Source organism: Streptomyces spinoverrucosus (genome assembly GCF_015712165.1).
Classification (GTDB): Bacteria; Actinomycetota; Actinomycetes; order Streptomycetales; family Streptomycetaceae; genus Streptomyces; species Streptomyces spinoverrucosus_A.
This window is the reverse complement of sequence record NZ_JADPZX010000001.1, coordinates 510,047-624,258: the sequence shown is the minus strand read 5'-3', so window position 1 is coordinate 624,258 and position 114,212 is coordinate 510,047. Positions and strand designations below refer to the sequence as shown.

Genomic DNA, 114,212 nt, shown 5'->3' with positions numbered 1-114,212 from the left:
CCGCTGTGGCAGCTGCTCGCCGACGCCGAGCCCGAGTGGCTGGTGAGCCAGATCGACTTCCGCTACCTCACGGACGCCCTCACCCCCGAGGATGCGCTGACCATCCTGCGGCGCGGGCGCGAGGGGGCCCAGGAACGCCGGGCCCGGCTGCTGGAGCGCGGCTACCCCGCCTACACCACCTCACCGGGCTGGCTCGGCTACGACGACGCCAAGCTCAGCCGGCTCGCCACCCAGGCGGTCGCCGACGGCTTCCGGCAGATCAAGCTCAAGGTGGGCGCCGACCTGGACGACGACATCCGGCGCTGCCGCGTCGCCCGTGCCGTGGTCGGCCCCGACGTCCGCGTGGCGATCGACGCGAACCAGCGCTGGGACGTCGACGAGGCGATCCGCTGGACGCGGGCCCTCGCCGAGTTCGACCCGTACTGGATCGAGGAGCCCACCAGCCCCGACGACATCCTCGGCCACGCGGCGATCCGCCGGGCCGTCGCCCCGGTCAGGGTCGCCACCGGCGAGCACGCCCACAACCGGATCGTCTTCAAGCAGTTCCTCCAGGCCGGCGCCATCGACGTCCTCCAGCTCGACGCGGCCCGCGTCGGCGGCGTCAACGAGAACCTCGCCATCCTGCTGCTCGCCGCCAGGTTCGGCGTCCCGGTGTGCCCGCACGCCGGCGGGGTCGGCCTGTGCGAACTCGTCCAGCACCTGGCCATGTTCGACTACCTCGCGGTCTCCGGCACCACCGACGACCGGGTCGTCGAGTACGTCGACCATCTCCACGACCACTTCCTCGACCCGGTCCGCATCCGGGACGGCCACTACCTCGCACCCACCGCGCCCGGCTTCTCGGCCACCATGCGCCCGGAGTCCATCGCGCGCCACAGCTTCCCCGACGGCACCGTCTGGGCCGTCGACCGCGACGACACGAACGAGAAGGGGCAATCGGCATGACCGACTTCGAGGGCATCAGGGCCCTGGTGACCGGCGGCGCCTCCGGCATCGGGCGCGCCACGGCCGAACTCCTGGCGGAGCGGGGAGCGCGCGTCGCCGTCCTCGACCTCGACCCGTCGACGGTCGACAAGCCCCTCCTCGCCCACCGGGCCGACGTCACCGACGACGCCTCCGTACGACAGGCGGTGACGGACGCGGTCGCCGACCTCGGTGGGCTCGACGTCCTGGTCAACAACGCCGGCATCGGCGCCCAGGGCACCGTCGAGGACAACGACGACGCCGCATGGCACCGGGTCCTGGACGTCAACGTCGTCGGCATGGTCCGCACGACCCGCGCCTGCCTGCCGCACCTGCGCGAGTCCGCCCACGCGGCGATCGTGAACACCTGCTCCATCGCCGCCACCGCGGGCCTGCCGCAACGCGCCCTGTACAGCGCGACCAAGGGCGCCGTGTACTCCCTCACCCTCGCCATGGCCGCCGACCACGTCCGCGAGGGCATCCGCGTCAACTGCGTCAACCCCGGCACCGTGGACACCCCGTGGATCGGCCGCCTGCTCGACGCCGCCGACGACCCGGCCGCCGAGCGCGCGGCGCTGGAGGCCCGCCAGCCCGCCGGCCGCCTCGTCACGGCGGCCGAAGTCGCGGGCGCCATCGCCTACCTGGCAGGCCCACTGTCCGGCGCGACGACCGGTACGGCACTGGCGGTCGACGGCGGCATGCAGGGGCTGCGCCTGCGTCCGGCGGCCCAGCGATGAGCGGCGCCGAGCTCGCCTTCGGCGCCGCCGGAATCGGCAACCTCCACACCGAGCTCACCGACGAGCAGGCGTACGACGCCGTGACCGCCGCCTGGCGTCAGGGCATCCGCCACTTCGACACCGCCCCGCACTACGGCCTCGGCCTGTCCGAACGCCGCCTCGGCGCCGCACTGCGCGAGCACCCCCGCTCGGCGTACACGATCTCCACCAAGGTCGGCCGCCGTCTGGAACCCGCCGACGGCACCGGCGACGACCTGGCTCACGGCTTCGCGGTCCCCGCCACCCACCGCCGCGTCTGGGACTTCACCGCCGACGGCATCCGCCGCACCCTGGACGCGTCCCTGGAACGCCTCGGCCTCGACCGCGTCGACACCGTCTACCTCCACGACCCCGACAACGACGCCGAACGGGCCTTCCGCGAGGGCTACCCGGCCCTGGAGAGGCTGCGCTCGCAGGGCGTGGTCGGCGCGATCGGCGCGGGCATGAACCAGAGCGCGATGCTCACCCGCTTCGTCCGCGACACCGACGTCGACGTGGTGCTGTGCGCCGGCCGTTACACGCTCCTCGACCAGAGCGCCCTCACCGACCTGCTGCCCAGCGCACAGGAACGCGGGACGGCGGTGGTGATCGGGGGCGCCTTCAACTCCGGTCTGCTGGCGGATCCGCGACCAGGAGCGACGTACGACTACACCGCGGCGCCACCGGAGTTGCTCGACCGTGCGCTGCGCCTGAAGTCGATCGCCGACCGCCACGGCACGACCCTGCGCGCCGCCGCCCTCGCCTTCTGCGCCGCCCACCCGGCGGTCGTCGACGTCCTCGTGGGCGCCCGCACGGCCGCCGAGGTCGACGACTGCGCCGAGCAGTTCCGTACGCCCGTGCCCGCCGCGTTCTGGCAGGAGCTGCGGGAGACGGGGCTCCTGCCGTCCGAGGCTCCCGTCCCGAAGGAGGAACTGCCGTGACCGTCGACGCGCACCACCACGTCTGGGACCTGTCGGTCCGCGACCAGGAGTGGATAGCCGGTCCCGAACTCCAGCCGCTCCGGCGGAACTTCACCCTCACCGACCTCGCACCCGAGGCCCGCGCGGCCGGCGTCGACCGCACGGTCCTCGTCCAGACGGTGACGGTGCCCGAGGAGACCCCGGAGTTCCTGGCCCTGGCCGCCGCGCACGAGCTGGTCGCGGGCGTCGTCGGCTGGACCGACCTCACCCGTCCGGACGTCGCGGACGAACTCGCCCGGCTGCGGGAACTCCCCGGCGGGCGGTACCTCAAGGGCATCCGCCACCAGGTCCAGGGCGAGCCGGACCCCGAGTGGCTGCTGCGTCCGGACGTACGCCGAGGTCTCGCCGCCGTGGCCGAGGCGGGCCTCGTCTACGACCTGATCGTGCTGCCGCATCAGCTGTCCGCGTGCGTGCGGGCGGCGGCCTCGCTGCCCGGCCTGACCTTCGTCCTCGATCATCTGGGCAAGCCGCCCGTCGCTTCCGGCGCGCCGGAAGCGTGGGCCTGTGACATCAGGGCGCTGGGCGAGCTGCCCAACACGGTGTGCAAGGTGTCGGGCCTGGTGACGGAGATGGACCCGGCCCTGTGGGGCGGGACCACCTGGCCCCTCGCACCCCTGCGCCCGTACTGGGACACCGCGCTGGAGGCCTTCGGACCCGGCCGCCTGATGTTCGGCTCGGACTGGCCGGTGTGCACGGTGGCGGCGACGTACGCGCAGGTGTCGTCCCTCGTGGGCGGTCTGGCGAGCGACCTGAGCCGGGACGAACGCGCCCAGCTCTTCGAGACCACCGCCACCCGCGTCTACGACCTCTGAGCTGCCTCCGCCAGCCGCGTCGGCGGCAGATACTCCCGCACATACGTCCGGTCCCAGCACGCGCCCGTCTCCCGCAGCTCCCGCCAGGTCGTGTACCGGTAGCGGAAGAGGCGGGCGCGGATGAAGCGCGGGGGCTCGTCGGGCGGGAAGGGGGAGCGGCGCAGCAGCCTCAGGGTGTCGCGGTCGTTCTCCAGCAGGCGTTCGACCAGGGCGCCGAACCACGAGCCCGCGTAGGCCGGGGAGAGCGCCGCGAACCACATCAGCCAGTCCAGCCGCAGATGGTACGGCGCGAACTGGCGCGGCCAGTGCCGTGGATCGCCGGGTTTGCCCTTGAACTCGTACTCCCGCCAGTCGGAGTCCTCGTGCGGTACGGCGTCGGCGGTGCCCTCGATGACCACCTCGTAGCGGACCCGGCTGACGCTGCCGAAGGCGCCGTAGGTGTTGACCAGGTGGAGCGGGTCGAAGGAGCGGTTCATGACCTGGCGGCGGGAGATCATGTTGGTGACGGGGCGGTAGCTGAGGAACGCGATCAGCGCGGCCACGGCCAGGACCACGACCGCGTACCAGAGCGGAGCGCCGGGCACGGACGGCGGGTCGGTGGGGAACTGGATCGCCGCCAGGGCGAGCACGATGGTGATCCAGTTCAGCCAGGAGAAGTTGCCGGACAGGACCAGCCACAGCTGGGTGACGACCATCAGCGCGGCGGCGGCCGTGGCGATCGGCTGCGGGGTGAACAGCAGGACCGGCACGACGAGTTGGGTGAAGTGGTTGGCGGCCACCTCGACGCGGTGCAGCGGCCGGGGGAGATGGTGGAAGAACCAGCTCAGCGGGCCCGGCATCGGCTGGGTCTCGTGGTGGTAGTCCAGGCAGGTCAGCTTGCGCCAGCAGGCGTCGCCGCGCAGCTTGATCAGGCCCGCGCCGAACTCCACCCGGAACAGGATCCAGCGCAGCAGGAACAGCACCACGATCGGCGGTGCCACCTCGTCGTTGCCGAGGAAGACCGCGAGGAAGCCGACCTCCAGGAGCAGGGACTCCCAGCCGAACGAGTACCAGGTCTGGCCGACGTTGACGATCGACAGGTACAGCAGCCAGGGCAGCACCCACAGCAGCATCCCGGCCCACAGCGGCACCATCGAGTCCACGCCCGCCAGCAGCGCCGCCGACACCGCGCAGCCCGCCCAGGCACACACCGCGAAGAAGCGGTCGGAGTAGTGGAGCTGGAAGAGGCTGGGCGCCCGCTTGAACGGTACGTACTCGGTATAGCGCGGGACCGGGAGCATGCCGCGAGCCCCGATCAGCGCCCGGAACTGCAGGGCCGCCGTCAGGAACGCGACCAGATAGACGGCCGCCAGGGCCCGCTGGAAGACCAGCCGGGTCAGCCAGTAGTCGGGTGCGGTGAACCACTCCACGGTCGTGCGCTCCTCTCCTTCATTCTGGCGCCCTCCCCCCGGGCTCCGGCCGTGATGTCACTTTCCGTGGTCGAGCTCTGCGTTTGCGTGACCCAGGAGAGTGAAGCAGACAATAGTGGCGAAATGCCCAGGACGAGGCGGGAGAACGTGGTGCGCACACCCACCGGAACCTTGGTCGCGGCCTGCGCGCTCTCGGCGGCCCTGCTCACCGCCGGCTGCGGCACCGAGGGCGGCGAGGTCGCGACAGCGGGCGGGGAGCTCTTGCTCCAGCCGGTCAGGGACCAGGGCCCGGACCCCTTCACGGACTCCACGGCCACCTCCTCGGCTACCCCGGCGCCCGTCACCCGAACGCCGCAGTCTGCCCCGGCGGCCGGGTCGGGCCCCGACCTCACCGCCCCGGCGACCCTCACCGGCGTGCGCTCCTACTCCGGCCTGACCCCCGGCCTCTACGGCGGCCGGGCCCGGGCCGGCAGCTGCGACGTCGAACGCCAGATCCGCCTGCTCACCGCCGACCGGGGCAGGGCCCAGGCCTTCGCCCGCGCCGCAGGTGTCTCCGAGGCGTCGATCCCGGGCTATCTGCGCGGGCTCACCTCCGCCGAACTGCGCGCCGACACCCGGGTCACCAATCACGGGTACCGCGACGGCCGCGCCACAGCCCGCCAGGCCGTCCTCCAGGCGGGCACCGCAGTCCTCGTGGACAACCGGGGCGTACCCCGCGTCCGCTGCGCCTGCGGCAACCCGCTCGGCGCGCCCGTCGCCATGCGGGGCACGCCGGGCAGCGGCGGCCGGGCGTGGGCCGGGTACCGGCCCACCGAGGTGATCAGGGTGACCCCGGCGTCCCAGGTCATCACCGACATCACCCTCGACAACGTCGTCGACGACACCTGGATCGAGCGGCGGATCGGGCAGGACGTCCGGCACGACAGGGTCGTACCGAGGCCGGAGTTGCGGCCGGACCGGCCGAGCCCGTCGCGTCCGCGACCGCAGGGGAGCGCGCCGAGCGACGGGGCCTCCTCGGCGGAGGGCGGCGAGGAGGCGGCCCCGGTGCCGGCGGAGCCCGCGACCGGCGCGGCCACGCCGACGCCCGAGGAGCCCGTGACCGGCGCGGCCACGCCCACGCCGGAGGGCGACGCCCCGCTCCTGCCTCCGGAGGGCGACGCCCCGCTCCTGCCTCCGGAGAGCGGCGCCCCGCTCCTGCCCCCGGAGGACAGCGGGACGGCCCCCTCGCTGCCCGCCGAGCCGACCCTTCAGGAGCCCGTCGAGCCCAGGGCCCCCGCGGACGAGATCGGCCCCGAGACCGTCCCGGAGACCCCCGACCTGCCCGACGGCGGCGGACTCGTCCCGGACGACCCGGACGTGAGCGACGACGTGGGTGACACGGACGCCCCGGAGACCACCGACAGCATCCTCGGCAGCATGACGGACCTCTTCGCGAGCTGAAGTGATCGAACGTGAACCGTTCGAGAACCGCTCAAGAGCCGCATCGAAAAGGTTCGGCCAAAGAACCTGACCTGATCCGGTCGAAGAATTGGTCGAACCCTGGCAAGGTGGGCCCATGGTTGATCGGGGAGCGAGCGCCCTGTCACTCCCGGACGACTGGCCCGCCCACCCGGACCCGATCCTGGCGCTCAACCAGATGGGCAGCTTCGACTGGGACCTGGACAACGGTCTGTTCCACATGGACGCCCAGGCCCACGAGGTCTTCGACCTGCGCCCCGACGAGTACGACGGCCGCCCCGAGTCCCTGACCGTGCGCGTGCCCCCGGCCGAGGGGCGGCGGCTGGACAGCCTGGTGGCCCAGGCCATCAAGGACGGCAGCGAGAACTACGGCGCGTACTTCCGTATCCGCCGCCGCGACGGCACCCTGCGCTGGACCCACACCCAGGGCTACATCCGCCGCGACGACACGGGCCGGCCGCGCCGGATCATCGGCATCCTCCGGGACGCCACCCGCGAGCTCAACGAGTACGCGGCGCGCCGCGACCAGACCGCCTGGAACCTGGCCGGCCGCCGGGACCAGAGCAACGTCGTGCAGCTCATCACGGCCGCCCTCGCCAACGCCCGCACCGTCCAGGACGTCATCGACGTCCTCAAGGACACCCAGGGTGTCACCCACCTGGGCGCGACCAGCCTGGTCATGGGCCTGCTGGAGGCCGGGCGGATCCGGCTGGTCGCCGAGGGCCCCGAGGGCAGCTTCGTACCCGGCACCCTGATCACCCGGATCGACGAGCCCTACCCGATGAGCGAGGTGGTGCGCACGCTCAGCCCGCGGTTCATCGAGTCCCCGCAGGAGTTCGCCGACGGCTACCCGATCCTGTGGCCGCACATCACCGACCTCGACATCACCTCGGCCGCCTACCTGCCGCTCATCGTCCAGGCGCGCCCCATCGGCGCGATGGGCCTGCTCTACAACGACCGCCACGGCTTCACGACCGACGAACGCAACATCCTCGTCGCCCTCGGCAGCAGCATCGCGCAGAGCCTGCAGCGCGCGATGTTCTACGAGCAGGAGAAGGACCTCGCCGGCGGTCTCCAGCAGGCCATGCTGCCGCGCACCATCCCCAGTGTGCGGGGCGCCGACGTCGCCGTCCGCTACCGCTCGGCCTCCCTCGGCCGGGACATCGGCGGCGACTGGTACGACCTGATCCCGCTGCCGGGTGGCCGGGTCGGCGCGGTCATCGGCGACGTCCAGGGCCACGACACGCACGCCGCCGCCGTGATGGGCCAGCTGCGCATCGTCCTGCGCGCGTACGCCGCCGAGGGCCACACACCGGCCACGGTGATGGCCCGGGCCTCCGTCTTCCTGCACGAACTGGACACCGACCGCTTCGCGACCTGCCTGTACGCCGAGGCCGACCTCGCCACCGGAGTCGTCCAGGTCGTCCGGGCCGGCCACATCGACCCCCTGATCCGGGCCCCGGACGGCAGCTGCCGCCGCGCCCCCGTCCAGGGCGGCCTGCCGCTCGGCCTGTCCGCCGAGTTCGGGCGCCTGGCGTATCCCGTCGGCACCATCGAGCTCGACCCCGGGCACACGCTGATCCTGTGCACCGACGGCCTGGTCGAACAGCCCGGCGCCGACCTCGACGACGGTATGCAGGTCCTCACCGCGCTCGTCGCCTCCGGCCCGCAGGACGTGTGGAAACTCGCCGACTCGCTCATCGACGTGGCCGAGGAGCGCGGCGGCGACGACGACGTGGCGCTGCTCCTGCTGCGCCGCCGCGGCGCGGACGCCCCGCAGAGCGGCGGCCGCCTCCAGCAGCACGTCGCGCCCGGCGACCCCGACGCCCTCCGGCAGGCCCGGCACATGATCCGCGCCGCCGTGCGCGCCTGGGGCGCCGCCGACCGCTGCGACGAGGTCGAACTCGTCGCCGACGAGCTGATCACCAACGCCCTGATGCACACCGAGGGCGCCGCGATCGTCACCCTGCGGGTCCTGACCGACACCGACCGGCGGCTGCGTGTCGAGGTCGAGGACTCCTCCAGCGCCCTGCCCCGCCGCCGCGAGGCCGGCGCCTCCGGCGTCTCCGGCCGCGGTCTGCTGCTCGTCGACACGCTCACGGACGTGTGGGGCGTGGAGGCGCGGGGCGGCGGCAAGTGCGTGTGGTGCGAGTTCGTGGTGCCGCAACGGGACTGAGCGGACCCGTTCGAAACACGCCCGGCACTGTCGGTCCCGGATGGCACTCTGGACGTATGCCGGAACTGCCCGAGGTCGAAGCGCTCAAGGACTTCCTGACCGACCACCTCGTCGGCCACGAGATCGTGCGCGTGCTGCCCGTCGCGATCAGTGTGCTGAAGACGTACGACCCACCCCTGTCGGCCGTCGAGGGCCACCAGGTCGTGGCCGTGCACCGGTACGGCAAGTTCCTGGACCTTCAGACGGACGGCGGCCCGCATCTGGTGACCCACCTGGCCCGCGCCGGCTGGCTCCAGTGGAAGGACCGCCTCCCCGACGGCCCGCCCCGTCCCGGCAAGGGTCCGCTGGCGCTGCGCGTGGCCCTGGAGACCGGCGCGGGCTTCGACCTCACCGAGGCCGGCACGCAGAAGCGGCTCGCGGTGTACCTCGTGGCGGATCCGCAGCAGGTGCCCGGCGTCGCCCGGCTCGGCCCCGACCCACTCGCCGACGACTTCGACGAGGCCCGCTTCACCGCCCTGCTCCAGGACGAGCGCCGCCAACTCAAGGGCGCCCTGCGCGACCAGAGCCTCATCGCCGGCGTCGGCAACGCCTACAGCGACGAGATCCTGCACGCGGCGAAGATGTCCCCGTTCAAACTGGCCGCGTCCCTCACCCCCGAGGAGACCCGAAGACTGTACGAGGCCCTGCGCACGACGCTCACGGAAGCCGTCGAGCGCTCGCGCGGCCTGGCGGCCGGACGGCTCAAGGCCGAGAAGAAGAGCGGCCTGCGCGTGCACGGCCGCACCGGCGAGCCCTGTCCGGTGTGCGGCGACACCATCCGCGAGGTCTCCTTCAGCGACTCCTCGCTGCAGTACTGTCCGACCTGCCAGACCGGTGGCAGGCCGCTCGCCGACCGCAGGCTGTCCCGGCTGCTCAAGTGACCGTTCAGCGGGTCGGCGGCCACCACTCGACCAGCAGGATCGTCGCGTCGTCGCGGAGCCGGCCCGGCTGTGCGTCGAGGATCGAGTGGATCAGCTTGCGCAGGGTCTCCGGCGCCAGCTCGCCCGCGGCGGTGGCCCGGATGACGTAGTCGGCGAACCGCTCCAGACCGAACATGTCGCCGTCCCGGATCCGCGCCTCGGTGACCCCGTCGGTGTACAGCAACACCCGGTCACCGGGCTGGAGCGCGACCTCGTGCACCTTCCGCGACCGGTCGGCCAGCACCGACGGCAGCCCCATCGGCGGATCAGCATCGCGCTCCAGCGCGTCGACGAGCAGCCGCTGGTCCCGGATCAGCAGGGGTGCCGGGTGCCCGCAGTTGGTCCAGCGCAGCACGCCGCTCGCCAGGTCCAGCTGCATGAGCACGCCGGTGCAGAACTGCTCCGGCAGCCACCGGGCCAGCGCGTCGTCCACGCTCTGCACCAGCTCCGGCAGGTCGGCGCCGGTGCGCCGGGCGTTGCGGCAGGCGGCCAGCGACACGGCAGTGGTGAGCCCCGACGCCAGGTTGTGGCCCATGGCGTCGAGGACCGCGGCGTGCAGCGTGGTCTCGGTGAGGGCGTGGTCGAAGGCGTCGCCGCCGAGCTCGTAGGCGGGCTCCAGTACGGCCGTGGAGATGACGTGCCCGGTGCCGATCGTGCGGGGCGGCAGAAAGGCGCGCAGCATCTCGGCGGGCAGCTGCATCGGTTCGGTGCGGGTCCGTCGAACGAAGGACTCCTTGTACGCCCGCGCGGACGTGATCATCATGGCCAGCAGTGCGGCCAGGGCCCGGCTGCGGCGCAGTGCGACGGGGCTGAGCACCGGGCAGTGCACCGCGAGCACGCCGAGCCGCTCCGCCCCGTCCAGCAGCGGGAGCCATGCCGTCATGCCGCCGGTCTCGGACTCCTCCACCCGCAGGGACTGGGTGCGGTACGTCCAGCCCGCGAGGGAGTCGTCGACGGGCAGTGCGGAGGCGACGTCGGTCAGCGGGACCAGCCGGCGCTGCTGGAGGTCGGCGAGGTAGACCACGGAGTGCTGCAGGCCGAGCGCCTTGGAGCAGCGGGCCACGGCGGTGGACAGGTCGAGCGCCACGTTGTCCGGATTGGCGAGGAACTCCTCCAGTCGGCCCTCGCCGGGGTCCGCCGTCGTCACCTCGTCTCCCCTCGTCGGGACCGCGCCGCGGTCGGATCACGTCGTTCAGCAGTCTCACACCGCGGCCCGGGGCCTGCCCGGCGACCGGGGCGAAAAGAGGTTTTTGGTAAAAAGGGGCGAAAGTGATGAATAGGGGCAAGGGGGTACTGGGCAAGGACGGTCCGTAGGAACAACCGCCACAGCCGACCGAAAGGCTTCGAGGACCACACGATGACGACCGTCGTCACCACAGCCCCGACCGAGACCGTCACCCGCCCGGCCCGCGACGCCCCCGACACCGCCGCCGCCTTCCGCCGTCTGGCCGCGCTGCCGGACGGACCGGAGAAGGACCGGGTGCAGGAGGAGCTGCTGCGGGCGTGGCTGCCGATGGCCCACCGGATCGCCTGGCGCTTCCGGGACAAGGGGGAGACCACCGACGACCTGCGGCAGGTCGCCGCGCTCGGACTGCTGAAGGCGATACGCCGGTTCGATCCGGGCCGGGGCGCCTTCGAACCGTTCGCGATACCGACGATCAGGGGTGAGCTGCGCCGCCACTTCCGTGACCGGATGTGGGACGTGCGCGTGCCCCGCCGCGTCCAGGACCTGCGCAACACGGTCCGGGCCGCCTGCGTCGAACTGGCCCACACCCCCGGCAGCCCGCACCCCACCGTCGCCCAGCTCGTCCACCGCACCGGCCTGTGCGAGGCGGAGGTCCGCGAAGGCATGGCGGCCCTGGAGAGCTACAGCGCGCTGTCCCTGGACGCGGCGAACGGCGACGGCGACGCCGACGGCCCGAGCCTCGCGGACCTCTTGGGCGAACCCGACGACGGATTCCAGCTCGTCGTCGACCGCGAGAGCGTCAAGGACGCCGTACGGCGGCTGCCCCAGCGCGAACGCGCCATCCTCTACCTGCGCTTCTTCGAGGACTGGACCCAGAGCCGGATCGCCGAGCGGATGGGCCTCTCCCAGATGCACGTCTCCCGGCTGCTCACCCAGACCTGCGCCCGGATCCGCGACGAGACACTCCGCCCGACCGAATCCCGTGGGCGCTAGTCGGACCCCGGCTCCCGTCGCTATTTGGGGTCCAGCGTCACCAGCCGCTCCCCGGTCGACGTCCGCACCTCGTAGCGGTCGATCTGGTCGGGGTGCAGGGCGGTGGCGCCCTGCATGGTGTTGGGGCGGGCGTCGTGCCGGGGGACGGTCCAGTTGGTCGCCGTCTCCTCCGAGCCGTCGCCGCCGATCACGATCAGTTGGCAGGCCCGGGGGCCGGCCGCGTCCTTGACCTCCAGCACCACCTTGCTGCCCCAGGGCGCGTCCTCGGTCGTGACCTGCGCCCACACACCGGAGCGCTCGTCGGTGGCCTCGAGGCGTACCGCCTGGTCCCCGCGCTCGGCCACGATCGCGATCGCGGGTCCGGCCACGGCGCACACCACCGCGGCGGCCACGGCGAACAGCCGCATCCGCCGCCCGGCCCGACGCCGTGCCGCGACCTCGCCCAGCAGCCGGTCCAGCAGTCGCGGCCCGGGCCCGGCCATGGGGTGCACCGAGCGTGGGGTGGCCCGCCGGTAGAGCATCAACTGCCGTGCGGCGGGGCCGAATTCAGTGACCTGCACGGAGCACTGAGGGCACTCCATGAGGTGGTCCTCGAAACGGAAGGCGTCCGCCTCGTCCAGCACGCCGAGCGCGTACGCGCCGACGTCGCGATGCCTCTCCAGGGACCTCATGCCGAATCCTCGTGCCTTTGGGTGCGGGTGGGGTTACTCCTTGCTCCCACCGGTACGCACCAAGCCGCGGAATCACTCAAGGCCTATACAGAATCGCAACCAAGGGATTCGGAGCGGCCCGCCCCGAGGATTGGTCGGTTTCCCGACGAATCCCAGACGGACCCAGAAGGACCCAGAAGGATGTGGGGGACGAGTCCGGGGAGCGGCTAGAACAGGTGGATGGCCAGGTGCCCCAGTGGCAGCCCCAGCTGCCACGCCGGCGTCCACACCTTCGGCCCGTCGTCCTCGCCCACCGGCGGACCGCCGCCGGGGACCGCGTTCAGGTCGGGCGCGAGCAGCTCGGTCTCCTCCAGCCAGCGCCAGGCCGCCTCCGCCAGTTCCACGTCCGGCGCGGGGCCACCGGCCTCCACCGCCTCGGTGGCCACCTGCGCCATCCGCTCCCGCACCCAGTCCTGCCACGGCTGGTCGTACGCCGTCAGGGACAGCCACGTTTCCAGCTGGGAGACGACCCGGATGCCGGAGAGCTCGCCTTCGGTGTCGGACAGGAAGATCGTCAGTGCCAGGGCGTCCCGCCCGGCCCGGAACTCGAAGGACGTCGGCGGCATCAGATCGCCGGTCCGCAGCAGTTCGTCGGCGATGTACTCGGCGTACAACCAGCTCATGGGGACGGTGAGTTCACCGCCACCGGTGCCGCCCGTACTCTGGTGACCTCTGTGCTGCATCCCTTCCTGCCTTCCTCCGGTGGTGCGCGTCGCCGACCCCGGCTTCCCAGTCCGGAACACGGATAAGGACAGCCGATTACTCAACCGGGGTCCTCAGCAAGGCGCTTTACGGAGGTTTGACTCGGCGATTGGTTTCACCGCAGGTCGGCCGCGTAACCCGGAAGCACCCGGCGCAGGGCGCGCAGCGCGTAGTACGCGCGGGACTTCACGGTACCGGGCGGAATCCCCAGGGCCTGGGCCGCTTCCGCCACACTCGCCCCCTGGAAGTACACCAGCACCAGAACTTCACGGTGTTCCGGCGTGAGTGTCTTCACAGCCTCGCGCACGTCGACGGTCGCGGCCGACCGTTCGGCGTGATCGGCGCACACCCGGGCGTTCTCCAGGACCGCGTCGCCGACCTCGGGCGGGCGGGCCTGCCGGGCCCGCCGGGCGTCGATCGCGAGCCGTCGGCCCACGGTCAGCAGCCAGGGCCGTACGGACTCGAAGGTCTCGGCGCGCAGCGCCTCGGGGTGTTGCCAGGCGCGGACGAGGGTCTCCTGGACCAGGTCCTCGGCGCGCTGCCGGTCGCCGTCGCAGAGCCTGAGCAGCAGTGCGAAGAGCGGTCGGCCGTGCTCCCGCTGGAGCGCGGCGAGCTCGTGCTCGGCGGTCGTCCCGTTGGTGATGGTGGTTCCGGCCGTCATGGCCGTATGGCATCGCAGGGTGCGGGTTCAGGACAGGGAGCACACACGGTGGTGCGACGGACGGTCGAACGCGTCGGCGAACGGTACGACGAACGGTCCGCGCTGTCCGCTGATGCGACGCGGACGGGTTAAAGGGGCCCCTGAGGCTGTTTGGGCCTGTGTTCAGCTTCGTACCTATTGGTAGGTAAGTACGACCTTGTGTGTTAAGTGCGACCGCACTGGGGTGAGCTGATGATCGTAGGTATCGCACGCAGTCGGCAGGTGGCGCTGGCGCTGACCGCTGTGCTCGCCGCGGCTGCCGCCTGTCAGGCCCGCGACGAGGAGCCCGTCGCCCGCCCGGGCCCGCCGGCCGCCACGGCCGCCACCGCCGCCGGCCCCCGTGCCTTCACCCTCGTCGCCACCGGCGACGTCCTGCCGCACACGTCCGTCATCGAGCAGGCCCGCTTCGACGCGGGCGGCCTCGGCCACGACTTCGTGCCCATGTTCGCCGGCGTGGCGCCCGTGGTCTCCCGCGCCGACCTGGCGCTGTGTCACATGGAGACCGTGTTCGGCGAGAACGGCCGCTACTCCGGGGACCGCGTTTTCAGGTCCCCGCCGGAAATCGCCCAGGGCCTCGCCGACACCGGCTACGACAGCTGCTCCACCGCCTCCGAACACACCCTCGACGACGGCACGAGGGGCATCCGCCGCACCCTGGACGCCCTCGACCGGGCCGGCCTCCGCCACGCCGGGTCGGCACGCACCGTGGAGGAGGCGCTCACGGTCACGATCCTGCCCGCGGGCACGGCGCGGGTCGCCCACCTCGCCTACACCCTGGGCCCCCGCGGCCACCGGCGGCCCCCCGCCGGGCAGCCCTGGCCCGTCAACCTGATCGACGAGAGCCGGATCCTCGCGGACGCCCAGACCGCCCGGCGGGCCGGCGCCGACGTCGTCGTCCTCTCCCTGCACTGGGGCACCGAGTGGCAGGACCAGCCGGACCAGCAGCAGCTGTCCCTGGCCCGGACCCTCACGGCCGCCACCACCGGCGGCCGCCCCGACATCGACCTCATCGTCGGCACCCACGCCCACGTCCCGCAGGCGTACGAGAAGGTCAACGGCACCTGGGTGATCTACGGCATGGGCAACCAGGTCGCCGGCCAGATGACCAACCGCCGACGCGCCCCGGACCCGCGCGCCAACCAGTCCACGATCGGCCGCTTCACCTTCGCCCCGCCCGCCCGTCCCGGCGGCCGCTGGGAGGTGACGAAGGCCGAGTACATCCCGCAGTTGTTCGACATCGACGCCGGGCGGGTGGTCAACCTCAACACCGCTCTCGCCCAGGGCGCCGACGTGACCGGCGTGCGCGAGCGCATCCAGCAGGTCGTCCTCGGCCGGGGCGCGGCAAAGGACGGGCTGGTGATGGGGGAGTAGCCGGCGTGCCGTTCCTTGCAGTCGGCCTGATCCGCCGGACAGGCCCTAACGGCCCGCCAGCTTCGACTTGCGGTACGAGTAGGCGAAGTAGATCACCAGGCCCAGCGCGAACCACATGGCGAACCGCACCCAGGTCTGCCACGCGAGGAACGTGATCAGCCAGATCGAGAAGACGACACCCAGCGCCGGCACGAACGGCATCCACGGCGTACGGAAGGTGCGCGGCAGGTCCGGCTGCCGGTAGCGCAGCACGATCACCGCGATGCACACCACCACGAACGCCAGCAGGATCCCGATGTTGGTCAGTTCGGCCGCCTCGCCGATCGGCAGGAACCCGGCGATGACGGCCGACGCCACGCCGGCGATCCACGTCACCCGCGTCGGCACATGGCGGGTCGGGTGGGTCTTCGCGAACCACGCCGGCAGCAGCCCGTCCCGGGACATCGCGAACCACACCCGGGTCACGCCCAGCATGAACGTGAACATCACCGTGAGGATCCCGATGATCGCGCCCACCGCGATCACGTTGGCCAGGGAGCTCAGCCCCACCGACTCGAAAGCCGAGGAGAAGCCGCTCTCCGGGTCGATCTCCGTGTAGTTCTGCATACCCGTCAGCACCAGACACGCCGCCACGTACAGCACCATCGAGATCGCCAGCGAGTAGACGATCGCCTTCGGCATGTGCCGCTGCGCGTCCTTCGACTCCTCGGCCGCCGTGGACAACGCGTCGTACCCGAAGACCGCGAAGAACACGATGGCCGCACCGGTGAACGCCCCGCCGACGCCGTACGGGAAGAACGGGGTGTAGTTCGCGGTGTCGATGTGGAACAGGCCGACGCCGATGACCAGCAGCACCACCAGCACCTTCAGCACGACCACGACCATCTCGAAACGGGCCGCGTTCCTGATGCCGAGCGTCAGCAGGTAGGCGATGAACAGGCACAGCACCGCCGCGAAGAGGTCGACCTGGTGGCCCTCGCCGGTGCCGGGCGCGCCCAGCATCCAGCTCGGCAGGTCGGCGCCCATCTGGCCGATCAGGAAGTTGAAGTAGCCCGAGATGCCGATCGCGACCACCGCCACGATCGCCGTGTACTCCAGCAGCAGGTCCCAGCCGATGAACCAGCCCACCAGCTCGCCGAGCACCGCGTAGCCGTACGTGTAGGCGGAACCGGCCTTCGGGATGAGCCCCGCGAACTCGGCGTACGACAGCGCGGCCGCCGCGCTCGCCACGCCCGCGATGAGGAAGGACACCAGCACCGCGGGCCCGGCCGTGCCGTTGGCCACGGCGCCGGCGAGGGCGAAGATGCCCGCCCCGATGATGCCGCCCACGCCGATCGCGGTCAGCTGCCCCAGGCCCAGGGACCGGTCGAGCCGGGTACCCTCGACGATTTCCGTCTCTTCGATGTGCTCGATGGGTTTGCGGCGGAAAATCCCCTCGTCCATTCGGAGCCGGGTCATGCGCCTCACCTCTTCGCGATCGCCAAACGGCTGACGACCGATCATGATGGCTCAGCCGCACCCCCGCGAAAAGACGCCACGCACCTCTACGGCACGACTGTCACCGGCCAGCGTCCCGCCTTCACCAGCCTGATCGCCACCGAGCCGATGATCCGGTGGCCGGCCTGCTCCGAGGCGCCCACCACCACGGCGTCCGCCTTCAGCTCGTCCGCCGCCTTCACCAGGCCGTTGTAGGGGTCGCCGCGGAAGGTGTGGAACTCCCAGCGGATGTCGAATATCCCCTTGACCTGCTCGGTCGCCTCCCGGATCTGTGCCACCAGGTCCTCGGCGATCTCGTCGGTGGTCGCCGCGACGGGCGCCCCGAGAGCCGCGCCCGCCGCCAGCACGGGCTGCACGTACACGAGTGCCAGCAGCGCGTGCTGCCGCCGGGCCAGACCACCGGCGTAGGCCGCGGCGCGCAGCGAGGAGTCGGAGCCGTCCACGCCGACCACGATGACCTTCGGCCCGTCCGTGCCACGCTCGAACTGGTGTGAGTGCTGTTCCGTCACGGCCCGAGGCTATCGGAAGGAGCACCTCCGCCCGCCCGCCGACAGCGCTCGACGGGCGGGCCACGGGCGCTGTTCCTATCAGTCGAACCATGGGCGCCACCGTGGACGCCGCGACAGCCCGGGCCACCCCGGGCGGCCCGATACGGCGGCCCGGCACCGGCCTCCTCGGCAGGGTGCCGGAGGCCTTCGCGGCCTTCCTCGGCGCCCTCGGCGTGCTCTGCGCGCTGCTGGCCCTCGTCCCGCCGCTGCGCACCGCGCTGCACCCCGTCGTCCGCTTCCTCGAACTGCTCCTCGTCCCCGTCAGCGCCAACCTCGCCTACGCCGTCTTCCTCTTCCTGCTCGCCGCCGCGACCGCCGCCCGCAAGAAGGTCGCCCGGTGGCTGGTCGTCGTCCACCTCGGCCTGCTGATCCTGACCGACGCCCTCGGGGTCGCCCTGGGCGGGTACGCCGACTCGCTCCCGTCCCTGATCGTGTGCGCCCTCGCGCTGGTGCTGCTGATCGTCGCCCGCCGCGAGTTCTACGCCGCCTCCCGCCGCGGCGCCGTACGGCGGGGGCTCGGCGTCCTGCCGGCCGGGCTGGTCGTGGGGATCCTGGTCGGCTGGGGGCTGGTCGAGCTGTTCCCGGGCACGCTGCCGCGCGGGCAGCGGCTGGCGTGGGCCGCCGACCGGGTGTGCGGCGGGCTGATCCCCGGCGGCGCCTTCGACGGGCGGCCGCCGCGCTCGCTGTTCTTCCTGCTCGGTCTCTTCGGCGCGCTCGCCCTGCTGAACGCCGCCGCGACCCTCTTCCGCTCGCAGCGCCTGGAGGCCGCCCTGCACGACGACGAGGAGGCCCGCATCCGCGCCCTTCTCACGGCGTACGGCGACCGGGACTCGCTCGGCTACTTCGCCACCCGGCGCGACAAGGCCGTCGTCTTCTCACCCAGCGGCAAGGCCGCCGTCACCTACCGCGTCGAGGCCGGCGTCTGCCTGGTCGGCGGGGACCCGGTCGGCGACCGCGAGGCCTGGCCGCACGCCGTCGCCGCCTGGCTGGACCCCGCCCGCCGACACGCCTGGGCGCCCGCCGTGATGGGCGCCTCCGAGGAGGGTGCCAAGGCCTTCGCCCGCGCCGGACTGGGCGCCCTCCAACTCGGCGACGAGGCGATCGTGCACGTGCCCGGCTTCGACCTCGGCGGCCGCGACATGCGCGTCACCCGGCAGGCCGTCCACCGCGTGCGCCGCACCGGCGCCACCACCCGCGTCCGCCGCCACGCCACCCTCACCGCCGAGGAGATGGAGGAGGTCGTCGACAAGGCCGACGCCTGGCGCGACACCGAGACCGAACGCGGCTTCTCCATTCCCCTGGTGCGGCGCCGCTGAGGCACGGGCCCCCGACATCGGCCGCCCGGGTGCTTTCCTGCCGCCGCGCCGGTGTCGCTGGGGTGGGTCTGGGGTGGGTGGGGCGACTGATGAGTCATGAAGAAGGATCAGTTGCTCACCCGCCGACGGGCGTTGATCGCCGGTCTGGGCGCCCTGGGCGCTGCCGGTGCCGCCGGTCTGCTGACATCGGGCACGGGCGGTGAGCCCGGCCCGACCGCCGCCCCGGCCCCCGGACCACCGGCGCGCCGCCCGCTCAGGCCCTCCGCCTACCGCCTCCAGCCCCTGGCCGGATACGGCCCGTCGAACGCCTCCGGCCGCACCCCGGTCCGCCGCGAACCCCTGCTGCGCATGTCCGGAATCGGCCGCACCATGGTGCTGACCTTCGACGACGGCCCCGACCCCCGCTACACCCCCGACATCCTGCGCACCCTGCGCGAGTACGACGTGCCCGCGATGTTCTTCGTGTGCGGCGAGATGGCCGCCGAGCACCGGGACCTGCTCGCCGAGATGGCCGAGGACGGCCACGTCGTCGGCAACCACACCTGGTCCCACCCCCTGCTCACCCAGCTCACCCGAGCCCGCATCCGCACCGAGATGGAACGCACCAGCGCGGTCATCGAGGAGGCGTACGGCGAACGCCCGCTGTGGTTCCGCGCCCCCTACGGCGCCTGGAACCGCGCCGCCTTCCAACTCGGCGCCGAACTCGGCATGGAACCCCTCGCCTGGACCGTCGACACCCTCGACTGGACCGAGCCCGGCACCCGCACCATCGTCGACCGGGTGGAGGAAGGCGCCGGCCCCGGCGTCGTGATCCTCGCGCACGACGCCGGGGGCGACCGGTCGCAGAGCGTGTGGGCGCTGCGCGACTATCTGCCCCACCTGCTGGACGCCGGATACCACCTCACCGTGCCGCGCCGGTACCAGGTGTGACCCGGCGGCCGACCGCCCGGTCGGGGCACGCTCAGCGGACCTCGACCAGGCGGGCGAAGACGACGACGTTCCCCTCGTATCCGTTCTGCTTGGAGAAACCACCGCCGCAGGTGATGACCCGCAGTTCCGGGACGCCCTTGGAACCGTAGACACGGTCGCCGGGGAAATTCTCCTTCGCGAAAACCTCGACGCCGTAAATCTCGAAAACGGCCGTCTTCTGGTCCTGCCGTACCACCTCGACCCGGTTTCCGCGCCTCAGCCCGCCAAGGCCGTAGAACACGGCGGGCCCCTGCAGGTTGTCGACATGGCCGACGACCACGGCGGTGCCCTTTTCGCCGGGGGACACGGCACCGGTGAACCAGCCCGCCAGATTGGGGTCCTCGGGGGGCGGCGCGTCCACCCAGCCCGCCGCGTCCAGGCCGACGGGCGTGACGGGCGCGTCGACCTGGATCGCCGGAATCCTTATCCAGCCGGGCAGGGAGTACGGCAGCGCCGACGGGGTGTTCGTGAAGGTGTCCGGAGTTGCGCGGCTGTCCACGGCCGCAGCCGACGCGGGCTGCGGCGGGCCCACGTCGAACTCACCCGAGCCATTTCGAATGAGCGCGAGTCCGGTCAGCAGAACAAGCGCTATCACGCCCCATGGGGCACGCCTCCGCCGCGGCTCCTCCTCTTCCTCCATTTCGGAGAAGTACATGGTGTCATCCCCTCTCGACGCGGCCGTCGCCACGTCATTCAGCGCACGGGAGAACGCTAAGTCCCCGGCGGGAAACCGGCGACGGGAGAGATACGAATGGGTGGTCCCGGCCAAGGGTGGTGCGCCATCCGAGTTGCCGCGCGCAGGATTTTTCTGACGGTCCGTGACCTGCGGCGATATGTGATCGTGTGGTTTTCCCCCGGCGTGTTGCCTCACCAGGACGGACTATCGCCGACATGCGAGTTTTCGCACCGCAACTGAGGGTTTTGCTGGGAGACGCTTTCTCGCCGATCGACCGGGGACGGGCCCCGGGGCGTCTTCCGCGGAGGATGACATGCGAAACTCTCGTGCCCTGGCGGTCTCCGCCGCGGTGGCCGCCGTAGTCGGGGTCGCGGCCCCGGCGGCCGTCGCGGGGGACACCCCGAGCAATATCGTCGCCCTGCCCAGCGTCATCGCCCGCGGTGGCCAGATGACGATCACCGTCGACGGCTGCCCGCGGGGCGGAACCGTGAACTCCGAGGCCTTCCGCACAGCCACGCTGTCGCCGATCAACGGTGCCAACCAGACCTCGAGAGCCCAGACGACCATCTACAGCGACGCCAGCCCCGGCACCTACAACATCACCGTCTTCTGCTCGGGCCGCAGGCTGACCCGTCCGAACGCCTTCACCGTCATCGGCGGTGTCCGGGGCGGTCTGGGCGGCAGCAGCTCCACCGGGGCGACGCCGACCGACATGGCCATCGGCGGGGGCCTCGTCGCCGCGGCCGTCATCGGTGGCGGCGTGTTCTGGATGCGCCGCCGCTCCGAGAAGCGCATCTGACGCGCCGCCCCGCGCCTGGAGACCCGATCGCACGTACGGGCGTCGGCCCCGGACCCCAGGAGGATCCGGGGCCGACGCATGGTGGCGTTGAAGAGGTTCTCCTCCTGCCAACAGGTGTCACAACTACGACGCATGACCGCCACGCTAGGAACGGCTGGGCGTGCGCGCGATCGCAGTCGTGCGAACGGGGCAACCGTGTGGGCCGCTCGGGGTACGGCGGCGGCGTGCCGTGCCTCCCCCGGCGGCCCGTGCTGAGCGGGCGTCAGCCGTTGCCTGCGGGACCCGGTCAGCCCTTGGCGTCCGGGAAGAGATCCAGGAACGGCTCGTACGAAGCCGTGACACCGCGGCTGTAGGGCGAGTCGAAGTCCCAGATCAGGAAGAGCAGGAAGGCGATCAGCGCGGAGAACAGCACGGCGAGGACCAGTTCGCGCGGGGTGCGCCGGATCTGCAGGGCGAGAATCATCCCGACGGTGACCACGGCCCCGGCGATGAGTCCGAACCACACCACACCCGGCATGGTCGGCTCGGTCGAGTCCGCGCGCGCATGGCGTGCCCGGTCCGCCTCCGCCACCTGGTCGATGAGCGGCTGGTAGGCCTGGGCCTCGAAGTCGCTCCTCGGCTCGTAGTCCGTGACGCTCGCGCGCACCTGGTCCAGCAGCTCGGTGCCGCGCTCGGTGACCTTGCCCTCGTCGGCCATCGCCTTCCACTCGGTGCTGACGACGTGTCCGACATAGGTGTTGACATCCTCCCGAATGCGCTCACGTACCTCGGGTGGATAGACCCGGACCCGTTCCGTGATCTCGTGCAGCGCCTGGGCCTCCGCCCGCACGTGGTCCTGGGCGACGCTGCGCGCCTCCCAGACCCCGGCGATGGCCAGGCCGAGCACGATGGCGTACACCACGCCGATCCACATCGTCATGTACTCGATGACGTCCGGGGTCTCGGAGGGATCCTCGTCCTCGGACGCCGCACGGTGCCGTAGCAGGGTGATGAGGACCACCAGGGCGCAGGCGGCCAGCATCGCGAGGGTGAGAACAAGCCATTCCGGCAACGGATGCCTCCAGGGGTCAGCGCGGGCGCAGCGCGGCGACGGCGAGCAGCGCGGGCACGGTGATGAGCAGGACGTAGGTGACCGGCGACTGACCGCCCTGCGACGGCCGGTTGCGCGGCGGGGTGCGGTAGCGCGGGTAGTTCACCGGCGTCACGGTCGGACGCGGGGTGGGCTTGGCCGACGGTGACGGCGCCGGTGACGGCGTGGGGGTCGGGGTCGGCGGCGGGGGTGGCGGGGGCGCCGGTGCCGGTGGCGGTGCCGGAGCCGGTGGCGGCGGTGCGGGCCGGGGTGGTGGCTCGGGCCGCTGAGTGGGCGTCGGCTTCGGCGGGGGCGCGGGCTTCGGCGGGGGTGGCGGCGGTGGTGGCGGGGTCGGTTTCGGGGGTGGCTTCGGTGTCGGCGTCGGCGTCGGACTGGGCGTGGGGGTGGGGCTGGGGCACGTCGGGGGAGTGGGCCACGTCCGGCTCCCCGCGACCGCCACCGCCTCCGCGCCGCCCGGTCCGGTCGACGCGTACGCACAGGAGTCGGCCACCGCCGCACCGACCGGGGCGCCGACGAGCGCCGCGGTGAGTGTCACCAGGACCAACAGCCGTACGCCGACGCGCGATTGGATCGGTTCGGAACCATGCACGCTTCGAGATCATGAGGCTTTTCGGACCGCCACACGCCCGGGCGGCGGGGGATTGCCCCGAACGGGGGAAATGGGCGCAGTCGGGTTTGATCGGCGGCCGGCCCTGCGCCGGGCCACGGGCCACGGGCTGCGGCCACAGGCCCGATCACAGGTTCCGGAAAGAAATCTCCGATCCGGTTGAACACAACCGGCGTCCGCGTTCGTACCCATTGTCGTGCGGCGGCACAGCAGGGCGCTGCAATATCCTTGTGATGATCGGGGAGTTGACGATGAAGACCTCCTGGCGGAGCGCCTCGCTCGTGGCGAGCGCCGCGGCCGTACTGGCGCTGACGACGGCGTGCGGTCAGGAAAGTGGACCGCAGTCGGCCAGTCAGAACGTGGGCGCGACGGCCCCGGCCGGCGGATACGACGGAGGCACGGGACTCGGCACCGGCGCCGGTACGGGCACGGGCACCGGAACCGGCGCGGGTGCGGCGACGGACGAGCAGAACGCCGCAGGACAGGCCGCCCCCGCGGGCAAGTTGTCGGTCGCGGCCAACACGGAACTCGGGCAGGTGCTGACCGACAGTGCCGGCCGTACCCTCTACCGGTTCGACCAGGACACGGCCGAACCGCCCAAGACCAACTGCGAGGGCGACTGCGCGACCGCCTGGCCGCCCGTCCCCGCGGGCGACGCCACCGCGGGCGAGGGCATCGACGAGTCGCAGCTCGGCGAGGTCACCCGCCCCGACGGCACCAAGCAGCTGACCATCGGCGGCTGGCCGGCGTACCGCTATGCCAAGGACGTCAACCCTGGTGACACCAAGGGCCAGGGTGTGGGCGGCACTTGGTACGCGCTGGCCCCGGACGGCAAGAAGGCCTCGGCCTCCGCGGAGGACCTGCCCGGACTGTCCACCCGTAACGACCCTGAGCTCGGCGAGATCGTCATCGACAAGAACGGCCACACGGTCTACCGCTTCATGAAGGACTCGCAGTGGCCGATGAAGACCGCGTGCACCGGCGAGTGCCTGGAGAAGTGGCCCGTCGTCGCGCCGGTCGACGAGAAGGACACCAAGGGCATCGACCTGCAGGGCTCCACGCCCAACCGGGGTTACGTCGTCTTCGACCGTCCCGACGGGATCAAGCAGCAGACCATCGACTGCATTCCGATCTACACCTTCGCCGGCGACAAGAAGCCCGGTGACACCAACGGTCAGGGCGTGGGCGGCACTTGGTTCGCCATTCGGCCCGACGGCAAGCCGGTCGGCGCGTCCGGAGAGTAACGGCACAGAGGACCTCCCCCGGTTCCAGGGCCCGGCGCACGACCCAGCGGTCCGCATCTCACGCCAGCGCGTGGGATGCGGACCGCTTCGCGTCCATTCACCGGGCGTCGTCGATTCGGCACGTGCCGCAGGCAGTGACCGGGAACGGACGGTCAATTTCCGGTTCCGCTCGCTCCATTGGCGGGCGATCAGTAGCCTCTGCTCGAACACCGGATCGCCTACGCCTTCGGAGAGATAGATGGAGCGTCCCGCCTGGGCCCCACGGAGCATCGACATCTCGGTGCCGAGTGTCGCGCGGATCTACGACTACTACCTGGGCGGTTCGCACAACTTCGAGGTCGACCGGGAGGCGGCCCGCAGGGCGATGGAGTTCATGCCGGGACTGCCGAAGATCATGCAGGCGAACCGGGCGTTCATGCGCCGCGCGGTGCGCTACGCGGCCGGCGAGGGCATCACGCAGTTCCTGGACATCGGTTCGGGTATCCCCACGTACGGAAACGTCCACGAGGTGGCCCAGACGGCCAGCCCCGGCGCGCGGGTGGTCTACGTCGACCACGACCCGGTCGCCGTCGCGCACAGCCAGGCAGTTCTCGAAGGCAACGAGGACGCGGGCGTGGTCGCGGCCGATCTGCGCAAGCCCCAGGACATCCTGTCCGACCCGCAGGTGGAGCAACTGATCGACCTGAAGCGGCCGGTGGCGCTGCTGCTGGTTGCCATACTGCACTTCGTGGAGGACGTGGACGACCCGTACGGGGCGGTGGCTCAACTGAGCGACGCACTGGCGCCCGGCAGCATGCTGGTTCTGACGCATGCCTCGTACGAGGGAATCCCGCTGCCACCCGAGCGGGCGGGTGGCGCGGTCGACGTATACAAGGACCTCCGCAACCCGCTGATCATGCGCTCGCGCGAGGAGATCGCGCGGTTCTTCGAGGGGTACGACATGGTGGAACCGGGACTGGTGCCGATGCCCGTCTGGCGGCCGGACACCGCGCCGGAGGACGAGGATCCGTATGCCTTCTCCGGTTTCGCGGGCGTGGGGATGACGGCGTGATCGCGGAGCCGGACGGGCCGGAGGACAGACTGCGGCGGTTCGCGACGATCTGGAGCCGGGCGGTCTATCCGGCCACTTCCACGTCGCTGACCAGACCGGAGTTCGAGGAACAACTGCTGCCGCTGGCCCGGAGGCTGAGCGCGGCGCTGCGCGCCCGGACCTTCGACTCGGCCGAGGGCCGCGCGGTCGGCGCCGCCCTGGTCGACACGCACTGCACTGATCCGGAGGCGCTCAGCCGGGCCCTGGACTGCGTCGACGCCTACCTGGTGCTCTACTGCGGCGACGACGGCCCCCAGGAGGACCTGCGGGCCCGGTCGGCACGGCTGCAGCACGCCATGGCCGCCGGGTTCGCCCAGGCGCTGCGCGAGCGCACCCTGGCCGAGCAGGAGTCCATCGCGCAGGCCGCGCTGCGCGCCCAGGGCGTGGTGGCGCAGGCGCTGCACGCCAGCGAAGCCCGCTTCCGCGCGGTGTTCGAAGGCGCGGCCATAGGCATCGGCATCGCCGACCTCGACGGCAACGTCCTGGAGGTCAACGGCGCGCTGACGCGTATGTTCGGCGGCTCCGAACAGAACGTGCGCGGCCGCAACGTCCAGGAGTGGACCCACGCCGACGACGCCCCCCAGGTCTGGCGGCTCTACGAGGAGCTGGTGCGCGGCGAACGCGAGCACTACCACGTGGAGAAGGCCTTCTACCGGCCCGACGGAACGGTCCTGTGGACCAACCTCACCGTCTCCCTGCTGCGCGACCCCGACGGCAACCCGCAGTACCAGCTGGCGCTGATGGAGGACACCACCGAGCGGCGGCTGCTCAACCTCCGGCTGCGCTACGAGGCCACCCACGACGCCCTCACCGGACTGCCCAACCGCACCCTCTTCTTCGAACGCCTGGAGAAGGTCCTGAGCGCGGGCGAGGGCCAGCGGTTCGGCCTGTGCTATCTCGACCTCGACGGCTTTAAGACCATCAACGACAGCCTCGGCCACGCGGCCGGCGACCGGCTGCTCGTCGAGGTCGCCGACCGGCTCCAGGCCTGCGCCACCGCGCCCGGCGAGATGGTCGCCCGCCTCGGCGGCGACGAGTTCGTCGCCCTGACGACCGGTCCCGACACCCCGCGCGAGGTCGACGAACTCGCCGCCCGGATCATGAACGCCCTCGTCGCCCCGATCAGCGTCGACGGCCGGGAGCTGACCGTGCGCGGCAGCATCGGCGTCGTCGAGGGCGCGGCGGGGGAGCGCAGCGCGGCCGAGGTACTGCGCAGCGCCGACATCACCATGTACCGGGCCAAGTCGGCCGGCGGTAACCGCTTCGAGGTGGCCGACGCCGAGGCCGACGCCCGCGCCATCACCCGGCACGGGCTCACCACGGCGCTGCCGACCGCTCTGGACCGGGGCGAGTTCTTCATCGAGTACCAGCCCCTGGTCCACCTCGGCGACGGCAGCGTGCGCGGCGCCGAGGCCCTGGTCCGCTGGCTCCACCCCCAGCACGGTGTCCTCGGCCCCGACCGCTTCATCCCGCTCGCCGAACACACCGGGCTGATCGTGCCGCTGGGCCGCTGGGTCCTGGAGCAGTCGGTGCGCCAGGCCCGCGACTGGCGAGAACGCTACGCCGCGACGACGACCGCCCCCTTGCGGATCAACGTCAACCTCTCCCCGTGCCAGCTCAGCCACCCCGGCCTGGTGCAGGACACCGTCGACATCCTGGAGGCGGAGGGTGTCGCGCCCGACGCCCTGTGCCTGGAGGTCACCGAGTCCGCGCTGATCGGCGCCGACGACGACCTGCTCAAGCCGCTGCGCCGACTGGCCGAGATGGGCGTCGACATCGCCCTGGACGACTTCGGCACCGGCTACTCCAACCTCGCCAACCTGCGCCGCCTCCCGGTGAGCATCCTCAAGCTGGACCGCTCCTTCACCCAGAGCATGCAGCAGTTCCCGGCCGACCCCGTCGACCTCAAGATCGTCGAAGGCATCGTCTCCCTGGCCCACAGCCTCGACCTCGCGGTCACGGTCGAGGGCGTGGAAACCGGCGCCCAGGCCGAACAACTCCGCATACTCGGCTGCGACACGGCCCAGGGCTGGTACTACGCCCGCCCCGGCCCCCCGGAGCGCCTCCACGAACTGGCCCTGGCCGACGCAACGCCTTAGGCTGCACGCCCCTAAGGGGCGCGGGGAACTGCGCGACAAGCCACAACGAAACCCGCACCCCCCGACGGCGCTTTTGGTGAAACGGCGCTACCGGAACACAACTCCCCTCACCGCTCAAGAAGCATCCGCTGCAACTCCCGAGCGGCCCGAGGCGGAGCAACATCACTCCGGTGCGCCAGCGCGATCGTGCGATCCAGTCCGGGCCGGGCCAGCGGCGTAACCCGCAACCCCCGCCCGGACCGCGCGGCAACCATGCGCGGCACCACGGCAACCCCCAACCCCGCCCGCACAAACCCCAACACCGCGTCCATCTCCCCACCCTCCACCGCGAAATCCGGCTCGAACCCAGCGGAGCGACACGCCGCGACCGTCAGCTCCCGCAGGTCGTACCCGTGCCGGAACATCACCAGCCGCTCCCCCTCCAGATCCGCGATCCGCACGGTCCGCCGCCCCTCACCCGGCCGCGCCGCCTCCGGCGACGACACCACCACCAGGTCCTCCCGCAGCAACTCCACCGTCGTCAGCGCCGGCGACGGCGTCGGCAGCGGCAGCACGACGAGCGCGAGATCGAGCGCACCGCGCGCGAGATGCCGTACGAGATCGTGCGAGCCGCCCTCCTCGATCAGCAGCTGGATCCCCGGATAGCGGTCGTGGAAGGCCCGCAGCACATCCGGCAGCAGACCCGTGCACAGACTCGGCGTGGCCCCCAGCCGCACCCGACCCCGCCGTAGCTGCACCAGCTCCTGCACCTCGTGCCGCGCGGTGTCCGCGTCGGCCAGGATCCGCCGGGCCAGCGGCAGCAGCGCCTCGCCCGCGTCCGTCAGCGTGATGTTGCCGCGCGCCCGCAGGAAGAGATCCGCCCCCAGCTCCCGCTCCAGCGCCTTGATCTGCTGCGACAGCGACGGCTGGGCGACATGGACCAGATCGGCGGCCCGGGTGAAGTGCCGGGTCTCGGCCACCGCCACGAAGTACTGGAGCTGCTGGAACTGCATACAGCCAGCATAGGCCTCTCCTATCGAATCAAGCCGGACCATGTCTTGGACTGATCAGGTGGTGCACGCCTAGCGTGCGTGGCATGGCTCTGGCAACGCGGACGGACCGACGGTCGTCCATGGCGCGCACGATGTGGGACAGCTCCGTCGGCAAGAAGACCGTGATGGCGGTCAGCGGTCTGATCATGCTGCTGTACCTGGTCGCCCACATGATCGGCAACCTGAAGATCTTCTTCGGCGCCGGCGAGTTCAACCACTACGCGCACTGGCTGCGCACCGTCGGCGAGCCGTTCATGCACTACGAGTGGACGCTGTGGCTGATCCGCGTCGTCCTCGTCGTCGCGGTCGTCGCCCACGCCGTCTCCGCGTACCAGCTGAGTCGCCGCGACATCAAGGCGCGCCCCAGCAAGTACGTGCACAAGAAGCCGCGCGCCTCCTATGCGACGCGCACGATGCGCTGGGGCGGGATCATCCTCGCCCTGTTCATCGTCTGGCACATCCTCGACCTGACCACCGGCACCGTGCACACGGGCGGCTTCGAGACCGGCAAGCCCTACCAGAACGTCGTGGACACCTTCTCCACCTGGTACGGCAACGTCATCTACATCGTCGCGATGCTCGCCGTCGGCCTGCACATCCGGCACGGCTTCTGGAGCGCCGCCCAGACCCTCGGCGTCGGCAGCCGCACCCGCGACCGCGCCCTGAAGACCACGGCCAATGTCCTCGCGTTGCTGCTCACGGCCGGCTTCATCGCCGTCCCCGTGGGCGTCATGACCGGAGTGGTGAGCTGAGATGACCTACACCGAGTACGCGACCGGCGAGCCGGTCGTCGACACCAAGGCCCCCACCGGGCCGATCAACGAGCGCTGGGACAAGCGCCGCTTCGAGGCCAAGCTGGTCAACCCCGCCAACCGGCGCAAGCACACCGTCATCGTGGTCGGCACCGGCCTCGCGGGCGGCTCCGCGGGCGCCACGCTCGCCGAACAGGGCTACCACGTCGTCCAGTTCTGCTACCAGGACTCCCCGCGCCGCGCCCACTCCATCGCCGCGCAAGGAGGCATCAACGCGGCGAAGAACTACCGCAACGACGGCGACTCCATCCACCGCCTGTTCTACGACACCGTCAAGGGCGGCGACTTCCGCGCCCGTGAGTCCAACGTGCACCGGCTCGCGCAGATCTCCGTCGAGATCATCGACCAGTGCGTGGCGCAGGGCGTCCCCTTCGCGCGCGAGTACGGTGGTCTGCTCGACACCCGCTCCTTCGGCGGCGTCCAGGTGTCGCGAACGTTCTACGCCCGTGGCCAGACGGGTCAGCAGCTCCTGCTCGGCGCCTACCAGGCCCTCAGCCGGCAGATCGCCGCGGGCAACGTCGAGATGCACCCCCGTACCGAGATGCTCGACCTGATCGTCGTCGACGGGCGGGCGCGCGGGATCGTGGCCCGGGATCTGATCACAGGCAAGATCGACACCTACTTCGCGGACGCGGTCGTACTCGCCAGCGGCGGTTACGGAAACGTCTTCTACCTGTCGACCAACGCGATGAACTCCAACGCCACCGCCGTCTGGCGGGCGCACCGGCGTGGCGCGTACTTCGCCAACCCCTGTTTCACCCAGATCCACCCCACCTGCATCCCGCGTACCGGCGACCACCAGTCGAAGCTCACGCTGATGAGTGAGTCGCTGCGCAACGACGGCCGGATCTGGGTGCCCAAGGCCAAGGGCGACCAGCGGCCCGCGCACCAGATCCCCGAGGACGAGCGCGACTACTACCTGGAACGGATCTACCCGTCCTTCGGCAACCTCGTCCCCCGCGACATCGCCTCCCGCGCCGCGAAGAACGTCTGCGACGAGGGCAGGGGAGTGGGCCCCGGCGGACAGGGCGTCTACCTCGACTTCGCGGACGCCATCAAGCGGATGGGCCGCGAGGCGGTCGAGGCGAAGTACGGCAACCTCTTCGACATGTACCAGCGGATCACCGACGAGGATCCGTACGAGGTGCCGATGCGGATCTACCCCGCCGTGCACTACACGATGGGCGGTCTGTGGGTCGACTACGACCTCCAGACGACCATCCCCGGCCTGTTCGCGATCGGTGAGGCCAACTTCTCCGACCACGGCGCCAACCGCCTCGGCGCCTCCGCGCTGATGCAGGGCCTGGCCGACGGCTACTTCGTGCTCCCGGCGACCATCAACGACTACCTGGCGCGCAACCCGCACCAGGACACGGTCACCGACGAACACCCGGTGGTGCAGGAGGTGCTGGCCGAGACCCAGGACCGGATCAACCTGCTGCTCGCCGTCGACGGCGACCGCACGCCCGACTCCTTCCACCGCGAGGTCGGCGAACTGATGTGGGAGTTCTGCGGCATGGCCCGCACCGACTCCGGGCTGCGCAAGGCCCTGGAGCGGATCCCGCAGATCCGTGAGGAGTTCTGGCGGCGGATCAAGGTGCCGGGCACCGGCGAGGAGTTCAACCAGTCGCTGGAGAAGGCCAACCGGATCGTCGACTACCTGGAGCTCGCCGAGCTGATGTGCCTCGACGCGCTGCACCGCTCCGAGTCCTGCGGCGGCCACTTCCGCGAGGAGTCGCAGACCCCGGACGGCGAGGCAGCCCGCAGGGACGACGAGTTCTCGTACGCGGCCGCCTGGGAGTTCACCGACACCGGCGAGGCCCCCGTCCTGCACAAGGAAGACCTGGTCTTCGAGTACGTCCACCCCACCCAGCGGAGCTACGCATGAAGCTCACCCTGCGCGTCTGGCGGCAGCAGAACGCCGACGCCGACGGCACCATGTCCACGTACGAGGTGGACGGCATCTCACCCGACATGTCCTTCCTGGAGATGCTCGACACCCTCAACGAGGAGCTCATCCTCAAGGGTGAGGACCCGGTCGCCTTCGACCACGACTGCCGCGAGGGCATCTGCGGCGCCTGCTCGCTCGTCATCAACGGCGACGCGCACGGCCCGGAGCGCACCACCACCTGCCAGCTGCACATGCGGTCCTTCAACGACGGCGACACGATCGACGTCGAGCCGTGGCGGGCCGCCGCCTTCCCGGTGATCAAGGACCTGGTCGTGGACCGGTCGGCGTTCGACCGGATCATCCAGGCCGGCGGCTACATCACCGCCCCGACCGGCGCCGCGCCCGAGGCGCACGCCACGCCGGTGCCGAAACCGGACGCCGACTTCGCCTTCGAGCACGCCGAATGCATCGGCTGCGGCGCGTGCGTGGCCGCCTGCCCGAACGGCTCGGCGATGCTCTTCACCTCCGCCAAGGTCAACCACCTGAACGTGCTCCCGCAGGGCGCACCGGAGCGTGAGAGCCGCGTCCTCGACATGGTGGCGCAGATGGACGAGGAGGGCTTCGGCGGCTGCACCCTCACCGGGGAGTGCGCCACCGCCTGCCCCAAGGGCATCCCGCTGATGTCCATCACCGGCATGAACAAGGAGTGGCTGCGCGCCACCCGCAAGGCGGCCAAGAAGTAATGCCGCCCAGGTAGGGAAGACGTTCGCCGGCAGGGGGCGGACGGGCGGGACCGGGAGTGGTGCTCATCCCCGGTCCCGTCTCGCTTTCCGGCCCACCCCTGGCATTCAACATCCGCACATCCCCGCTCCGGTCACAGGTCACGCGCACGCCAACCGGCATAGGAAGAACTGTGGCGGCAGGCCGAACGACCCGGCCCGCCCGCTGCCGTCGTCGAACCGGCCCGTGACCAGGAGTGTGCCATGACCGGCGTTTCCACCCTCGACCGTCCCCCGCAGCCAGCGGCACCCACCCGCTACACCGTCACCCTCGCCCGCGACGAGGACGACGTGCGAGCGGCGCAGAAGCTGCGGCACGACGTCTTCGCTGGCGAGATGGGCGCGATGCTGTCCTCCCCCCAGCCGGGGCTGGACATCGACTCCTTCGACGCGTACTGCGACCACCTGCTGGTCCGTGACACGCTCACCGGCGAGGTCGTCGGAACCTACCGCCTGCTGCCGCCCGAGCGCGCCGCCGTGGCCGGCCGGCTGTACTCCGAGGGCGAGTTCGACCTGAGCAGCCTCGACCCGATCCGCCCCGGCCTCGTCGAGGTCGGCCGCTCCTGCGTGCACCCGGACCACCGCGACGGCACCGTCATCGGCCTGATCTGGGCGGGGATAGCGCGATACATGGTCGACCGGGGCCACGAGTGGCTGGCCGGCTGCTGCTCCATCCCGCTGGCCGACGGCGGCGCCGTCGCCGCCGCCACCTGGGACCGGGTCCAGGCCAAGAACCTCGCCCCCGAGGAGTACCGCGTACGGCCGCTGCTGGAGTGGTCCGCGGACGGCGTCGCCCGCCCCGCCGGACGTACCGAACTCCCGCCGCTGCTGCGCGGTTACGTCCGCCTCGGCGCCTGGGTGTGCGGCGAGCCCGCCCACGACGCCGACTTCGGCGTCGCCGACCTGTACGTGCTGCTGTCGATGCGCCGGGTCAACCCGCGCTATCTGAAGCACTTCCTCTCTCTTGTCCCGGCCTGATGAGCGTCTGGCTGCCCAGCGCGCCCTGCACCCCCAGGGCGTGCGTGGAGCCCGCGGGGCGCGGTGTGGCGGCAATGTTGGGCGCGCTGCGGCTCGCCGCGGTGCTGGTGCTGCTGCTCGGCGGGATCGTGCTGCTGCCGCTCGGCCGGCGCATTCCCGCCCCTTGGGTGCGCCGGTGGGCGCGGACGATCGCGTGGGCCGCGGGGGTCCGGGTCCGTATCAGCGGCTCCGCGGCACCCACCGGTGGCCTGCTGCTGGTCGCCAACCACATCTCCTGGCTGGACATCCCGCTGCTCGCGTCGGTCCGCCCGGCCCGGATGATCGCCAAGACCGAGATACGGCAGTGGCCGGTCGCCGGTCCGCTGGCCGCGAGCGCCGGCGTCGTGTTCATCGAACGCGACCGCCTGCGCGCCCTTCCGGCCACCGTCGCGCACATCGCCGAACTGCTGCGGTCCGGGGCCGCGGTCGGCGTCTTCCCCGAGGGCAGCACCTGGTGCGGCCGCGCCCAGGGCACCTTCCGCCGGGCCGTGTTCCAGGCCGCGCTGGACGCCGGAGTCCCCGTCCAGCCGGTCCGCATCCACTACCGCCTGGCCGACGGCCACTCCAGCACGGCCCCGGCCTTCGTCGGCGAGGACTCGCTGCTCGCCTCCCTGTGGCGGGTGACGACGGCTCGCGGCCTGATCGCCGAGGTGGACGTCCGGGACCCGATCCTGCCGGGCGCCCTCCCCGACCGCCGGTCCCTGGCCCGCGCCGCCCAGCCCTCCGCGACGGCGGAGCCGGGCTGGACACACGCGGTGCCGGCGTCCTAGCGGAGCCCTCCAACTGTCCGCCGATCCCCAGGCACGGGGGTCGGCGGCTGGAAGGCATCTCCCCGTCCGGCGCCGGCTCAGTGCCGGTCGGGGAAGGTGATCCGCACGCTGCGCACCGGCCCGTTCCCCAGCGCCGATCCGGCGTCCACCTCCAGCGTGCGCACACCGTCGGCGCTCTCGCCGCGCAGCTCGACCAGCCTCTCCAGCCCCGCTGTCCTCGCTCATGGCGTCGAGCAGCCCTGGATCGACGCAGATGCGGCAGGCGGTCACCGCTGCCAGGCCGAGGGTCCGCAGGACCTCGTCGTCCTCGTCCGTATCGTCTCCGGCGTCGGCGTGCGGTGCACGGTGGCAGGCGTCGATGAGTTCGGCCAGGCCGCCGAACCGCGACGAATCCCCCTGCACCTCTTGTGAAAGGGCCCGTCCGATACGTAACACGGCATCAGGCGTGTATGCGCCGTGATCGGGGTGAATCACCTGGCTCACACCCCAACTGTACTGCCGCCAGGGCTATTTGAGGCCGAAACGTGAGCCGAGCGCGGTGGCCAGATAGGGCGCCGTCCGGCTCTCCGGCGCCCGGGACACGTCCGAAGGCGGCCCCGCCGCCACGATCCGCCCGCCCGCCTCGCCGCCGCCCGGGCCCAGGTCGATCACCCAGTCCGCGCCCGCCACCACGGACATGTCGTGCTCCACGACGACCACGGTGTGTCCGGCGTCGACAAGGCCGTGCAGTTGGCGCATCAGGACCTCGACGTCGGCCGGGTGGAGGCCGGTGGTGGGTTCGTCGAGGAGGTAGAGGGTGTGGCCGCGGCGGCCCCGCTGCAGCTCACTCGCCAGCTTGATGCGCTGCGCCTCGCCGCCGGACAGCTCCGTCGCGGGCTGGCCGAGGCGCAGGTAGCCGAGGCCCACGTCGAGCAGAGTGGTGAGGCTGCGGGACACCGCCGGGGTGTCCGCGAAGAACTCGGCTGCGGCCTCGACCGTGAGGTCCAGCACCTGCGCGATGTTCCGGCCCCGGTAGGTCACCCGAAGCGTCTCGGGGTTGTAGCGGGCCCCGCCGCAGTCGGGGCACGGCGCGTACGTGCTCGGCAGGAACAGCAGCTCGACGCTGACGAACCCCTCGCCCTGGCAGGTCTCGCAGCGCCCGCCCGCCACGTTGAAGGAGAACCGGCCCACGCCGTACCCGCGCTCGCGCGCCCCGTCCGTGGCCGCGAACACCTTGCGGACGACGTCGAACAGGCCCGTGTACGTCGCCAGGTTCGAACGCGGGGTGCGGCCGATCGGCCGCTGGTCGACCGAGACCAGACGGCCCACGCCTGCCGGCTCCTGAGTGATCTCACCGATGAGCGTGGACTTCCCCGACCCCGACACGCCCGTCACCGCCGTGAACACCCCGAGCGGGAACTGCGCCGTCACCGCTCGCAGGTTGTGCCGCGTGACCGGCCCCACCTTCAGCCGGCCCCGGGCGTACGCGGTGCACGCACCGGCGCGGGCGAGTCGTCGAAGAGGAAACGGGCCGTCGCCGAGTCCGCCACCGACGCCAGTTCGGTGACCGGCCCGCTGAACAGCACCCGTCCGCCGTGCTCCCCGGCGCGCGGACCGACGTCCACGACCCAGTCGGCGCCCCGCACGACGTCGAGGTGGTGTTCCACCACGAACACCGAGTTCCCGGCCGACTTCAGCCGCTCCAGCACGGTGAGCAGGGCCTCCGTGTCCGCCGGGTGCAGTCCCGCCGACGGCTCGTCGAGGACGTACACCACGCCGAACAGCCCGGAACGCAGCTGGGTCGCCAGGCGCAGCCGTTGCAGCTCGCCCGCCGAGAGGGTCGGCGTGGCGCGGTCGAGGCTGAGGTAGCCGAGGCCGAGTTCGACGACCGGGGCGATACGGGACTTCAGGTCGTCGGTGAGGACCCGGGCCGTCTCACCGGTGGCGACGAGGGTGTCGGCGAGGCGGGCCAGCGGCAGCGCCGCCAGCTCCGCGATCGTACGGCCGCCGAACGTCACCGCCAGCGCCTCGGGCCGCAGCCGGCTGCCGCCGCAGGCCGGGCAGGACGCGCTGGTCAGGAACCGCTCCGCCCTGGCCCGCAGAGTCTGGCTCCTGGAGTCGGAGAAGGTCTTCATGACGTAGCGCCGGGCGCTCATGTACGTGCCCTGGTACGGGCGTTGGATGCGGTCCGCGTCGCGCACCGGGTGGACCGTGACCACCGGCTGCTCGTCCGTGAACAGGATCCACTCCCGCTGCTCGGCGGGCAGTTCGCGCCACGGCCGGTCCACGTCGTACCCGAGCGCGTCGAGGATGTCGCGCAGGTTCTTGCCCTGCCAGGCGCCCGGCCACGCGGCGATCGCGCCCTCGCGGATCGACAGCGACGGGTCGGGGACCAGCAACTCCTCGGTCGTACGGTGCACTCGGCCGAGTCCGTGACACTGCGGGCACGCCCCGGCGGCCGTGTTGGGGGAGAAGGCGTCCGAGTCGAGCCGCTCGGCGCCGGGCGGGTAGTCGCCGGCCCGGGAGAAGAGCATCCGCAGGGAGTTCGAGAGGTTCGTGACCGTCCCCACCGACGAGCGGGACGTCGGTGCCGAGCGGCGCTGTTCCAGGGAGACGGCCGGTGGCAGGCCGCTGATCTCGCCGACCTTCGGCGCCCCGACCTGGTGGATGAGGCGGCGGGCGTACGGTGCCACCGACTCGAAGTAGCGCCGCTGGGCCTCCGCGTAGATCGTGCCGAACGCAAGTGACGACTTCCCGGAGCCGGACACGCCGGTGAACACGGTGAGCACGTCCCGCGGGATGTCGACGTCGACGCCCTTGAGGTTGTGCTCACGGGCGCCGCGCACCCGGACGTACGGGTCGTGGGGGTCGGGCATGGAAACGCACTCCGGCCTTCGGCTCTGGCAAGGGGGCTGACTGCAAGGGGGCTGACTGGGGGACAAACCCCGCGATTCTATGCGAGCGGGCCCGGTGACGCCCGGTGACCGGCGCGGGTGCGGGAGTTACGGCTCTGTGCGAGCTTGGAAGCCACGGATGCCGGTCGACGCACGCACGGAGGGCCGCGACCATGACTTCTGCCGGTTTCGGTTTCGGACGCAGCCCCTTCGACGAGTTCGACGAGCTGATGTCCCGGTTCTTTGGCGGCGCGGCACCGGCCGCGCCCACCCGGCGTGTGCAGCGCGTCGACATCGGCAGCCTGCTGTCGGATCGGGCCCGTGAGCTGGTCGCCCACGCCAGGGACATCGCGGCCGTGGAAGGCAGCGAGGACCTCGACGCCCGGCATCTGCTCGCCGCGGCCACCGAGCACGACTCCACCCGGCGCCTGCTCACCGAGGCCGGCACCGACCCCGACCGGCTCCGCGAACGGCTCGTGGGCGGGACGGAGGCGGGTGAGAAGACCGAGCCGAGCACCCTCACCCCGGCCGCCAAACGCGCGCTGCTCGACGCCTACCGGATATCCCGCGCCGAGGGCTCCTCGTACATCGGCCCCGAACACCTGCTGCGCGCTCTCGCCGCCAACCCGGAGTCGACGGCCGGTGAGGCACTGGCCGGCAGCGGCTGGGAAGGCGTCCGGATGCCCAGCGAGGGCACGGGCGAGCGCCGGGTGCCGACCAACACGCCGACCATCGACGAGTACGGCCGCGACCTCACCGCCGACGCCCGCGCGGGCCGGCTCGACCCCGTCATCGGACGGGACGACGAAGTCGAACAGACCATCGAGGTGCTCTCCCGGCGCAGCAAGAACAACCCCGTGCTCATCGGCGACCCCGGTGTCGGCAAGACCGCCGTCGTCGAGGGCATCGCCCAGCGCATCGCCGCCGACGACGTGCCGAAGACGCTGGCCGGGAAGCGGCTGGTGTCGCTGGACCTGGCCGGGATGGTGGCCGGCACCAAGTACCGCGGCGAGTTCGAGGAGCGGCTGAAGAAGCTGCTCGACGAGGTCCGCGAGCACGGCGACGAACTGGTGCTCTTCCTCGACGAGATGCACACCGTGGTCGGCGCCGGAGGCGGTGGCGAGGGCGCCCTGGACGCGGGCAACATGCTCAAGCCCGCCCTCGCCCGCGGCGAACTGCACCTCATCGGCGCCACCACCGTCGACGAGTACCGCAAGCACATCGAGAAGGACGCCGCTCTGGAGCGCCGCTTCGCCCCGATCCTGGTCGGTGAGCCGACGGTGGACGACACGGTGGAGATCCTGCGCGGCCTGCGCGACCGCTACGAGGCCCACCACCAGGTCCGTATCACCGACGAGGCGGTCGTCGCGGCGGCGGAGCTGTCCGACCGGTACATCACCTCCCGCTTCCTGCCCGACAAGGCGATCGACCTGATGGACCAGGCCGCCGCCCGGGTCCGGCTGCGTGCCAAGACCCCTCTCGCCGACACCCGCGAGATCGAGGACCGGATCGCCGCGCTGAACCGGGAGAAGGACCAGGCCGTCGCCGACGAGGAGTACGAGCGCGCCAAGGACCTGCGCGACCGGATCAAGGAGGCCGAGGAGCGCCTCGCCGAGGCGGGCAGGGGCGAGGCACAGACGCCCAAGGTCACCGCCGACGACGTCGCCGAGGTCGTCTCCCGCACCACCGGCATCCCCGTCGCCCAGCTCACCGAGGAGGAGCGCGAGCGGCTGATGAAGCTGGAGGAGCACCTGCACGAGCGGGTCGTCGGCCAGGACGAGGCGATCACCGCCGTGGCGCGTGCGGTACGCCGCGCCCGGGCCGGGATGAGCGACCCCAATCGCCCCGTCGGCAGCTTCCTCTTCCTCGGCCCGACCGGCGTCGGCAAGACCGAACTGGCCCGCGCCCTCGCCGCCGCGCTGTTCGGCGACGAGAACCGGATGATCCGCCTCGACATGAGCGAGTTCCAGGAGCGGCACACCGTCTCCCGTCTGATCGGCGCCCCGCCCGGATACGTCGGCCACGAGGAGGCCGGCCAGCTCACCGAGGCGGTGCGCAGGCAGCCGTACGCCGTGCTGCTGCTGGACGAGGTGGAGAAGGCGCACCCGGACGTGTTCAACACGCTGCTGCAACTGCTGGACGACGGCCGGCTGACCGACGCCCAGGGCCGCACGGTCGACTTCAAGAACACCGTCGTCATCATGACGTCGAACATCGGCGCCGACCGGATCCTCGCCGCCGGTGTCGACGACTACGCCAAGGTGCGCGAGTCGGTCATGCCGGTCCTCAACGAGCACTTCCGGCCCGAGTTCCTCAACCGCATCGACGAGATCATCGTCTTCCGCGGCCTGGACCGCAGCCAGCTGCGCCAGATCGTCGAACTGCTGCTGGAGCACACCCGGCGCCGACTGCACGCCCAGGACGTCTCCCTTGAGGTCACCGACGCCGCCGCGGACCTGCTGGCCCATCTCGGCCACCAGCCCGACTTCGGCGCCCGCCCGCTGCGCCGCACCATCCAGCGCGAGCTCGACGACCGCCTCGCCGACCTGCTGCTGTCCGGCGAACTGAAGCCGGGCGACCGGGCCCGGGTCGACGCGGCCGACGGGGCGCTTCAGGTGCGGCCGGAACAGCAGGCCGAGCTATGAGCGGATGATCCCAGCCAGCCGCCGGTACGAGTCCAGCAGCGCCTCGCGGTCGTACGTACTGGTCGTGACGAGCACCTCGTCGGCGCCCGTCTCCTTCAGCACCGTTTCCAGCTCGTGCGCGACCTGGTCCTCGGTGCCGGCGATGTGGCCGGTCAGGCCGGACTCGTAGAACCCGCGCTCCTTCTGCGTCATCCGCAGCCCCTCGACGCGCTCGGCGGGCGGCAGCGGCGGGAAGGTGCCGTGCGTGCGGGAGTACGCCATCGACCAGGCCTCGGGGATCAGCAGCCGCCGGGCGTCCTGGGGGCTCGCGGCCACGGCGACGGTGCCCGAGACGACGACGTACGGCTGCGTCGCCCACTGCGACGGGCGGAACCACGCGCGGTAGTGGTCGATGCCTTGCCGCATCTTCTCCCGGTTGCGCAGGTCGCCAATCACCATCGGCAGGCCCGCGCGGGCCGCGATCGTGGCGCCCTCGCCCATCGCGAGCACGAAGGGCGGCACGGTCAGGCCCTCCGGCGGACGGGCGTGGACCCGCGTCGGGGAGGTGCCGCGGAACCAGTCCAGCAGCTCCCGAAGCTGCGCGGCGAAGTCCTCGGCGTCGCCCTTGTCCCGGCCCAGCGCCTTGCGCACCCCGTCGGTGAAGCCCACCGACCGGCCGAGCCCCATGTCGATCCGGCCCGGGAACAGCGACTCCAGCACCCCGAACTGCTCGGCGACGACCAGCGGTTGGTGGTTGGGCAGCATCACCCCGCCGGTGCCCACCCGGATCGTCCGGGTCGCGCCCGCCACGGCGGCTGCCAGCACGGTCGGCGCGGAACCGGCTACGCCGGGCACGCCGTGGTGCTCCGACACCCAGAAGCGGTGGTAGCCGAGCTCCTCCAGTTCCCGCGCCAGCCCCACGGTGTCACGCAGCGCCTCCGGGGCCGTGTGCCCCTCGCGGGTGCGGGAGCGGTCGAGCACGGAGAATCGGGTCGAGGCGATCACGGAGGTCACACAGGGTTCAACGCCTGACGGGGCCACGCATTCCCGCCGTGTCCGTCGGCAGTCGTACAGGCTCGCGATTAATTCGTTGGCATGCGCGCGCCGCTCCGATCTAACGTAAGCCACGTCCTCGCACCTCCCGGTGCGCCGGCTACGGGTACTTCCTTCTGAAAAGCACCCCCGTCGCCGAACAGACCTCGGGAGGCGCGAGCGCCGGTGAGCCCGCACACTTCCTCGATCCCGGGCACCCCCATCTTCCTCACCTCTGTCGTGCAACAAGGGGCAGTCATCTCCCGCTTCAACACCCGTGAGCGCACCACCACCTACGAGGGCGGCGCCGCCTTCGTGCGGGACGCGCGCAGCGAGCTGTTCCTGCTGGCGGTCGTCAACATGGTCGGCCAGGAGACCTTCTACGAGTCGGCCGACTTCCGCGACGCCCGATTCCGCGATCTGGTCCGGCAGTTGGCCGTCGAGGACCCGGAGTGGACCGCGGGCCTGCTCGGCTGGCTGCGCGGCTCCGCCCAGATGCGGACGGCGTCCGTGGTCGGCGCCGCCGAGTTCACCCACGCCCGGCTGGCGGCGGGTCTGTCCGGCCACTCCCGGCCGGTCGTCGACGCGGTGCTCCAGCGGCCGGACGAACCCGGCGAGCTGCTCGCGTACTGGATCTCGCGGTACGGCCGCAATCTCCCGAAGCCGGTCAAGCGCGGTGTCGCCGACGCCGTACGACGGCTCTACAACGGCAGGGCGCTGCTGAAGTACGACACCGCGTCCAAGGGCTTGCGCTTCGGCGACGTGCTCAACCTGGTGCACGCGGCGCCGGACCCGGCCAAGCCGTGGCAGGGCGGGCTGTTCGAGTACGCGCTGGACCGGCGCCACCACCCGGACACCGCCGTACCGCCGACCTCGGAGCGCACCCTGACCGCGCACCGCGCGCTGATGGCGCTGCCGGTCGAGGACCGGCGGGCCGTGCTGACCGCACCCGACGGGGTGGAGCGGCTGGCCGCGGCGGGTGTCACGTGGGAGGCGCTGGCGGGCTGGTTGCAGGGGCCGATGGACCGGGCCGCCTGGGAGGCCGTCATCCCGTCGATGGGCCTGATGGCCGTGACCCGCAACCTGCGCAACTTCGACGAGGCCGGTGTCGGCGACGAGGTGGCCGAGCGGATCGCCGCCCGGCTCGCGGACGCCGAGGAGGTGCGCCGCTCCCGGCAGTTCCCCTACCGGTTCCTCGCCGCCCACCGGGCCGCGCCCACGCCGCGCTGGGGTCACGCCCTGGAGCGGGCGCTGGCCGCGTCCACCGCCAACATCCCGCACCTGCCCGGCCGCACCCTCGTGCTCGTCGACACCTCCGCGTCCATGGACGCCCCGGTGTCGGACCGCTCCACGCTGCGGCACGTCGACGTCGGCGCCCTGTTCGGCGTCGCCCTCGCGGCGCGCGGCTGCGAGGTCGACCTGTACGGCTTCGCCGACGGCGTCTTCCATCACCCGCTGACCCGCGCCGGGTCGGTGCTGAAGCAGACGGAGGAGTTCTGCCGGCGCATCGGCGAGGTCGGGCACGGCACCGAGACCGTCGCCGCGCTGAAGCGGACGTACGACGGGCACGACCGGGTGGTGCTGGTCTCGGACATGCAGGCCACCGGCCCTGTCGTCAAGGTCGACTACGACTACGCCTGGGGCCCGCGCGGCTGGGAGCGGCGGGCGCGGTCCGTGTCCGTCTCCGTGTCGGACGGGGTCCCCGCCGACGTACCGCTGTTCGGCATCACCACCACCGGCTACCTCCCGGCCGCCATCGACACCTCCGTGCCGCACCGCTACGAGGTCGGTGGCTTCTCCGACCAGCTGTTCACCATGGTCGACCTGCTGTCACGCGGGCACGACGCGCGGTGGCCGTGGGAGGCCGGGCCGGAGTCTGTCTAGGGTGGCCGTGTGACAGCTCGTGACGAACGCCCGGTCGCCGTGTTCGACCTGGACAACACCCTCGCCGACACGGCCCACCGGCAGCGCTTCCTGGAACGCAAGCCACGTGACTGGGACGGCTTCTTCGCCGCCGCCCCCGCGGATCCGCCGCTCGCCGAGGGCATCGCGCTGGTGCGGGAGAGCGCCGAGCAGTGCGAGGTCGTGTACCTCACCGGGCGGCCCGAGCGGTGCCGGCAGGACACGCTCGACTGGCTCGCCGCCCAGGGACTGCCCGAGGGGCGGGTCTACATGCGACGCGACGCCGACCGCAGGCCCGCCCGGCACACCAAGCTGGAGATCCTGCGCCGGCTCGCCCGGACCCGGGAGATCCGGGTGCTCGTGGACGACGACGAACTCGTGTGCGAGGACGCGGAGCGGGCCGGGTTCACCGTCGTCAGGGCGCGCTGGGCGACCCCGTCCGCCGAGCTCAAGGTGGCGCAGGAGCGCGAGGGGCGCACCTGACGTTCAGGCCCTCATTCTGCGTCCTCCAGACGGAAGCCGACCTTCATGCTCACCTGCCAGTGTGCGATCTGCCCGTTGTCGAGCTGGCCCCGCACTTCCGTCACCTCGAACCAGTCGAGGTTGCGCAACGTCTGTGAGGCGCGGTTGATGCCGTTGCGGATGGCCTTGTCCACGCCCTCGGGTGAGGTGCCGACGATGTCCGTGACCCGGTAGGTGTGGTTCGTCATGCGGGTACTCCTCTCCGCGCGGTGACGACGGCGTCACACATGTCACGCGTCACTCCACCGTGCCCCAAGTCGCAGCGCCGCGCGAGGCGTCGCCCGGCTTCCCGGGAATCCCTTGACCTCCGCATTGGTCCATACCAAAATCAGCACACCCGTACGAGCCTGTGCTCGTTCCCCCCACGTCGGGCCCTTTCCCCCTGTCCGCCAGACAGAACAGGACCGCCGTGAAGCTTCGCCTCCTTGCCCTCGCCTGCGTGTCCGCCTCCCTCCTCGGCGGTTGCGCACTTGTGCCGTCGAGCGGGACCGAGCGGCGCACGGTCACCGTGTGGCTGATGAAGGGCAGCGCCTCGACGGAGTTCCTGGAGCGCTTCACCGAGGAGTTCGAGCGCACGCACGGCGACCTGGAGCTCGACATCCGCATCCAGGAGTGGACCGGCATCGGCGAGAAGGTGCAGGGCGCGCTGGAGGCCGACACCCCGGACGGACCCGATGTCATCGAGGTCGGCAACACCCAGGTCCCGCAGTACGTCGACGGCGGCGGCCTGCTCGACCTGACGCTGGAGTCGCTGCGGGACTGGGGCATGCGCGACTGGCTGCCCGGCCTTGCCGAACCGGGCCGGCAACGGTCGACGCAGTACGGCATCCCCTGGTACGCGGCGAACCGTGTCGTCATCTACCGCACGGACCTGTTCGAGCAGGCCGGAATCACCGGCCCGCCGAAGACACGCGAGGAGTGGCTCGCCGCCACCGAGAAGCTCGACTCCGGCGGCAACCAGGGAATCTACCTGGCCGGACAGGACTGGTACACGCTCTCCGGCTTCATCTGGGACGAGGGCGGCGACCTCGCGCGGGAGGACGGCGGTGTCTGGACCGGCACCCTGGACACCCCGGCCGCCCTGCGCGGCATGGACTTCTACCGCCGGCTCCAGGCGCTCGGCGACGGCCCCGCCGACGCCGACGAGGAACACCCGCCGCAGGCCGGGGTGTTCGCCGAGGGGAAGGTCGCCCAGATCGTGGCCGTACCGGGACAGGCCCGGGCGATCGTGCAGCAGAACCCCGAACTCGACGGCAAACTGGGCTTCTTCCCCGTACCCGGCAAGTCCGCCGGCACACCCGGCGCGGTCTTCACCGGCGGCTCCGACCTCGTCGTACCGAACAACACCGACCAACGCGACGGCGCCATCGCCGTCGTCGAGGAGCTCACCGGCGCCAAGTGGAACACCGAACTGGCCCGGAGCATGAACTACGTCCCCAACAAGACGACCCTCGCCGGGGCCGTCGCCGGCGAGGAGGGGGTCGCCGCCATGGCGGCGGGTGCCGCGCAGGGGCGGGCGACCCCCAGTACGCCCGAGTGGGCGGCCGTCGAGGCGGACAACCCGATCAAGGAGTACATGACCAGGGTGCTCGGCGGAGCCCACCCGGAGACGGAGGCCCGCCGCGCCTCACGCCGGATCACCGAGGCGCTGGCGGTCCCCGTCGGCTGATCAGCGGGCGGTGCTCAGCGACAACGCGAAACGGCCCTCGCCGTCCGTCCACCAGTGGGACAACGCCAGCCCGGCGGCGGCCAGTTCGGCACGCACGCCCTCCTTGCGGAACTTCGCCGACACCTCGGTGCGCAGCTCCTCGCCCGCCGCGAAGTCGACGGCGAGGTCGAGCGAGGGGATCTTCACGGTCTGCGCGGTACGCGAGCGCAGCCGCATCTCGATCCACTCGTTCCCGGCGTCCCACAGGGCCACGTGGTCGAAGGCGCCGGGATCGAAGTCGGCGCCCAGCTCACGGTTGACGACCGACAGCACGTTCTTGTTGAACGCGGCTGTCACGCCCGCCGCGTCGTCGTACGCCCGGACCAGCACCTGCTCGTCCTTGACCAGGTCGGTACCGAGCAGCAGCGCGTCGCCGGGGGAGAGCAGGGCGCGGATCGCGGCCAGGAACGCGGCGCGCTCCTCGGGGAGCAGATTGCCGATCGTGCCACCGAGGAACGCCACCAGCCGCGGACCCGGCGTTTCAGGCAGTTCGAGGGCCACGGTGAAGTCGGCGATCAGCGCGTGCACGTTCAGGCCGGGCCGCTCCGCGACGAGCGCGGTCCCGGCCTGGGTGAGGGCGCTGTCGCTGACGTCGACCGGGACGTATGTGTGCAGCCCGGTCAGCGCGTCGAGCAGGTACCGCGTCTTCTCCGAGGAGCCGGAGCCCAGCTCGACGAGGGTACGGGCGCCGGTCGCGGCGGCGATCCCGGCGGCGCGGTCGACGAGGATCTCCCGCTCGGCGCGGGTCGGATAGTACTCGGGCAGCTCCGTGATCTGTTCGAAGAGATCGCTGCCGTGGGCGTCGTAGAACCACTTCGGCGGCAGCGTCTTGGGCGAGGTCGTCAGGCCCCGAAGGACGTCGGCGCGCAGCGCGGCCTCCGTGGCGTCCTCGGGCAGGGTGCGGGTCAGAAGGAACGGACTCACGTACGGGGCTCCTTGCGGGGTGCGGCCGCCGAGGCGTCGCTCGGCTCCTTGAGCGGGGTGAGCTGCACATCGGTGCCGCTCGCCGCCAGCAGGGTGCGGTCGGGCACCTCGTGCCAGCGCGGATCGTCGTCGTAGGGTTCGGAGGCCACGACCGTGCCGCCGCCCGGCCGGGCGAGATACCACAGGGTGTCGCCCCAGGCGGTCGCGGCGATGGACTCGCCGTCGGTCAGCAGCAGGTTGAGCCGGGAGCCCGGGGCCGCCGCGGCGATCTCGGGGACCGTGTCGGCCAGCGCCCGGCCCAGGTCGTCGCCGGCGCGCAGCCGGGCGAGGACGAGCGCCCACACGAGTGCGGAGTCGTTGCGGGCCTCCAGGGACAGCAGGTCCACCGGGGGCAGGCCGCCCGCCAAGGAGGCGAGGGAGTGCGGCCAGCCCGTGACGGCGCCGTTGTGGCTGAACAGCCAGGATCCCGCGGCGAACGGCGCCGCCGCGGCCTCCGCGTCGGCGCCCGCCAGCGTCGCGTCCCGGACGGCGGCGAGCAGCGTGCGGGTGCGCACGACCCGGGCCAGATCGGCGAAGGACAGGTCCGCCCAGATGGGCCCGGCCCGCCGGTAGCGCGCCGGCAGGGGATCGCCCTGCGCGTACCAACCCACGCCGAAACCGTCGGCGTTGACGGTGCCGTACTGCTGGCGCCGTGGCGCCCACGACTGCCGGTACAGGCCGAACGGTGGTTCCACCAGCAGCCTGCCGAGGGTTTCCTCGGGCCCGGTGTACGCCAGGTGACGGCACATCAGACGTCCCCCGAGCGGGCGGTGCGGAAGCCGGAGAAGATCTGCCGCCGGATCGGATAGTCCCAGTTGCGGAAGGTGCCCCGGCAGGCCACCGCGTCCACGGCGAACGAACCGCCGCGCAGCACCTTGTACTCGGGCCCGAAGAACACCTCCGAGTACTCCTTGTACGGGAACGCCCTGAAGCCCGGGTACGGCAGGAAGTCGCTGGCCGTCCACTCCCACACGTCACCGATCAACTGCCGCACGCCCAGCGGCGACTCACCGGCCGGATAGCTGCCCGCCGGCGCGGGCCGCAGGTGCCGCTGGCCGAGGTTGGCGTGCTCGGGCGCCGGGTCGGCGTCGCCCCACGGGTAGCGCGTCGAACCGCCGGTCGCCGGGTCGAAGCGGGCCGCCTTCTCCCACTCGGCCTCGGTGGGCAGCCGGCGCCCGGCCCAGCGGGCGTAGGCGTCGGCCTCGTACCAGCTCACGTGGAGCACCGGCTCGTCGTGCGGCACGGCCTCGGTGACACCGAAGCGCCGCCTGAGCCACTGGCCGCCGTCGCGCCGCCAGTACAGGGGCGCGTGGACGTTGTGGCGGCGGATGTGCGCCCAGCCGTCGGCCGTCCACCAGCGCGGGTCGTCGTAGCCGCCGTCCTCGATGAACGCGAGGTACGCGCCGTTCGTGACCGGCGTGGTGTCGATGTAGAACGAGGCCACCTCCCGCCGGTGCGCGGGCCGTTCGTTGTCCAGCGCCCACGGCTCGGTGGCGGTGCCCATGGTGAACGGGCCGCCGGGGACGAGGACTTCGGCCGGTCCGGTGAACAGTGGCACGGGCTCCGGGTCGGGGGCGTGCAGGGCCTGCGGGCCCTTGCGGAGCTGATGGGTGATCAGCATGGTCTCGTCGTGCTGCTGTTCGTGCTGCGCGATCATGCCGAAGGCGAAACCCGCCTCCGTCAGCCGCGTGCCGTGGAAGGCGGTGTCCGCCAGCACGTCCAGGGCCCGGCCGCGCACCTCGGCCGCGTACTTGCGGGCCTCGGCGGGCGGCAGCAGCGGCAGCGAGGGCCGTTCCGCGCGCGGATGCTCGAAGGCGTCGTACAGGCTGTCGATCTCGGGCCGTATCGCCTCCTGACCGGCGACCGCGCGCAGCAGCCAGAGCTCCTCCTGGTTGCCGATGTGCGCGAGGTCCCACACCAGCGGGGACATCAGCGGCGAGTGCTGGGCGGTCAGGTCGGGTTCCTCGACGCAGCTCGTCAGCAGCGTGGTGCGGTCCCGCGCGATGGTGAGCGAGGCCAGGGCGCGCTCGCGGAAGGCCTCGGTGTCGATCTCGATCTCCGTGTCGGTCGCGGGGTCGGTCATGTGCGCAGGTCCTTCCCGTGCGTGCGGCGGTCCTGGCCGCGCAGCCTGTCGAGCAGGTCGTCGGCGGGGCAGCGGCCCCGCATGACATAGCGGTCCCGGTACGCGGCGACGGCGTCCATGACCTCGGTGGACGCGCCGAGCCGGGGCAGTGCGTGCAGCGCCGCCGCGAAGCAGTCGACGGCCACCTCGTGCAACTCCGGGTCGCCGAGCCCGTACCGGGCCGCGTCGAGCCACAGTGGGTTGTGCGGCGCGGGCAGCGCCCCGGTCCGCTCGGCCAGGGGTTTCACCGCGCGGTACGCGGTCTCCGCGGCCTGGGGGTCGTCGAAGAGGGCCGTCGTCACGGCGAGCGGCACGATCCATCCGTTCTCGCCGGGCTGCGCGTCGATCATGCGCAGTTCGAGATGGCCGCGCGGCCGGATCGGCGGGAACAGCGTGGTGATGTGGTAGTCCAGGTCGTCCCGGGTCGGTGGTCTGGGCGCCCCCGATCTGGTCCAGTCCCGGAAGGTGAGCCCGTCCGGCACGTGCCAGGGGCCGCCGTCCTGCCGTACGCACATCACCGGGGCGTCCAGCACATGCCGGGCCCAGGCGCCCCGCGGATCGGCGTCCAGGGCGGGCGCGCCCGCCCGGCCCGCGCCGATCTCCACCCAGCGCAGCTGCCGGGTGGACAGCCAGCCGGTGGGTTCGTGGCCGGCCAGCGGGGAGTTGGCGAACGCGGCCAGCAGGACCGCGCCCAGCTGGTGCGCCAGCCACCAGCGCCGCACATGGCCGAGCGGGCCGGGCTCCTCGTACCCGGCGTCCAGGCACACCTGGACCGACGCCGAGGTGCACATCATGGCGCGGCCGGCCGGGCCGGTGCGGTCGAGGCTGGTCTCCATCGCCTCGTAGCGCGGCTCCCGCAGGAACCGGCGGGGGGCGTGCCACGGGTCGTGGCCGATGCCGAGGAGGCCGAGATCGTGCTCGCGCAGTTCCGCGCGGACGGCGTCCAGGTCGGCGGAGACGATGTCCACGCACTCCATCAGGGAGGCGGCGGGCGGGGAGCTCAGCTCCAGCTGGCCGCCGGGTTCGACGGTCAGCGCCGACCTCAGGGGGACGGTGCGCAGTGCGGCGTAGGCCGCTTCGAGTCGTTCGGGTGTCACGGGGAGCTGCGGGCCGCGCAGCTCGTGGACGAGCCATTCCACTTCGACGCCGACGGTGCGCGGCGGTCCGGTCTTGAAGCAGATGCCCCGGACCAGGGCCTCCACTTCCGGTTCGGTGACGGCTGTACGGGGCTCCGTACAGCCGCTGACTGAGTCGGACATGTCGGGATCCTCCTGAGATTCCACCATGCCGCCGATCCGGCAAACGGCAAGCCGGACCGGCACACTCGTCCCACCCAAGACCCTCGCGTCCCTTCGCACAAGGGTGCACCTCGGGACGTAAGACTTCCGTCTCCTGGGGTTCCGGGGGCGGGAAAACTTTGTTGCACCGCAGGACCAGCATCACTCACGATGCGTTCATGAGCACGACGGGGGAGATCGCGGAACGCGCGGCCATGGCGCCCACGGGGGTGGCGCCATGAGCGCGCGCCTGCGCGCCGTCGCGCGGGAGACCGAGCGGATCGTGACCACGGGGGCCTATCAGGCTTCGAACGGGCGTACGGTATCCATCGCCGAGGCGGTGGCGGCCGCGCGCGCCGGGACCCGGATGCACGGCCCGGAACCGGTGCCGGTGGCGCCCGCGTCCCCGGTGGACACCCTCGTCGAGGTCACGGGCGAGAGCAGCCTGGAGGCGGCCCGCCGGATCGGCGACGCGGCGGTCCTGAACTTCGCCTCGGCCCGCAACCCCGGTGGTGGCTTCCTCAACGGCGCCCAGGCCCAGGAAGAGGCCCTGTGCCGCGCCTCCGCGCTGTACGCGTGCCTGCTGCGGGTCCCGGAGTTCTACGACCATCACCGCGCCCATCGCGACCCGTTCTACACGGACCGTGTCATTCATTCACCCGCCGTGCCCGTCTTCCGCGACGACCGCGGCCGCCTGCTGGACGAGCCGTACTCCGCCGGCTTCCTGACGGCCGCCGCTCCCAACGCCGGAGTCGTGCGCCGTACGGCGCCGGAGCGGGCGGCCCGGATCCCGCATGCCCTCGCCGCACGCGCCGAGCGCGTTCTTCAGACCGCGGCCTGCCACGGCTACCGGCGACTGGTGCTGGGCGCCTGGGGCTGTGGGGTGTTCCAGAACGATCCGGCGCAGGTCGCGGGCGTCTTCCGGGACCTGCTGGGGCCGGGCGGGCGGTTCGACGGGAGGTTCGAGCAGGTGGTGTTCGCGGTGCTGGACCGTACGCCGGGGGCGGTGACCCGGGAGGCGTTCGTGCGCGTGTTCGCGGAGCGTCAGCTCCAGCCGTAGCGCTCCCGCAGCCGGTGCCGGACCAGGTTGAAGCGCATCCGGTCCAGGGCGCACGCCTCCCGCCGCATGCCCTCCTCGTGCAGCCGCAGCACCCGGTCCACGTCCACCCAGGAGTCCCGCCCCGACCGGTCCCACGGCCCGCTCCCGATCGGCACCCAATCCCGGTCCCCGTCGTGCCCCTTGCTGGACAGCTGCACGGCGAGGAACGTGCCCGCCGCCTCCCGGGCCACCACCAGCACCGGACGGTCCTTGCCCCGCCCGTCGTTCTCCTCGTACGGCACCCACGTCCACACGATCTCCCCGGGGTCCGGGTCGCCGTCGTGCGCGGGCGAGTACTCGGTGCGCACCCGGCCGCCCTCGCGCGGGTCGGCCTCGGTGGTCGCGGTGGGGCCGAAGCGGCCGGGGACGTATCCATCCGTGAAGGCAGTCACGGGGGTCACGGTAACGGGCGGCCGGAGGAGGCAGACGGGCGGGCAGGCGAACAGCCCTACGCCGCAGGCGACTCCGAGGCGACCGGCTCCGGCGGACGCAGCTCGTGCCAGCGCAGGTCCGCCTCCAACTGCGCGGCGAGCGAGACGAGCAGCGGTTCGCTGTGCGCGGGGCCGAGGAGCTGCGCGCCGACCGGGAGGCCACCGGCGACGAAGCCGGCGGGGACGTTGACGCCGGGCCAGCCCAGCACGTTCCACGGCCAGGCGTAGGGGCAGGCGGCGATCATCGCGCGGTCGGTGGCCAGCCCGCCGAGCCGCAGCATGGCCCCGATCCGGGGCGGGGGAGCGGCCGTGGTGGGCGCGAGGATCACGTCGTACGACGTGAAGAACGCGCCGATACGGCGGTGCAGGGCCGCCTCCGCACGCCGTGCCGCCCGCAGTGGTGCCCCGCCGAGCAGCCGGCCCAGCCGAGCGGCGTCCCGGGTGCGCGGGTCGAGCAGGGCGGGGTCGGGGGCGTCGCGGACCCGCTCGGCGACACCGACCGTGGCGCGCGGGACGAACGTCAGCCCGATCTGGCCGTAGGGCGGGTCGGCCTCCTCGACGGTGTGGCCCAACGCGGCCAGTTTCTCGGCGAGTTCGACGACCCGGGCCCGGATCTCCGGGTGCAGCCGGGCGGGCAGCGCGGTGAACGGCGGCTTCAGCGCGAGGGCGATGCGCAGCCGGCCGGGGTCACGGCCCACCGCCTCGGAGATGTCGAGCCTGGGCGGGCAGTGCGGGTCCAGGTCGTGGTTGCCGCTGGCGGAGTCCAGCAGCAGCGCCGCGTCCGCGACCGTGCGGGCCAGGGTGCCGTTGACCGTGATGCCCTGGAACGACTCGCCGCGCGGCCAGGTCGAGATGCGCCCGCGCTGCGGCTTGATGCCGATCAGATGGGTCCAGGACGCCGGGATGCGCACCGAACCGGCGCCGTCCGAGCCGAGCGCGGCCGGCACCAGACCCGCGGCGACCGCCGCCGCCGAGCCACCGGACGAACCGCCCGGCGTGTGCTCGGTGTTCCACGGATTGCGGGTCGCGCCGAACGCCGGCCCCTCGGTGAACGGCCACTGCCCGAGTTCGCAGGTGTTGGTCTTGCCGACGATCACCGCGCCGGCCGCGCGCAGCCGCCGTACCGCCTCACCGTCCTCGGCGACCGGCGCGAACGTACCCGGGCAGCCGAACGCGGTCGGCTCGCCGGCCACGTCCATGTCGTCCTTGACGGCGACGGGCACACCCAGCAGTGGGCGGCGTGACCCTGCGGCCAGGTCCCGGTCGGCGGCCTCGGCCTCGGCGAGTGCCGCCTCGGCCCGGACGATCCTGAAGGCGTTCAGCGTGCCCTGCGTCGCCTCGATCCGGGCCAGGGCCGCCTCGACGAGGGCACGCGAGGTCACCTCGCCGTCGGCGAGCGCACGGGCGGTCTCCGCCAGGCCGGCGGAAGGGTCGAGCGTCATGCGGGACACCTCCGGAGCGTGTGGTCTACCGAACGGTAACGTCAGGAGGGCTTCGGCGGAACGGGCTTGGAGAGAAAGCCGGTTACGTGCGGCGGTACGCCTCATGAGCCACAGCTTTCCCACAGGCCTCACTCCATGGTGCGCGAAGCATTGACGCCCTGCGACCCCACACCTACTTTCTGACTACCTTCCGGCCGACTTACCGAACTCTGTTCGGTATCTCGAACCTCAAGGTCCGAGGAGAGCCGCACAGTCGGCCCTGCCGGGCCACCCGGCCGCCGGGCGGAGTGTGGAGGAGTGTGGAAATGCACCCCACGGGCACCCACCTGAGCCCCGTGCCTCCGCCCGACCGGAAGGACACCCCATGTCCGTCGACACGCGACCGGCTCCCGCCGAGCTCACCGACGACGAACTCCACGCCCTGGACGCCCACTGGCGCGCCGCGAACTATCTCTCCGTCGGCCAGATCTACCTCCTGGCCAACCCGCTGCTCACCGAGCCCCTGCGACCGGAGCACATCAAACCCCGCCTCCTGGGCCACTGGGGCACCTCCCCGGGCCTGAACCTCGTGCACACCCACCTCAACCGGGTGATCAAGGCCCGCGGTCTCGACGCGCTGTGCGTCTGGGGGCCCGGGCACGGCGGGCCCGCCGTCCTCGCCAACAGCTGGCTGGAGGGGTCGTACACCGAGACCTACCCGGACATCACGCGGGACGCGGCGGGGATGGCCCGGCTGTTCCGGCAGTTCTCGTTCCCCGGTGGCGTGCCCAGCCACGTCGCCCCCGAGACTCCGGGCTCCATCCACGAGGGCGGCGAGCTGGGCTACTCCCTGGCGCACGCCTACGGTGCCGCCCTGGATAACCCCGACCTCCTGGTGGCCTGTGTCGTCGGTGACGGCGAGGCGGAGACCGGGCCGCTGGCGACGTCCTGGCACTCCAACAAGTTCCTCGATCCCGTCCACGACGGTGCCGTCCTGCCGATCCTCCACCTCAACGGTTACAAGATCGCCAACCCCACGGTGCTCGCCCGCCTGCCCGAGGCCGAACTCGACGAGCTGCTCCGGGGCTACGGCCACGACCCGATCCACGTCACCGGCGACGACCCGGCCGCCGTACACCGGGCCATGGCGGGCGCCATGGACGCCGCGCTGGACCGCATCGCCGCCATCCAGCGCGCCGCCCGCGACGACGGCGCCACCGAGCGCCCCCGCTGGCCCGTGATCGTGCTCCGCACGCCGAAGGGCTGGACCGGCCCGGCGGAGGTCGACGGCCTGCCGGTCGAGGGCACCTGGCGGTCGCACCAGGTGCCGCTGGCCGGCGTACGCGACAACCCCGAGCACCTGCGTGAGCTTCAGGCGTGGCTGCGCTCGTACCGGCCCGAGGAACTCTTCGACGAACAGGGCAGGCCCCGGCCTCAGGTCCTCGCCCGCGTCCCGTCGGGCGCGCGCAGGCTCGGCGCCACCCCACACGCCAACGGCGGCCTGCTGCTGCGCGAGCTGCCACTGCCGCCGCTGGAGCGGTACGCCGTCCCCGTCGACAAGCCCGGTGCCACCCTGCACGAACCGACCCGCGTGCTGGGCGAGTTGCTCGAACACGTCATGCGGGACACCGCCGACCGGCGCGACTTCCGTCTCGTCGGACCCGACGAGACCGCCTCGAACCGACTGGACGCCGTCTACGCCGCCAGCGGCAAGGCCTGGCAGGCCGGAACCCTGGACGTGGACGAACATCTCGACCGGCACGGCCGGGTGATGGAGATCCTGTCGGAACACGCCTGCCAGGGCTGGCTGGAGGGCTATCTTCTGACCGGCCGGCACGGGCTGTTCTCCTGCTACGAGGCCTTCGTGCACATCGTCGACTCGATGGTCAACCAGCACATCAAGTGGCTGCGCGTGACCCGCCGACTGCCCTGGCGCGCCCCCATCGCCTCCCTCAACTACCTCCTCACCTCCCATGTGTGGCGCCAGGACCACAACGGTTTCTCCCACCAGGACCCCGGCTTCGTCGACCACATCCTCAACAAGAGCCCCGAGGTCGTACGGGTCTACCTGCCGCCGGACGCCAACACGCTGCTCTCCGTGGCCGACCACGCGCTGCGCAGCCGGGACTACGTGAACGTGATCGTCGCGGGCAAGCAGCCCTGCTTCGACTGGCTGTCGATGGACCAGGCCCGGGTGCACTGCGCCCGCGGGGCCGGCATCTGGGACTGGGCCGGCACCGAGGACGACACCCGGGAGCCGGACGTCGTGCTGGCCTGCGCGGGCGACGTCCCCACCCAGGAGGTGCTGGCCGCCGCCCGGCTGCTGCGCGCCCAGCTGCCCCGGCTCGCCGTCCGCGTCGTGAACGTCGTCGACATCGCGCGCCTGCTGCCGAGCGAGGAACACCCGCACGGGATGACCGACTTCGAGTACGACGGCCTCTTCACCCAGGACAAGCCCGTGATCTTCGCCTACCACGGCTACCCCTGGCTGATCCACCGCCTGGCCTACCGGCGTACCGGTCACAAGAACATGCACGTGCGGGGCTACAAGGAGATCGGCACCACGACCACACCGTTCGACATGGTGGTCCGCAACGACCTCGACCGCTATCGCCTGGTCATGGACGTCATCGACCGCGTCCCCGGCCTCGCGGTGCGCGCCGCGGCCGTACGCCAGCGCATGGAGGACGCCCGCCTGCGGCACCACGACTTCATCCGCGCCCACGGCACCGACCTGCCCGAGGTCGCCGACTGGTCCTGGGACGGCTGAGGACTCCGGTTGACCGGGCATGAGGGACGGGAAGGACATCCACTTCTCGCGGATCCTGATTGCGCGGTGCGCGGTGAGGGCCGCTTCCCCGCGTCTTTCTCAAGTCCTTCCCGCCACATACAGCACACCACGCGGACGGCGCGGGCGCCAGGGTCGTTCGGCACCGATCGGGCCCTCAGTAGGGCAGCGGGCGCCCCGAAGGCGTCCGTAGGTCGAGGGCCGCCGGGCGGCGCGGAGGCCGGGGGCGCTTTTCCTGCTGGATCCGCTTCATGATCGCCTCCTCGGTCGTACGCCGCGGTCCGCCGGTCCGCGCTCCGCGTACGCAAGCCTTGTCCGCGACCGGCGGCTCGGTCATGCACCGAGCGACCCCGATCACCGGGTACGTCGGACCCTTCCCACGGGCCCACGGGCCCACACCTCAACCCGATCCCCGGCATGGGCCGTTCCGGAGACCGGGCCGGGCCGGTCGGCCCAAGTGGCTGCCATTCCGGCGGTGTTGCCGAGTTCGACGAGCCGGGCATGGCGGGCCCAGGGGGCGAATGCCCCAACTCGGGATGAAGCGCACTACCTGCCGAGATCGAGGGATGCGACAGTAACAGTGGGGCCGGACGACTGCCCGATGAAAGGCGGTGGGGACGATGGAGCTGCCCCTGGTCGTGGGCGTCGACGGATCGAACGGGAGTCTCGATGCGGTCGACTGGGCCGTGGACGAGGCCGCCCGGCACGGTCTGCCGCTGCGGCTGGTCTACGCCTGCCTGTGGGAGCGCTACGAGGGCGTCGTCCCGGAGACAAGCCTCGAACGCCCCGCGGAGCAGGTGCTGGCGGAGCACATCGTCGGCTCTGCCGCCGAGCGCGCCCGCACGCGCAACCCCGACGTGAAGATGACCTCCGACGTGATCCCCGCGGACGCGGTGTCCGCCCTCCTGGAGGCCGGCCGTCACGCGTCCGCCCTGGTCACCGGCTCACGCGGGCGCGGTGAGCTGAGAGGGCTGCTGCTCGGCTCCGTCGGCCTCACCGTCGCGGCCCGCGCCGGCTGCCCGGTCATCGTGGTCCGGGGCGACCGGGTCGGCCTGGCCGGCACCCACGGGCGGATCCTTCTCGGCGCGGGCGAGCCCGAGACGTGCGGCGAGGCCGTGCGGTTCGCCTTCCGCGAGGCCGAGGCCCGCAGATGCATCCTGGACGTCGTACGCACCTGGCGCCGCCCCGCGTACGAGGCCATCGACCATTCGACGTCGGCCCAGGAGCCGGAGCGGCAGCACGAAGAGCAGGCCTCGGCCGTGCTCGACGCGCTGCTGGCCGACGTGACGGCCGACCACCCGGCCGTGCGGGTGAGCCGTACGACCGTCGAGGGCCCGGCCCGCAAGGTGCTCGTGCACCGCTCGGCCGCCTCCGACCTCGTCATCGTCGGCGCGCGGCGCAGGTCCGGCCACTTCGGACTGCAGCTGGGCCGGGTGAACCACACCCTGCTGCACCACGCCGCCTGCCCGGTGGCGGTCGTACCGCAACGCGTGTGACCGGCCCGCACACCGGGCCGGTCACCCACGCCGTCACCTCAGGACCGGCCCGGCCAGCTCGATGATGTCGTCGGCGGCCACGTCGTGCAGCCGGACGGCGAGGTCCTCCAGGGCGCGGCTGGCGGCGAGTTCGTCGCCGATCTCGGGAACGGGCCGGTCGATCGGGTTGCGCCGGGCCACGCCCTTGCCGATGACGGTCGATGTCTCGCCGGTGCTGAGCACGGCACGCGCGCGCGTGTCGTCACCGTCCTCGGTGATGTAGATCCGCACGGTCCACTGCTTGGCTTCCATCGTGATCACTTCCGTACGACGGTGTTTCCCCGCCACTCCCCACCGTGCGCCCGAAACCGCCGCCGCGCCAGGTCCCGGCCGAAGCGCAGGGTGGACTCGCGCACGCCGATCACTGAGGTCCGGTCGCAACAGCGGCCGGGGCTGGGGTGGTTGGGCGCGGTACGAGGGCGCACTCGCCTCCGGCGCCGCGTGCGTGGTCGTGCCGGCTCGCTCCACGAGGCAGCGGCAGCGGGCGGACTGGTTTGCCACCACAGGCCGCACGGCAGAGACTGGACTCATGACGCGGAGCCACTGACCTGCGAACTCCGTGCCGCCCCGACGAGCACGAACAAAGGGGCTCCCGGTGGAAACTCAGTTGCAGATCCTCCTCTCCGAGGAGGGGGCACAAGCCGAGCACATCGCGAAACTCACCGGATATCTGCGCGAGGAACTGCTCCAGCTCCAGCTCGATGTGGACGATGTGACGGCCGTCGCCGGCCCGACGGTGCCGCCCGGCGCGCGGGCCGGAGAGATCGCCCTGATCGGTGCCCTGCTGGTGAACCTGGGCGGTGCCGCCACCGGGCTGAGTCAGGTGTTGAACGTCGTCCGCGACTGGCGGCGCCGGTGCCACGGCAGGCGTCCGTCGCTGCGCCTGACGCTGGAGGACGACGTGCTGGAGATCTCCGAGGCGACGGACCAGCAGGTGACGGAGGCGTTCGACCGGTTCCTCCGCCGCCACTCCACGGTGGGGACGTGACCATCGCGGTGGGCTTCATCGGCGTCAAGCAGGGGAGCCCGGCGCCCGGACGCAGTCGGCCGGCTCCGACCCCCGCTCATGTCGGGTCGGAGCCGGCCGGGTCCAGGGGCCCGCGATCAGGCGGCCTGCGCGGAAGCCTGCCCGTGCACGCGCGCCACGACCTCCGTGAGCTGCGCGGCGACCTCGGCGTCGTCGGCCGGGTGGGTCGCGGCGAAACGGGTCATCGAGCCCGGGATGGAGAGCTTGACCTCCTCCAGCACCTTGGCGCCGGCGATGCCGAGCGCCTTGCGGGTCTCGTCCTGCGCCCAGACGCCGCCGTACTGGCCGAAGGCGGTACCGACCACGGCGACCGGCTTGCCGGTGAGCGCGCCGGCGCCGTACGGGCGGGACAGCCAGTCGATGGCGTTCTTCAGCACGGCCGGGATGGTGCCGTTGTACTCGGGCGTGAACAGCAGCAGGGCGTCGGCGGAGGCGGCGGCCTCGCGCAGGCGGGTGGCGGCGGCCGGGACGCTGCCCTCGACGTCGATGTCCTCGTTGTAGAAGGCGACCTCGGCCAGGCCCTCGAACAGCTGGACGTCGACGCCCTCGGGCGCGAGCTTGACGGCGGCCTCGGCGAGCTGACGGTTGTGCGAACCGGCGCGGAGGCTGCCGACGAGCGCGAGGATGCGTACGGACATGGGAACTCCTGGGGATGAAGCACGAGTGAGGTATCCGGACCGGGGTCCGTTTAATGTTCTAGCACTCTAACCGGACCGCGGTCCAGTTTCTTCCCCGTGCTTTACGCTGTCTTCATGTCCGCCTCCCTGCCGCCCATCCCGGATCCCCACGAGCCCCTTGAGGCACCCGAGTTGCTCCAACTCGGCCCGTCGATCGAGGAGCAGTGCCTGCGTGCCGACGCGGCGCGCAACCGCGCCCGGCTGCTGGAGGCCGCCGGGCGACTGGTCGCGGAGCACGGCGCGGCGGCGCTGACGATGGAGGCGGTGGCCGCGGCCGCGTCGGTGGGCAAGGGCACCGTCTTCCGACGCTTCGGGGACCGGGTCGGGCTGCTGATGGCACTGCTCGACCACTCCGAGAAGAAGTTCCAGGCCGCGTTCCTCGGCGGGCCGCCGCCGCTGGGGCCCGGCGCGCCGCCGGTGGAGCGGCTGCGCGCGTTCGGCCGTGCGTCGCTGCGGCGGTCGGTGGAGCAGCTGGACCTCCAGCTCGCGGCCGAACGGGGCCCCGACCGTCGCTACACCCCGCCGCCGTGGCTGCTGCGCAACGGCCACGTGGTCATGCTGCTGCGACAGGTGGTCCCCGACGCGGACTGCGAACTGCTCGCCCAGACGCTGATGGCGTACCTCGACCCGGCCGTCATCCACCATCTGACCAAGCAGTGCGGAATGCCGCTGGAGCGGCTGGAGGCCGGGTGGATCGACCTGGTGGCGCGCCTGACGCGCACCGAATGCCCGACCGCCGGAGTATGGGTCGAAGAGCCCCACGTCGTGGAGCAGCCCTGCGTCGAGCCGCCCTGCTGAGGGGGCGAACTCGCTGAGGTGCGGGCGGGCCGATCCTCAGGCGTGTGTCGCGAACAGGTCGAGCAGGCCCTGCGGGGCGTCCCGCCTCGAACGCCCAGGTTCGTTGAAGAGGAGACCACGTTCCCCCGCCCGAGCCACGGGTCACCGCCTCTGCCAAGATGCGGTACGTCATGGTGCAGATACCGAACACGCCCGCGTCCGTGCCCGCGCCGCCCGACCGGCGCTCCGTGCCCACGAGCGCCGATGTGGCCCGGCTGGCCGGCGTCTCGCGCGCGACCGTCTCGTATGTCCTGAACAACACCAGCGCCGTACGGATCAGCGAGCCCACGCGCCGCCGGGTCCACGAGGCCGCGAAGGAACTCGGTTACGTCCCGCACGCGGCCGCCCGCAGTCTGCGCGCCGGGCACAGCCGGATGGTCCTGATGCCCTCCCCGGCCATCCCGGTCGGTCCGCTCTACAGCCAGTTCATCAACGAACTCCAGTGGGCCCTCAGCCGCCTCGACTACACGGTCGTGCAGTACGGCACCCTGGGTCTCAACGGCGACGAGGCCGCCCGCGCCTGGGCCGAGCTGCGGCCGGTCGCGGTGCTGGTGCCCGGCCAGGGCCTCGGCCCGCAGGGCGTGGCGGTGCTCAAGCGGTCCGGCGCCCGGGCCGTGGTCACCCTCGGCCCGGCGAGCGTCGAAGGCGCGCACGCCCTGCTCATGGACCACGCGGCCGTCGGCCAGGTGGCAGGCCGCCATCTCTACGAACGCGGCCGCCGCCGGATCGGCGTCGTCGTCCCCGAGGAAGGCGGCCTGGAGGTCTACTCCAAGCCCCGCCTGGACGGCGTACGCCAGGCCCTGCACGGTACGGACGCGGTCGTCACCGAACTGCCCCTCGCCTGCGAGGAGGGGCCCGCCGCCCGCCTCGCCGCGCGCTGGCGGACACTCGGCCTCGACGCGGTCTTCGCGTACAACGACGAGTACGCGATGCTGCTGATGCGCGCCCTGCAGGACGAGGGCCTGCGGATCCCCGAGGACACGGCCGTGATCGGCGCCGACGACCTGATGCTGGGCCGGCTGCTGCGGCCCCGCCTGAGCACCGTCCACATCGAGCTGCCGTCCGGCCGGGAACTCGCGGAACTGGTCGACCGCGCGGTGCGCGACCCGGGCGCCGCGCCCGAGAGGCACGAGGTACTGGGCGCCGCGGTGGTGCACCGCGACTCCAGCTGACACCGCGCACGGCGGACGGGCCTCGCACGCTTGATCGACGCATACTTGAAGGTGCGTGTACGGACTCTCGGGTGACCGAACGGAGAGCACCATGCCGTTGCTCGATCCCACCACCTGGCAGCCCCGCGCCCCGGCGGGAGACGAGTACGCCGTCATCGAACCCGCCACGGGGGACACGCTGGGCCACGCCCGCCTCGCGACCGCCGAGGACATCGCCTCCGCCGCCGAGGCCGCGCTCGTCGCCCAACGCGAGTGGGCCCGTGTTCCGCACTTCGTGCGGGCGGGGGTGCTGCGGCGGGCCGGGGACCTGTTCAGCGCGCACGCCGGCGAACTGCGCGAATGGCTCGTCCGCGAGTCCGGCTCGATCCCCGGCAAGGCGGACTTCGAACTGCACGTCGCCGCCCAGGAGTGCTACGAGGCCGCCGGGCTGGCCTCCCGCCCGACCGGGCACGTCCTGCCCAGCGAGGTGCCCCGGCTGTCGTACACCCGGCGGGTCCCGTCCGGCGTCGTGGGCGTGATCGCGCCCTTCAACGCCCCGCTGATCCTGGCCGTCCGGTCCGTCGCCCCGGCCCTGGCGCTCGGCAACGCCGTCCTGCTGAAACCGGACCCGCGCACCGCCGTCTGCGGCGGGTTCTGCCTCGCCGCCGTCCTCGCGGAGGCGGGGCTGCCCGAGGACCTGCTGCACGTGCTGCCGGGCGGCCCGGAAACGGGGCAGGCGCTGGTCGCCGACCCGCGTGTGCCGGTCATCTCCTTCACCGGCTCCACCGCGGCCGGCCGCGCGGTCGGCGAGACCGCCGGGCGCCACCTCAAGCGCGCCCACCTGGAACTCGGCGGGAACTCCGCCCTGATCGTGCTCGACGACGCCGACCTGGACGCGGTGATCACCACGGCCGCGTGGGGCTCGTTCTTCCACCAGGGTCAGATCTGCATGACGACCGGCCGCCACCTGGTGCACGAGTCGCTGTACGAGGAGTACGTCGAGCGCCTCGCCGCCCGGGCCGACTCGCTGACCGTGGGCGACCCGCACCGCGCCCGGGTCCACCTCGGGCCGGTCATCGACCGCGACCAACTGGCCAGGGTGCACGGCCTGGTGGAGTCGAGCAGGGCCGACGGCGCCCGGCTGGCCGCCGGCGGCAGCTACGAGCACCTGTTCTATCGGCCGACCGTCCTCGCCGACGTCGACGACCACACCCCCGCCTACGTGGAGGAGGTGTTCGGCCCGGTCGCGCCCGTACGGCCCTTCAAGGGCGTCGAGGAGGCGGCCGACCTCGCCGCGCGCAGCCCGTACGGGCTCTCCCTGGGCATCGTCACCCGTGACGCGGCGCGCGGACTCGAACTGGCCGAGCGGATCCCGACCGGCATCGTCCACATCAACGACCAGACCGTGAACGACGAGGCGGTGGCGCCCTTCGGCGGGGTCGCCGCGTCCGGCACCGGCGCCCGCTTCGGCGGCGAGGCCAACCTGGAGGCGTTCACCGACCTGCGCTGGACGACGGTACGCGCGGACGTGGCGACGTACCCCTTCTAGCTGGACGTGTGGAAAGCCCGCGCTACTGCGCGTCGCCCTGCTGCTCCTCGACCGCCTTGCGGACCTCGTCCATGTCCAGCTTGCGGGCCTGGCCGATGACGTCGGCCAGCGCGGCCTCGGGCAGGGCGCCCGGCTGCGCGAACACGGCGACCCGGTCGCGCACGATCATCAGCGTGGGGATCGACTGGATCCCGAAGGCGGCGGCCAGCTCCGGCTGCGCCTCGGTGTCCACCTTCCCGAACACCAGGTCCGGGTTCTCCTCCGCCGCCTTCTCGTACACCGGGGCGAACTGACGGCACGGCCCACACCAGGACGCCCAGAAGTCGATCAGGACGAAGTCGTTGTCCGTGACCGTCTGGTCGAAGTTCTCCTTGGTGAGCTCCACAGTCTGGCTCATGGCGTGATCCCTACTTCCTGGTGTGGGGGCGAAGCCGTCGGCGGAAACACGGGCGGACCGTCGGGTATTCCGCGCGTGGCCGATCATGTAACGGCGCGCGTACCCATATGGCCACCCGCCACACCGCCCACCAGACTGAGCCCATGACGGAAAAGGAACCCATCGCCTACGACGTCGTGGTGCTCGGTGCCGGGCCCGTGGGGGAGAACGTCGCCGACCGCACCCGCGCGGCCGGCCTGTCCACCGCGGTCGTGGAGAGCGAGCTGGTCGGCGGCGAATGCTCGTACTGGGCCTGCATGCCCAGTAAGGCCCTGCTGCGCCCGGTCATCGCCCGCGCGGATGCCCGCCGCGTGCCGGGCCTGCGCCAGTCGGTGCGGGGCGACCTCGACGCGCCCGCGGTCCTCGCCCACCGGGACTACTACACCTCCCACTGGAAGGACGACGGCCAGGTCCGGTGGCTCGACGGCATCGGAGCCGATCTCTACCGGGGCCACGGCCGCCTCGCCGGAACCCGCACGGTCGTCGTGACCGGCCCCGACGGCGAGCGGCACACCCTCACCGCCCGGCACGCCGTCGCCGTGTGCACCGGCAGCCGCGCGCAGCTGCCCGACCTGCCCGGACTCGCCGACGTGCGGCCCTGGACCAGCCGGGAGGCGACCAGCGCCAAGGAGGTGCCCGGTCGGCTGATCGTCGTGGGCGGTGGTGTGGTCGCCACCGAGATGGCCACCGTGTTTCAGGCCCTCGGCTCCCAGGTCACCGTCCTGGTCCGCGGCAAGGGCCTGCTGAACCGCATGGAGCCCTTCGCCGGCGAACTCGTCGCCGAGGGGCTCACCGAGGCCGGCGCGGACGTCCGTACGGGTACCTCGGTCGAGTCGGTGAGCCGCCGGAACGGCACCGTCGTGGCCGTCACCGACCACGGCGACCGCATCGAGGCCGACGAGATCCTCTTCGCCACCGGCCGTGCCCCGCGCACCGACGACATCGGCCTCGACACCGTCGGCCTGGAACCGGGCTCCTGGCTGTCCGTCGACGACAGCCTCCGCGTCACCGACACCGGCTGGCTGTACGCGGTCGGCGACGTCAACCACCGCGCCCTGCTCACCCACCAGGGCAAGTACCAGGCCCGCATCGCGGGCGCCGCCATCGCCGCCCGCGCCTCCGGCGAAGCCGCCCTGGAGTCCCATGCCTGGGGCGCCCACGCCGCCACCGCCGACCACGCGGCCGTCCCGCAGGTCGTCTTCACCGACCCGGAGGCGGCGGCCGTCGGGCTCTCGCTGGCCGAGGCCGAGCAGGCCGGCCACCGGGTCCGCGCGGTCGACGTCGACCTCTCCTCGGTCGCCGGAGCCGGCCTGTACGCCGACGGCTACCGGGGGCGCGCCCGGATGGTCGTCGACGTGGAGCGGGAGATCCTGCGCGGGGTGACCTTCGTGGGTCCGGGCGTCGGCGAGATGATCCACTCGGCGAGCATCGCCGTCGCCGGGGAATTGCCGATCAGCAGGCTCTGGCATGCGGTGCCGTCGTATCCGACGATCAGCGAAGTGTGGCTGCGGCTGCTGGAGAGCTACCGGGACAACTGAGCCCGAGGGGTCATTCCGGCAGGTCGAAGCCGAGTTCACGCGCGGCCGCCCGCGGCGTCGGCTGCGCCCAGCGTTCGGCCACCGTCTGGTTCGCGGACAGGGAGCGCAGCTCGGCGCGGTCGACGTAGAGCACGCCGTCCAGGTGGTCCGTCTCGTGCTGCACGATCCGGGCGGGCCACCCGGTGAACACCTCGTCCACGGCGCGGCCGTCCTCGTCCGAGCCGGTCAGCCGTACTCGCGTGGGCCGGGCCACCACCGCCTGCCAGCCCGGCACGCTCAGACAGCCCTCGTAGAACCCGGCGCGTACGGCGCCGACCGGCTCGTACGACGGATTCACCAGCACCCGGAACGGCAGCGGCACCCGCCCGCGCGCCAACCGGACCTCCTCCGGCACCGGTGCCGGGTCCTCGATCACCGCGATCCGCAGCGGTACGCCGACCTGTGGCGCCGCCAGACCGACACCCGGGGCCGCGTGCATGGTGACGCGGAGCGCCTCGACGAACCGGGCCAGCAGCGCGGGCGCCAGCTGGCCGTCGAACGGCTCGGCAGGACGCCGCAGCACCGGATCGCCGGCCGCGACGATGGGCAACGGGCCGCCGGTGCCGAGGAGTTGCTCGACGCGCTCGGCGAGCGGCATGCGGTCAAGGGGAGTTGACATTACGCCAGCATGACACGGCCGACAGTTCTGTGACGCAGGTCACTTGAATCTCCGGGAACTCCCCGCCGTCCCGCCCCGACTACTGCACCACTACGGCCGAAAACCGTCCCCACCCCGGAGAACCACCGATGACCACCGCTCCCTCGACCAGCACGGACGAGGCCCCGCAGCCGACCGCCGCGACGCCGAGATCCAGCAGATGGGCACCCCTGCGCCCGCTCATCCTGCGCCTGCACTTCTACGCCGGGCTGCTCGTCGCCCCCTTCCTGCTCGTCGCGGCCACCACCGGCTTCCTGTACGCCGGGTCGTTCCAGGCCGAGAAGATCGTGTACGCCGACGAGATGACCGTCCCCGAGGTCGGCGACACCAAGCTGCCCATATCCGAGCAGGTGGCCGCCGCCCGCGAGGCCCACCCCCAGGGCACGGTCTCGGCCGTACGGCCCTCCCCGGAGGACGACGCCACCACGCGCGTACTGCTGTCCGGGGTGCCGGGTGTCGACGAGGACCACACGCTCGCCGTGTTCGTCGACCCCTACACCGGGAAGGTGCGCGGCGCCCTGGAGCAGTACGGCTCCACCGGGGCGCTGCCGCTGCGCACCTGGATCGACGAGTTCCACCGCGATCTGCATCTCGGCGACACCGGTCGCCTCTACAGCGAACTCGCCGCGAGCTGGCTGTGGGTGATCGCGGCCGGTGGTCTGGTGCTGTGGTTCTCCCGCCGCCGCGCCCTGCGCAGGGTGCGCGGCACCAGCGGGCGGTCCCGCTCCCTCGGCCTGCACGGCACGATCGGCGTCTGGGCCGCGATCGGGTTCTTCTTCCTGTCGGCGACCGGACTGACCTGGTCGACGTACGCCGGTGCGAACATCGACGAACTGCGCACCTCGCTCGGCCACTCCACGCCGTCGGTCTCGGCGTCGGCGGGGGGCGACCACGGGGGCCACGGCGCCGCCGCGGGTTCCGGGGGGAGCGGCGAGCACGGCGTCGGTCTCGACAAGGTGCTGGCCGCCGCCCGGGCGGAGGGGCTGAGCGACCCCGTGGAGATCGTGCCGCCGGCCGACGCGAGCTCGGCGTACGTGGTGAAGCAGGTGCAGCGCAGCTGGCCCGAGAAGCAGGACTCGGTCGCCATCGACCCGGCGACCGGCGAGGTCACCGACGTGCTGCGGTTCGCCGACTATCCGCTGCTCGCGAAGCTGACCCGCTGGGGCATCGACCTGCACACCGGCGTCCTGTTCGGGCTGGTGAACCAGATCGCCCTGATGCTGCTCGCGCTGTCCCTGATCGTGCTGATCGTGCTCGGCTACCGCATGTGGTGGCAGCGCGGCCGCGGCTCCGCCTTCGGCCGGCCGATCCCGCGCGGCGCCTGGGCGAAGGTGCCGCCGCAGATCCTGGTCCCGCTGCTGGCGGTGGTCGCCGTCGTCGGCTACTTCGTGCCGCTGCTCGGCATACCGCTGGCCGCGTTCATCGTGGTGGACGTGATCCTGGGCGAGATCGCCCACCGACGAGGACGCCGAACGCACGGCAGCGGGGGAGGGGCGGCCGACGGGGTGGCGGCCGAGTAGGGCTCGGCCGCCGGGACGGCTTGGCTGCCGGGACGGCTTGGCTCCCGGGTACGGCTTGGCTGTCGGGTACGGCTTGGCTGCCGGGATGGCTCGGTTGCCGGGTGGGGATCGGTGGGCGAGTAGGGCCCGGCGCCGGGAAAGGGATCGGTAGGCGAGTAGGGCTCGGTCGCCGGGCAAGGGCGGCCTCCCGGGATGGCTCGGTTGCCGGGTGGGGATCGGTGGGCGAGTAGGGCCCGGCGCCGGGAAAGGGATCGGTAGGCGAGTAGGGCTCGGTCGCCGGGCAAGGGCGGCCTCCCGGGATGGCTCGGTTGCCGGGTGGGGATCGGTGGGCGAGTAGGGCCCGGCGCCGGGAAAGGGATCGGTAGGCGAGTAGGGCTCGGTCGCCGGGCAAGGGCGGCCTCCCGGGATGGCTCGGTTGCCGGGTGGGGATCGGTGGGCGAGTAGGGCCCGGCGCCGGGAAAGGGATCGGTAGGCGAGTAGGGCTCGGTCGCCGGGCAAGGGCGGCCTCCCGGGATGGCTCGGTTGCCGGGTGGGGATCGGTGGGCCAGTACGGCTCTGCTGCCGGGCGAGGGCTGGCTGTCGGGAGTGTTCGGTTGCCGGGACGGGTCGGTTGCCGGGCAGGGATCGGTCGGCGAGTACGGATCGGCGGCCGTGCATGGGCGGGCTGCTGAGGCGGCTCCGCCGGCGGGGCTGCCCAGAGGGCTCCGCTGCCGGTCAAGAATCGGCTGTCAGTAAGGACCGGGTGCCAAGTCGGCGGCGTCGGCTGACGGGCATGGACCGGCCCGGCCTCCGGGGGGAGGCCGGGCCAAGGGCTTCGGTGGGGCGAGTCGCCCTCGTCAGGTCCGCTCGTCGAAGTCGCCCGCGAGCGCCGAGGCGATCCGCAGATGCGTCTCCGCCTCCTCCTGCCGACTCTGGCGCTGGAGCGTCCGGCCGAGCATCAGCCGGGCGTAGTGCTCCACCGGGTCGCGCTCCACGATGACGCGCAACTCGGCCTCGGCGCGGCGCAGTTGGGCCGAGTGGTAGTAGGCGCGCGCCAGCAGCAGCCGCGGCCCCGTCTGCTCCGGCACCTCCTCGACCAGACCGCCCAGGATCCGCGCCGCGGAGGCGTACTCCTTGGCGTCGAAGAACATCCGCGCGCGGTCCCAGCGCTCGGCCGGCGTTCCGTGGTCGTAGTACGTCGTGTCCACTCGTGACCTCCTTCGACGCACTCCAACCACGTGGCGTGGTTGAACATTCCACTAGCGGACGCGCCCGCGCGACTTGAGGGGCGTCGCCGGCAGCTCGGGGGCGGCGAGCGGGGCGCCGTCGTACCCCTTCACCTCGCCGAACCGGCTCCCCGCCATCCAGTCGGCGCGGGCCTGCTCGATCTCCGCCTGGGTGCGGCCGACGAAGTTCCACCACATGATCAGCTCCTCGGCGAACGGTTCGCCGCCGAGCAGCATCACGCCGGCGTCCGACTCGGCGCGCAGCGGCAGTTCGCCGCGGCCGCAGCCCAGATAGAGCATCGAACCCGGCAGCACCGGCACGCCGTCGACGTGCACCTCACCGGACATCGACAGCACCCCGTACTCGAAGTCGGGTACGAGCGGCAGCCGGACGTCCGCGCCGCGAGCCAGCGCGAGGTCGGCGCCCACGATGGGGGTGTACGTCGTCCCGGGCGACGTCGCGCCGTCGAGATCACCGAGCAGCACGGTCGCGGTGAGACCGGGCGCCGTCACCGTGGGCAGCTCGGCGTGGTGCTCGAACCTCGGCTCGGTGTGGCGGTGGGCGTCCGGCAGCGCGACCCAGAGTTGGGCGCCGTGCAGGAAACGGGCGTGCGACTTGGGGCTCTCTTCCGAGTGACTGATCGCCCGGCCCGACGTCATCAACCCGAGTTCCTTCGGCCTGATGGTCTGCAGGCTGCCGGTCGAGTCGCGGTGCAGCACCTCGCCCTCGTGCAGCCAGCTGACCGTCTGCAGTCCCATGTGCGGATGCGGCGGCACCTGCATACCGGGCTCGTCGGCGATGTCGTCGGGACCGTAGTGATCGACGAAGGCCCATGCGGCGATCATCCGCCGGCCGAGGTTCGGCAGCAGCCTGCGCACCTCGGTCGACTCCCCGAGCTGTACGTGTCGAGGACTCAGCAGCTCACGGACAGGTTCGGCGACGACGAAGCCGCGGCCGCCGCACACGCTCGGTACCGGAGCGCGGTCAAGGTTGCTCATGCGGCACAACCTAGCCGGGCGGGGACGGCGGCGCACCGGTCTCATGAGCCGTCAAGGCCACGGCGGTGGCCGAACGACAGGCCCTAGGGTGGGGGCATGGGCGGCGGTGTCGTGACGCTGTTCCTGTGCGGGGACGTGATGCTCGGGCGCGGCGTCGACCAGATCCTCGCGCACCCCGGCGATCCGGAGCTGCGCGAGGGGTACGTCGGGGACGCCCGCGACTATGTGGCGCTGGCGGAGGCGGTCAGCGGTCCCATCCCGGCTCCGGTCGCACCGGCGTGGCCGTGGGGCGAGGCCCTGCGGGTACTGGACGAGGCCGCGCCGGAGGTGCGGATCGTGAATCTGGAGACGGCGGTCACGAGCTGCGGCGCCTTCGCGCCCGGCAAGGAAGTGCACTACCGCATGCACCCGGCCAACCTGCCCGCCCTGGCCGTCGCCCGTCCCGACGTCTGCGTCCTGGCCAACAACCACGTCCTGGACTTCGGCCGGCCCGGCCTGACGGAGACCCTGGACGCGCTCGGGGGCGCGGGCCTCAGGACCGCCGGCGCGGGACACGATGCCGCCGAGGCGTACGCGCCCGCCGTGGTCCCGCTCCGCGCAGGTGGCCGCGTACTGGTGTTCGCCCTGGGCACGCGCTCCAGCGGCATCCCCTCCGACTGGGCGGCCACCGAGGACGGGCAGCCCGGTGTCGCGTACGCCCCCGGCCCCTCGCCCGGCACGGCCGAGGCCGTCGTGCAGCGCGTGCGGCGGGTCAAGCGGCCCGGCGACCTCGCGGTCGTCTCCGTGCACTGGGGCTCGAACTGGGGCTACCTCGTCCCCCGCGACCAGGTCCGGTTCGCCCACGCCCTGCTGGACGGCGGCGTCGACCTCGTCCACGGACACTCCTCGCACCACCCGCGCCCGCTGGAGGTCTACCGGGACCGGCTGATCCTCTACGGCTGCGGTGACTTCGTCGACGACTACGAGGGCATCCCCGGCTACGAGGAGTACCGCGACGACCTCCGCATCGCCTACCTCGCCACGCTGGAGGCGGACAGCGGGCGACTGACCGGCCTGCGCATGGTGCCGCTGCAGGCGCGGCGGATGCGGCTGGAGCCCGCGACCGAGCGGGACCGCTGGTGGCTGTGCAGCGTCTTCGACCGGATCAGCGCGGGCCTGCACGTGGACCTGGCCCCCGACGGGACACTCGCGCTGCGCCACGCCACGGAGACCGGCCGATGAACCACCGACTGCGGCTGACCCTGCTCGGCGTCGGCGCGATGAACTCGCCCCGGTTCGCGCCCGCCGGCCTGCTGCTGCGCTGCGCCGGGCACCGCGTCGCCTTCGACGGCGGCCCCGGCGCCGAACCACCGCCCGGCCGCCTCGACGGCTGGCTGGTCACCGACGAGCACGCGGAACTGCGGTCCGCGCTGCGGCGGAGCGCGGCGGCCCGGGGCGTCCGGCCGCACGCCGGTGACCTGGAGCTGGGCGACGCGGAGACAGCCGTACGTGTGTGGTGCCGTCCCGTGGCGCACACCTCGCACCCCGCGTACGGCTACCGCATCGAGGCGGGGGGCGTGGTGGCGGTCTGGGCGCCGGAGTTCTGGGAGTTCCCGGGCTGGGCGGCGGGGGCGGACCTGATGTTCGCCGAGGCCGCCGCCTGGGACCGGCCGATACGGTTCCGCGGGGGCGTCGGCGGCCATCTGCCGGTGCTCGCCGTCGCCGCGCAGGCCGAACGGCGGGGAGTGCGGCGGCTGGTGTACGCCCATATCGGCCGGCCGACCCTGCGGGCGATCGACGCCGGGGTGCGGCCGCCGGCCGGTGAGTGGGGCGTGCAGGGCCGCACCTACACGCTCGCGTTCACGTGAGTTCTGGGCCCACCGCGGTTACTCGGGCCGCATGGCAGACATCGACATCAGAAGTAGTGCATTCAACGACCACTCCTTCATCGCGCGCCGTTACGCGTACGAGGGGGAGAACGTGTCGCCTCCGCTGGCGTGGAGCGGCGTACCGGACGACGCGACGGAGCTGGTGCTGCTGTGCGAGGACCCCGACGCCCCGTCGGGCACGTTCGCGCACTGGATCGTGGTCGGCATCGACCCCCACAGCGAGGGTGTCGACGCGGGTCAGGTCCCGTCCGGCGGCACCGAACTCGTCAACGGCTACGGCGAGCGGGGCTGGGGCGGCCCCCATCCTCCACCGGGAGACGACGCCCATCACTATTTCTTCCGGCTCTACGCCCTGTCGGAGCCCTGCGCGCTCCCCGACGCGCCGAACGCCGCGCAGGTGCACGAGGCGGTCGAGCGACGGGAAGTCGCCGACGGAACGCTGGTGGCTCTGTACCAGCGCTGAAGCAGTGACCCGCCCGGGCTGCCGTCCGGCGCCCGGGCGGGGTGTACGGGGTGTCTTCTAGCGGCTCGTCTCCGGGCTGCCGGCGGTGGTGGTCCGCGCGGCATCCTCGTTCCGGTTGCCCAACAGGCGCTTCGGAACGGCCGGTTCGGGCAGGGTGCGGAACAGCAGCCAGCTCACGGCGGGCATCAGGATCAGCGGCATCAGGGCTGTGCGCAGCGACGTGGCGTCGGCGACCGTGCCGATCAGGGGACTGGTGAGGCCGCCGACGCTGACCGTCAGGCCGAGGGTGATCCCGCCGGCCGTGCCGACGCGTGTGGGCAGGTAGTCCTGCGCGAGCGTGACCTGGAGCGAGAACGGCACGTACAGGCCGATCGAGGTGAGCGCCACGAACAGATGGATCGCCGGGCCGGGCACGAACACCACACCGGCGACGGCGCCGACCGTGATCAGGTACGACATGCGCACCACCGTGACCCGGTCCCAGCGGTGCGCCAGCCGGCTGCCGACGAGCGTGCCGACCGCGCCGCCGAGATAGAGCACGAACAGCGCGGCCGTCCCCGCCGCCGTACCCCCACCCGTCTGCTGCCGGGCGTGCAGGGCGACGAAGGTGCTCAGGCCGACGAAGACGATCGACCGGCACACCACCGCCAGCGACAGCCGCACGAACGAGGCCCAGTCGTCCCGCCCGTCCGCGGCCTCCTCGCCGCCCTCGCCGCGCGGCGCCTGCTCCAGCGCCCGCAGTATCGGCAGGGTGAGCACACTGCCGACCAGCGCGGGCAGGATCAGCAGCGGGGAGAACCGCAGACCGCCCGTGGCGATCACGACGGTGACCAGGAGGGGAGCCGCCGCGAAGCCGACGTTCCCGCCCAGCGAGAACCAGCCCATCGAGCTGTGGCTGCCCGCGGCGGCGACCCGCGCGACGCGCGCCGACTCCGGGTGGTAGGCGGCGACGCCGATGCCCGACAGCGCCACGAACAGCAGCGTGAGCGCATACGAGCCGCTGATGCCGCTCAGAGCCACCCCGAGCCCGCCCAGCACCGTGCTCACCGGGAGCAGCCAGGGGACGGGGCGCCGGTCGGTGAGCGCGCCGAAGAACGGCTGTGCCACCGAGGACAGCAGGCCGGCGGCGAGCACGATGCCCGAAGCGGCGGCGTAGGTGTAGGCACGCTCGGCGACGAAGAACGGCACCAAGGCCGCCACGGCGCCCTGGTAGACGTCCACACAGGCATGCCCGACCGACAGCAGCACGATCGACTTGTTCCTTGGCATGGCGTCATGGTCGTCCGTGGCCACCCTGTCGGGCTTCCGATAATCTGCCAACTGATGAGGGATATCCGCCATGAGTCGGTGGCGCCGACCAGCATCCGCCGGCTGGCCCCCGGTGCCGGCATCGACGCCCACCGGCACGACGACCACCAGATCGTCTACGCGGGCCGGGGCGTGCTCGTCGTCACCACCGACGCCGGCTCGTGGGTCGCCCCGGCCACCCGCGCCATCTGGGTACCGGCCGGCACCGTGCACTCCCACCAGGCGCACGGCGAGCTCGAACTGCATCTGGTCGGCCTGCCCGTCGACACCAACCCCCTCGGCATCGACGAGCCCACCGTGCTGAGCGTCAGCCCGCTGCTGCGGGAGCTGATCCTCGCCCGCACCCGCGACCCGGCGGACGACAGCCCCGAACACCGGCGCCTGCGTGCCGTGCTGTGCGACCAGCTGCGGGCCTCACCGCAGCAGCCACTGCACGTGCCCATGCCGACCGCACCGCACCTCAGGGCGCTGTGCGAGATCCTGCTCGCCGACCCGGCAGACAACCGCACGCTGGCGGCCCTCGGCAGACAGGTCGGCGCCAGCGACCGCACACTGTCCCGCCTGTTCAGGTCCGACCTCGGCATGACGTTCCCGCAGTGGCGCACCCAACTGCGGCTCTCCCACGCCCTGGTGCTGCTCGCCGAGGAGACGCCGGTGACCGTGGTGGCGCACCGGTGCGGTTGGTCCTCGGCGAGCGCGTTCATCGACGTCTTCCGCCGCGCCTTCGGCCACACGCCGGGCGCGACGCGGGCGTCGGGTCAGAACGGGTAGTGGGCGTGCTGGGTGGCCAGGGTCACCCAGCGGGTGTTGGAGAACGCCTCGACGCCCCAGCGCCCACCGAACCGGCCGTACCCCGACGCCTTCGCGCCACCGAACGGGGCCTGCGGCTCGTCGGCCACGGACTGGTCGTTGATGTGCACGATGCCGGTCTGGACACGACGGGCCACGCGCAGCCCGTGGGTGCCGTTCTCGGTGATGATGCCGCAGGTCAGGCCGTTTTCGGTGGCGTTGGCCAGGGCCACGGCCTCGTCGTCGGTGGCGAACGCGGTCACGGCGCAGACCGGCCCGAACGCCTCGGTGCGATAGAGGTCCATCTCCTCCGTGACCCCGGTGAGCACGGTGGCCGGATGCACCGCACCCTCCGGCTCGCCGCCCCCGGTGAGCACGGTGGCGCCCTTCGCCGCCGCGTCCCGCACCAGCGCCGCCACCCGCCGTGCCGCGGCGGCGCTGACCAGCGGGCCGACGACGGTGTGCGGGTCGGCGGGGTCACCGGCCGGCAGCGAGGCGACCTTCGCGGTGAACTTCCGCGTGAACTCCTCGACCAGCGAGGCGTGTACGAGGATCCGGTCGCCGGACATGCAGATCTGGCCGGCGTTCATGAAGACGCCGAAGGTGGCGGCTTCCACGGCGTAGTCGACGTCGGCGTCGTCGAGCACGATGACGGAGTTCTTGCCGCCCAACTCCAGGACGGCGGGCTTGAGATGGCGGGCCGCGTGCTCCCCGATGATGCGACCGACGCCGGTGGAGCCGGTGAAGTTGACGGCGCGGACGCGCGGGTCGGCGATCAGGCTCTCGGCGATCCGGGCGGCGTCGGCCGGGTCGTTGGTGACGACGTTCAGTACGCCGTCCGGCAGTCCGGCCTCCTTCAGCACGTCGGCGACGAGGAGCCCGCAGGCGATGGGCGCGTCCTCGCTCGGCTTGAGCACCACGGTGTTGCCGGCCGCGAGCGGTGCGGCCACGGCCCGTACGCCGAGGATGACCGGCGCGTTCCACGGCGAGAACGCGGCGACCACGCCCAGCGGTTCACGCACCGCCAGCCCCAGCGCGCCCTCCTCCTGTGCGCTGAGCACCTCGCCGCGCGGGGCGGTGACGGCGGCGGCCGCCTCACGCAGGATGTTCGCGGCCAGCGCGACATTGAACAACGCCCACGGGCGGGAGCCGCCCACCTCCTGCGCCATGAGCTGTGCGACCTGTTCACCGCGCGCGTCGAGCAGGTCGGCGGCCTTCAGGAAGATCGCCCGCCGGGCGAACGGAGTGACCGCCGCCCAGTCGTCGAAGGCGGCCTGCGCGGCCGCCACCGCCCGGTCGACGTCCTCGGCGCCCGCCGCGGCGACGGTGGCGTAGGGCTCCGCGGTGTAGGGGTTGAGGTCCTCGGTGGTGCGTCCGGACGCGGCGGGCACGTCCTTGCCGCCGATGAGCAGGTCACGGGTGATGGCCATGAGGGGTCGCAATCCGTTTGTTTCCGCTGGTTGTTCGCTGGGTGAAGAACTTTTCGTCACGTTCCTGAGGTGAGTCTCCAAGGGGTGGGCGGGGGTGTCAACGTGTGTGCCGTTGTCTTAGACTCAGAGTCCAGCAATTGGATTTTCAGTCCAGGAGGTGTCGCGGTGGCCGAGCAGGATCTGCAGGCACAGCGGGACGCGATCATCGCCGCGCTCGCGCCGGTCGTCGACGGCATCGCCGCGACCTTCGGGCCGGTGTGCGAGGTGGTGCTGCACGACTACCGGCAGCCGGAGAAGTCGGTGGTCGCCGTCGCGGGTTCGGTGACCGGGCGGGCGGTGGGCGGGGCGATGAGCGAGATCGGCATGCGGGTGCTCGCCCGCGGCGACGAGGCCGACGACGAGCTGAACTACCTCACCCGAACCCGGGACGGACAGCTGGTCAAGTCGTCCACCATGGTGCTGCGCGACTCCACGGGCGCGGTGTTCGGCGCTCTGTGCGTCAACGTGGACGCGGGCGCGGTCCAGCAGGCCCACGCCCTGCTCGGCGCGCTCGCCGGCGCCGGCGACGCGGTCCAGACGCCGGTCACCACCTTCGGCAACGACATCGACTCGGTCGTCGACGCCATCCTCGACGCCCACCGCTTGCGGCAGCACCAGACCTGGGCCGGCCTCGACCGCGCCGAGCGCCTCGAACTCTTCCGCAGCCTCGACGAGCACGGCGTGTTCGCGGTGCGGCGCGCCGTCGAGCAGGTCGCCACCCGCCTCGGCATCTCCCGCGCGTCGGCCTACAGCTACCTCTCCCAGGCCCGCGCCTCGACCGACCCCGCTTCCGAAGGAGCCCGCCCGTGACGACCACTACCCCACCCGTCACCCTCGACGACGTCCGGGACGCCGCCGCACGGCTGAAGGGGGTCGCCCATCGCACCCCCGTCCTGCGCTCACGCACACTCGACGCACTGGTCGGCGCCGAGGTCCTCCTGAAGTGCGAGAACTTCCAGCGCGTCGGTGCCTTCAAGTTCCGCGGCGCCTACAACACCGCCTCCCGGCTCACGCCCGAGCAGTTGGCCCGCGGTATCGCCGCCTACTCCTCCGGCAACCACGCCCAGGCCGTCGCCCTCGCCGCCCGCGAACTGGGCACCACCGCCGTGATCGTCATGCCCGAGGACGCCCCGGCATCGAAGCGCGACGCCACCGCCGGATACGGCGCCGAGATCGTCACCTACGACCGCTACACCGGCGACCGGGTCGCCATCGCCGAGGCCCTGGCAGCGGAGCGCGGCCTCACCGTCATCCCGCCGTACGAGCACCCCCACGTGATCGCCGGGCAGGGCACCGCGGCCCTCGAACTCCTCGAAGAGGCGGGGGAGCTGGACGCGCTGGTCACCCCGGTCGGCGGTGGCGGGCTGATCGCCGGCAGCGCCACCGTGGCCAAGGGGCTGCATCCCGGCATCCGGGTCGTCGGCGTCGAGCCGGAGGCCGGCGACGACACCAAGCGGTCGCTTCAGGCGGGCCGTCGCCTCAGCATCCCGGTGCCGCACACCATCGCCGACGGGCAGGCGCTGCACACGCCCGGCGAGTTGACGTTCTCCGTGAACCGGCGGCTCGTCGACGGCATCGCGCTGGTCAGTGACGACGAGATCCGGGCCGCGATGCGGTTCGCCTTCGAGCGGCTGAAGATCGTCGTCGAGCCCAGCGGCGCCACCCCGCTGGCCGCCCTGCTCTCCGGCCGTGTCGAGCGCCTTCCGCGCCGCGTCGGCGTGATCGTCTCCGGCGGCAACATCGACGCCGACCGCTTCGCCCGGCTGTGCGCGGGCGGCGAATGAGCGAGCGGTGGCGGGCCGGGACCGTACGGGCCGACGATGAGAGGGAGGACTCGGCCCCCGCCGGTGCCGCTCACGAGCCCAAGGAACGGGCGGCGGAGGCCGACACCCCGGCCGGAAAGGAGGAGCGGTCATGCTGGAGGTGAAAACGCTCGACAAGCCGGACGAGCGGCGCGACTTCCCGCGCGGCCACCTGGAAGCCGTCCACCTCTCGGGACTCGACTTCGCGGTGGCCACCTTCGAACCGGGCTGGCGCTGGTCGGAGTCCGTCGGCCCGATCGCGGGCACCGACTCCTGCCAGATCCACCACAACGGATATGTCGTCCAGGGCCGCATGCGCATCCGCATGGACGACGGCGCCGAGCAGGAGGTCGGCCCCGGCGACGTCTTCGTCTGCCCGCCCGGGCACGACGCCTGGGTGGTCGGCGACGAGCAGGTCGTCGCGTACGACTTCGCGGGCGCCATGGCCAGGGAGTACGCGAAGGAGGAGTAGGGCGAGGGGCGTACGGGCGACCGGCTCCCGTGCGCCCGTCGCGCGGGCCCGCCTCTCACACGACCACGACTATCTTCGCGCGCGCGTGCTCCACCTCCAGGTGCCGTATCGCCGCCGCCGCCTCGCTCAGTGGATACGTCCGTTCCACGACCGGGGTGAGCTTCCCGGACTCGACGAGTTCACGCAGGGCGGTGAGGTTCGCCTTGCTCTGGTGTGCCGAGAGTTCCAGCAGCCGTTGGCGGACGAAGGGTGCCACCGCCCGCCGCTTGAACAAGAGCGTCATCGGTCCGAACAGGCTGCCGCCCTCGTAGACGCCTCCGCCGGACAGGACGAGCGTCCCGTCCGGGGTGAGGGTGCGACGGAACTCGCCCAGGGACCGGTTGCCCACCAGGTCCAGCACGACCTCGTACCGCCGCCCGGCGCGGGTGAAGTCCTCCCGCGTGTAGTCGATGACGTGGTCCGCGCCGAGCGAGCGGACCAACTCCACGTTCCGCGTGCCGCACACGCCGCCCACCTCGGCGCCGTACGCCTTGGCGAGCTGCACGGCGAATGTGCCCACCCCGCCCGACGCGCCGTTCACCAGCACCTTCTGGCCCGGCCGCACCCGGGCGACGTCGCGCAGGCCGACGAGGGCGGTGTTCGCGGCCAGCGGCATCGCGGCCGCCTGCTCGAAGCTGAGGCCGGCCGGTTTCCGGTCCACCGCGCCGTCCGCCACACACACGAACTCCGCGAACGCCCCGTCCGCCTCGCCGTACACCTCGTCCCCGGGCGCCAGCCCCTTGACCCCACCGCCGACCGCTTCCACCACCCCGGCGAAGTCCCGGCCCCGTATGGCCGCTTTCGGCCTGCGCAGCCCCATCATCAACCGCGCGATCTTCGGGTCGCCGTGCAGGTAATGCCAGTCGTAGGCGTTGACCGAGGCCGCGCGCACCCGCACCAGCACCTCGCCGGCCGCGGGCACCGGCTGGTCGACCTCCCGGAACTCCAGCGTGTCCCATCCGCCGTACCGGTCCTGAACCACTGCCTTCATGAGAGCCCCCTCTGTTGCAGCGAGCGTAGGGAACGACCGGCGGTTCGGACATCAGGGACGAACCCCGAATCACCCCGGGGAAGAGTCAGCCCTTGCCCCGAGGAAACCGATCGGTTTACACTTCTCGCAGTCAGAGCGAAACCGATCGGTTTCCTGATCGCCGCCTCCGTGGCTCCGAGACAGTGAGGACACACCATGACCACCCTCGAAGGCTCCGTCGCCCTCGTCACCGGCGGCAGCCGCGGCATCGGCAAGGCGTTGGTGACCGCCCTGTACGAGCGCGGCGCGAAGAAGGTGTACGCCACCGCCCGCGACCCCCGCACCATCACGCACCCGGACGCCGTGCCGCTCGCCCTGGAGGTGAGCGATCCGGCGTCGGTCGAGGCCGCCGCAGCACAGGCGCAGGACGTCACCGTCCTGATCAACAACGCGGGCGCCTCGGTCAACGCGAACTTCCTCGACTCGCCCGTCGAGGACGTGCGCCGCGAGTTCGAGACCAACTTCTACGGCCCGCTCCTCGTGACCCGCGCCTTCGTCCCGGTGCTCGAACGCAACGGCGGCGGCCACATCCTCAACGTCCACTCGGTGCTGTCGTGGATCGGCCTCGCCGGCTCGTACAGCGCCTCGAAGGCCGCCTTGTGGTCCCAGACCAACTCCCTGCGCCTGGACCTCAGGCCGCGCCGCATCGAGGTCACCGGTCTGCACGTCGGCTACGTCGACACGGACATGGCCGCGGAGATCGACGCGCCCAAGTCGACGCCCGAGAGCGTCGCCGCCCAGGCCCTCGACGGCATCGAGTCCGGCGCCTTCGAGGTGCTGGCCGACGACGTCTCGCGGCAGGTGAAGGCGGGCCTGTCGGCCGACCTCGCGGCGCTGTACCCGCAGCTCGCCACCTGAGCCGTGGTCGCCGGCTCGCCGCCCGGTCAGACCGGCAACAGGCGGGCGATCAGCACGCCGAGCTGGCGGGCGTTACGGCACTCGCGCATCTCGACCAGCTCGGCGTAGGCGGGCGCGGCGGAGTCGCCGGTGCCCCACTGGGGGCGCGGCTCGGGGTTCAGCCAGTAGACGCGGCGGGCCCGTGCGGCGATCTGCCGCACGGCCGCGAGGTTCGGGTCGCTCATGTTCGTCCGGGCGTCACCGAGGACGAACACCGTCGTCCGCGGGCCGACCGCGTCGCCGTACCGCTCGGCGAACTCGCCCAGCGCGACGCCGTAGTCGCTGCTGCCGTGCCAGCCCGTGAGCGTCGCCTCGGCCCGGATGCGCGCGCCGAGACCCCCGGAATCGGCGGCGCCGTGCTCCAGCAGCCCGGTCACCTCGTCGATCCGGTTGACGAAGGCGAAGACGCGCAGCTTGCTGAACTGGTCGTGCAGCGCCTGCACCAGCAGCATCGTGAAGTCCGAGAAACCCGACACCGAGCCCGACACATCGCACAGCAGCACCAGTTCGGGCCGGACGGGACGCCGCCGGCGCAGCACCGGCCGCATCGGCACGCCGCCCATCGACAGCGACCCGCGCAGGGTGCGCCGCAGGTCGATGCTGCCGCGGGCGGCCCGGCGCCGCCGGGCGGCCAGTCGGGTGGCCAGCTTCCGGGCGAGTGGCTGAACCGTCCTGCGCAGCTCGGCCAGCCGGTCCTTCCCGGCGTACAGGAAGTCGACCCGGTCGGCGGTGGGCGCCACCGCGCGCCGGGCGATCTCCTCCCGGCCGCGCCGCTCGGCCACCCGGCGCCGCGCCTCCGCCGCCACCAGAGCGCGGAACACCTCGATACGCCGCCGGATCTCGTCGTCCAGCAGCCGGTCCGCGAACCCCGAGTCCCCCCACTGGGCCCGCACGTCGGCGCGGACCCGGGCGAGCAGCGTCTGCGGGCGGATCCGGTCCAGCGTCTGGTACGACGACCAGCCGTCCGACGCCGGTGAACTCCCGTACCCGCCGAAGCCGTCCACGGCCTCGATGGCCAACTGCCCCAGCAGTGCGCTGTCGTCGGCGGTGAGCGCCGCCGCGAGCCGGTCGCGCAGGTCGTCCCGGTCCGCCGCCTCGCCCTGCGGGCCGCCCACGCCGCGCGGGAAGTACAGGTCGAAGACCGGGTCGAACACCTGTCGTTGGCCCGTGGTGTGCAGCAGCGTCGCGGCGAGACCCGCGCGCAGCAGCTCGCGGTCGGCGAGTCCCAGCGCCCGCACCGCCCGTGCCGCGTCCACGGTCTCGCCGGTGCCGACGCGGACGCCGTGCGCGCGCAGCGCGGCCACGAAGCCCGTCAGCCGGGAGGCGACATCGGCGGTCACACCGACATCGGCAGTCACACCGGCACTGGCGGTCACACCGGCATCGGCGGTCATACGGCGTCCAGGTCCAGCTTGGCCGCCGCCTTCAGGACGTCGTCCTGATGCTTGAGGAGCACGCCCAGGGTGTCGCGCACGACGTTCTCGTCCAGGGTGTCGGCGCCGAGCGCGAGCAGGGTGCGCGCCCAGTCGATGGTCTCGGCGACCGACGGCACCTTGCGCAGATCCATCGCGCGCAGCGCGCCCACCACCCGGACCACCGACTCGGCCAGTGCCGCGTCGATGCCGGGCACCTTCAGCCGGACGATCCGCCGCTCCAGCTCCTCCTCCGGAAAGCCGATGTGCAGGAACAGGCAGCGGCGGCGCAGTGCCTCCGACAGTTCGCGGGTCGCGTTCGAGGTGAGGAGCACGAAGGGGCGGCGTGTCGCCGTGACCGTGCCCAGCTCAGGAACGGTGACCTGGAAGTCGCTGAGCACCTCCAGCAGCAGGCCCTCCACCTCGACGTCGGCCTTGTCGGTCTCGTCGATCAGCAGCACCTTGGGGTCGTCACCGCGGATGGCGGTCAGCAGGGGGCGTGGGAGCAGGAACTCCTCGCTGAAGATGTCGGTGCGCGTCTCGTCCCAGGTCTCGTCGCGCCCCGCGCTGATGCGCAGGAGCTGCTTGGCGTGGTTCCACTCGTACAGCGCCCGGGACTCGTCGACGCCCTCGTAGCACTGGAGCCGTACCAGGCGGGCCTGTGCGACCTGGGCGACGGCCTTGGCGAGTTCGGTCTTGCCGACGCCCGCGGGGCCCTCCACGAGGAGCGGCTTGCCGAGACGGTCGGCGAGGAAGACGGTCGTTGCGACCGCGGGCGACGCCAGGTAGCCGGTCTTGGCGAGGCGTGCGGAGACATCGTCGACGGAAGTGAACAACCGGGCCTCCGGCGGTGGCGGCGAATCGTGATCCGGCTCCTATCTAAGCGCTTGTTCAGCGTTTCTGTCACCCCGTGTACACCCCGTGTGCGGGCGGATCAGGATTGGTACACCGATCGGTTTCCCCGGGAGTCGCGGCGGGTACCCTCGCCCCATGGCCACGACTGAGAAGGCGTCCGACAAGGCATCCGACAAGACGTCCGACAAGGCGTCTCCCCGCGACCGGCTGCTCGACGCCGCGGCCCAGCTCTCCTACCGCGACGGCGTCTCCATCGGCGTGGAGGCGCTGTGCCGGGCCGCCGGGGTGTCGAAACGGTCCATGTACCAGCTCTTCGAAAGCAAGGGCGAGATGCTCGCCGCGAGCCTGGAGCGGCAGCTCCCGCGCTACGAGGCGCGACTCGCGCCCGGACCTCAGGACGCCGCGACGCCCCGTGAGCGGATCCTGTACGTCTTCGAACGGCTGGAGCAGGCCTCCGTGGACGCCGACTACCACGGCTGCCCCTACCTCGCGGCGCTGGTCGAGCTCAAGGACACCGAGCACCCGGCGAGCGTGGTCGCCCGGGCCGTCAAGGAGCGGCTGAAGGTCAGCTTCCGCACCCAGGCCGAGCTGGGCGGCGCGCGGGACCCGGAGCTGCTCGCCCGCCAGTTGCTGCTGGTCTTCGACGGGGCGAGCGCTCGGGCCGGTGCGCGGGTGGAGGCGCTGGACGACGGGCTGGCGACGGCGACCGCGAGCGCCCTGCTCGATGCGGCCGGCGTGAAGTAGTCACCCCCAGCGCCACCACCCTGGCCACCCCGGACGGGTCACCAGAACAAGCCGACCAGGTGGGCCGCCCGATGCAATGGACGCGTGACCGCGCCCCCGGACGACTGCCTCGCACGCAACGAATGGATCTGCGGCGACTATCTGAGCACCCGCCGCGAGATCCTCCTCGACGCCGTGCTCCAGCATCTCCAGCTGACGTCCGTCTCGGTGCTGATCGGCCTCGCCCTCGCCCTGCCGCTCGCGGTGCCGGCCCGCCGCTGGGGCTGGGCGGCCGGTCCCGTCCTCGCCGTGACGACGATCCTCTACACGATCCCGTCCCTGGCGATGTTCTCGCTGCTCCTGCCCCTGTACGGGCTGTCGGCGACGCTTGTGATCGCCGGGCTCGTGCTGTACTCACTGACCCTGCTGGTACGGAACATCCTCGCCGGTCTGCGCGCTGTCCCCGAGGAGACCCGGCAGGCCGCCCGCGGCATGGGCTACGGCCCGGTCCGCCTCCTGCTCACCGTCGAACTGCCGCTCGCCCTGCCGGCCGCGATGGCCGGGCTGCGCATCGCCACGGTCTCCGCGGTGTCGCTGGTGACGATCGGCGCGATCGTCGGCTTCGGCGGGCTCGGCAACCTGATCTACTCGGGCATGAACACGTACTTCAAGGCGCAGGTGCTGACGGCGTCGGTGCTGTGCGTGGTCATCGCGGTCGCGGCCGATCTGCTCCTGCTGGGCGTCCAGCGGCTGATCACGCCCTGGACGAGGGCCCGCACATGAACACGCTCACCGCGACCTGGGACTGGCTCACCGACCCCGCGCACTGGTCGGGCGCCGACGGCATCTGGCAGCGGCTGCTGCAACACCTCGTGCTCACGGTGGTCTGCCTGGTCGTCAGCTGCCTGATCGCCCTGCCCGTCGCGGTGGTCCTCGGCCATCTCGGCAAGGGTGGGGCGCTCGCGGTCAACATCTCCAACGTCGGCCGGGCGGTCCCCACCTTCGCGGTCCTGGTCCTCCTGCTGCTGACCCCCATCGGCCGCTGGGGCGAGGGCCCCACGGTCGTCGCCCTGGTGCTGTTCGCGGTGCCGCCGCTGCTCACGAACGCGTACGTCGGTATGCGCGAGGTCGACCGCGGCACGGTGCAGGCGGCGCGGGGGATGGGGATGACGGGACGCCAGGTGATGTTCCACGTGGAACTGCCCCTTTCCTCCCCGATGATCCTGAACGGGATGCGGATCGCCGCCGTCCAGCTCGTCGCGACCGCCACCATCGCCGCCCTGGCGGGTGGGGGAGGTCTGGGCCGGATCATCACGGCCGGCTTCAACCTCGCCAGCACGCCACAGGTGGTGGCCGGTGCGGTACTCGTCGCCGTGTTCGCACTGATCGTCGAGGGCCTGTTCGAGGTGGCCGAACGCCTGGCACCGGCATGGGCCCGGGGCGCACCATGAACCGCCGTACGCCGCTGGCGGCCGCCGTCCTGCTCCTGGCGACCGGCTGCGCCACCGGCCCCTCCCTGGAGAACCAGGGCCAGGTCACCGCGCCGCCCGGCGACAGCCGTCAACTGACCGTCGGCTCCGCGGGGTTCACCGAGAGCGACCTGCTCGCCCAGATGTACGCCCAGCTGCTGAACCAGGCGGGTTACCGGACCTCGATCATCACCGTCGCCAACCGCGAACTGTACGAACCGGCCCTGGAGTCCGGCCAGATCGACGTCGTCCCGGAGTACGCGGCCACCTTCGCCGACTGGCTCAACGCCAAGGCCAACGGCCCCGACGCCCCACCGGTCGGCTCACCGAACCTCGACGCCACCATGAAGGCCCTGCGCCGCCTGGCCACGCCCCGCGGCCTGACCGTCCTGAACCCCGGTCGGGCGGTCGACCAGAACGCCTTCGCGGTGAGCGCGTCGTACGCACGCCGGCACCACCTCAAGACCCTCAGCGACCTCGGCAGGTCCGGCCTGAAGGTCCGGCTCGCGGCGGGCGACGAATGCGTGCAACGCCCGTACTGCGCCCCGGGCCTGCGCAAGGTGTACGGCATCGACATCACCGCCGTCGACCCCAAGGGCGTCGGCACCACCCAGGCCAAACGGGCGGTGCAGAGCGGCCAGGACCAGATGGTCCTCACCACCACGACCGACGCCACCCTCGGTGAGTTCGGCCTGGTCCTCCTCGCCGACGACAAGCACCTCCAGAACGCCGACTACGTCGTCCCGGTCGTCAACCGCGCCCGCGCGGGCGCCCCCGGCGTCACCAAGGCCCTCGACAAGCTCAACGCCGTCCTCACCACGGCCGACCTCGCCGCCATGAACCAGCAGGTGGACAGCTGGCGCCGGCTGCCGGCGGACGTGGCCCGGACGTATCTGGAGGACAAGGGCCTGCTGCTGAAGTGAGAGTCAGGCCCCCGCGCTCAGGCGTCCGCCACCGAGTCGAACTCCACCTGCCCCCGCGACACGCCCAGCGCCTCCGCGTCCACCGAGCGGCGCAGGGCCTCGTGGAGTTTCGCGGGGGTCAGGACGCCCAGGAAGCGGGCGCCTTCCAGGACCGCGACCCACCCGGCGTCGTGCTGCAGCATGACGCCGAAGGCCTGTTTCAATGGGGCGCCCACCGGGACCCAGGCGTTCATGCGGTGGGCGACGTCGCCGACGCGGGCGCTCGTGCCGAGCTCGTCGATGCCGATCCAGCCGTGCAGGTCGCCGTGTGCGTCCAGGACGACCGCCCACCGGGCGCCCTCCGACCGCAGCCGCTCCGCCGCCCGGCCCGACGGCTCGTCCAGGTGGGCGATCGGCGGCTGTTCCAGGTCGCCGGGCTCGATCGTGGTCACCGACAGCCGCTTCAGGCCCCGGTCGGCGCCGACGAACTCGGCGACGTACGGCGACGCGGGAGTGCCCAGCACCGCCCCCGGCGTGTCGAACTGCTCGATCCGCCCCTGCCCGTACACGGCGATCCGGTCACCGAGGCGCACCGCCTCCTCGATGTCGTGCGTGACCATCAGCACCGTCTTGCGCACCGCCGCCTGCATCCGCAGGAACTCGTCCTGCAACTGCTCCCGCACCACCGGGTCGACCGCGCCGAACGGCTCGTCCATCAGCAGCACCGGCGGATCGGCGGCCAGCGCCCGCGCCACCCCGACCCGCTGGCGCTGACCGCCCGACAGCTGGTGCGGATAGCGCGGCCCGTACGTCTTCGGATCCAGCCCCACCAGATCGAGCAGCTCCGCCGCCCGCGCCCGCGCCTTCGCCCGCTTCCAGCCGACCAGGGACGGCACGGTCGCCGTGTTGTCGAGGATCGTGCGGTGCGGGAAGAGGCCGACCTGCTGGATGACGTATCCGATGCGCCGCCGCAGCCGTACCGGGTCGACCGTGGCGATGTCCTCGCCGGCCACCAGGATCCGGCCCGAGGTCGGCTCGATCAGCCGGTTGACCATCATCATGGTCGTCGTCTTGCCGCAGCCCGACGGTCCCACCAGCGTGACGAGCTCGCCCTCGGACACCTCGAAGGACAGCCCGTCCACCGCGGTCGTCCCATCCGGATACCGCTTGGTGACCTGCTCGAACCGGATCATGCCCTCACGCTAACGGCGCCGGCCGACCCCCGCTCACCGACGACGGCCCGCCGCCGGGTGAATGGATCACTCCGGTTTTGAACGGTTTCAATCCAAGGGCACCTGGGTCGGGGTGGTGAAGCGTTCTGTTGGATTCTGGTGACAACTCCTGCTGCTGAGGGCATGGACAGAGACTTCAGTCGCCACTAGCTTCAACCGCCGATCGACCTGAATCGATACAACTCCGAACGGCCGAAAGGGACACGGCATGAACGACGGAGTCAACGAAGGCCCCCGCAACACAGTGCGCCGCAGGACGGTCCTCACCACGGCGCTGGGCGCCGTCCCCGTGGCGCTCGCCGGCGGTGTGGCAGGTGGCGGCACGGCGTCGGCCGCCCCCGGCGACGCACCCGCCTCCGACCGCTCTTCGGTGACGGGTCTGACCGTCGAGCACCGGACGGACCCGCTCGGCGTCGACGCGGAAACCCCGAGGTTCGGCTGGCGCATGGCCTCCGCGGCCCGCGGCCGGCAACAGTCGGCGTACCGCATCCTCGTCGCGACCTCCGCCGAACGCCTGCGCCGCGGCCGCGCGGACGTCTGGGACAGCGGCCGCGTCACCTCGCCCGACTCGGTGGCCGTCCGCTACGCGGGCGATCCGCTGCGCCGCTCGACGCGCTACTTCTGGACGGTGCGGGTCTGGGACGAGCGGGACCGCCGGGTCGCCGACGCGCCCACCGCCCGCTTCGAGACCGGCCTGAAGTCCACCGACGGCATCTCAGGGTGGGACGGCGCCCGGTGGATCACGATGGCCGGGAAACGCCCGAACACCCCGGGCGCCCCGCTGCTGCGCCGCCAGGCCGCACTGCGCGGCCGGGTGCGCGAGGCACGGCTGTACGTCTCGGCGCTCGGCGTGTACGACGCGTACGTCAACGGCCGCCGGGTCGCCGTACCGCACGGCCGGGGCAGCACGCTCGAACTGCTCACGCCGGGCTGGACCAACTACGACAGCACCGTCAGCTACTTCACCTACGACGTCACCGACCTGATCGGCCACGAGCGGCAGGTCACGCTCGCCGCCGTCCTCGGCAACGGCTGGTACAACGGCCGGATCTCCGACAACAGCGCCTACTACGCCAAGAACGGCAACCGCCTCGCCCTCAAGGCCAAGCTGCTGATCCACTACGCCGACGGCTCCACCCAGACCGTCGTCACGGCACCCGGCGCCGACTGGCGGGCGACGGACACCGGCCCCTACCGCGCCGACGACATCTACGACGGGCAGACCTACGACGCCCGCAAGGAACTCCGGGGCTGGACGGAGAACGGTTTCGACACCTCCGCCTGGGCATCCGTCGAGGAGCACGACTTCGCCACCCGCTTCCCGGACTCCCGCCTGGTCGCCTACCCCGGCGAGAGCGCACGCCTGACACCCGAGTGGGACCGGCGCCCCCGCTCGGTCGCCGTCCACACCGGCGTGACAGGCGCTGCGGACAGCCCGAACGGCAAGGGTCGCATCGTCGTCGACCCCGACCGCACCACCGTCACCGACGTCACCCTCCACCCCGGTGAGACCGCGGTGTTCGACCTCGGCCAGAACATGGTCGGCGTACCCCGCTACACCCTGCGCGGACCCGAGGGCGCCGAAGTCACCCTCAGATTCGGCGAGATGCTCAACGACGACAGCAAGGGGGCCGACGGCCCCGAGGGCTCCCTCTACCGCGCCAACCTGCGCACCGCCAAGGCCACCAGCACTTACGTCCTCAAGGGCGACCCCGACGGCGAGACCCACCAGGACTCACTGACCTTCTACGGCTTCCGCTACGCCTCCGTCACCACGACCGCCACCGTCACCCTCACCGAACTCACCGGCCGGGTCGCCACCTCCGCGCTCACGGACATCGGCACCGTCACCACCGACGACCACGACGTCAACCAGCTGATCAGCAACGTCCGTTGGGGCCAGCGCGGCAACTACCTCTGGATACCGACCGACTGCCCCCAGCGCGACGAACGCTGCGGCTGGACCGGCGACACCCAGCTCTTCTCCAACACCGGCCTCTACAACGCCGACGCGGTCAACTTCCTCAGCCACTTCCAGGACATCCTGATCGACTCCCAGCGCGTCTACGGCGCCGACAAGGCCCAGTTCACCTGGATCGCACCCGGCGCCCGCTACAACGCACCGGTCCCGGCCAGTGGTTGGGCGGACTGCGGGGTGGTCGTGCCGTGGACGGTGTGGCAGATGTCGGGCGACTCCACGGTCGTGGAGCGCAGTTGGGACGCGATGACGGCCTACCTGGACTGGATCCGGGCCCGCACCGGCGACACCTATGCGGGCCAGGGCGCCATCTTCGGTGACTGGCTGGCCTTCCAGGACACCAGCACCCAGCTCATGAGCGACGTCTACTACGGCTACAGCGCCCGCCTCATGGCGGACATGGCCCGCGCCACCGGCCGCACCGCCGAGGGACGCGCGTACGACGACCTCTTCTCGCGCATCAAGCGGGCATTCATCGCCAAGTACGTCGTCACCGACGCGGACACCGGGCGCATCACGGTCCGCTCCAGCCTCGGCGAGCCGCCGCCCACACCCGGCGACAGCCCGCGCAGGACGGAGGACGACAGCCAGACCGCCCTGCTGTGGATGCTGAAGCTCGGCTTCTACGACACCGAGGCCCAGCGCCGCCAACTGGTCACGATGCTCGCCGAGAACATCGGCAACGACGCCGCCTACAAGGCCGCCCACCCCGACAGCACCCGCGTCCACTACGCCGAGAACACCCTCGCCGTCGGCTTCCTCGGCGTCAACGTCCTCGCCCCCGTCCTCACCGACGAGGGCCGCGTGGACCTGGCGTACCGGCTGCTCCACCAGGACGCCATGCCGTCCTGGCTGTACTCGGTGCGCAACGGCGCCACGACCGTCTGGGAGCGCTGGAACTCGTACTCCGAGGAGGACGGCTTCGGCCCGGTCGACATGAACTCGTTCAACCACTACTCCTACGGCGCGATCATGGAGTGGATGTACGAGAGCATGGCCGGCATCGCCAAGGACCCGGCCCACCCCGGCTTCAGGCACTTCCACCTCAGGCCCCACCTCGACCCGACCGGCAGGATCAGGCGGGTAACCGGCTCGCACCTCTCGCCGTACGGCGAGATCGTCAGCGAGTGGAAGGCGGACGGCCGGAAGCTGACCTACCGGGCCGCGGTCCCCGCGAACACGACCGCGACCCTCCGCATCCCCACCACCGACCCTTCGACGGTCCGCGAAGGCCGCACACCCCTGGCCAAGGTCGAGGGCGTCGAGTACCTCGGCTTCGAGGGCGGCACCGCCTCCTACCGACTCCCCTCCGGGCGCTACGAGTTGACGTCCGCGCTCGCCTGACCGCCCACCAGCACCACCTCCAGGGTGCGCGGACCGTGCACCCCCTCGACCCGGTCCAGCTCGATGTCGCTGGTCGCGGACGGCCCGGAGATCCAGGTCAACGGGCGGGCCGGGTCGAGCCGTTCCAAGGCCTGGGGCACGGACGACACGACCTGGTCGGGGACTCGTACGACACAGATGTGATGGTCCGGTACGAGCGTGATACGGCGGCGGCCCTGATCGGGGCCGCCGTCCAGCACGATGGTGCCGGTCTCGGCGATGGCGAGCGCGCACGCCGTCACGACACTGTCGACCCGGTCGAGCTCATGTGCCGAGCTGTCGGCCAGGTCCGGGACCCGCGTCACCTCCGTGGCCGCGAGCCACCGCTCGTCCAGACCGGCCGGGACCAGCAGCGACCGTGCGTCACGGGCCGTCAGCAGCCCGGCGATCAACGACGGCAGGACGTCCGGCGCGCAACGGTGCACCAGGGCACGGTAGTCGGCAAGGTTCTCGGCGAGCAGATCCACCGTCTCCTCGACGCTCCGCTCCCCGTGCTCGCGCAGATAGTCCCTGGGAACCGCCTGCTCGTACGGCATGTCGTCCTGAGGTACGTCCGCGAGCGCGCGCCGCACCCGGCCCAGGATCCGCTCCCTGCTGCTCACTTCGCGCCGTCCTTTCCACCGTGCGTGCGCTGCCACCAGTCCCGGAACGGCTCGGAAGGCACCGGCGGCAGATCCCGGCTGCCGCTCCACGCCCGGCCGGGACCCGGCAGGGTGCGCGGATGGAAGCGCCGGGTGCGTGAGGCGAGCCGCTGACCGCCGCGCAGGGCACCGGGATGGGCGAATGCCCAGCGGGCCGCCCGCATCGCCGCCCGCTCGGCGGCATGCCCCTTCGCGGGCTTCAGCAGCACCTTGTTGCCGTTCCGCGTCACCTGCCCGCCCGCCACGACCCGCTCCCGCAGATGTACCAGCACCTCGGGGATGTCGATGGCCACCGGGCACACCTCGTAGCAGGCCCCGCACAGCGAGGACGCGTACGGCAGCGAGGCGTCGATCTCGCTCGCCGTGCCCCGGAGTTGAGGGCTCAGGATGGCGCCGATCGGGCCCGGATACACCGAGCCGTACGCGTGCCCGCCCGCCCGCTCGTACACCGGGCACACATTGAGACACGCCGAGCAGCGGATGCAGCGCAGCGCCTGCCGCCCGACCTCGTCGGCGAGCGTGTCGGTGCGGCCGTTGTCGATCAGGACCAGGTGGAAGTTCTGCGGCCCGTCCTCGTCCGCGGTACCGGTCCACATGGACGTGTACGGGTTCATGCGCTCGGCCGTCGAGGAGCGGGGGAGGGTCTGCAGGAACACCTCCAGGTCCCGCCAGGCCGGCACGATCTTCTCGATGCCGACGACCGAGATCAGCGTCTCGGGGAGGGTCAGGCACATCCGTCCGTTGCCCTCGGACTCCACGACCACCAGGGTGCCGGTCTCGGCGACCATGAAGTTGGCGCCGGAGATGCCGACCTTGGCGCGCAGGAACTTCTCCCGCAGATGCAGCCGGGCGGCCTCGGCCAGCTCGGCGGGCGTGTCGGTCAGGCCCTCGGGGGCCGGGCGGCCCCACTCGCCCATCTCGCGGACGAAGATGTCCCGGATCTCACCGCGATTGCGGTGGATCGCCGGGACCAGGATGTGCGAGGGCCGGTCCTCGCACAACTGCACGATCAGCTCGGCGAGATCGGTCTCGTACGCCCGGATGCCCTCCGCTTCGAGCGCCTCGTTGAGCCCGATCTCCTGCGTGGCCATCGACTTGACCTTGACGACCTCGGACTCGCCGGTCGCCTTGACCAGGTCCGCGACGATCCGGTTGGCCTCGTCGGCGTCGACGGCCCAGTGGACGGTGCCGCCCGCCGCCGTCACCGACTCCTCCAACTGCACCAGATACCGGTCGAGATGACGGAGCGTGTGGTCCTTGATCCGCCGCCCCGCCTCCCGCAGCTGCGCCCAGTCCGAGACCTCGGCGACCGCCTTCTCCCGCTTGGCGCGGATGGTGTGCGTGGCGTGCCGCAGATTGCCGCGCAGGGTGGGATTGCGCACGGCCTCGTGCGCGGCCGCCGGGAAGGCCGGCATTCCTACGAACGTTCCGCTCACAGCGCCGGTTCCTCCTCCGTGCTCGCCAGGATCTCCGCGATGTGCACGGGCCGCATGCCCGTGCGGAGCCGGGTCATCGTGCCGCCGATGTGCATCAGACAGGAGTTGTCCGCCGCGCACAGCACCTCGGCCCCGGTCGACTCGGCGTTGCGCACCTTGTCGGCACCCATCGCCGCCGAGACATCGGAGTTCTTCAGGGCGAAGGTGCCCCCGAACCCACAGCACTCGTCCGCGCCCGGCAACTCGACCAGCTCCAGCCCCTTCACCGCCTCCAGCAACCTGCGGGGCCGGTCGCCCAGCCCCAGTCCGCGCAGCCCGTGGCAGGTCGGGTGGTACGTCACCCGGTGCGGGTAGTACGCGCCCACGTCCGTCACCCCCAGCACATCCACCAGGAACTCGGTCAGTTCGTACGTCTTCGGCACCACCGCCGCGAGCGCGGTCGCCAGCGTGCTGCCGCGTCCCTCGGCCCGCGCCCGCGCACCCATGCGCGGATACAGCTCCCGCACCATCGCCCCGCACGACCCGGACGGCGTCACGATCGCCTCGTACTCACCGAAGACATCGGAGAAATGCCGGGCCAGCGGCTCCGCCTCACGCCGGTAGCCCGTGTTGTAGTGGGCCTGCCCGCAGCAGGTCTGGGCCATCGGGAAGTCGACCTCGACGCCCAGCCTGGTCAGCAGTTTCACCACGGCGCGTCCGGTGTCCGGATAGAGCGTGTCGTTGACACAGGTCAGGAACAGGGCGACACGCATCGCGGCTCCTTGGGTTTGATCATCCGATGAGTGCAGGGTAATGCGGCGGCACGGAACGCGGGAGACCCCGCTCACCCTCCGGCGAGGCGGGCCTGGGCCGCCCGCCAGGGCGCCGTGTCGCCGCGCGGTTCGTAGCGGGTGAGCGGCTGGGTACGGCCGAGCAGCCGCCGCATGTCCGCCCGGTCGCCGACCAGCCCGTGGGCCCGCGCCTGCACCAGCACGTTCCCGAAGGCCGCCGCCTCCGTGGGGCCCGCCACCACCGGCAGCCCGCAGGCGTCGGCGGTCAGCTGGCACAGCAGCGCGTTGCGCACCCCGCCGCCCACCACATGGACGACGTCCACGGCATGCCCGGCCAGCCGCTGGGCGTCCTCGACGGCCCGCCGGTGCGCGAGGGCGAGCGAGTCGAGGATGCAGCGCGTGACCTCGGCCGGCGAGTCGGGCACCGGCTGCCCGGAGGCCCGGCACGCCTCGGCGATCCGCTCCGGCATCCGCCCCGGCGCCAGGAACGCCGCGTCACCCGCGTCCACCACCGACCGCAGCGCCGGCACCCCGGCCGCGGCCCGCAGCAGCTCACCGAGGTCCGGCTCCCCCCAGGCCCGTACGCACTCCTGGAGCAGCCACAGCCCCATGATGTTGCGCAGATAGCGGACCGTGCCGTCCAGGCCCAGCTCGTTGGTGAAGTTGGCGGTCCGGCTCTCCTCCGTCAGCACCGGCGCGTCCAGTTCGAGTCCGGCCAGTGACCAGGTTCCGGTGCAGATGTAGGCGAAGCGCTCACCGGACGCCGGTACGGCGGCCACCGCGGACGCCGTGTCGTGCGAGGCGACCGCCGTGACCGGCACGGGGCCGTCCAGCCCCGTCTCCTCCAGCACCTCGGGGCGCAGCTCGCCCGCCGGGTTACCGGGCTGCCGCAGCGGCGCGAACAGGCTCAGGTCGATGCCCAGCCGCGCCGCCACGTCGTACGACCAGTCCCGCGTCCGGGGGTCGACGAGCTGGGTCGTCGAGGCGTTGGTGAGCTCGGTGCCCTGCTCCCCGGTGAGCCAGTACGACAGCAGGTCGGGGATCAACAACAGGCGCTCGGCGTGGGCGAGCTGGTCGGAGGAGCGGGCGGCGACGAGCTGGTACAGGGTGTTGAAGGGGGCGTACTGCAGCCCGGTCGCCGCGTACAGCTCGGCGGCGGGCACGCTCGCCCACACCGTCTCGGCGACGCCCTCGGTCCGCCCGTCCCGGTAGTGCACCGGGTTGCCGAGCAGCGCTCCGTCGGCGTCCAGCAGCCCGTAGTCCACGGCCCAGCTGTCGATGCCGACGGAGTCGACCCGCCCGGCCACCCGCAGCCCCTCCAGTACACCGGCGTACAGCCCGAGCACGTCCCAGCGCAGCCCCTCCGGCACCCGCACCGGCCGGTTGACGAAGCGGTGCGCCTCGGTCAGCTCCAGCTCGTGCCGCCCGACGCGGCCGACCATGACCCGCCCACTGGACGCGCCCAGGTCGACCGCGGCGTACGACTTCACGGTGCTGCTCACCGCAGGAACGCGGCGGCCACGCCGGCGTCGACCGGGACGTGCAGCCCCGTGGTGTGCGTCAGCTCCCCGCCGGTCAGCGCGAACACGGCGTTCGCGACATGCTCCGGCAGCACCTCACGCTTGAGGATCGTCCGCTGGGCGTAGAACTCCCCGAGCTTCTCCTCCGGCACCCCGTACACGGCCGCCCGCTGAGCACCCCAGCCACCCGCGAAGATCCCCGATCCGCGCACCACACCGTCCGGGTTGACTCCGTTGACCCGGATCCCGTGCTCACCCAACTCGGCCGCCAGCAACCGCACCTGATGGGCCTGGTCGGCCTTGGTGGCGGAGTAGGCGATGTTGTTGGGCCCGGCGAAAACGGCGTTCTTCGAAGCGATGTAGACGATGTCCCCGCCCAGCCCCTGAGCGATCATCACCCGGGCCGCCTCCCGCGAGACCAGGAACGACCCACGCGCCATGATGTCGTGCTGAAGGTCCCAGTCCTTGGCCGAGGTCTCCAGCAGCGGCTTGGAAATCGAGATACCCGCGTTGTTCACCACCAGATCGACGCCCCCGAAGGCGAGCGCCGCGGCCTTGAACGCCTCGGCGATCTGCTCCTCGGAGGTCACGTCGACGGTGACGGCGACGGCCCTGTCGGCACCGCCCAGCTCCTCGGCGACCTTGGCCGCGTTCTCGGCGTCGAGGTCCGCCACCACGACACACGCACCCTCGGCAGCCAGCCGATGCGCGATCGCCCTGCCGATGCCGCTGCCCGCGCCGGTCACCAGCGCCACCCGCGTCGCGAGCGCCTTTGGCTTCGGCATCCGCCGGAGCTTGGCCTCCTCCAGCGCCCAGTACTCGATACGGAACTTCTCCGACTCCTCGATCGGCGCGTACGTCGACACGGCCTCGGCGCCCCGCATCACATTGATCGCGTTGACATAGAACTCGCCGGCGACCCGAGCCGTCTGCTTGTCCTTGCCGAAGCTGAACATGCCCACGCCCGGCACCAGCACGATGGCGGGGTCGGCGCCGCGCATGGCGGGGGAGTCGGGCAGCGCGTGCCGCTCGTAGTAGGCGGCGTACTCCTCCCGATAGGCGGCGTGCAGCTCCTTCAGCCGGGCGATCGCCTCGTCGAGCGGAGCGGACGGTGGAAGGTCGAGGACGAGCGGCCTGACCTTGGTACGGAGGAAGTGGTCCGGGCAGGAGGTGCCGAGCGCGGCCAGCCGTGGATGCTCGGCCCGTGCGAGGAAGTCGAGCACGACGTCGGAGTCGGTGAAGTGCCCCACCTGAGGCTTGTCCTGCGAGGCGAGGGCACGCACGTACGGCGCCAGCGCCGCCGCCCGCTCCCGTCGCTCCGCCCCGGGCAGCGCCTCGTACCCCGCGACGACGGCCCCGAACGGATCGGCCTTCCCCCGCTCGGCGAGAAACGCCTCGGCGGTACGGATGATGTGCAGCGAGTTCCGTTCGCACTCCTCGGCGGTGTCGCCCCAGGCGGTGATGCCGTGCCCGCCCAGGATCACGCCGAAGGCCTGCGGGTTGGCGGCCTTCACGGCGGCGATGTCCAGCCCGAGCTGGAACCCGGGCCGCCGCCACGGCACCCACACCACGCTGTCCCCGAAACACTCGGCGGTCAGCTTCTCCCCGTCCGCCGCACAGGCCAGCGCGATCCCGGAGTCCGGGTGCAGATGATCGACATGAGCGCAGTCCACGAGCCCGTGCATCGCCGTGTCGATGGAGGGCGCGGCGCCCCCCTTCCCGTGCAGGCAGTAGTCGAACGCGGCGACCATCTCGTCCTCGCGCTCGACGCCCGGATACACGTCCTTGAGCGCCCGGAGCCGGTCGAGCCGAAGCACGGCGAGCCCCGCTTCGGTGAGCGTCCCGAGGTCCCCTCCGGACCCCTTGACCCACATCAGCTCGACATCACCACCGGTGACGGGGTCGGTGTCGGTGCCCTTCGCGGACGCGTTGCCGCCGGCGTAATTGGTGTTGCGCGGGTCAGCACCGAGCCGGTGCGACCGAGCGAGGAGAGCGGCAGCTTCGGGATGGATTGCCATGGAAGTCGGTTCCTTCTCAAGAGAGGGTGAGTGCACGTACACATGGGGCGCGGGGAACTGCGCGATCAACCACGAACAACCCGCACCCCGCGGACAACGGAAACCCGGCAGACGCTTACGCGCCCCACCCGGCCTGCCGCCCCCCAACCCGCTCAGCAACGATCTTCTCGGCCCACCCGGACCGGGCATACGCGCCCAGCGGATCCGGATCGAGCCCCATCTCCTCACGCACCTCGGTCAGCAACGGCCGAACATCCGTGTTGTAGGCGTCCATCACCACGGCGTTCGCGCCGAGCACGTCCCCCTCGCGCTGCGCGACAGCCAACGCCCCCCGATCAACGAGCAGCGCCTTGGCCGTGGCCTCCTGCACATTCATCACCGACCGAATGATCGCCGGAATCTTCGCCTCGATGTTGTGACACTGGTCGAGCATGAACGCGACCCCGGACTCGGAGCCGAACCCACCCCCACGCACGACCTCATACATGATCCGGAACAGCTGGAACGGATCCGCCGCCCCCACCATCAGGTCGTCATCGGCATAGAACCGGGAGTTGAAGTCGAACCCCCCGAGCTTCCCCTCCCGCAACAAGGTCGCCACGATGAACTCGATGTTGGTCCCCGGCGCATGGTGCCCCGTGTCCACGACCACCTGCGCCTTCGGCCCCAGCTTCAGACAGTGCGCGTACGCCGTCCCCCAGTCCGGTACATCCGTCGTGTAGAAGGCCGGCTCGAAGAACTTGTACTCCAGCAGCATCCGCTGCCCGTCCCCCAGCCGCGCGTACACCTCGGCCAGCCCCTCCGCCAGCCGATCCTGCCGCCCCCGCACATCGTCCTGCCCGGGATAGTTCGTCCCGTCCGCGAACCACAGCTTCAGATCCCGTGACCCGGTCGCGTCCATGATGTCGACGCACTCCAGCAGATGATCGACCGCCTTGCGCCGCACCGCCGCATCGGGATGGCAGATGCTGCCCAGCTTGTAGTCGTCGTCCTGGAAGGTGTTGGAGTTGATCGCGCCCAGCTTCAGCCCGCGCTCCTCGGCGTGCTTCGCCAGCGCCGCGTAGTCGTCGACCTTGTCCCAGGGGATGTGCAGGGCGACGGTCGGGGCCACGCCGGTGAACTCGTGCACCTTCGCCGCGTCGTCGAGCTTCTCGCGCGGATCGCGCGGCACACCGGCTTGGGCGAACACCTTGAAACGGGTTCCCGAGTTCCCGTACGCCCACGACGGCGTCTCGACTGCCTGGCTCTTGAGCGCGGCCTTCACCGCGGCGAGTTCGGTCACTGCTGGGCTCCTGTTGCCTCACGACCTGATGAAACGATTCAGAACCGCAAGTTATGAGTCCCTCGAAGGGGTGTCAAGCGCTCTGGCCAACCACGTTCTTTGTGACCCCGCCGTGACCTTCGGCTATCGAAAACTTTTCGACACGCACCCATTGACGTGACATGGCTGGCCCGCCTAACGTCCCGGCAATCCAGTTGAAACCTTTCACGACGCCGTGCGGGCCGCCCTCGCCGCCCTCGCCGCGTCGTCGAGGAGCCCCTCATGACCCACCCGTCCGACACGGGCCCGGCCCCGGTAGTGGCGCTCAAGGGCATCTCCAAGTCCTTCGGCGCGGTACGCGCCCTGCGGGACGTGTCCCTGGAGCTGTTCCCCGGAGAGGTGCACGCTCTCGCCGGCGAGAACGGCGCGGGCAAGTCGACCCTCATCAAGACGCTCGCCGGGGTGCACCGGCCGGACGCCGGCCAGGTGCTGCTCGACGGTGAGCCCGTCGTCTTCCACGGTCCCGGCGACGCCCGTGACGCCGGAATCGCCGTGATCTACCAGGAGCCCACGCTTTTCCCCGACCTGTCGATCGCCGAGAACATCTTCATGGGCCGCCGCCCCCGGCGCGCCCTCGGCCGCATCGACCACAAGGCCACCCACGCCGCGACGCTCGCGCTGATGCGGCGGCTGGGCGTCGAACTAGACCCCGACCGCCCGGCCCGCGGCCTGTCCATCGCGGACCAGCAGATCGTCGAGATCGCCAAGGCGCTCTCCTTCGACGCCCGCGTCCTGATCATGGACGAGCCCACGGCCGCGCTCACCGGCAGCGAGGTCGCCCGCCTCTTCGGAGTCGTGCGCACGCTGAAGGAGCAGGGCGCCGCCGTCCTGTTCATCTCGCACCGCCTGGAGGAGATCTTCCAGATCTGCCGACGGGTGACGACCCTGCGCGACGGCGCCTGGATCGCCTCCGAACTCCTCGACGGCATGACCGAGGACGACCTGGTCCGCCGTATGGTCGGCCGCGACCTCGACGAGCTCTACCCGAAGCAGGACGTCCGCCCCGGCGAAGTCGCCCTGAGCGTGCGCCGGCTGACCCGCGAGGGCGTCTTCACCGACGTCTCCTTCGAGGTGCGGCGCGGCGAGATCGTCGGCCTCGCGGGCCTCGTCGGCGCCGGGCGCACGGAGGTGGCGCGGGCCCTCTTCGGCATCGACCGCTGGGACGGCGGCGAGGTCGAGCTGGACGGACGGAAGCTGATCAACGGCGCGCCCTCCACCGCCATGGCCGCCGGGCTCGCCCTCGTCCCGGAGGACCGGCGCGCCCAGGGCCTGGTGATGGACATGTCCATCGAGCGCAACATCGGCCTGACCGGACTGCGTACGGCCGTCAGGGCCGGCCTGATGGACCGGGGCGCCGAACGCAGCCGCTCGCTCGACTGGGCCGTCAAGCTCCAGGTCAAGTACGCCCGGATCGCCGACGCCGTCTCCACCCTGTCCGGCGGCAACCAGCAGAAGGTCGTCCTCGCCAAGTGGCTCGCCACGCAGCCGAAGGTGCTGATCGTCGACGAGCCGACGCGCGGTATCGACGTCGGCACCAAGGCGGAGGTGCACCGGCTACTGTCCCAGCTCGCCGCCGACGGCGTGGCCGTGCTGATGATCTCCTCCGACCTGCCCGAGATCCTCGGCATGGCCGACCGCGTGCTGGTGATGCACGAGGGCCGGCTCACCGCCGAGATCCCACGCTCCGACGCCACCGAGGAAACCGTGATGGCCGCAGCCACCGGGAGGGCCGCCGCATGACGGTGACCGCACCCACTCCCACGTCGACCGAAGAGGTGCCCAAGTCCAGCGGCACCCGGCTGGTCGACCGCGTCTTCAAGATGCGCGAACTCGCCATCCTGGTCGTCTTCCTGGTGATGATCGCCGTCACCCAGGCGGGCAACAGCGAGTTCCTGTCCGAGCAGGGCATCAAGGACCTGCTGCTGAACGCCACGATCCTGGTGCTGGTCGCCACGGGCCAGTCCCTGGTGGTGATCACGAGGAACGTCGATCTGTCCGTCGGCTCCACGCTCGGCATCAGCGCCTTCGCCGCCGGTACGTATCTCCAGGGCGACGGCAACTCGTTCGTGGCCGTCCTGCTGGCGGTGCTGACGGGCGTCGGATTCGGCCTGCTGAACGGCGTGCTGGTCAGCCTCGGCCAGGTGCCCGCGCTCGTCGTGACCCTGGGAACGATGTACATCATCCGCGGCATCGACTCCATCTGGGTCGGCTCACGACAGATCACGGCGGCCGACCTGCCCGGCGGATTCGTCGACTTCGGCTCCGGCGGCATCTCGGCGGTGCCATGGCTCGCTCTGATCGCGCTCGCCGTGCTGGTGGCGACCGCGTACTACCTCAAGCACTACGGCAGCGGACGCGAACTGTACGCGCTCGGCTCCAACCCCGAGGCCGCCCGGCTCGCCGGCATCCCGGTCAGGAAGCGGATCCTGGCGGCGTACACCTTCTGCGGGGCGCTGGCCGGTCTGGCCGGCGCGCTGTACCTGGCCCGGTTCGGCAACGTCGACTCCGGCACCGGCACCGGCTACGAACTCACCGTCGTCAGCGCCGTCGTGGTCGGCGGCGTCGTCTTCACCGGCGGCTCCGGCAGCGTCTACGGTGCCGCGCTGGGTGCGCTGCTGCTGACCTCCATCAACAGCGTGCTGCCCGCCCTGGGCGTCAGCTCGGTGTGGGTGCTCGCGATCAACGGCATCCTGCTCATCCTCGCCATCGCCGTGGACCGTGTGGTCGCCCTGCGGGTGGGCTCCGCCCTGAAGAAGAGGAACGCCCGTCATGCCTGACTCTCTGATTCGCGCCGTCCGCTGGGACACGGTCGTCGGTGTACTGCTGATCGTCGTGCTGTTGCTGTCCTTCGGGTTCGTGGACGGTTTCGGCAACGCCCTGAACCTGTCGTTCCTGATCGGCAACACCTTGCCGATCGCGCTCATCGCCCTGCCGATGACCCTGCTCGTCGTCTCCGGCGAGATCGATCTGTCCGTCGCCTCCACCGCCGGGCTGTCCGGAGCGGTGATGGGCGCCCTGTGGAACCAGGGCATGACCATCGAGACGATCATTCCGCTGTGCCTGCTGCTGGGTGTGGTGTGCGGGCTGATCAACGGTCTGCTGGTGACCAGGCTCGGGCTGCCGTCCCTTGCCGTCACCATCGGTACGCTCGCCGCCTACCGGGGGATCGCGCAGATCGTGCTCGGGTCGGACGCGGTGACCGACTTCCCGTCGCAGTACCTGGACTTCGCGGCCGGGCGGATCGGGGACACGTTCATTCCGTACGCCTTCCTGCCGTTCCTGGTGCTGCTGGCGATCGCCGTGGTCGTGCTGCATGCCACGCCGTTCGGGCGGTCGGTGTTCGCGATCGGGGCGAGTGAGGAGGCCGCGCGGTTCGCCGGGGTTCGGGTGAAGCGGCAGAAGTTGATTCTGTTCACGGTGACGGGGCTGATGGCGTCGCTCACCGGGATTTTCTGGGCGTTGCACTACGCCAGTGCGCGGTATGACAACGCGACCGGGCTTGAGCTTTCGGTCGTGGCTGCCGTGTTGCTCGGGGGGATCGACTTCGACGGGGGCAAGGGGACGTTGGGTGGTGCCATCGCCGGGGTCTTCTTGCTGGGGGCGTTGCAGAACGTGATGAGCCTTCAGGATGTTTCGGCTCAGTCGCAGATCGTCGTAACCGGTGTTCTGCTCGTTCTTTCCGTGCTCGCGCCGCGAGTGGCGCGGCAGATCGCCGTTGTGCGTGCTCAATCGTCCGGCTGACGACTGTATGTGGCTGGTCGCGCCCACGCGGCGGAGCCGCATATCGACACAGCCCCGCGCCCCTTAGGGGCGTCCACTCACCTTCGTTGCAAAGGAACCGTCATGCGTAAGTCATCCCTCCGGCGTGCCTCTGGCGCCCTCGCTGCCGTCACCTCTCTCGCCCTCGGCCTCACCGCCTGCGGCGGTACCACCAAGGAGGACGTTGCCAATGAGGGTGCCTCCGCCGCCACCGCCGGCAAGGCCGACCCCAACGCCGAGTTGAAGAAGGGCCTCACCGTCGGGTTCCTGCCCAAGCAGGTCAACAACCCGTACTTCACCGCCGCCGACAAGGGCGGCGAGGCGGCGCTGAAGGAGCTGGGGTCCAGTTACAAGGAGGTCGGGCCGTCCAGTGCCACCGACACCTCCGGGCAGGTCTCCTACGTCAACACGCTCACCCAGCAGCAGGTCGACGCGATGGCCGTCTCCGCGCAGGACCCGGGCGCCCTGTGCACCGCGCTCAAGCAGGCCATGAGCAACGACATCAAGGTCGTGACGTACGACTCGGACACCAAGCCCGAGTGCCGCAACGCCTTTGTCTCGCAGGCGTCCGCCGAGGATCTGGGCCGTACCGAGGTTCAGCTGCTCGCCGAGCAGATCGGGTACAAGGGCGAGATCGCCATCCTGTCCGCCGCACAGACCGCGACCAACCAGAACACCTGGATCGAGTTCATGAAGGACGAACTCAAGGATCCGAAGTACAAGGACATGAAGCTGGTGAAGGTCGCGTACGGCAACGACGACGCGCAGGCGTCCTTCCAGCAGACCCAGGGCCTGCTCCAGGAGTACCCGAACCTGAAGGGGATCATCTCCCCGACCACCGTCGGCATCAAGGCCGCCGCCCAGTACCTGTCCGGCTCGAAGTACAAGGGCAAGGTCAAGCTGACCGGCCTCGGCACCCCCAACGACATGCGCAAGTACGTCAAGAACGGCACCGTCGAGGCGTTCGAGCTGTGGGACCCGGCGAAGCTGGGCGAGCTGGCCGCGCGTACCGCCGTCGCGCTGGTGTCGGGTCAGATCACCGGCAAGGAGGGCGAGACCTTCACGGCCGGTGACATGGGCTCGTACACGATCGGCAAGGACGGGGTGATCAGCCTCGGCAAGCCGACCGTGTTCGACGCCGACAACATCGACCAGTACAACTTCTAGGCCCGGGGCGGTACTTCATGCAGCGCGTCTGTTTCCTGCTCAAGGTCCGCCAGGACCGGATCGCCGAGTACCGCGAACGTCACGCCGCCGTGTGGCCGGAGATGCTCCAGGCGCTCTCGGCCACCGGCTGGCACAACTACTCGCTCTTCCTGCGCGACGACGGACTGCTCGTCGGCTACCTGGAGACCGAGGACTTCGCGGCCGCCCTCGCCGGGATGGAGGCCACCGAGGTCAACGCACGTTGGCAGGCCGAGATGGCCCCCTTCTTCGAGTCCCTCGACGGCTCCCGGCCGGACGAGGCGATGAAACCGCTCACCGAAGTCTTCCACCTGGCCTGAGTCGGAGTTGCCCTGATGAAAAGACGCACCTTGCTCGCCACGGCGCTGCTCGGCGCCGTGACCCCGCCCGTCCTCGCCACCGGCACCGCCCGAGCCGCCGACCCCGGCCCCTCAGTGACTCGTATCGCCACCACCCAGCTCGACGCCCAGGCCATCTACTTCGTGTCGTACGACGGCCTGGTGAACAACAACTCCTTCCAGAAGAACGGCCTGCTGACCTACAAGGGCTACCAGTACGCCGCCTGGTACACCGCCGACCGCAACGCCGTCGTCGGTCGCCGCGCCCTCGGCGCCACGACCTGGCAGACCGTCAAGGTCGGCCACACCCTGCGCTACAACGACTCCCACAACGTCATCTCCATGGGCGTCTCCAGGGGCGACGGCCGGCTGCACCTCAACATGGACTCCCACAGCGACGGCTTCACCTACGTCAAGTCCGTCGCCGGTCTGCTGGACAACCCGGCCGGGCTGAGCTGGGTGGCGAGCCGTTTCGGCGCCCCGCAGTCCACGCTCGACGGCCTCACCCCGACCAGCCAGTTCACCTACCCGCAGTTCGTCGCCACCCCCGAGGGTCGCCTCCAGCTCAGCTACCGGGTCGGCGTCTCCGGCAACGGACGCAACGCGCTCGCGGAGTACGACGGTTCGACGTGGACGGCGCTGGGGGAGTGGACCAGTTCCACCGGCACCTACACCAGTGAGCACGGCTCGTCGACCGCCCGCAACATGTACCTGCACGGCATCGACTACGACCGCGGCGGCCGGCTGCATGCCTTCTTCACCTGGCGTGAGCAGAACGCCGCCGTGATGTGCAACGGCGGCGGCATCACCAACCACGACACCGGCTACGTCTACTCGGACGACCGCGGCCGCACCTGGCGCAACAACGCCGGGACGGTCGTCGGCACCACCGGCGGCTCCGACCGGGTCTCGGTCACCGACGCGGGTCTGGTCGTGGACCCGCTCAACCCGGACCACTCCCTGATGAACCAGGAGAGCCAGTTCACCGACTCCGCCGGCCGCCCGCACGCGATCATCTCGTACGTCCCCGGCCGCTTCGGCCAGTGCACCACCAACTACGTCGCCGACCGCACCGCCAACGGCCGCGCCTTCCACGTCCGCCGGAACGCCGCCGGCACCTGGCAGAAGACGGAGATCCCGGTTCCGTTGAACTCCAGCCAGCGCACCAAGCTGATCCTGGACAAGTACGACAACGCCTACGCCGTCTTCCCGTTCGGCCGGATCGCCGGCGCCTCGGCCGCCTCCGGGTACACGGACTGGAAGATCCTCTTCGACGGCAGCGGCCTCAACGCCTTCGGCGAGGTGGTGATCGACGAGACACGGATCGCGCAGGACGGCGTGCTGTCCTTCATGTACCAGCAGAAGTCCAGCGGTACGACACCGTCGGCACTGCATGTCGTCGACTTCCGGCTGCCCGCATGACCGCGTCTGTCCCGGGGCGGCGTGCGGGTAGTGTGAAGGCCTTCCCGTCGCCCCACGCTCTCCTGGAGGTCGCTGCCTGATGGCCCAGTCGGTGGGTATCAAGGACGTCGCCCGCGCCGCCGGCGTGTCCGTGGGCACGGTCTCGAACGTCATCAACCGGCCGGAGACGGTCGCCACCGAGACCCGGTCGCGCGTGCAGTCCGCCATCGACCGGCTCGGCTACGTCCGCAGCGAGTCCGCGCGCCAGTTGCGCGCGGGCCGCAGCCGGATCATGGGCCTGCTCGTCCTGGACATGGGCAACCCCTTCTTCGTCGACGTGGCCCGCGGCGCCGAGCGCGCCGCCCGCGAGGCCGGCCTGGGCGTGATGGTCTGCAACAGCGCCCAGGACGCCTCGGAGGAGGCCGACTACCTCTCGCTCTTCGCCGAGCAGCGGGTACGCGGCGTGCTGCTCACCCCGGCCGACGCGACCGGCCGCAACATCGAGACGTTCCGCCGCCATGGCATCCCCTTCGTCCTCGTCGACCGGGTCGCGGAGGGCGCCACCGAGTGCTCCGTCTCCGTCGACGACGTGGCGGGCGGCGCCCTCGCCGTACGCCATCTGGTCGACGCCGGGCACCGCTCCATCGCGTACGTCAGCGGCCCGCCCGGCCTCAACCAGGTGCGCGACCGCCGCACCGGCGCCCTGAACGCCCTCGCCGAGGCGGGCCTCGGTCCCGACGCGCTGCGCGAGTTGCCCACCGAGCGGCTCGACGTCGCCGCCGGCCGGGACGCCGGCGCCCGGCTGCTCGGCCTCGCCGACCGCCCGACCGCCGTCTTCTGCGCCAACGACCTGCTCGCGCTCGGCGTGCTGCAGGCGATGTACGCGGCCGGCGTCGGCGTCCCCGACGACCTCGCCATCGTCGGCTACGACGACATCGAGTTCGCCGCCGCGGCCGCCGTACCGCTCACGTCCGTGCGCCAGCCCGCCGTCACGATGGGCGCGCTGGCGGCCGAACTCCTGCTGGAGGAGACGGAGGCGGAGAGCGTTCCGTCCCGGCACGAACACCGCCGGGTCGTGCTCCAGCCGGAACTGGTGGTACGCCGCTCCAGCCTGTCCGGCCGCTGAACCGCCGGCCGGTCCCGGTCGCTGACCCGGCGTTCAGTACCGGACTGTCCGGTCGCTGACGCGGCGTTCAGCACCGCAGGGATCCAGCCACTGAACGGGCGTTCAGCAGCCGTTCATGATCCCCGGCGGTGGTGAGCGGCCCGCGATGTGCTGAACTGGGACGCGGTCCGCACCGTCGTCCGCCCCGGGAGCCCTGTTGAGCGTCAGCTACCGCCAGCCCGGCGTCGTCCTCACCGACCGCCACTTCACCGTGCCCCTCGACCACGACGACCCGGCGGGCGAGACCATCGAGCTCTACGCCCGTGAGGTCGTCGCGAGCGACAAGGCGGGCCAGGACCTGCCGTGGCTGCTCTACCTCCAGGGCGGCCCCGGCTTCGGGGCGAACCGTTTCGTCGGCAAGCAGGCCTGGCTCGGCCGGGCCCTGAAGGAGTACCGCGTCCTGCTGCTCGACCAGCGCGGCACCGGCCACTCCACCCCCGCCAACCGCCAGACGCTCCCGCTGCGCGGCGGCCCCGTCGAACAGGCCGCCTACCTCACGCACTTCCGCGCCGACGCGATCGTCCGCGACTGCGAGGCCGTCCGACGCGAGGTCACCGGCGGTGCCCCCTGGACCGTACTCGGCCAGAGCTTCGGCGGCTTCTGCGCCGTGCACTACCTGTCGACCGCCCCCGAAGGCCTCGCCGCCGCCGTCATCACGGGCGGCCTGCCCGCCCTCCACGCGCACGCCGACGACGTCTACCGCGCCGCCTACCCGCGCATCGAGCGCAAGGTCACGGCCCACTACGCCCGCTACCCGCAGGACGTCGAGCGGGCCCGCCGGATCGCCGACCACCTGCTCACCCACGACGTGGTCCTGCCGAACGGCTACCGGCTCACCGTCGAGGCCTTCCAGTCCCTCGGCATCGTCCTCGGCGGCGGCGAGGGCAGCCACCGGCTGCACTACCTCCTGGAGAACGCCTTCGTCCGCACCGCGCAGGGCACGGTCCTCTCCGACGCGTTCCAGGAGGAGGTGCAGGGCCTGCTGTCGTACGCCGGCCACCCGTTGTACGCGCTCGTCCACGAGGCGGTCTACGGTCAGGACGCCCGGCCCACCGCCTGGTCGGCCGAGCGGGTGCGCGGCGAGTTCCCGCAGTTCGACGCGGCCAAGTCGCTTGCGGGCGACGGGCCGGTGCTCTTCACCGGAGAGACGATCCACCCCTGGATGTTCGACTGCGACCCGGCGCTGCGCCCGCTGCGCGAGACCGCCGAACTCCTCGCCGCCCACACCGGTTGGCGGCCCCTGTACGACACCGCGCGCCTCGCCGCCAACGAGGTGCCGGTCGCGGCGGCGATCTACCACGAGGACATGTACGTCGACACGGCCCACTCCCTGGAAACCGCCCGTGCCGTCCGGGGTCTGCGGACGTGGGTGACGGACGAGTTCGAACACGACGGGGTTCGGGCGGGCGGCCCGCGCGTCCTGGACCGCCTGCTGGCCCTGGCACGGGACGAGGTGTGAGCCTTCGGCCGCCGGGCAGGGCTGTGCCCTGAGGGGCGCGGGGCTGTATCGCTACTCTGCGCACATGGCAGAGACCACCCAGCTGAAGCCCATGCCCGACGACTGGCAGCGTGCCCTCGCCGTCGTCGCCCACCCGGACGACCTGGAGTACGGCTGCTCGGCGGCGATCGCCGCCTGGACCGACGCAGGCCGTGAGGTGGCGTACGTCCTGGCCACGCGCGGCGAGGCGGGCATCGACACGTTGGAGCCCGCGCGGTGCGGCCCGTTGCGGGAGCGGGAGCAGCGGGCGAGCGCGGCGGTCGTCGGGGTGTCGGTGGTGGAGTTCCTCGACCACCGGGACGGTGTCATCGAGTACGGCACCGCCCTGCGCCGGGACGTCGCCGCCGCCATCCGCCGGCACCGACCGGAGCTGGTGATCACCCTCAACCACCGGGACACCTGGGACGGCGTTGCCTGGAACACCCCCGACCACGTGGCCGTCGGCCGTGCCACCCTCGACGCGGCGGGCGACGCCGGCAACCGGTGGATCTTCCCGGAGCTGGCCGAACAGGGCCTGGAGCCCTGGAACGGCGTCCGCTGGGTCGCGGTCGCCGGCTCCAGCACTCCGACGCACGCCGTGGACGCCACGCCCGGCATGGAGCGCGCGGTGCGCTCGCTGCTCGAACACCGCACATACATCGAGGGGTTGACGCAGGAGGACCCGGAGGCGTACGTGCGGGGCTTCCTGGCCGAGTACGCCGAGAGCATGGGGGAGCGGTTCGGGGGTCGGCCCGCCGTGGCGTTCGAGCTGTTCAACCGTTAGGAATCGGTGCGCCGGTGACATTGCGGGCACCCGTGGTTGGCGTGCGCCTGGATCTTCGGTAGGTTAGGTGAGCCTTACCTAATGAGGAGGAACTGGGATGGGTGACAGCCAAGCCTGGACGGCCGCGCCCGCCGCGGCGGAACGGGCCCGATCGGTGCTCGCCACCTCGTGGTCGTGCGCGGTGACCGCGGAGGGTGTGCGCGAGGAACTCGTCGGCGCGCACACCGTGGAGGAGGACGGCCGGATCCTCCTGCACGTGCCGGAGGACAGCGCCCTGCTCGCGGCCACCATCTGCGCACCCCGCGGCGAGCCGTCCGCCGTCCTGGAGTTCGCCGACGTCGCACCCGTCCCGATGCGCAACCGCATCCGGGCCCGGCTCTGGCTGGCCGGCTGGTTCACCATCGAGGAAGGACACCTCGCCTTCCAGGCCACCCGCGTGGTGCTGCGCCGGGCGTCCGGCGCCGTGGTGATCGACCTCGACGAGTTCGCCGCCGCCTCGCCCGACCCCCTGGCCACCGCCGAGGCCCGGCTGCTGACCCACCTGGCCGAGGCCCACCCCGACGCCGTCGAACGACTCACCCGGCTCGTCGAACCGGGCAGCCTGTACGGCGTGGTCCGCGTCCAGCCGCTCGCCGTCGACCGGCACGGACTGACGCTGCGCATCGAACGCCGCCGCGCCCACGGCGACGTACGGCTGCCCTTCCACACGCCCGCCGACGGAGTCGCGCAGCTCACCGAGCGCATGCACGTGCTGCTCGCGCAGGCGAGCGCCGCCTCCTGCCCCCGCGCGCTACAGCGGCAGCGCACAGACGGCGACGGGTGAGGCGAACGGCTCACCGGCGAGCCGCAGTTCGCCCCTCGCGCCGTCCACGTGGAAGACGCTGACGCTGCCGGACCGCTGGTTCGCCGCGAACAGCAGCCGCCCGTCCGGGGAGAAGGCGATCTGCCGGGGAAAGTCACCCGCGACCGGCACCGTGTCGAGCAGCCGCAGCCGGGCGCCGTCGGCCTCCACCGCGTAACGGGCCAGGCTGTTGTGGCCCCGGTTGGCGAGATAGGCGTGACGGCCGTCGGCGGTCACCAGGATCTGCGCCGGGTAGGACGTGCCCGCGCCGGTCCCGGTGGACTGGGGTTCGCCGATCGTCAGGCGTCCGGTCGGCGGGTCGTAGGCGCAGACGGCGACCGTGTTGTCCACCTCGTTGGCCAGATAGGCGTGCCGGCCGCCGGGGTGGAACGTGAGGTGACGCGGCCCCGCCCCCGGCCGGGTGTGCGCCCGCGCGACCTCGCGGAGCGTGCCCCTCTGCTGGTCGAGGCGGTAGGTGTAGACGGTGTCCGTGCCGAGGTCGACGGCGAGGACGTGGCGTCCGTCCGGGCTCGTGACGAACTGGTGGGCGTGCGGTCCCTCCTGGCCGGGCCCCGGCGCCGGAGTGGAGTGCGTGACCACGTCGGTACGCTCGCCGAGCGCGCCCGAGGCCTCGATCGGGTGCACGGCGACGCTGCCGGAGGTGTAGTTGGCGCTGAGCAGCCAGCGTCCGTTCGGGTGCACGGACAGATGGCAGGGGGCCGCGCCTCCCGTACCGCGGCTGCCGAGGACCTTGCGGTCGGCCAGCCGTACGGCGGTCACGGCACCGTCCTCGCGCTCGTTCACGGCGTACAGCGTGCGGCCGTCCGGGTGCACCGCCAGATACGACGGGTCCGCCACGCCGGTGATGGTGCCGGTCCCGGTGATACGGCCCGTCGCCGGATCGTAGGTCGCCAGGCCGATGCCCCGGCCGCCGCCCTCGACGGAGGTGTAGGTGCCGAGGTAGAGCGGGCGAGGGCCGGACGGCTTGCCCGCGGCGGTCGGTTCGCCCGAGGTGGTCGGTGAGGTGCGCTCGGCGGGAGCCTCGGGAGCCTGCTGGGTCCCGCAGGCGGCCGATGCCGACAGTGCCGTCCCCGTGACGGCTGTGACGAAGCGCCGCCTGCTCCAGCCGCCGCGCGCCCGCGCATCCTCGCTCATCCCGCACCTCAGCTCGTCGTCGGCCCCGGAACGCGTCAGTGGTCCCGGGCGTGACAGCCACCTTGGCGCGGATCACCCGCCAAGTGCAAGAACGGCAACGGGCGTTGCGTATGCTGCAACGCAGTTACGATCTACCAGTCGCCGTCCGTGACCGGCTTGCCCGGCGCGTCCCCCAGCGGCTTCACCTGCTGCGGTGCTGGATCCTGCCAGGGCTCGTGGTCGTCTCCGAGCCAGTCGCCGACGGGCTTGACCCCCGAGAGCGTGTCCGGGGCGGCGAGATCCTCCGCGTCCTGGTCGTAGTAGTCGTACCAGGGCAGTCCCGCGCGCGTGTACGCCGCGCGGTCCACCGGCGAGGGCGGGGGAGCCTCGCCCGTGATCCGACGCCACTCGGGCGGTGTCACCAGGTGGACGAAGACCCGTCCGGCGGGCCGCGCCGCCCAGTCCGCGGGCGGCCGGTCGTCCCGGTAGACCTCCTGACGCATCGAGCCGCCGACGCCGAGCCCCATCGCCGCGGCGGCCCGGGGCGGACCTCCGGGCGCCGCCGGAGACGCCATCGGGGCCGGCGCCGCCCCGTAGCCTCCCGGCGCGAGGGGCATCGCCCGCGCCCGCTCGGCCCTGCGCCGCTCCTGCTCGCGCCAGGCGGCCAGCGCCGCGTCGTTCAGCGGGAACGACCGCAGTTGTACGCCGCCCCACACCTCCTCGCCCGTGACCTGCCCTTCCACGGTCGCCCCGAGACCCAGCGGCACCGCCACGAACTGGCGGACCGTGCCCTTGCCGGAGTTGATGCCGTCCAGCCAGGGCTGGCGCGGGAGCACCACGTAGTTCTGCGGATCACGGGCGAGCCGGTCGCTCCACGGCCGGCCCGAGACCGCGCACACCTTGCCCATACCGACCTGAAGGGCCGCGGGCTCGGTGGTGCCCGCGAAGCTCAGCCACATCGCCTCGCGCAGATACACCGGCAGCATCACGCCACCGCGCGCCCGCCACTGCTCGGGCACCGTGTCCGCGTGGTCCGCGACCCGCCGCAGGGGGTACTCGCCGAGGCCGGGTGGCAGGGGATGCGTGCCCGTCTCCGGCAGCCGCAGCGTGCGGATGAAACGCACCGCCACACCGCCCGGCAGACGCAGCGTGTTCCCGTCGACTCGCACGGTGCTGTCGCTCATCCGCACGCCCCCTCGCATCCAGCGCCGGATCCGTCCCGGTGCTCCCTCACCAAGAACGCCCGCCGGCGCCGGTACGGTTCCGCCACAGCTGCTCCTGAACGCCCAGCCGCTCCCGGAACCGGGTCAGCCGCGGCATGCGCTCACGCTGCTCGCGCGTGTGGCGGTCCAGCTCCTCCAGCAGCCGGCGCGACCGGTGCTCGGTGTCGAGCTCGTCGAGGATGCGGTTGACCTCGGTGAGTACGGCTCCGTACAACTGCCACTCGCGCGCGTCCCGCTGGACCTCCTCCAGCAGGAGTTGAGCCAGCTTGTCGCGGGTGGCCGCGGCCGCGTGCAGCTCGGCGGCGAGGCGGTCCTCCGCCGACTCGGCGCTCGCGCTGACGCTGGTGGTGACCAGCACCGCGAAGCTGACCACCGCGTCGCCGATCTGGGACAGCAGCTGCTCCACGACGGACCCGATCTCGCCCTTGAACAGCGGCTCCGGGTCACGCTCCTTCGCCAGGTCCGTGAGGGTGCGGGCGATGACCCGCAGCACCACCGTGCAGATCTCCAGCGTGTCGAGCCCCGTGCGCAGCACCACCCGGTGCAGCAGCCCCTCCCGCACCCGCGGATTGAACCGCAGACTGTCCTCGGCCTGCCGCAGCGCCGCGTCCACCTGCACGATGTCGTGATCGAGCCGACGTGCCTCGTGCAGCCGCTCGGCCGCGTATTCGACGGGGGTGCGGCCACCTGCCTCCTCACCGACCCGCAACATCAACTGCCGCATCCGGCGGGCCAGCCCCTCGATCGACTCGCCGGCCTCGCCCACCCACACCGGCGGCGCCAGCAGCAGGTTGCAGGAGAGCCCGACGATCGCGCCGATCAGCGTCTCCACGATCCGCGCCCAGGCGGTGTCCCCGACGGTGGTGACGCCGAGCACCAGCATCGCGCTGATCGCCACCTCGGGTACGTACTCGTGGACCCGTACGAGGTGCCCGACGGCGAGCGCGGCCAGGATCACCAGGGCGAGGCTCCACCAGGTCAGACCGACCAGCAGGCTGAAGGCGATGGCGATGAGAACGCCGGTCACCACGGAGTTCACGCGGCGGATGCCGTTGGTGAGGGTGGCGTAGAGGGTGACCTGGACGACCAGCAGCGCGGTCAGCGGCGCGGTGAGCGGCGCGGCCTCGGGGCTCAGGCGCAGCGCGATGACGTACGCGACGGTCGCCGCGACCGTCGACCGCAGCGTCTGGACGACCACGGGGTCGCGACGCAACTTCCTCAGGCGCTCGCGGTACGCCGACCAGTCTCGTTCAACTCGCATCCCTTGGCCTGTTCCCCGTCACCTGCGGCACCGAACGTATCGCCAGTATCGACCGGATCGTGGGGAACACCTCAGTCGGCACCCCCTGGTTTTCCGCACCCCGAGTCGGAGGTCTGCCGGATGGTGTGCGGCCGGGGCCGGACGCGAGCCTTGGATCATGAATCGGATGCGGACCGGAATCGTCGCCACCCTGCTTCTCGGCCTCTCGACGGGGGCCCTGACCACCCTCCCACAGACCGCCGCCGCCACCACCGCCCAGGCCGCCGCGATCGGCCCGCCCGCGGCCGTCCGTACGACGGACGGCGCGGTCGTCGGGGCGCTCGACCGCGCCGCCCACCCGCTGCGCGCCGTCGAGCCCGGCGGCGACACCAGCGATCTGCGCGCCCTCGACCGGATGATCGGCGACGCACGGGTCGTCGGCCTCGGCGAGGCCACCCACAGTTCCCACGACTTCTTCGCCCTCAAGCACCGCGTCTTCCGCCACCTCGTCGAGGAGAAGGGCTTCCGCACCTTCGCCCTGGAGGCCCCCTGGAGCACCGGCCTGCGCCTGAACGAGTACGTGCTGCACGGCAAGGGCGACCCCCGGCGCATCATGCGCGACGAGTTCCAGCGCGACTACCTGTGGTGGCACAACACGGACTATCTGCGCCTCGTCGAGTGGATGCGCGCGTACAACCAGCACCACCCCGACGACCCGGTCCGCTTCATGGGCGACGACGTCGCCTGGACCGGCCCCGAGCTGTACGACGCGGTCACCGGGTACGTGGCAGCCGGTCACCCGGAGCTGAGCGGCCGCTTCACCGAGCTGTACCGGGACCTGCGTCCCACGGTGGGGACGGAGGTGTACATGGAGCAGTACCTAAAGCTGCCGTACGCCGAGCGCAAGGAGATGGCCGAGCGGACGGGGCGTGCCCTCGATCTGCTGCGGCAGCAGACGCCCGGCGCGGACCGTGCGGCGTACGACTGGGCGGTGCGGCACGCGACCGCCATCGACCAGACCGCGCGGCTGTACGCGTTCGACTTCGACGACCCCGCCCAGCTCGCCGAGTGCATGCGCCACCGCGACGAGGCGATGGCCGCCAACGTCGCCTGGTGGCAGCGGCAGACCGGCACCAAGGTGCTGCTGTCGGCGCACGACGCCCACATCGGCTACGAGCCGGCCGACCCCGTCCACTACCCGAAGATGCAGGGCGCGTTCCTGCGGGACACCTTCGGCCCGGGGTATGTGAGCGTGGGCGTGACCTTCGACCGCGGCTCGTTCAACGCCACCGGTCCCGACGGCACCATCCAGCGGTGGCGGCTCGGACCGGCGGGCCCCGGCACCAACGAACGGACGCTGGACCGGGTGCGGTACCGCGACTACGTGGTCGACCTGCGGTCCGTCGGCGCACCGGCCCACGACTGGCTGCGGCGGGCGCGGCCGACCCGCACCGTGGGCACGGCCTACCCGGACGGCCCGTACGACATCGCGCTCGGCCGGAACCACGACGTGTTGATACACCTGCACCGCGTGGAGGCGGCCCGGCTGCTCGGCTGACGCGGCCTCAGACCGACAGCTTGTCAGCGCCTCAGGCGGACAGCTTGTCAGTGCCTCAGGCGGACAGTTTGTCAGTGCCTCAGGCGGACAGCTTGTCGAGGAAGGCGAAGAGATTGCCCGTCGTCCGGGAGATCTGTTCCTCCAGCGTCAGGCTCTCCTCGAAACGCGCCCCGGATTCCGAGATCTTCTTGCCGCGGACGTAGAGGGAGCAGGCGAGGTCGGCGCACATGTAGACGCCGACGGAGTTGCCCTCGCGGCCCGCAGCGCCCGCCTTGCGCGCCGTCATCAGGGCGACACCGCCCCGGGGATGGCCGGTCAGGCAGAGCGAGCACAGGCTGCTGTGCAGATAGCCGCGCTGCGGGGGTGGGAAGCGCAGGGTGACCCCCATGGGCCGCCCTTCCCGTTCGGCCACGAGATAGCTGCGGTCGGGCGCCCCGGGATCCCGCCAGCCCAGGAAGTCCAGATCGTCCCAGGGGCGCTCGGCGAGGTCGCGCGGCACGGCCAGTCGTTTGGCCTCTCCCTTGGAGCAGTTGATGAAGGAGCTGCGGATGTCCTGCTCGGTGAGCGGTTTCATGGGAGAGCCTCCTGGGGCGTCGCCGGGCGTGGTCGTCGAGGGCCTCGCAAAACCTAGGGGCCCTAGGTTTCGGCCCAGGTTAGGAACCCTCGGCGCGCCCGGGCCACTGGTTTTGGCTCACCCTCGCACACGCCGGCCCGACGGTTCAGTCCGTGGGCTGCCCGTCGACCGGCGTAGGTGGCCACACGCCGCGCCCCAGCGGGCGGAGAGCCGGCGCAAGTGGCCCCGGCGTCGGCGACCGCAACTGGGCCGACCCCTACCAGCACGTCCCCACCCGCATCGACGCCCGCCTCGCCGGCCTCGGCGCCACCCGCCTCGTCGACCGCGCCGCGGCCGACGCCTCCGGTGACCTGTCCGGCGCGGTCCGCGCCTTCACCGCCCGGCTGCGCGGCGCCCTCCTGGAGCGGTACGGCGACCGGGAAGCCGCCACCGAGGCGGAGCCGACGACGGCGTACGAGGTGCGCGCCCTCACCGGCGGTCCACTGGACGCCCTGACCGAGCGGCACGGACTGGTGCCGATGACCGTCACCGAGGCCCGCGATCTCACCGCCCCCGGCCACCCGCGGCGCAAGCGGTTCCTGCGGGTCACGCTCCCGACGGCTGCGCCTACCGCACGGCCGACCACCTCACCGTGCTGCCCGTCAACGCCCCGGACCTGGTGGAGCGCGCCGCCACCCGTGTTCGGCGTCGACCCGGACGCCGTCCTGGACATCCGGGCGACCCGCCCCCGCCGTGACGGCCTCGCGATCGACCGGCCGTTGACGGTACGTCAGCTGCTCACCATCACGCGGCCCCGAGGACGGCGTGACCTTCGTGCAGCACTGCATCGCCGCCGACGCCGACGAGGTGTGGGAGCTGCTGAACGCCGGAGCGCGGGTGTACGTCTGCGGTGACGGGGCCAGAATGGCGCCGGGTGTGCGAGAGGCGTTCCGTACCCTGTACCGGGAGCGCACCCCGGGTGTCGACGCGGGGGCCGCCGCCGACTGGCTCGACGGGCTGGTCGCGGACGGGCGTTACGTCGAGGACGTGTACGCCGCCGGCTGGCCGCCCGCATCGGACACTTGGGTCCGCCCTGCTTAGCTCATGGTCTGAATTAAGGGTTGGAGTAATATCCACCCGGTAGCCCGGCAGGGTGTGTCGCCGGTCGGGCAGGGTTCGGAAGGAGCCACATGGCGGGGCGGAACGGGCGCACGGTGCGTGACCTCAGGCGGGCCAACCGGACGGCCGTGCTGCAACGGCTGTACTTCGACGGCCCGCTCAGCCGCTTCGAGCTGGGCCCGGCGACCGGCCTGAGCTCGGGCTCGGTCAGCAACGTCGTCGCCGACCTGGTCGCCGACGGACTGGTGGAGGAGGCCGGCAGCGTCGACTCCGACGGCGGTCGCCCGCGCACGCTGCTGCGGGTGGCGCCCGGCAGCGGCCACATGATCGGCGTCGACGTCGGCGAGACAAGGGTGCGCATCGAGCTGTTCGACCTCACCCTCACCGAACTCGCCCGCACCGAACGGCCGTTGGAGCAGCAGCGGTACGACGTCGAGGTGATCGTCGGCCACATCCGCGACGGCGTCGCCGAGGTGCTCGCCGCCGCGGACGTGGCCCCCGAGCAGCTGCTCGGCGTGGGAATCGGCGTCCCCGGCATCGTCGAACGCACTCCCGACCGGGGCGCCGTCGTGCACGGCCAGACGATCGGCTGGGACGCGGTCCCGCTGGAGGAACTGCTCCGCTCCACCTCCCGACTCCCCGGGACGGCCGCGTACTTCATAGACAACGGCGCCAAGACGCTGGGCCAGGCGGAGATGTGGTTCGGCGGTGGCCGCGGCGCCCGCAACGCGGTGGTCGTCCTGTTCGGCTCCGGCGTCGGCGCCTGTCTCGTCACCCCCGAGGTCGAGCACGGGCGGGCCGTCGAGTGGGGGCATCTGACGGTACGGGTCAGGGGGCGCCGCTGCCGGTGCGGTGCGCTCGGCTGCCTGGAGGCCTACGCGGGCGCCGAGTCGCTCCTTGAGCGCTGGCGCGAGGAGGGCGGACGCCCGCCCGAGGACACCGACGAGGAGACCGCGCTCACCGCGATGCTGGCCGCCGCCTACCCGCCCGAGGGAGGTGCGGCCGACCCGGCGGCGCTGGCCGTGCTGGAGGAGACCGCCGAGTACCTGGGCGCGGGCCTGTCCGACCTGATCAACCTCTTCCAGCCGGAGCGGATCCTCATCGGCGGCTGGGCGGGCCTGCAACTCGGCGCCGGGTTCCTGCCCGACGTACGCCGGCACGCGGCGGCGTACGCCCTGCGGTATCCGGCCGAGAAGGTCACCATTGAGCTGGGCCGGCTCGGCCCCGACGCGGTCACCGTCGGCGCGGCGATCCTGCCGCTGGCCGACTTCTTCGCCCGGGGCGGCCGCCGCCCCG

Annotated in this window: 100 protein-coding genes and 3 pseudogenes (2 of these 103 running past the window's edge); 60 read left to right on the top strand and 43 right to left on the bottom strand. The window is 71.9% G+C overall.

All coding sequences use genetic code 11. The features are described from left to right. The 4 genes in view from I2W78_RS02915 to I2W78_RS02900 are tightly spaced (each overlapping or abutting the next) and all read left to right on the top strand, a layout consistent with a single transcriptional unit that may run on beyond the window. Window positions 1-945, top strand: partial view of an L-fuconate dehydratase gene (locus tag I2W78_RS02915; RefSeq protein WP_307783583.1) — the 3' portion only. 402 nt of this gene lie to the left of the window's left edge; the window shows 945 of its 1,347 coding nt (coding positions 403-1,347); the start codon falls outside the window, past its left edge; the stop codon is at window positions 943-945. Then, window positions 942-1,700, top strand: a complete 759-nt coding sequence (locus I2W78_RS02910) for an SDR family NAD(P)-dependent oxidoreductase (RefSeq protein ID WP_196456652.1) — start codon at window positions 942-944, stop codon at window positions 1,698-1,700. Before I2W78_RS02915 ends, I2W78_RS02910 begins: the two co-directional genes overlap by 4 nt. Continuing rightward, window positions 1,697-2,659: an aldo/keto reductase gene (locus tag I2W78_RS02905; protein WP_196456650.1), complete on the top strand. Its 963-nt coding sequence runs from the start codon at window positions 1,697-1,699 to the stop codon at window positions 2,657-2,659. The genes I2W78_RS02910 and I2W78_RS02905 overlap by 4 nt, the downstream gene beginning before the upstream one ends. Then, window positions 2,656-3,510: an amidohydrolase family protein gene (locus tag I2W78_RS02900; protein ID WP_196456648.1), complete on the top strand. Its 855-nt coding sequence runs from the start codon at window positions 2,656-2,658 to the stop codon at window positions 3,508-3,510. Before I2W78_RS02905 ends, I2W78_RS02900 begins: the two co-directional genes overlap by 4 nt. Here I2W78_RS02900 and I2W78_RS02895 read toward each other — a convergent pair. Beyond that, window positions 3,498-4,919, bottom strand: a complete 1,422-nt coding sequence (locus I2W78_RS02895) for a lipase maturation factor family protein (protein WP_196456646.1) — start codon at window positions 4,917-4,919, stop codon at window positions 3,498-3,500. The genes I2W78_RS02900 and I2W78_RS02895 overlap by 13 nt on opposite strands. Window positions 4,920-5,042: 123 nt before the next feature. Here I2W78_RS02895 and I2W78_RS02890 point away from each other — a divergent pair, with 123 nt between their 5' ends. From I2W78_RS02890 to I2W78_RS02880, 3 genes are all read left to right on the top strand, one after another. Continuing rightward, entirely contained in the window at window positions 5,043-6,359 is a 1,317-nt protein-coding gene (locus tag I2W78_RS02890) for a DUF6777 domain-containing protein (RefSeq protein WP_230885300.1), read from the top strand. A gap of 115 nt (window positions 6,360-6,474) precedes the next feature. Continuing rightward, the gene (locus tag I2W78_RS02885; protein ID WP_196456644.1) at window positions 6,475-8,553 is read left to right on the top strand and encodes a SpoIIE family protein phosphatase; all 2,079 of its coding nucleotides are present in this window, start codon (window positions 6,475-6,477) and stop codon (window positions 8,551-8,553) included. A gap of 56 nt (window positions 8,554-8,609) precedes the next feature. Then, a complete protein-coding gene (locus I2W78_RS02880; RefSeq protein ID WP_196456643.1) occupies window positions 8,610-9,473 on the top strand; it encodes an Fpg/Nei family DNA glycosylase in 864 nt (287 codons plus the stop codon). Window positions 9,474-9,477: 4 nt separating this feature from the next. Here the strand turns inward: I2W78_RS02880 and I2W78_RS02875 are convergent, their stop codons facing one another. After that, window positions 9,478-10,659 (bottom strand): PP2C family protein-serine/threonine phosphatase, encoded by a 1,182-nt coding sequence (locus I2W78_RS02875; protein WP_196456642.1) that lies wholly within the window; start codon window positions 10,657-10,659, stop codon window positions 9,478-9,480. 210 nt (window positions 10,660-10,869) lie between these two features. Here I2W78_RS02875 and I2W78_RS02870 point away from each other — a divergent pair, with 210 nt between their 5' ends. Further along, window positions 10,870-11,691, top strand: coding sequence for a SigB/SigF/SigG family RNA polymerase sigma factor (locus tag I2W78_RS02870; RefSeq protein ID WP_196456641.1), 822 nt, complete (start codon window positions 10,870-10,872; stop codon window positions 11,689-11,691). A gap of 20 nt (window positions 11,692-11,711) precedes the next feature. On the opposite strand, the gene I2W78_RS02865 is transcribed toward I2W78_RS02870, so the two are convergent. The 3 genes from I2W78_RS02865 to I2W78_RS02855 all read right to left on the bottom strand — a co-directional run bounded on the left by I2W78_RS02865 (window position 11,712) and on the right by I2W78_RS02855 (window position 13,764). Continuing rightward, window positions 11,712-12,362 carry a zf-HC2 domain-containing protein gene (locus I2W78_RS02865; protein ID WP_196456640.1) on the bottom strand — a complete coding sequence of 217 codons (651 nt, stop codon included), beginning with the start codon at window positions 12,360-12,362 and terminating at the stop codon, window positions 11,712-11,714. Between the two features lie 206 nt (window positions 12,363-12,568). Then, window positions 12,569-13,084, bottom strand: coding sequence for a hypothetical protein (locus I2W78_RS02860; protein ID WP_196456639.1), 516 nt, complete (start codon window positions 13,082-13,084; stop codon window positions 12,569-12,571). 134 nt (window positions 13,085-13,218) lie between these two features. Continuing rightward, entirely contained in the window at window positions 13,219-13,764 is a 546-nt protein-coding gene (locus I2W78_RS02855; RefSeq protein WP_196456638.1) for a sigma-70 family RNA polymerase sigma factor, read from the bottom strand. A 231-nt stretch (window positions 13,765-13,995) separates the two neighbouring features. Between I2W78_RS02855 and I2W78_RS02850 the strand changes: the two genes are divergently transcribed. After that, window positions 13,996-15,174, top strand: a complete 1,179-nt coding sequence (locus I2W78_RS02850; RefSeq protein WP_196456636.1) for a CapA family protein — start codon at window positions 13,996-13,998, stop codon at window positions 15,172-15,174. Window positions 15,175-15,219: 45 nt separating this feature from the next. Here the strand turns inward: I2W78_RS02850 and I2W78_RS02845 are convergent, their stop codons facing one another. Continuing rightward, window positions 15,220-16,632, bottom strand: a complete 1,413-nt coding sequence (locus I2W78_RS02845) for an amino acid permease (RefSeq protein WP_196456634.1) — start codon at window positions 16,630-16,632, stop codon at window positions 15,220-15,222. A gap of 86 nt (window positions 16,633-16,718) precedes the next feature. Further along, window positions 16,719-17,180, bottom strand: a complete 462-nt coding sequence (locus I2W78_RS02840; protein WP_196456632.1) for a universal stress protein — start codon at window positions 17,178-17,180, stop codon at window positions 16,719-16,721. Between the two features lie 89 nt (window positions 17,181-17,269). Between I2W78_RS02840 and I2W78_RS02835 the strand changes: the two are divergent. Together I2W78_RS02835 and I2W78_RS02830 are read left to right on the top strand one after the other, a co-directional pair. Next, window positions 17,270-18,526 (top strand): annotated as a pseudogene (locus tag I2W78_RS02835) (phosphatidylglycerol lysyltransferase domain-containing protein); the annotation flags it as partial. A 105-nt stretch (window positions 18,527-18,631) separates the two neighbouring features. Further along, window positions 18,632-19,465 (top strand): polysaccharide deacetylase family protein, encoded by an 834-nt coding sequence (locus tag I2W78_RS02830; RefSeq protein WP_196456630.1) that lies wholly within the window; start codon window positions 18,632-18,634, stop codon window positions 19,463-19,465. Between the two features lie 31 nt (window positions 19,466-19,496). Here the strand turns inward: I2W78_RS02830 and I2W78_RS02825 are convergent, their stop codons facing one another. Continuing rightward, window positions 19,497-20,159 carry a class F sortase gene (locus I2W78_RS02825; protein ID WP_196464378.1) on the bottom strand — a complete coding sequence of 221 codons (663 nt, stop codon included), beginning with the start codon at window positions 20,157-20,159 and terminating at the stop codon, window positions 19,497-19,499. A 334-nt stretch (window positions 20,160-20,493) separates the two neighbouring features. Here I2W78_RS02825 and I2W78_RS02820 point away from each other — a divergent pair, with 334 nt between their 5' ends. Beyond that, on the top strand, window positions 20,494-20,979 hold the full coding sequence (locus I2W78_RS02820; protein WP_196456628.1) for a hypothetical protein: 486 nt from the start codon (window positions 20,494-20,496) through the stop codon (window positions 20,977-20,979). A 286-nt stretch (window positions 20,980-21,265) separates the two neighbouring features. On the opposite strand, the gene I2W78_RS02815 is transcribed toward I2W78_RS02820, so the two are convergent. Both I2W78_RS02815 and I2W78_RS41030 read right to left on the bottom strand, forming a co-directional pair. After that, on the bottom strand, window positions 21,266-22,030 hold the full coding sequence (locus I2W78_RS02815) for a bestrophin-like domain (protein ID WP_196456626.1): 765 nt from the start codon (window positions 22,028-22,030) through the stop codon (window positions 21,266-21,268). A gap of 16 nt (window positions 22,031-22,046) precedes the next feature. Further along, complete coding sequence (locus I2W78_RS41030) at window positions 22,047-22,175, bottom strand: hypothetical protein (RefSeq protein WP_269066314.1); 129 nt, start codon at window positions 22,173-22,175, stop codon at window positions 22,047-22,049. 752 nt (window positions 22,176-22,927) lie between these two features. Here I2W78_RS41030 and I2W78_RS02810 point away from each other — a divergent pair. From I2W78_RS02810 to I2W78_RS02800, 3 genes are all read left to right on the top strand, one after another. Continuing rightward, a complete protein-coding gene (locus I2W78_RS02810; protein WP_196456624.1) occupies window positions 22,928-23,920 on the top strand; it encodes an SCO0930 family lipoprotein in 993 nt (330 codons plus the stop codon). A gap of 238 nt (window positions 23,921-24,158) precedes the next feature. Next, window positions 24,159-24,971: an SAM-dependent methyltransferase gene (locus I2W78_RS02805; RefSeq protein WP_196456622.1), complete on the top strand. Its 813-nt coding sequence runs from the start codon at window positions 24,159-24,161 to the stop codon at window positions 24,969-24,971. Next, window positions 24,968-27,109 carry a putative bifunctional diguanylate cyclase/phosphodiesterase gene (locus tag I2W78_RS02800; RefSeq protein WP_196456620.1) on the top strand — a complete coding sequence of 714 codons (2,142 nt, stop codon included), beginning with the start codon at window positions 24,968-24,970 and terminating at the stop codon, window positions 27,107-27,109. The genes I2W78_RS02805 and I2W78_RS02800 overlap by 4 nt, the downstream gene beginning before the upstream one ends. A gap of 107 nt (window positions 27,110-27,216) precedes the next feature. On the opposite strand, the gene I2W78_RS02795 is transcribed toward I2W78_RS02800, so the two are convergent. Then, window positions 27,217-28,101: a LysR family transcriptional regulator gene (locus tag I2W78_RS02795; protein ID WP_196456618.1), complete on the bottom strand. Its 885-nt coding sequence runs from the start codon at window positions 28,099-28,101 to the stop codon at window positions 27,217-27,219. Between the two features lie 119 nt (window positions 28,102-28,220). Between I2W78_RS02795 and I2W78_RS02790 the strand changes: the two genes are divergently transcribed. The 6 genes from I2W78_RS02790 (at window position 28,221) to I2W78_RS02765 (ending at window position 33,820) form a co-directional block, all read left to right on the top strand. Next, on the top strand, window positions 28,221-28,892 hold the full coding sequence (locus I2W78_RS02790; protein ID WP_196464377.1) for a succinate dehydrogenase: 672 nt from the start codon (window positions 28,221-28,223) through the stop codon (window positions 28,890-28,892). Between the two features lies 1 nt (window position 28,893). Next, the gene (locus I2W78_RS02785; protein WP_196456616.1) at window positions 28,894-30,840 is read left to right on the top strand and encodes a fumarate reductase/succinate dehydrogenase flavoprotein subunit; all 1,947 of its coding nucleotides are present in this window, start codon (window positions 28,894-28,896) and stop codon (window positions 30,838-30,840) included. Continuing rightward, complete coding sequence (locus I2W78_RS02780; protein WP_196456614.1) at window positions 30,837-31,586, top strand: succinate dehydrogenase/fumarate reductase iron-sulfur subunit; 750 nt, start codon at window positions 30,837-30,839, stop codon at window positions 31,584-31,586. The genes I2W78_RS02785 and I2W78_RS02780 overlap by 4 nt, the downstream gene beginning before the upstream one ends. A gap of 240 nt (window positions 31,587-31,826) precedes the next feature. After that, entirely contained in the window at window positions 31,827-32,600 is a 774-nt protein-coding gene (locus tag I2W78_RS02775; RefSeq protein WP_196456612.1) for a GNAT family N-acyltransferase, read from the top strand. Continuing rightward, entirely contained in the window at window positions 32,600-33,409 is an 810-nt protein-coding gene (locus I2W78_RS02770) for a lysophospholipid acyltransferase family protein (protein WP_196456610.1), read from the top strand. The genes I2W78_RS02775 and I2W78_RS02770 overlap by 1 nt, the downstream gene beginning before the upstream one ends. 96 nt (window positions 33,410-33,505) lie before the next feature. Continuing rightward, entirely contained in the window at window positions 33,506-33,820 is a 315-nt protein-coding gene (locus I2W78_RS02765) for a hypothetical protein (RefSeq protein ID WP_196456607.1), read from the top strand. A gap of 96 nt (window positions 33,821-33,916) precedes the next feature. Here I2W78_RS02765 and I2W78_RS02760 read toward each other — a convergent pair. Then, window positions 33,917-36,264, bottom strand: a pseudogene (locus I2W78_RS02760) (ATP-binding cassette domain-containing protein). Between the two features lie 191 nt (window positions 36,265-36,455). Between I2W78_RS02760 and I2W78_RS02755 the strand changes: the two are divergent. After that, on the top strand, window positions 36,456-38,927 hold the full coding sequence (locus I2W78_RS02755) for an ATP-dependent Clp protease ATP-binding subunit (RefSeq protein WP_196456605.1): 2,472 nt from the start codon (window positions 36,456-36,458) through the stop codon (window positions 38,925-38,927). On the opposite strand, the gene I2W78_RS02750 is transcribed toward I2W78_RS02755, so the two are convergent. Continuing rightward, window positions 38,922-39,920 (bottom strand): LLM class flavin-dependent oxidoreductase, encoded by a 999-nt coding sequence (locus I2W78_RS02750; RefSeq protein WP_196456603.1) that lies wholly within the window; start codon window positions 39,918-39,920, stop codon window positions 38,922-38,924. The genes I2W78_RS02755 and I2W78_RS02750 overlap by 6 nt on opposite strands. Window positions 39,921-40,196: 276 nt before the next feature. Between I2W78_RS02750 and I2W78_RS02745 the strand changes: the two genes are divergently transcribed. After that, entirely contained in the window at window positions 40,197-41,822 is a 1,626-nt protein-coding gene (locus I2W78_RS02745) for a TROVE domain-containing protein (protein WP_374222715.1), read from the top strand. Window positions 41,823-41,831: 9 nt separating this feature from the next. After that, on the top strand, window positions 41,832-42,323 hold the full coding sequence (locus tag I2W78_RS02740) for a phosphatase domain-containing protein (RefSeq protein ID WP_196456602.1): 492 nt from the start codon (window positions 41,832-41,834) through the stop codon (window positions 42,321-42,323). An 11-nt stretch (window positions 42,324-42,334) separates the two neighbouring features. Here I2W78_RS02740 and I2W78_RS02735 read toward each other — a convergent pair whose 3' ends face one another. Continuing rightward, a complete protein-coding gene (locus I2W78_RS02735; protein ID WP_196456601.1) occupies window positions 42,335-42,550 on the bottom strand; it encodes a dodecin in 216 nt (71 codons plus the stop codon). A gap of 221 nt (window positions 42,551-42,771) precedes the next feature. On the opposite strand from I2W78_RS02735, the gene I2W78_RS02730 reads away from it, so the two are divergent. Further along, window positions 42,772-44,031 carry an extracellular solute-binding protein gene (locus I2W78_RS02730; RefSeq protein ID WP_196456600.1) on the top strand — a complete coding sequence of 420 codons (1,260 nt, stop codon included), beginning with the start codon at window positions 42,772-42,774 and terminating at the stop codon, window positions 44,029-44,031. Here the strand turns inward: I2W78_RS02730 and egtD are convergent, their stop codons facing one another. From egtD to egtA, 4 genes are read right to left on the bottom strand one after another with little or no spacing between them, the layout of a single operon-like run. Continuing rightward, complete coding sequence (gene egtD / locus I2W78_RS02725) at window positions 44,032-44,994, bottom strand: L-histidine N(alpha)-methyltransferase (RefSeq protein ID WP_196456599.1); 963 nt, start codon at window positions 44,992-44,994, stop codon at window positions 44,032-44,034. Further along, the gene (gene egtC, locus I2W78_RS02720) at window positions 44,991-45,782 is read right to left on the bottom strand and encodes an ergothioneine biosynthesis protein EgtC (RefSeq protein WP_196456598.1); all 792 of its coding nucleotides are present in this window, start codon (window positions 45,780-45,782) and stop codon (window positions 44,991-44,993) included. Before egtC ends, egtD begins: the two co-directional genes overlap by 4 nt. Beyond that, complete coding sequence (egtB, locus tag I2W78_RS02715; protein ID WP_196456597.1) at window positions 45,782-47,116, bottom strand: ergothioneine biosynthesis protein EgtB; 1,335 nt, start codon at window positions 47,114-47,116, stop codon at window positions 45,782-45,784. The genes egtC and egtB overlap by 1 nt, the downstream gene beginning before the upstream one ends. Then, complete coding sequence (egtA, locus tag I2W78_RS02710) at window positions 47,113-48,414, bottom strand: ergothioneine biosynthesis glutamate--cysteine ligase EgtA (RefSeq protein WP_196456595.1); 1,302 nt, start codon at window positions 48,412-48,414, stop codon at window positions 47,113-47,115. The genes egtB and egtA overlap by 4 nt, the downstream gene beginning before the upstream one ends. Before the next feature lie 256 nt (window positions 48,415-48,670). Here egtA and I2W78_RS02705 point away from each other — a divergent pair, with 256 nt between their 5' ends. Further along, window positions 48,671-49,492 carry a TIGR02452 family protein gene (locus tag I2W78_RS02705; protein ID WP_196456593.1) on the top strand — a complete coding sequence of 274 codons (822 nt, stop codon included), beginning with the start codon at window positions 48,671-48,673 and terminating at the stop codon, window positions 49,490-49,492. Here I2W78_RS02705 and I2W78_RS02700 read toward each other — a convergent pair. Further along, complete coding sequence (locus I2W78_RS02700) at window positions 49,477-49,923, bottom strand: type II toxin-antitoxin system PemK/MazF family toxin (RefSeq protein ID WP_196456591.1); 447 nt, start codon at window positions 49,921-49,923, stop codon at window positions 49,477-49,479. The two genes, I2W78_RS02705 and I2W78_RS02700, sit on opposite strands and share 16 nt — an antisense overlap. A gap of 56 nt (window positions 49,924-49,979) precedes the next feature. Further along, window positions 49,980-51,404 (bottom strand): amidase, encoded by a 1,425-nt coding sequence (locus I2W78_RS02695; protein WP_196456589.1) that lies wholly within the window; start codon window positions 51,402-51,404, stop codon window positions 49,980-49,982. A gap of 364 nt (window positions 51,405-51,768) precedes the next feature. Between I2W78_RS02695 and I2W78_RS02690 the strand changes: the two genes are divergently transcribed. Next, on the top strand, window positions 51,769-54,153 hold the full coding sequence (locus I2W78_RS02690) for a phosphoketolase family protein (protein ID WP_196456587.1): 2,385 nt from the start codon (window positions 51,769-51,771) through the stop codon (window positions 54,151-54,153). 175 nt (window positions 54,154-54,328) lie between these two features. Here I2W78_RS02690 and I2W78_RS02685 read toward each other — a convergent pair whose 3' ends face one another. Continuing rightward, window positions 54,329-54,508, bottom strand: coding sequence for a hypothetical protein (locus I2W78_RS02685; protein WP_196456585.1), 180 nt, complete (start codon window positions 54,506-54,508; stop codon window positions 54,329-54,331). Window positions 54,509-54,791: 283 nt separating this feature from the next. Between I2W78_RS02685 and I2W78_RS02680 the strand changes: the two genes are divergently transcribed. Further along, window positions 54,792-55,667 carry a universal stress protein gene (locus tag I2W78_RS02680; RefSeq protein WP_196456583.1) on the top strand — a complete coding sequence of 292 codons (876 nt, stop codon included), beginning with the start codon at window positions 54,792-54,794 and terminating at the stop codon, window positions 55,665-55,667. 33 nt (window positions 55,668-55,700) lie between these two features. On the opposite strand, the gene I2W78_RS02675 is transcribed toward I2W78_RS02680, so the two are convergent. Further along, on the bottom strand, window positions 55,701-55,958 hold the full coding sequence (locus tag I2W78_RS02675) for a DUF1876 domain-containing protein (RefSeq protein ID WP_196464375.1): 258 nt from the start codon (window positions 55,956-55,958) through the stop codon (window positions 55,701-55,703). A 343-nt stretch (window positions 55,959-56,301) separates the two neighbouring features. On the opposite strand from I2W78_RS02675, the gene I2W78_RS02670 reads away from it, so the two are divergent. Further along, entirely contained in the window at window positions 56,302-56,694 is a 393-nt protein-coding gene (locus I2W78_RS02670; protein ID WP_196456581.1) for a hypothetical protein, read from the top strand. 116 nt (window positions 56,695-56,810) lie between these two features. Here the strand turns inward: I2W78_RS02670 and I2W78_RS02665 are convergent, their stop codons facing one another. Then, complete coding sequence (locus I2W78_RS02665; RefSeq protein WP_196456579.1) at window positions 56,811-57,371, bottom strand: NAD(P)H-dependent oxidoreductase; 561 nt, start codon at window positions 57,369-57,371, stop codon at window positions 56,811-56,813. A 96-nt stretch (window positions 57,372-57,467) separates the two neighbouring features. On the opposite strand from I2W78_RS02665, the gene I2W78_RS02660 reads away from it, so the two are divergent. The 3 genes from I2W78_RS02660 (at window position 57,468) to I2W78_RS02650 (ending at window position 60,947) form a co-directional block, all read left to right on the top strand. Then, window positions 57,468-58,208 (top strand): TetR/AcrR family transcriptional regulator, encoded by a 741-nt coding sequence (locus I2W78_RS02660; RefSeq protein WP_196456577.1) that lies wholly within the window; start codon window positions 57,468-57,470, stop codon window positions 58,206-58,208. A gap of 170 nt (window positions 58,209-58,378) precedes the next feature. Next, window positions 58,379-59,419, top strand: a complete 1,041-nt coding sequence (locus I2W78_RS02655) for a LacI family DNA-binding transcriptional regulator (protein WP_196456575.1) — start codon at window positions 58,379-58,381, stop codon at window positions 59,417-59,419. A 91-nt stretch (window positions 59,420-59,510) separates the two neighbouring features. Further along, window positions 59,511-60,947, top strand: coding sequence for a benzaldehyde dehydrogenase (locus tag I2W78_RS02650; protein ID WP_196456573.1), 1,437 nt, complete (start codon window positions 59,511-59,513; stop codon window positions 60,945-60,947). A gap of 22 nt (window positions 60,948-60,969) precedes the next feature. Here the strand turns inward: I2W78_RS02650 and trxA are convergent, their stop codons facing one another. Continuing rightward, window positions 60,970-61,344 (bottom strand): thioredoxin, encoded by a 375-nt coding sequence (gene trxA / locus I2W78_RS02645; protein ID WP_196456571.1) that lies wholly within the window; start codon window positions 61,342-61,344, stop codon window positions 60,970-60,972. Between the two features lie 143 nt (window positions 61,345-61,487). On the opposite strand from trxA, the gene I2W78_RS02640 reads away from it, so the two are divergent. After that, window positions 61,488-62,921, top strand: a complete 1,434-nt coding sequence (locus I2W78_RS02640) for a dihydrolipoyl dehydrogenase family protein (RefSeq protein WP_196456569.1) — start codon at window positions 61,488-61,490, stop codon at window positions 62,919-62,921. Between the two features lie 10 nt (window positions 62,922-62,931). Here I2W78_RS02640 and I2W78_RS02635 read toward each other — a convergent pair whose 3' ends face one another. Then, entirely contained in the window at window positions 62,932-63,579 is a 648-nt protein-coding gene (locus I2W78_RS02635) for a peptide deformylase (RefSeq protein WP_196456568.1), read from the bottom strand. A gap of 128 nt (window positions 63,580-63,707) precedes the next feature. Here I2W78_RS02635 and I2W78_RS02630 point away from each other — a divergent pair, with 128 nt between their 5' ends. Next, entirely contained in the window at window positions 63,708-65,138 is a 1,431-nt protein-coding gene (locus tag I2W78_RS02630; RefSeq protein ID WP_196456567.1) for a PepSY-associated TM helix domain-containing protein, read from the top strand. Window positions 65,139-65,974: 836 nt separating this feature from the next. Here the strand turns inward: I2W78_RS02630 and I2W78_RS02625 are convergent. Both I2W78_RS02625 and I2W78_RS02620 read right to left on the bottom strand, forming a co-directional pair. Further along, a complete protein-coding gene (locus I2W78_RS02625; protein WP_196456566.1) occupies window positions 65,975-66,325 on the bottom strand; it encodes a tetratricopeptide repeat protein in 351 nt (116 codons plus the stop codon). A 51-nt stretch (window positions 66,326-66,376) separates the two neighbouring features. Continuing rightward, entirely contained in the window at window positions 66,377-67,342 is a 966-nt protein-coding gene (locus I2W78_RS02620; protein WP_196456565.1) for a pirin family protein, read from the bottom strand. Between the two features lie 96 nt (window positions 67,343-67,438). Between I2W78_RS02620 and I2W78_RS02615 the strand changes: the two genes are divergently transcribed. The 3 genes from I2W78_RS02615 to I2W78_RS02605 are packed head-to-tail and all read left to right on the top strand — an operon-like array spanning window position 67,439 to window position 69,673. Beyond that, entirely contained in the window at window positions 67,439-68,563 is a 1,125-nt protein-coding gene (locus tag I2W78_RS02615; protein ID WP_196456564.1) for a CapA family protein, read from the top strand. Next, entirely contained in the window at window positions 68,560-69,189 is a 630-nt protein-coding gene (locus I2W78_RS02610) for a hypothetical protein (RefSeq protein ID WP_196456563.1), read from the top strand. Before I2W78_RS02615 ends, I2W78_RS02610 begins: the two co-directional genes overlap by 4 nt. A gap of 31 nt (window positions 69,190-69,220) precedes the next feature. Next, window positions 69,221-69,673, top strand: coding sequence for a YbhB/YbcL family Raf kinase inhibitor-like protein (locus tag I2W78_RS02605; protein ID WP_196456562.1), 453 nt, complete (start codon window positions 69,221-69,223; stop codon window positions 69,671-69,673). Between the two features lie 57 nt (window positions 69,674-69,730). Here the strand turns inward: I2W78_RS02605 and I2W78_RS02600 are convergent, their stop codons facing one another. After that, window positions 69,731-70,942, bottom strand: coding sequence for an MFS transporter (locus I2W78_RS02600; protein WP_196456560.1), 1,212 nt, complete (start codon window positions 70,940-70,942; stop codon window positions 69,731-69,733). A gap of 54 nt (window positions 70,943-70,996) precedes the next feature. On the opposite strand from I2W78_RS02600, the gene I2W78_RS02595 reads away from it, so the two are divergent. Beyond that, a complete protein-coding gene (locus tag I2W78_RS02595) occupies window positions 70,997-71,752 on the top strand; it encodes an AraC family transcriptional regulator (protein ID WP_196456558.1) in 756 nt (251 codons plus the stop codon). Here I2W78_RS02595 and I2W78_RS02590 read toward each other — a convergent pair. Continuing rightward, window positions 71,740-73,200, bottom strand: a complete 1,461-nt coding sequence (locus I2W78_RS02590) for an aldehyde dehydrogenase family protein (protein ID WP_196456556.1) — start codon at window positions 73,198-73,200, stop codon at window positions 71,740-71,742. The genes I2W78_RS02595 and I2W78_RS02590 overlap by 13 nt on opposite strands. Before the next feature lie 165 nt (window positions 73,201-73,365). Here I2W78_RS02590 and I2W78_RS02585 point away from each other — a divergent pair, with 165 nt between their 5' ends. The 3 genes from I2W78_RS02585 to I2W78_RS02575 all read left to right on the top strand — a co-directional run bounded on the left by I2W78_RS02585 (window position 73,366) and on the right by I2W78_RS02575 (window position 75,513). After that, complete coding sequence (locus I2W78_RS02585; RefSeq protein ID WP_196456553.1) at window positions 73,366-74,049, top strand: helix-turn-helix transcriptional regulator; 684 nt, start codon at window positions 73,366-73,368, stop codon at window positions 74,047-74,049. Continuing rightward, entirely contained in the window at window positions 74,046-75,023 is a 978-nt protein-coding gene (locus I2W78_RS02580; RefSeq protein WP_196456551.1) for a pyridoxal-phosphate dependent enzyme, read from the top strand. The genes I2W78_RS02585 and I2W78_RS02580 overlap by 4 nt, the downstream gene beginning before the upstream one ends. A 130-nt stretch (window positions 75,024-75,153) precedes the next feature. Further along, entirely contained in the window at window positions 75,154-75,513 is a 360-nt protein-coding gene (locus tag I2W78_RS02575; protein ID WP_196456549.1) for a cupin domain-containing protein, read from the top strand. Window positions 75,514-75,568: 55 nt separating this feature from the next. Here I2W78_RS02575 and I2W78_RS02570 read toward each other — a convergent pair whose 3' ends face one another. Then, complete coding sequence (locus I2W78_RS02570; RefSeq protein ID WP_196456547.1) at window positions 75,569-76,543, bottom strand: NAD(P)-dependent alcohol dehydrogenase; 975 nt, start codon at window positions 76,541-76,543, stop codon at window positions 75,569-75,571. Window positions 76,544-76,738: 195 nt separating this feature from the next. Here I2W78_RS02570 and I2W78_RS02565 point away from each other — a divergent pair, with 195 nt between their 5' ends. After that, entirely contained in the window at window positions 76,739-77,440 is a 702-nt protein-coding gene (locus I2W78_RS02565; protein WP_196456545.1) for an SDR family oxidoreductase, read from the top strand. A gap of 26 nt (window positions 77,441-77,466) precedes the next feature. On the opposite strand, the gene I2W78_RS02560 is transcribed toward I2W78_RS02565, so the two are convergent. Together I2W78_RS02560 and I2W78_RS02555 are read right to left on the bottom strand one after the other, a co-directional pair. Further along, on the bottom strand, window positions 77,467-78,873 hold the full coding sequence (locus I2W78_RS02560) for a VWA domain-containing protein (protein ID WP_196456544.1): 1,407 nt from the start codon (window positions 78,871-78,873) through the stop codon (window positions 77,467-77,469). Then, complete coding sequence (locus I2W78_RS02555) at window positions 78,870-79,727, bottom strand: AAA family ATPase (protein ID WP_196456542.1); 858 nt, start codon at window positions 79,725-79,727, stop codon at window positions 78,870-78,872. The genes I2W78_RS02560 and I2W78_RS02555 overlap by 4 nt, the downstream gene beginning before the upstream one ends. A gap of 154 nt (window positions 79,728-79,881) precedes the next feature. On the opposite strand from I2W78_RS02555, the gene I2W78_RS02550 reads away from it, so the two are divergent. The 4 genes from I2W78_RS02550 to I2W78_RS02535 all read left to right on the top strand — a co-directional run bounded on the left by I2W78_RS02550 (window position 79,882) and on the right by I2W78_RS02535 (window position 82,861). After that, on the top strand, window positions 79,882-80,490 hold the full coding sequence (locus I2W78_RS02550) for a TetR/AcrR family transcriptional regulator (RefSeq protein ID WP_196456540.1): 609 nt from the start codon (window positions 79,882-79,884) through the stop codon (window positions 80,488-80,490). Window positions 80,491-80,574: 84 nt separating this feature from the next. Then, window positions 80,575-81,252, top strand: a complete 678-nt coding sequence (locus I2W78_RS02545) for an ABC transporter permease (protein WP_196456538.1) — start codon at window positions 80,575-80,577, stop codon at window positions 81,250-81,252. Continuing rightward, complete coding sequence (locus tag I2W78_RS02540; RefSeq protein ID WP_196456536.1) at window positions 81,249-81,920, top strand: ABC transporter permease; 672 nt, start codon at window positions 81,249-81,251, stop codon at window positions 81,918-81,920. Before I2W78_RS02545 ends, I2W78_RS02540 begins: the two co-directional genes overlap by 4 nt. Beyond that, complete coding sequence (locus I2W78_RS02535) at window positions 81,917-82,861, top strand: ABC transporter substrate-binding protein (RefSeq protein ID WP_196456534.1); 945 nt, start codon at window positions 81,917-81,919, stop codon at window positions 82,859-82,861. The genes I2W78_RS02540 and I2W78_RS02535 overlap by 4 nt, the downstream gene beginning before the upstream one ends. 17 nt (window positions 82,862-82,878) lie before the next feature. On the opposite strand, the gene I2W78_RS02530 is transcribed toward I2W78_RS02535, so the two are convergent. After that, complete coding sequence (locus I2W78_RS02530; protein WP_196456532.1) at window positions 82,879-84,033, bottom strand: betaine/proline/choline family ABC transporter ATP-binding protein; 1,155 nt, start codon at window positions 84,031-84,033, stop codon at window positions 82,879-82,881. Between the two features lie 247 nt (window positions 84,034-84,280). Between I2W78_RS02530 and I2W78_RS02525 the strand changes: the two genes are divergently transcribed. Then, complete coding sequence (locus I2W78_RS02525) at window positions 84,281-87,394, top strand: alpha-L-rhamnosidase (RefSeq protein ID WP_196456530.1); 3,114 nt, start codon at window positions 84,281-84,283, stop codon at window positions 87,392-87,394. Here the strand turns inward: I2W78_RS02525 and I2W78_RS02520 are convergent. From I2W78_RS02520 to rhaI, 6 genes are all read right to left on the bottom strand, one after another. Beyond that, a complete protein-coding gene (locus tag I2W78_RS02520; RefSeq protein WP_196456528.1) occupies window positions 87,367-88,035 on the bottom strand; it encodes a LutC/YkgG family protein in 669 nt (222 codons plus the stop codon). The two genes, I2W78_RS02525 and I2W78_RS02520, sit on opposite strands and share 28 nt — an antisense overlap. Continuing rightward, window positions 88,032-89,510, bottom strand: coding sequence for a LutB/LldF family L-lactate oxidation iron-sulfur protein (locus I2W78_RS02515; RefSeq protein ID WP_196456526.1), 1,479 nt, complete (start codon window positions 89,508-89,510; stop codon window positions 88,032-88,034). Before I2W78_RS02515 ends, I2W78_RS02520 begins: the two co-directional genes overlap by 4 nt. Next, on the bottom strand, window positions 89,507-90,262 hold the full coding sequence (locus tag I2W78_RS02510) for a (Fe-S)-binding protein (protein ID WP_196456524.1): 756 nt from the start codon (window positions 90,260-90,262) through the stop codon (window positions 89,507-89,509). The genes I2W78_RS02515 and I2W78_RS02510 overlap by 4 nt, the downstream gene beginning before the upstream one ends. A gap of 71 nt (window positions 90,263-90,333) precedes the next feature. After that, window positions 90,334-91,782, bottom strand: coding sequence for a rhamnulokinase (locus I2W78_RS02505; protein WP_307783582.1), 1,449 nt, complete (start codon window positions 91,780-91,782; stop codon window positions 90,334-90,336). After that, window positions 91,779-93,818, bottom strand: coding sequence for a bifunctional aldolase/short-chain dehydrogenase (locus I2W78_RS02500; RefSeq protein ID WP_196456522.1), 2,040 nt, complete (start codon window positions 93,816-93,818; stop codon window positions 91,779-91,781). The genes I2W78_RS02505 and I2W78_RS02500 overlap by 4 nt, the downstream gene beginning before the upstream one ends. Window positions 93,819-93,933: 115 nt before the next feature. Then, window positions 93,934-95,100, bottom strand: coding sequence for an L-rhamnose isomerase (rhaI, locus tag I2W78_RS02495; protein ID WP_196456521.1), 1,167 nt, complete (start codon window positions 95,098-95,100; stop codon window positions 93,934-93,936). Window positions 95,101-95,361: 261 nt separating this feature from the next. Here rhaI and I2W78_RS02490 point away from each other — a divergent pair, with 261 nt between their 5' ends. From I2W78_RS02490 to I2W78_RS02445, 10 genes are all read left to right on the top strand, one after another. Further along, window positions 95,362-96,879 carry a sugar ABC transporter ATP-binding protein gene (locus I2W78_RS02490; RefSeq protein ID WP_196456519.1) on the top strand — a complete coding sequence of 506 codons (1,518 nt, stop codon included), beginning with the start codon at window positions 95,362-95,364 and terminating at the stop codon, window positions 96,877-96,879. Beyond that, window positions 96,876-97,916 (top strand): ABC transporter permease, encoded by a 1,041-nt coding sequence (locus tag I2W78_RS02485; protein WP_196456517.1) that lies wholly within the window; start codon window positions 96,876-96,878, stop codon window positions 97,914-97,916. The genes I2W78_RS02490 and I2W78_RS02485 overlap by 4 nt, the downstream gene beginning before the upstream one ends. After that, a complete protein-coding gene (locus I2W78_RS02480) occupies window positions 97,909-98,880 on the top strand; it encodes an ABC transporter permease (RefSeq protein WP_196456515.1) in 972 nt (323 codons plus the stop codon). The genes I2W78_RS02485 and I2W78_RS02480 overlap by 8 nt, the downstream gene beginning before the upstream one ends. 102 nt (window positions 98,881-98,982) lie before the next feature. Then, entirely contained in the window at window positions 98,983-100,065 is a 1,083-nt protein-coding gene (rhaS, locus tag I2W78_RS02475; RefSeq protein ID WP_196456513.1) for a rhamnose ABC transporter substrate-binding protein, read from the top strand. A gap of 17 nt (window positions 100,066-100,082) precedes the next feature. Continuing rightward, window positions 100,083-100,403 carry an L-rhamnose mutarotase gene (locus tag I2W78_RS02470; RefSeq protein ID WP_196456511.1) on the top strand — a complete coding sequence of 107 codons (321 nt, stop codon included), beginning with the start codon at window positions 100,083-100,085 and terminating at the stop codon, window positions 100,401-100,403. Between the two features lie 15 nt (window positions 100,404-100,418). Next, on the top strand, window positions 100,419-101,843 hold the full coding sequence (locus I2W78_RS02465; protein ID WP_196456509.1) for a BNR repeat-containing protein: 1,425 nt from the start codon (window positions 100,419-100,421) through the stop codon (window positions 101,841-101,843). 79 nt (window positions 101,844-101,922) lie between these two features. After that, the gene (locus I2W78_RS02460) at window positions 101,923-102,948 is read left to right on the top strand and encodes a LacI family DNA-binding transcriptional regulator (RefSeq protein ID WP_196456507.1); all 1,026 of its coding nucleotides are present in this window, start codon (window positions 101,923-101,925) and stop codon (window positions 102,946-102,948) included. Between the two features lie 196 nt (window positions 102,949-103,144). Continuing rightward, the gene (locus I2W78_RS02455; RefSeq protein ID WP_196456505.1) at window positions 103,145-104,446 is read left to right on the top strand and encodes an alpha/beta fold hydrolase; all 1,302 of its coding nucleotides are present in this window, start codon (window positions 103,145-103,147) and stop codon (window positions 104,444-104,446) included. A gap of 64 nt (window positions 104,447-104,510) precedes the next feature. After that, a complete protein-coding gene (locus I2W78_RS02450) occupies window positions 104,511-105,248 on the top strand; it encodes a PIG-L deacetylase family protein (protein WP_196456503.1) in 738 nt (245 codons plus the stop codon). Window positions 105,249-105,345: 97 nt separating this feature from the next. Next, window positions 105,346-106,071 (top strand): DUF2470 domain-containing protein, encoded by a 726-nt coding sequence (locus I2W78_RS02445; protein WP_196456501.1) that lies wholly within the window; start codon window positions 105,346-105,348, stop codon window positions 106,069-106,071. Here I2W78_RS02445 and I2W78_RS02440 read toward each other — a convergent pair. The 3 genes from I2W78_RS02440 to I2W78_RS02430 all read right to left on the bottom strand — a co-directional run bounded on the left by I2W78_RS02440 (window position 106,039) and on the right by I2W78_RS02430 (window position 109,707). Next, entirely contained in the window at window positions 106,039-107,244 is a 1,206-nt protein-coding gene (locus tag I2W78_RS02440; protein ID WP_196456499.1) for a lactonase family protein, read from the bottom strand. The two genes, I2W78_RS02445 and I2W78_RS02440, sit on opposite strands and share 33 nt — an antisense overlap. Window positions 107,245-107,375: 131 nt before the next feature. Further along, on the bottom strand, window positions 107,376-108,407 hold the full coding sequence (locus I2W78_RS02435; RefSeq protein ID WP_196456497.1) for a hypothetical protein: 1,032 nt from the start codon (window positions 108,405-108,407) through the stop codon (window positions 107,376-107,378). A gap of 46 nt (window positions 108,408-108,453) precedes the next feature. Further along, window positions 108,454-109,707 carry an FUSC family protein gene (locus I2W78_RS02430; protein ID WP_196456495.1) on the bottom strand — a complete coding sequence of 418 codons (1,254 nt, stop codon included), beginning with the start codon at window positions 109,705-109,707 and terminating at the stop codon, window positions 108,454-108,456. A gap of 157 nt (window positions 109,708-109,864) precedes the next feature. Here I2W78_RS02430 and I2W78_RS02425 point away from each other — a divergent pair, with 157 nt between their 5' ends. Then, window positions 109,865-111,244, top strand: coding sequence for an erythromycin esterase family protein (locus tag I2W78_RS02425; RefSeq protein WP_196456493.1), 1,380 nt, complete (start codon window positions 109,865-109,867; stop codon window positions 111,242-111,244). Window positions 111,245-111,323: 79 nt separating this feature from the next. Here I2W78_RS02425 and I2W78_RS02420 read toward each other — a convergent pair whose 3' ends face one another. Further along, window positions 111,324-111,818, bottom strand: a complete 495-nt coding sequence (locus I2W78_RS02420; protein WP_196456491.1) for an FBP domain-containing protein — start codon at window positions 111,816-111,818, stop codon at window positions 111,324-111,326. Between the two features lie 227 nt (window positions 111,819-112,045). Between I2W78_RS02420 and I2W78_RS02415 the strand changes: the two are divergent. After that, window positions 112,046-112,898 (top strand): annotated as a pseudogene (locus I2W78_RS02415) (hypothetical protein); the annotation flags it as partial. Between the two features lie 89 nt (window positions 112,899-112,987). After that, a protein-coding gene (locus tag I2W78_RS02410; protein WP_196456489.1) for an ROK family transcriptional regulator crosses the window boundary here: on the top strand, window positions 112,988-114,212 show its 5' portion. It continues 65 nt past the right edge of the window; 1,225 of the gene's 1,290 nt are visible here — the first part of the coding sequence; its start codon is at window positions 112,988-112,990; its stop codon lies beyond the right edge, outside the window.

Bases quoted from the DNA above. Each gene is read 5' to 3' on its own strand.
- I2W78_RS02595 (WP_196456558.1), top strand. From the start codon at position 70,997: ATGAGGGATATCCGCCATGAGTCGGTGGCGCCGACCAGCATCCGCCGG.
- I2W78_RS02460 (WP_196456507.1), top strand. From the start codon at position 101,923: ATGGCCCAGTCGGTGGGTATCAAGGACGTCGCCCGCGCCGCCGGCGTG.
- I2W78_RS02535 (WP_196456534.1), top strand. From the start codon at position 81,917: ATGAACCGCCGTACGCCGCTGGCGGCCGCCGTCCTGCTCCTGGCGACC.
- I2W78_RS02500 (WP_196456522.1), bottom strand. From the start codon at position 93,818: ATGGCAATCCATCCCGAAGCTGCCGCTCTCCTCGCTCGGTCGCACCGG.
- I2W78_RS02570 (WP_196456547.1), bottom strand. From the start codon at position 76,543: ATGAAGGCAGTGGTTCAGGACCGGTACGGCGGATGGGACACGCTGGAG.
- I2W78_RS02830 (WP_196456630.1), top strand. From the start codon at position 18,632: ATGAAGAAGGATCAGTTGCTCACCCGCCGACGGGCGTTGATCGCCGGT.
- I2W78_RS02665 (WP_196456579.1), bottom strand. From the start codon at position 57,371: ATGTCCGTACGCATCCTCGCGCTCGTCGGCAGCCTCCGCGCCGGTTCG.
- I2W78_RS02825 (WP_196464378.1), bottom strand. From the start codon at position 20,159: ATGTACTTCTCCGAAATGGAGGAAGAGGAGGAGCCGCGGCGGAGGCGT.
- I2W78_RS02735 (WP_196456601.1), bottom strand. From the start codon at position 42,550: ATGACGAACCACACCTACCGGGTCACGGACATCGTCGGCACCTCACCC.
- I2W78_RS02905 (WP_196456650.1), top strand. From the start codon at position 1,697: ATGAGCGGCGCCGAGCTCGCCTTCGGCGCCGCCGGAATCGGCAACCTC.
- I2W78_RS02870 (WP_196456641.1), top strand. From the start codon at position 10,870: ATGACGACCGTCGTCACCACAGCCCCGACCGAGACCGTCACCCGCCCG.
- I2W78_RS02540 (WP_196456536.1), top strand. From the start codon at position 81,249: ATGAACACGCTCACCGCGACCTGGGACTGGCTCACCGACCCCGCGCAC.
- I2W78_RS02560 (WP_196456544.1), bottom strand. From the start codon at position 78,873: ATGACCGCCGATGCCGGTGTGACCGCCAGTGCCGGTGTGACTGCCGAT.
- I2W78_RS02885 (WP_196456644.1), top strand. From the start codon at position 6,475: ATGGTTGATCGGGGAGCGAGCGCCCTGTCACTCCCGGACGACTGGCCC.
- I2W78_RS02680 (WP_196456583.1), top strand. From the start codon at position 54,792: ATGGAGCTGCCCCTGGTCGTGGGCGTCGACGGATCGAACGGGAGTCTC.
- I2W78_RS02600 (WP_196456560.1), bottom strand. From the start codon at position 70,942: ATGCCAAGGAACAAGTCGATCGTGCTGCTGTCGGTCGGGCATGCCTGT.
- I2W78_RS02685 (WP_196456585.1), bottom strand. From the start codon at position 54,508: ATGACCGAGCCGCCGGTCGCGGACAAGGCTTGCGTACGCGGAGCGCGG.
- egtC (WP_196456598.1), bottom strand. From the start codon at position 45,782: ATGTGCCGTCACCTGGCGTACACCGGGCCCGAGGAAACCCTCGGCAGG.
- I2W78_RS02510 (WP_196456524.1), bottom strand. From the start codon at position 90,262: ATGCGTGTCGCCCTGTTCCTGACCTGTGTCAACGACACGCTCTATCCG.
- I2W78_RS02485 (WP_196456517.1), top strand. From the start codon at position 96,876: ATGACGGTGACCGCACCCACTCCCACGTCGACCGAAGAGGTGCCCAAG.
- I2W78_RS02860 (WP_196456639.1), bottom strand. From the start codon at position 13,084: ATGCAGCACAGAGGTCACCAGAGTACGGGCGGCACCGGTGGCGGTGAA.
- I2W78_RS02655 (WP_196456575.1), top strand. From the start codon at position 58,379: ATGGTGCAGATACCGAACACGCCCGCGTCCGTGCCCGCGCCGCCCGAC.
- I2W78_RS02445 (WP_196456501.1), top strand. From the start codon at position 105,346: ATGGGTGACAGCCAAGCCTGGACGGCCGCGCCCGCCGCGGCGGAACGG.
- I2W78_RS02470 (WP_196456511.1), top strand. From the start codon at position 100,083: ATGCAGCGCGTCTGTTTCCTGCTCAAGGTCCGCCAGGACCGGATCGCC.
- I2W78_RS02790 (WP_196464377.1), top strand. From the start codon at position 28,221: ATGGCGCGCACGATGTGGGACAGCTCCGTCGGCAAGAAGACCGTGATG.
- I2W78_RS02480 (WP_196456515.1), top strand. From the start codon at position 97,909: ATGCCTGACTCTCTGATTCGCGCCGTCCGCTGGGACACGGTCGTCGGT.
- I2W78_RS02695 (WP_196456589.1), bottom strand. From the start codon at position 51,404: ATGACGCTCGACCCTTCCGCCGGCCTGGCGGAGACCGCCCGTGCGCTC.
- I2W78_RS02530 (WP_196456532.1), bottom strand. From the start codon at position 84,033: ATGATCCGGTTCGAGCAGGTCACCAAGCGGTATCCGGATGGGACGACC.
- I2W78_RS02845 (WP_196456634.1), bottom strand. From the start codon at position 16,632: ATGACCCGGCTCCGAATGGACGAGGGGATTTTCCGCCGCAAACCCATC.
- I2W78_RS02450 (WP_196456503.1), top strand. From the start codon at position 104,511: ATGGCAGAGACCACCCAGCTGAAGCCCATGCCCGACGACTGGCAGCGT.
- I2W78_RS02430 (WP_196456495.1), bottom strand. From the start codon at position 109,707: ATGCGAGTTGAACGAGACTGGTCGGCGTACCGCGAGCGCCTGAGGAAG.
- I2W78_RS02850 (WP_196456636.1), top strand. From the start codon at position 13,996: ATGATCGTAGGTATCGCACGCAGTCGGCAGGTGGCGCTGGCGCTGACC.
- I2W78_RS02610 (WP_196456563.1), top strand. From the start codon at position 68,560: ATGAACCACCGACTGCGGCTGACCCTGCTCGGCGTCGGCGCGATGAAC.
- I2W78_RS02435 (WP_196456497.1), bottom strand. From the start codon at position 108,407: ATGAGCGACAGCACCGTGCGAGTCGACGGGAACACGCTGCGTCTGCCG.
- I2W78_RS02820 (WP_196456628.1), top strand. From the start codon at position 20,494: ATGCGAAACTCTCGTGCCCTGGCGGTCTCCGCCGCGGTGGCCGCCGTA.
- I2W78_RS02650 (WP_196456573.1), top strand. From the start codon at position 59,511: ATGCCGTTGCTCGATCCCACCACCTGGCAGCCCCGCGCCCCGGCGGGA.
- I2W78_RS02805 (WP_196456622.1), top strand. From the start codon at position 24,159: ATGGAGCGTCCCGCCTGGGCCCCACGGAGCATCGACATCTCGGTGCCG.
- I2W78_RS02465 (WP_196456509.1), top strand. From the start codon at position 100,419: ATGAAAAGACGCACCTTGCTCGCCACGGCGCTGCTCGGCGCCGTGACC.
- I2W78_RS02635 (WP_196456568.1), bottom strand. From the start codon at position 63,579: ATGTCAACTCCCCTTGACCGCATGCCGCTCGCCGAGCGCGTCGAGCAA.
- I2W78_RS02880 (WP_196456643.1), top strand. From the start codon at position 8,610: ATGCCGGAACTGCCCGAGGTCGAAGCGCTCAAGGACTTCCTGACCGAC.
- I2W78_RS02755 (WP_196456605.1), top strand. From the start codon at position 36,456: ATGACTTCTGCCGGTTTCGGTTTCGGACGCAGCCCCTTCGACGAGTTC.
- egtA (WP_196456595.1), bottom strand. From the start codon at position 48,414: ATGTCCGACTCAGTCAGCGGCTGTACGGAGCCCCGTACAGCCGTCACC.
- I2W78_RS02425 (WP_196456493.1), top strand. From the start codon at position 109,865: ATGAATCGGATGCGGACCGGAATCGTCGCCACCCTGCTTCTCGGCCTC.
- I2W78_RS02525 (WP_196456530.1), top strand. From the start codon at position 84,281: ATGAACGACGGAGTCAACGAAGGCCCCCGCAACACAGTGCGCCGCAGG.
- I2W78_RS02605 (WP_196456562.1), top strand. From the start codon at position 69,221: ATGGCAGACATCGACATCAGAAGTAGTGCATTCAACGACCACTCCTTC.
- I2W78_RS02865 (WP_196456640.1), bottom strand. From the start codon at position 12,362: ATGAGGTCCCTGGAGAGGCATCGCGACGTCGGCGCGTACGCGCTCGGC.
- I2W78_RS02590 (WP_196456556.1), bottom strand. From the start codon at position 73,200: ATGGCCATCACCCGTGACCTGCTCATCGGCGGCAAGGACGTGCCCGCC.
- I2W78_RS02890 (WP_230885300.1), top strand. From the start codon at position 5,043: ATGCCCAGGACGAGGCGGGAGAACGTGGTGCGCACACCCACCGGAACC.
- I2W78_RS02770 (WP_196456610.1), top strand. From the start codon at position 32,600: ATGAGCGTCTGGCTGCCCAGCGCGCCCTGCACCCCCAGGGCGTGCGTG.
- I2W78_RS02565 (WP_196456545.1), top strand. From the start codon at position 76,739: ATGACCACCCTCGAAGGCTCCGTCGCCCTCGTCACCGGCGGCAGCCGC.
- I2W78_RS02780 (WP_196456614.1), top strand. From the start codon at position 30,837: ATGAAGCTCACCCTGCGCGTCTGGCGGCAGCAGAACGCCGACGCCGAC.
- I2W78_RS02575 (WP_196456549.1), top strand. From the start codon at position 75,154: ATGCTGGAGGTGAAAACGCTCGACAAGCCGGACGAGCGGCGCGACTTC.
- I2W78_RS02640 (WP_196456569.1), top strand. From the start codon at position 61,488: ATGACGGAAAAGGAACCCATCGCCTACGACGTCGTGGTGCTCGGTGCC.
- I2W78_RS02615 (WP_196456564.1), top strand. From the start codon at position 67,439: ATGGGCGGCGGTGTCGTGACGCTGTTCCTGTGCGGGGACGTGATGCTC.
- I2W78_RS02910 (WP_196456652.1), top strand. From the start codon at position 942: ATGACCGACTTCGAGGGCATCAGGGCCCTGGTGACCGGCGGCGCCTCC.
- trxA (WP_196456571.1), bottom strand. From the start codon at position 61,344: ATGAGCCAGACTGTGGAGCTCACCAAGGAGAACTTCGACCAGACGGTC.
- I2W78_RS02785 (WP_196456616.1), top strand. From the start codon at position 28,894: ATGACCTACACCGAGTACGCGACCGGCGAGCCGGTCGTCGACACCAAG.
- I2W78_RS02795 (WP_196456618.1), bottom strand. From the start codon at position 28,101: ATGCAGTTCCAGCAGCTCCAGTACTTCGTGGCGGTGGCCGAGACCCGG.
- I2W78_RS02420 (WP_196456491.1), bottom strand. From the start codon at position 111,818: ATGAAACCGCTCACCGAGCAGGACATCCGCAGCTCCTTCATCAACTGC.
- I2W78_RS02705 (WP_196456593.1), top strand. From the start codon at position 48,671: ATGAGCGCGCGCCTGCGCGCCGTCGCGCGGGAGACCGAGCGGATCGTG.
- I2W78_RS02810 (WP_196456624.1), top strand. From the start codon at position 22,928: ATGAAGACCTCCTGGCGGAGCGCCTCGCTCGTGGCGAGCGCCGCGGCC.
- egtB (WP_196456597.1), bottom strand. From the start codon at position 47,116: ATGACCGACCCCGCGACCGACACGGAGATCGAGATCGACACCGAGGCC.
- I2W78_RS02855 (WP_196456638.1), bottom strand. From the start codon at position 13,764: ATGACGGCCGGAACCACCATCACCAACGGGACGACCGCCGAGCACGAG.
- I2W78_RS02675 (WP_196464375.1), bottom strand. From the start codon at position 55,958: ATGGAAGCCAAGCAGTGGACCGTGCGGATCTACATCACCGAGGACGGT.
- I2W78_RS02630 (WP_196456567.1), top strand. From the start codon at position 63,708: ATGACCACCGCTCCCTCGACCAGCACGGACGAGGCCCCGCAGCCGACC.
- I2W78_RS02775 (WP_196456612.1), top strand. From the start codon at position 31,827: ATGACCGGCGTTTCCACCCTCGACCGTCCCCCGCAGCCAGCGGCACCC.
- I2W78_RS02490 (WP_196456519.1), top strand. From the start codon at position 95,362: ATGACCCACCCGTCCGACACGGGCCCGGCCCCGGTAGTGGCGCTCAAG.
- I2W78_RS02690 (WP_196456587.1), top strand. From the start codon at position 51,769: ATGTCCGTCGACACGCGACCGGCTCCCGCCGAGCTCACCGACGACGAA.
- rhaS (WP_196456513.1), top strand. From the start codon at position 98,983: ATGCGTAAGTCATCCCTCCGGCGTGCCTCTGGCGCCCTCGCTGCCGTC.
- I2W78_RS02440 (WP_196456499.1), bottom strand. From the start codon at position 107,244: ATGAGCGAGGATGCGCGGGCGCGCGGCGGCTGGAGCAGGCGGCGCTTC.
- I2W78_RS02550 (WP_196456540.1), top strand. From the start codon at position 79,882: ATGGCCACGACTGAGAAGGCGTCCGACAAGGCATCCGACAAGACGTCC.
- I2W78_RS02620 (WP_196456565.1), bottom strand. From the start codon at position 67,342: ATGAGCAACCTTGACCGCGCTCCGGTACCGAGCGTGTGCGGCGGCCGC.